This is a genomic window from Cytophagaceae bacterium (assembly GCA_016722655.1).
GTDB lineage: Bacteria > Bacteroidota > Bacteroidia > Cytophagales > Spirosomataceae > Leadbetterella.
Genome location: JADKIR010000005.1, coordinates 576,715 through 692,057, shown reverse-complemented (window position 1 = coordinate 692,057; position 115,343 = coordinate 576,715). Strand labels below are relative to the sequence as shown.

The following is a 115,343-nucleotide window of genomic DNA, read 5'->3' as shown; positions in this document are numbered from 1 at the left end:
ACAAAATGGACTTTTTACCGATTCAAAAGGAAGAATGTGGGTTACTTCCGGAACTGTTCTAAGTTTTCTGGATGCTAAAAAACTCAATTTGAGCAATGAACCCTTACGCCCGTATTTTCAAAAAATAGATAATAGGAGAATAGAATTTAATTCTTCGAAAAATATTTCAATTGAAAAAAACACCTTCACACTGAAAATAGGGTCAATTGGATTTAACAGACCCCAAAAAACACTGTACAGTCACAAAATTGATGGAAATGATTGGTCAGAGTGGATATCGTCAGACCTGATCTTTATTAAACCACTCTCTCATGGTCAACACGTAATAAAGATAAGAGCCAAAACAGAAGGTATAGCCGAGGACCGCTTAATCCCTGTAGTTTTAAATGTCAATGTCACTGCACCATTTTATCAATCACCTAATTTTGCAAAATATCTTGGTTTTATAAGTGCCATTTTATTTGGTTGGTTTTTGTATTCTTTTTTCAAGTCGAGATACGAAAAACGTAAACTTTTGGAAAAAGAGCGTACAATTAATTATCTACAGATTCAAACTTTGCAGGCACAACTTAATCCTCATTTTCTTTTTAACGCACTTAGTTCACTTCAAAATTTGATTTTAAAAAATGAAACCGCCTTAGCCAATAAAAGCCTGACCAAATTGGCAAGCCTTATGAGAAGGTATCTGGAGTCTAGTGTGGCGGCAAATAATCCCCGTGTTAGAAAAAATGAGATTAGTTTAAAAGACAAAATAGAACTGTTAAATTCTTATCTGGAATTGGAAAGTATCCAGCATGAGGATAAGTTTTCATACAAAATAGAATATCCATCTGACTTGCAGCTGGACAGTATAAAGCTTCCTCCATTAATAATACAGCCGTTTGTAGAAAACGCTGTTAAACATGGACTTATACATAAGAACGGAAAAGGAAACCTAACCATCAAGTTTGAAAACTTTGATGAAACGCTTATTTGCACCATTGATGACGATGGCATTGGACGAAGGGCGTCAGCCGATCTAAAAAAACAATCAGAACACTCTTATAAATCATTTGGCACCCGTTTAGTCCAGGAACGGGTCAAGCTCTTAAATGAGTCAGATTATGATATCAAGATTGAGACAATAGATAAAATACAAGGCACTACTGTGATAATAAAAATTCAACAAAAATATGAAGATTAAAACCATTATTATTGAAGACAATTACAAGATACGGGAATCATTGGGAATTCTGCTCAAAACCAACTTTAGTGAAATCGAGATTATAGGTGAAGCGGATAGTGTGATTTCAGGAGAAGAATTGATAAGTACTCAAAAGCCTGATTTTGTGATATTTGATATTGATATTTTCAAAGGAACCAGTTTCGATATTTTATCAAATCTGAAAGCAAAAGGAGAAGTAAATTTTAAATTTATTTTTCTTACTGCCCATAGCAACACCGAGAATACGATAAAAGCGATAAAATATTCGGCAAATGATTTTTTGGTAAAGCCACTGGATGAAGCTTTGCTGATTGAATCAGTGGATACCATAATAGAGAGTATCAGGCAAAAACAAGATCAGAATCAAAAGTTGGATTTACTTCTTGAGCTTCTCGATAACCCCGGCAATATTAACCAAAGGATAGGAATTCAAACTACTAAAGGACAGATACAGCAGGTGATTCTGAAAGACGTGATTTATCTCAAATCAGACGGGATAATAACAATTTTTAGACTGGAGGATGGGACTGAACTCAAAGGGTTTAAAAATATTGGTTATTACGCCGACAATCTTTGCCGCGACTATGATTTTATTCAAATCCATCAAGGAATAGTAATAAATCTAAATTTTCTAAAGGCTTTTACCCCATCTACCAGGGAAGTTCTTATGAAAAATGGGCTAATACTTGAGGCTTCCAGAAATGGTTCAAGAGTTTTAAAAGAATATCTTCTGAGTTATTCACCATCAAAGCTCAAGTTAGGATTTATCAAAGACATCTTATTGAAGTTAAAAATTTAACTTTCAGCATATTTAGCTTTTGCCAATATGCTTTCTGTTAATAGGCAGAAAGCCATTGTCCCATAACGGATTTTAAAGGGAACTCCTTTATTACCAAATTTTCTAAAAATCGACCGAATTTTATTTAATGATTGATTGGTCTGGGGAAATAATTGAACTTTGGAAAGTTAAGACATCCCAAAAAAATATGAAAATACAATTATCTGACTCTTTTACAATTACTCATCTGGAAGCCAGTACCAACTACACTATTTTTCATTTTATTGACGGCCGGAAAGAGATTCATGCCTACACCCTCAAAAAGTACGAAAACGAATTTTTGCCGACTAATGCCTTTTCCCGCATCCACCGGCGGTACCTGGTCAATCGACAGTTTATTGCTTCATACAATGAGAGTGAAGTTTTTCTTTCTTGTGGGAAGAAATTACCAGTAGCCAGACGAAGGACGATTTGAAATTATAATTTTAACATATATAACAATGAAAAAACAACTATTTTCAATTTTCGCATTTTCAATTTTATTTGTAAGTATAGTATCTTGTGAAGGTCCGGTGGGGCCTAAAGGAGATATCGGCCCTTCTGGACCGGCTGGAGCAGCAGGAGCAACCGGTGCGACTGGTGCAACTGGTCCTGCTGGGCAAAATGGCACTAATGGTACAAATGGAACCAATGGAGTCGATGGAAAAATTGAAGCTAAATCTACCGGCTGGTTGTCATTTGATTTTGAAGGAGGGAAATCAATCCTAAACTCCTCTACTTACAATGGAATCGACAAATACGTTACCTATGTCACATTATACTTGAAAGATAAAACCCAGCCATTTTTTACCAGAGAAGTATTAGATAAAGGTTTGATTTTGACTTATTTTAAATTTAATGCTTTGGTCTTTAATGAGAATGATTCTGATTATAGTTTGCAGGAACGTATTACGGGCGGTGCAGCAACTAACAGTATTAATAGTTATTTTAAAATTGAAGGGAGAACAAGCAGTAAGTCGGAAGATTTTACCTATTGTTATTTAGGAAACAGTGAAATAGCGGAGAATTATTGGAATCCTTACTTTAATATTCAAACTCCATATGTGCAGAGTTACGTAAATAATCAATACATATATACATCTAAAGCACCTGAACTATTGGATAAATCAGCTAGTTTTTACAGAGATCTTGCGAAAAAAGTTGCACCAAAAATGAGGTTGGTAGTGATACCTCTGTCTGCCGCAGGAAGGGTAAAAAGCCTGGATTGGTCAAATTATGAGTTAGTTAAAAAAGAATTAAATCTTAAGGATTAAATCAGGAGGTGCTTACAACACCTCCTGATTTTAATCTAAATGATAGTGCCATTTAAATCTTTTAACAGTATCAGCTAAACTAGTGTCTACAATCCGTTTAACCATAGTTTCTAGGTTTTTCTTTCTAGTTTGTTTAATCTGGTTCTGTCAAAAAATGGTGGATTGTATAATTTAAATTTTAATAACTATGGAGAAAATTTTAAAAATAAGTCTGCTTTTTATTTCATTTATCAGTTTTGGCCAAAAAGATTCGGTTTTTACTTGTGGGACTAATTATTCAAGTCTATCAAAAGAGCAAAAAAAAATAATTGACCAAATAGAGAAAGCCTACTTATCCAGAAAACTAATAAGTACAACAGGAGATTCCACTACAATTTACACTGTCCCTTTAGTTTTTCATGTATTTCATTTAGGTGAGCCTGTTGGAAGCGGATCCAATGTAAGTGAAGAATATATTCAAAATATGGTAAAGGCTCTTAATGATGGATTCAGAGCAAAGGATAAATATTTTGAGAAAACAAAAGATAGTAAAATTCAATTTGTTTTGGCTGGGATAGATCCCAATGGAAATCCTACCAATGGTATAGTAAGGATTGATGGTAGAGCCATTAATGGATATATTTCAAATGGCGTGCATCCAGATGAAACACACCAATTTCATAATTTATCTCAATGGAACTCAAATTATTACTTTAATATATATCATTTCTTTTTTATTGATAAAGTGGATGCCTTTGCATTATTGGGACAAGGATAGTTATACATGCAGCTAGGTAAAACAAGCCAAATGGATTTTGATACTTGGAATTCAACTTACATTCATGAAATGGGTCATGCGTTGAGCCTTTGGCACACCTTTGAGGGAGATAATGATGGCAGAAGTTGCCCTTCCAATTTAAATCCTCTTTTAGATGGAGATCGAATTTCTGATACCGAACCACACAAAATGTTTTTCGCAAAAGAATATAATGATATTAACAGTTGTACAGGGAAGGAAATTGGTAAAAATACTTATAACAATTTTATGAATTACCCTCTTAATAACCGTTCGACACAATATTTATTTTCAACTGAACAAATACTTAGAATGAGGTTAAATACTTTTAATTCTGGAAGTTTTAATATAAATGAACCATTTATTAACGATAAGCCTACTTGTTCTAATCAATCTACTGTATTTGAAATTCAAAGTCAAAGAATAAAATATAATGATTTTGCAATTTTAGAATCAAAAAATTGTGAAAATGGTACGGTATATTGGTTTAGAGATAGTTTAAGAATTGATTTTTTAGCCGATGGCAATAGGTTTATCACTCCAAAGCTTCAATCTAATAAAACCTATTTTGCCACTTGCCAAAAAGATAATTGTATAAGCAAAAATACTTCGGTTAAAGTAATTATTAGTGAGGATTTAAAACAATTGTCTATAACCTCTCAGTTTATTGAATTCAATAGTTCTGCAATTCTGAAAATGAAAGGCTGTAAAGGGACTGTAAATTGGTATGATAATGAGATCGGTGGTAATATTTTAGGAAGTGGTTCGATTTATATTACTCAAAATTTAACAAAAAGTACCGCTTACTTTGCTACTTGCGATATCGTTAACTTGCCAAAGCAAAAAAACCGTATTATTGGTCATGTTTTCATAAAAGAACAGCAAATAATCCTGAAAAATAATGAATTAGTGGGTTTCTGTTATTTACAGCCCGTAATGTTTAAGCCAATTTTAAGTCGAAGCACCTCAAATTATTCACCCTATTCAATATTTATATTTCATAGCGATTCATTAATTTATCAAAGCCGAATATATCCCTATCAACAATCTCCAGGAATAATTGATCATTTTGTGTATCTGACAGATGATGATTTTCCAGAAAGTGGGATATACCAAGTTTATGTTTCAAATGGCGTTACGGCTAGTCAAAAAGCGGAAATCAACGTAGTAAAAAAGATTTTTACATCTATCTTAATTAATAATGTTGAATTGGGATATCAAGAAATATGTACGGGCTCTTCTACAACATTAAAGTCAAAAATTCATTCTATAATGAGAGACCATAATCAATTTTTTTTCCCCTACACTATTCAATGGTATAAAGACAATCAACCAATCATTAATCAAACAAAAGATTCCTTAATTGTTAATAGTCCTGGAAATTATAAAGCGGAATTTAGTTATCCAGGCTGTAAAATTCAAAGTTCTGTATCGATATATCAAAGTTCCTTCATTTTTGTCCCTTACGTGGTGGATTATGATTATAGTAAGACAATGACTTTGTTTGGAGATTCAGTTATTAGAATCAATAGTTCTTATTATACCCCAACATCATCGTATAAATGGTATCGAAATGATACTGAGATAATAAACATGAATACTCCGTCTATTACGGTGAGGACTGACGGAAATTATAAGGTTAAAGTTACAGATTCTAATTGCAATATTGTTACCCTTTCACGTAATAAATTTGTGGATTTATCTTTCAAAAATAAATTTGAAATTGGTAGTAATAATACAATAATATGTAATGGGTTAAGCGGGATTATTTATATTAAAGATTTTAATTTTTTGACATCAAACCTAACCATTTACTGGTATAAAAATAATCAATTAATTAAATCTGGGAAATTAATTGAAGGAACCAGAATCAATATAGTATCGGCAGACACGGAAGGGAGCTACTATGCAATTTGTTCTGATGGTAAAAGGTCATTAAGAAGTAACATTTTAAATTTTACTGCTAATAAGAATTTAATAGTTCCAAATATTACATATGATTATCTGGGGTGTAATTCATTCAAGTTGAAATCAAATGTGTCTGGGAAATGGTTTAAAGATGGTATAAGTATCGGAAGTGGAATATCATTGGTTGTTAACAATCCGGCTCAATATGTAATTCAGAATACTAATGATCTTGGATGTTCAGAATATGATACTATTCAATATTCATCCTTAGTCAATAACGGAATAAAAATTACGATTCAAGATAATAAATCGAATATTTGCGGCCAGAATGATCAAGTATTCTTATCCATCCCAAATTCCAATAGTAATGTGACCTACCAGTGGCAAAAAGAGGGAGTTGATATTGACTACGCTAACTGGTCTACTTACACTGCCAATGCCCCCGGAACCTATAAATGTAAATTAAATTTTGGTGGTTGTATAGAAACAACAGATGAAATTACAATTGGTAGTTCACCTAATTTACAACTAATTGAGGATAATTCTGGTGTTTGGTGTTCTGACAACTTTATTAAAATCAGATTGGCTGGTCAAAATTCAAATATAAATAATACAATTAAATGGTATAAGGATGGCAAAATAATTTCCGGTTCGCATTCGGTAAATTTATTTGTTAAGGAAACCGGAAATTATAAAGCTGAAGTGAACGAATTTGGTTGCGTTGCAGAATCTAATCAGTTGTTTGTTAATTATAATATAACTCCAATTTTTAATTTAATTCCTTCTAACACTTTAAATTTAGGTGAAAGGGCTATTCTTGAAGTCCAAGGTTGCGAAGGAATTATTAGATGGTACGAAAGCAAAAATGATTTTTTGCCAATTTTTTCAGGGAATAATTTTCAAACACCAAACTTGTTTTCAAACACTTCATATTATGTTTCCTGTGAAGCCAATAATTGTAATAGCAACAAACTGGAAGCAAAAATAACAGTGTGTAATTCTCATTTAAATTTTACAAGCAATATTGATTCTGGTATATATAAATCGTCAGATTCTATTGAAGCGAGGGTAAATGTTCCATCAAATACAATTTTCCAGGCTGCAAAAAAAATCATTCTTTCCCCTGGCTTTCAAGCAGGCTCAAATGAAGTTTTTGAAGCTAAGATTGGAGGATGCAATTAAAAACATACAAATTTATGAAAACAATTTTAAAGATTTTATTAATATTATTTGTTGCCTTAAATATTAGTTTGGGACAACAAGAAAAAATTTGTGGATTTGATCAAGCTGTATTAAATAATAAAGAACTAAAAAAGTCATATTTAGAGAAATTAAATCAAATAAAAAATACCACAACTGTTGCTGACCCCAATACAGTCTATACAATTCCAGTAGTTTTTGTATTATTCCATTTGGGAAATTCTGTTGGTTCTGGTGCAAACATTACCGATCAACAAGTTGCTAGCAGTGTGGCAAAGATAAATAAAGGTTTAAGAGCAACAGGAGAATATCTCAATTTAGGTTTAGATACAAAAATTCAGCTTCAACTAGCACAATTTGACAATAATTGTAACCCATTTTCTGGAATTGTAAGAATAAATGCATCTTCAGTTGCTAACTATTCCAATGGTTTTTCTATTTATGACGAAACCATGATGGACGATCTCCAAGCTCTAGTGCCTAACTATCTTGATAATGAAGTGATTAAGATTTTTGTGGTTGATAATTTTATTGAATATAGTGGTTGGGGTAACTGGTGGGGTACAATGATTGTGAATCAATACGTTGCCCGAAATGCAAGTGAATTATTAATACATGAAATTGGTCATACATTTTCTTTAGCACATACTTTCCAAAGCGATAATGGTCAATGTGCACCTAATAGTGACCCCGATAATCAAGGTGATTATATCTCAGACACAGATCCGCATTTGGAAAATGATTATTGCATTTATAAATCCCCAACAGCAATAAACACATGCACAGAATTACCTTTTGGTAATGTTTTAAAAAATTTTATGTCATATAGCTGGAGTTGTATTGATAGGTTCACCCCAAAGCAGGTTGAAAGAATGCGAAATGGATTGGTTACCATTCGTCCTAAATGGATTAATTCAAAATTTCTTACAGGCACGGTTCTTCCACCAATCGCTAATTCTATTACACGGTGTTTACCAGGTTCGGTTTCACTAACAGCTTCAGGTTGTTCCGGGACTTACAACTGGTATTCATCAATTAGTGGTGGAAGTAGCTTAGGTAATGGTTCTACCTTCAATACACCGACAATTAGTAATACGAATACATACTATGTGAGTTGTACAGAAGGCAATTGTGTAAGTGCCAGAACTGCAGTCCAAGCAATTATTAAACTATCACTTGATGAAACTTGCTATTGTGTGCCAGAACTGTGGAACAACAATGATTATACTGATATTACAAGCGTAAGCATAGGAAATTTAACTAATTCTTCAACATGTTCAACCACAGGACCTTCAGGTTCAAAATTAAACAAATATTCCAACTATACAAATTTACCAATTGCTAATTTTACAAAAGGAAGTAATTTAGCATATAGTATTAATACTACTACCTGCAATGGTTCTTCTGATTGGCATACTGTGAAAGTTTATATAGATTTTAATAGAAATGGATCTTATGATGACGATGGTGAAAAAGTTGTAACACCAAGTGTAATTTCCAGTTCTTCCTCTACTTTTCAAGGTGATTTTGTAATTCCAAACACAGTAATAAACGGAACTACTTATATGAGGATAATATGTGCTGATTATTACAATTATAATGGTTCTTCTTGTAGTGGATATGCATGGGGAGAAACAGAAGATTATAAAATTAATATTGTTGACTGTACACCCCCTGGCCCCCCAATCACGAGCTCCCTGAGCCGATGCGGCACAGGTACAGTAATGCTTACATCATCAGGTTGCTCTGGAACTTATAATTGGTATTTATCAAGTTCAGGTGGAGCAAGTTTGGCAACTACAGCTAATTATACTACTCCTTCAATTAGCTCAACAACTAGTTATTATGTCAACTGTTCTGTTGGTGGTTGTACCAGTTCAAGAACTATGGCTACTGCCACTATAATTGCAATTCCTCCTGCTCCTACGCTTTTAGCCAACCCTGCAAATATTTCCCCAGGGCAGAGTAGTACACTTTCTGCTTCAAATTGTTCGGGTACTCTAACATGGAGCAATGGTTTAGGTACAGGGTCAAGCAAGATAGTTTCGCCCATAGTAACCACAACTTATACGGCTACTTGTACAGTAAATGATTGTACGAGTTCTAATGGGAGTGTAACAGTTACAGTGAGTACTTGTAATTTATCAGCCCCAACCACAACCTCTGCCAATCGTTGTGGAACTGGTACTGTAACCCTTTCTGCATCAAGTTGTTCGGGGACGTATAATTGGTATGCTGTAAGTTCGGATGGAACAAGTTTGGCAAGTACTGCCAATTATACTACGCAATCAATTAGCTTAACTACAAACTATTATGTGTCTTGTACGGTTGGAAGTTGCACCAGTTCCAGAACCGTAGCCACAGGAATCATTAAAGCTATTCCAGCTGCCCCTACGCTTTCCGCAAGTCCTGCAACAATTACATCGGGACAAAGTAGTACACTTTCTGCATCAAATTGTTCTGGTAACGTAACTTGGAGCAATAGTTTAGGAACAGGGACGAGTAAAAGCGTATCGCCTTCTGTTACTACAACATATACTGGTACATGTATCGTGAATGGCTGTACGAGTACAAATGGTAGTGTAATGGTTACTGTAAATAGCTTAAACCCATGCCCCAATACAATTACACACATTGGAAATGTTGTGACAGGAACCTATTCTTCTGCTCAAACAATTAATAGTTCTGCAAATGTAGCAACCAATACTAATTATTATGCAGGAAATTCAATAACGATGAATCCAGGGTTTTCAGCGGGAGGGAATGAGACATTTATTGCAAAGATTCAAAACTGCTTTCCAGCAATTCCAACCAGCGGGATGGTGGTATATTTACCCTTTAATAATAATTTGAATGATGAAAGCGGTAATGGCAATAATGGTGAATTTCATGGTGGGAAATACACCATTGATAGGTTTGGAAACGATAAAAAATCAATTTACTTTGGTGGGACTGAGATTTCACAAGGATATACCGGATATGCAATTATTCCAAATTCTAATAGCTTGTTATTTACTTCAGATTTTAGTATAAGTATTTGGGTATCTGTAAAGACTTATTTTGGAATGAGTCTAGATAATAATGGATATTTAATAAATAGTCAAGACGGAATTCAAACATTGTTTTCAAAAGGAGGGTTTAACACTGGTTTTATCGCAAATATTATACCTAAAAGTAGTGTGGATTCTGTATTTTATGGATTTAAGAATGATATTAGTTTTGGAGTTAATAATTTTGAACTTATAAAGCGTGAAAAAGGTGTTAGTAATACTATTAATAATTGGATTCATTTAACTTATGTTATCCAATCGTCGATATTAAAACTATATAAAAATGGGGCATTAATAAATTCAAAAGTTGTAAATTCACCAATAGATTATAATGTAATGAATTCAAATTCTATTCGATTAGGTGTTGTTCCACCAGGGGAAGGTTATTTTCCTTTAAATGGCTCATTAGACGACCTTAGAATCTACAACCGAGCTCTAAGTGATTCAGAAGTACAGTCATTGTATAATGCAGAAAAACCTTAGTTTCCTCTCCCTATTATTCCGTAATCCAATTAAAACCATAAAGTAGTGTCTAGCGAAAACATGATACTACTTTTTTTATGTATAGAATTTATACATTTATATACCTGATTTTTTGTCGTTCTTAAGGCTCAGGCTCAATCCTTTGAGTTAAATAGCTTGTCCAACTCCTCCGGGGTTTATGCTATAGGATTTAATCCGGCTTTTCTTGCTGATTTCAGGGTAGGAAGGATGTTGAATTTGGGGCAATATCATGCCGGATTGTCGTTCAATGCTGTCAGAATCCGTTTTTTACCATCCTCTGGTATAAATATTAAGCTTAAAGGTCAGGCCTTAACACTCTGTATATAAGCTTGCTATGGTCATGTTTATGAAATAAGTTTAAACGTAATGCCGCCTTTAAAATAAGCATCCATTACCACTCTTTTCAGTTGCATGAGGGAGATTTGTCGTTTCTTTTCTTCAATAATCTTGAATCCAATGCAATTCAAAGCTTTTGGGTAGTTATAAATCTGCCGGTCTAAAATAATTTACTTTCCCCGTGTTCTTTCTCTTGCTATTAAACAGCATTTTGTAAAAGTTTGGGGAACTGTGAAGCAATACTCCTATCAGTGCAAAGTTAAAGACTTAATTTTTTTGCTTTTAGCAGTCAGAAAGCACTTTCTAGTATAAGAAAATAACCAATAAAAAGACATCTTTTAAAAGCGATTATTACTTTCTTAATTCCTATCTATCATATAGTTTTGAATAATTACTCCACTCCTTGCAAATTAGAAAGAATGAGTCTTGCAGACTCAGACATACAGTCAAGACCTGAAAATAAAAGATAAAAAAAGAGAGAAGCTGAAACTCAGCCTCTCTCTCTTTAAATGGTAATTAAACGATATTACATCATTCCACCCATTCCGCCGCCGCCACCGTGCATTGGCATCTCTGGTTTGTCTTCAGGGATGTCAGAAACTACGGCTTCGGTAGTCAACAACAAGCCTGCAATAGAGGCTGCGTTTTCCAGTGCCAGACGAGTTACTTTGGTAGGGTCGATGATACCCGCCGCAATCATGTCTTCATATCTGTCGTCACGGGCATTGTATCCGTAAGCATCTTTTCCGTTTTTAACTTCCTGAACTACTACTGAGCCTTCGCCACCGGCATTAGAAACGATGGTTCTCAAAGGTGCTTCGATAGCATTTCTGATGATGGCGATACCTGTTTTTTCGTCCATATTTGCAGGAGTGATACCTTCAAGGGCCGCCTGAGCTCTGATGAAAGCTACACCACCACCGGCAACGATACCTTCTTCTACAGCAGCACGTGTTGCGTGCAAAGCATCATCCACACGGTCTTTTTTCTCTTTCATTTCTACTTCTGTAGCGGCTCCAATGTAGATAATGGCTACACCACCTGACAATTTGGCCAGACGCTCCTGAAGTTTCTCTCTGTCATAATCAGAGGTTGTGGTTTCGATCTGAGCTTTGATCTGACCTACACGACCTTTGATTTGCTCCTGATCACCCGCACCATTGATGATAGTTGAATTGTCTTTATCGATCAATACTTTCTCACACTGACCCAGCATGCTGATGTCTGTATTTTCAAGTTTGAAACCTCTTTCTTCAGAGATTACAGTACCACCGGTCAATATGGCAAGGTCTTCCAACATGGCTTTTCTTCTGTCGCCAAAGCCCGGAGCTTTAACAGCACATACTTTCAAAGCACCACGGATTTTGTTTACCACCAAAGTAGAAAGGGCTTCGCCATCTACATCTTCAGCAATAATCAAAAGCGGACGACCCGTCTGAGCCACACCTTCCAATACCGGAAGAAGCTCTTTCATTGAAGATACTTTTTTCTCAGAGATTAAAATGAACGGTCTGTCCATTTCAACTTCCATTTTCTCAACATTGGTTACGAAGTAAGCCGAAAGGTAACCTCTGTCAAACTGCATACCTTCTACAGTCTTAACTTCAGTTTCAGTACCACGGGCTTCTTCTACTGTGATTACCCCTTCTTTGCCCACTTTGTCCATGGCATCGGCTATCATTTGACCTATTTCATTGTCATTGTTAGCAGAAATAGAAGCCACCTGAGTGATTTCTTTAGAAGTAGTGATTGATTTTGATTGCTCGTGGAGGTTTTTAACAATGGCACTGACTGCTTTTTCGATTCCTCTTTTGAGGTCCATCGGATTGGCACCTGCGGCTACGTTTTTAGCACCGATGGTGTAAATAGCCTGAGCCAATACTGTGGCAGTGGTAGTACCGTCACCGGCCTGATCAGCAGTTTTTGAAGCTACCTCTTTCACCAATTGAGCACCCATGTTTTCGATAGCGTCAGCCAATTCGATTTCTTTGGCTACCGATACACCATCTTTGGTGATTGAAGGTGAACCAAATTTTTTATCAATGATTACGTTACGACCTTTTGGCCCTAAAGTTACTTTTACAGCGTTAGCAAGCGTATCAACGCCTCTTTTCAGTTTGTCTCTTGCTTCGGTATCAAAAAGAATTTGTTTTGCCATTATTTTAAAAAATGTTTTTTGAATTAATAATCTGAATAAAAAAAATTAAACGATAGCGTAAATATCTGATTCTCTCATGATCAAATACTCTTTACCATCAACAGTAATCTCGGTACCTGAGTACTTGCCATAAAGTACTGAATCTCCAACTTTTACTGTGATAGGCTCATCTTTTTTTCCGGGTCCCACAGCTACAACAGTACCTTTTTGAGGTTTTTCCTTAGCTGTGTCAGGAATGATAATACCAAAGGCGGTTTTTTCTTCGGCCGGAGCTGCCTCTACTACTACTCTGTCTGCTAAAGGTTTAACGTTTACTGACATAATACTATAAATATTTTAAAGATTGATTAAAATTAACTTCTGTCATTTTAACAATATCTAAGCCAAGAGAGAAAAACTGACATTTTACTGACATAATTTCAGGTTTTTGAAAAATGCTTGTCAGATAAATCAATTATTTGGCTGATTTTGTCATATAAACCCAAAAAACTCATTAGAAAATCGGCTGCAATAAAAGTCGAAGGCGACCCCCGTTACTTCATACCTATTTCCGAACATCTGTAAACCTATCTCGATAGGTCTTTCGATGCTCGTCATAGCTATTTTGCAAAACCGAACGACGGACCGATTATTTCGCCAGAATGTATATTGAGCTTTTTGGGTTAAAATTTTTGAACTTCCTGCTTATTTTTTCAGTGAGGCTTTAGAGAAAATGTAGTCAGGAATGTTGGTGTTAAAGCTTACTTTGAGCATTATAAAGTCGGTACCTTTGCCGTTTTTGAGCATGTCTTTGTAATTGATTTTCTTTGGATACCATCTGCCATTGATTTTATCGATGTCAGAAAATGTGCTTCTTTTAAGCAACTGGCCACTTTTTGCATAAAAATCTTGTTTTAGAGGAACAAATTTTTCTGTGTCAATCCATATTTGAGACTTCACATAGGCCACATCTTCTACTTTGGCATTCAATTCCAACAGCCAGGTATTTCTATCGTCTATTTTTTCCTGCTTCAAAATCTTAGCATCATAGATTTCGTAAAGTTTACGGGTTTCCATCATGTCTTCATACGAAAGGTCCGAGCCCATGACCGATTGCCTCAACAAATGCCCTGAAAGCTGAATGGTACGGTCGGTGGCCGGCGTATAAATCCAGAGCATGTTTTTCATTTTGAGCATTTTTGTGCCTTTTTCTCTTTCAGGTGAGAGGTATTCGGTAAAGGATTTTTCGATTCCTTCAGAATAAGATTTGGAGGAAATCTCACGGTCGTTTCTTTGGCCATGGATAATCATTTTGGCTTCCATAATCCTGTTTTTAGAAACCATGTTGGCATCCACTTTTTTCAGGATGTTTTCGGCTGAGAGGGTTTGACCGAAAGAAAGCTTTGCAAAAAGTAATATTGCTGATAGAATAATAATTTTTTTCATTATCGTATAAAAAATTAATAATCAAAAATTTAGACTTCGAGTTCTTTGAATAATTGAGAGGTTTGTCGTTTGAATATCCCGATACCCGAGAGCATCGTTCCGGCTACCATAGCCAGTACACCGGGTATGAAACCAATATAAAACAAGGAGGGGCCTACCTCTGCCCTGACCCTGGGGGGGAAAAACATGGTGGAATTTTTCATCATTTCACTGATATCAATGCCAACTGTTTGAAGATAATAAGCCACCAAAATACCCAGAGAAGTTCCGATTATTGATCCAATTATACCAATAATTGTAGCTTCGATGATCATATTTTTATAAAGAACAGGTTTTGACTCACCCATGGAAAGTCTGATGCCAATTTCCTTGTATCTTCTTATTCCACCCAAAAGACCCGTATTCCACAAAACTACTGACATGGCCAAAACAAAAATGAAAATAAAAATACCCGAAATATTGTCAGTATAGTCGATGAGCTCTGCCAGGTTTTTTTGTTGTTTTAAAGGCAACATAATTGGAGCGAATTCATCTTTTGATGTTTTATATGGCAGATTGAAATTATTGGAAACCAGTTCGGCGTTTTCATTGTCATATTTTCCCGATTTTGAAAAGCCCAAAATTTCACTACTTGCATTTTCCATATCCAACATTTTTCTGGCATCGGAAATATCAACGATAATAGCCCCCTGATCGAGTTGTTTCATTCCAAATTTAATGGTTCCGGAAATTTTCAATGGGAAAAGCATCAGGCTGCCATTCATGGTTGAGCCCATCAGTGTGATTTCATTACCCGGTTTCAGTTTTAATTTTTCTGCAAAATCATGTCCGATTAATACCTGACCCGACTTCTCAGGAATAACGCCGGTTTTAAGTGCATTTTTTAAATTAAAACGTTCAATTTCTCCCTGAGATTTGTCAAAGAGTGAAATTGCAAAACCTGCAGCCGGTCCCTGACCTTTAGAGTTGCCCAATTGGTCGGGAATATCAATAATACCTCCGAATTTTATGCGATTTACCCATTGATATTCAGGGTAACTTTTGGTCAGAGATTGTGTTAATTGATCTGAATTCAGAATTGAAAGGTCAAGGGGATTCTGGTCAATTTCTTTCAAATAAGCCTTTGTCATAACTTTTACATGGCCAGTGTCAAATTTTGCAGTTTGCTCCTTGAGGTCATTCATTACCCCATTGAGATAGGCAGTCAGGAAGACCGTGAGAAATACTCCAATACTGATGATTATAATGGGTAGCAAACTGCGGCTGCTGTCTCTGAGAATTCCTTTTAATATAAATTTTATCATTGTAGTTTTCCTTTTAAAGCGTCCACGGGATTCATTTTAGTGATTTTTCGGGTAGGCAGAAAACTGACAATGGTGGCCGAAATCAATACCAGAAGAATAGTACTCAGAATCAATTTAAGGCCGAATAATGGATAAATAACATCAGCCATCGCAAATCCAACATCCTGGGAACTGGTGGGTAATGAAATTCCAGTTTTTGCTACGAAAGTAAATAAAGGAATTCCTATTATGCCTGACAAAATGATGGCAAAAATGCTATACATGGAACCTTCTACCGTAAATATGCCAACCACCTGGCTTCGTGTCATTCCTAAGGCTATATAAGTGCCAATTTCTTTTTGTCGTCTGAAAACTGACAAAACCTGGGTATCAAAAATTGCCAGAAGTGCAATGCTGAGCAAAAGAAAATACATGATGGAGCTACTCATTTTTTTCATGGCTATCATATCTGTAATATCTTTTAAAAGAACTTCCTGATTTTTGAATTTCCACTCCTGCACATTTGGGTTATCAAATTTTTCATTGGCTACGAAATAAGTAGCGTGATTATTCAGACCGGTTATTTCCCAAAGTTTCTGAATACTCATCCAGATTTTTCCGTTATCTACTGAGGAAACATCAGTTTTGAAAATTCCTGATACGGTTACTTCTGTGGCATCAAAAGTCCCGTTTTTATCTCTCCATCGAAGCAAAATTTGGTCACCTACTTTCACATTTAAACTTTTCGCCATATTTCTACCTAAAACAACGGGAAACTCTCCATATTCTGATTTGAGTTTTTCGACAGGAATGGCTACAATTTTTTGAAGAGTATCAATACCCATCAGGCTTACCGTCACCATTCGGTTGTTGGGATAAAGGGTACCTTGTCTTATTAAAATTGGACTAATATTTTCTGTTTTTCCTAAATAAACACCATGACCGTCCTGCACTGTAAATGGGTCATAAGGATCATATTTTTCGTTGATTAATTGTCCGTGGGCATACTCCCATTTTACGCTTTCAAACTTCGCCTGGTGGTTCCAGCCATCAAGCATGGCGTTGTAAAATACAATTACTATAAACGAAAATGTTAAAACGCCAACATTGAGCCATGTTCTGAGGCCTGCACCTATCAGGTTTTTCCAGGCCAGTTGAAATGCAATTTTCATGGGTTTGGATTGTTTTCAGTAATGTCACTTTCAATTTTTCCATCTTTAAGACGTATCGTCCTTTTCAGGTATTGCATCACTTTTTCGTCATGGGTCGAAAAGAGGAAGGTAGTTTTTAATTCCTGATTTAGTTTTTCCATGATTTTCAGGATATGATGAGCATTTTCTGCGTCAAGATTTGCTGTGGGTTCATCTGCCAGAAGAATATCAGGTTTTTTCACCATTGCTCGGGCAATCGCCACCCGCTGACCTTCTCCGCCGGATAGTTTTGAGGGTTTGGTTTGTGCCAAATGTGCCAGGCCGACCCATTCCAATGCTTCCATTACCCTTGTTTTTCTTTCGTATTCCGGTATTTTTTGTAGTAATAGAGCAAACTCAACATTTTCAAACACTGTATAGACCGGGAGCAGATTATAAACCTGAAAAATAAAACCCAGGTGATGGTTTCTTAACTCTGCCGATTCTTTGTGAGACAGGTTTTTAACATCTTTTCCCAAAACAATGGCTTCACCTTCAGATTGTACATCCAGGGAGCCAATGATGTTAAGTAGCGTTGTTTTTCCAGAGCCACTGGGACCTACCAGCCCCGCAAACTCACCCTTATATAAGGCAAGATTGATGTTTTTTAAGGCCCAGAAATCCCCATCGCCAACTTTGAATTTCTTACTTACATTTTTTAAAGTGACTATATTTTCCATATTATTAATGATTGTATGTCAAAAGAATATTAAAACCATTTCCGTTAAAAAGTGGTCCCATTTGGTTCTGAAGCAATGAAAATGTTCCCGATTGATTATGAAAGACCATTAAATAAGCTGTGATTTTATTAAATTGATGTTCGAAATTTCCAACTAGAGAATTGATTTCACTTTTTTTGGAATAGATACCATATATACTTATTCTGTTATTAATATCGATAGGATAGGTGGTTACGAGTGCGTTCAGATGAATATTTTGTTCATACTTTCCAAAGTTTTCACCAAAACCCACCCACATTTTTTCAAAGATTACATTTAAACCTGAGCCCAATCCGAAAGTGTAATCGGTGCCCAAAGTGGCGGCAGTTTGATTTCGAAGGGATCCTAAATTTGATTTTCGGAAAATTGAAGTGGCTTCAAACCACAGGCCGACTTTCAGGTCCAATTTGGTATCAAAACCTACCCGGTTTTCTGCAAAGGAGCTACTGACAACCTGCGGGAAATTATCGGGCAAAATCCCTGTCCTTCGATGCCAGGTAAGTGCCATTTCGCCTTTTTTTAGAGGTAATTGAACTCTTCCGCCTATTTCGGGGTATTTTCTTTTGGTACTGAAAATGTCCATTCCACGCACTTCAGTGTTATTTAAAAGAGCCCAAACCCAAAGATTGGCATTATTTACAAAATAATATCTCCCAAGAACGGCTTTTACACCATTCGTAATTTTTAAAGGATCGCGTGGGTCGATTCTGTTGAACCATTGAATGGGTCGAAGTAAAGTAGCTGAGCCGAAATCAATTTTTTGTAAGCCTACTCTTAATTCTGTTTGTTTGGTTGAATATCTAATCCATAGCCTGTACGTTGAAGGATTGAAAGCTAATTTGCCGGAATCGGTGAAGTAGGAAGTGGTGAAATTAAACGAACTTTCGAAGTCAATTTTTCGGGTTGAGTCAAATTCGTATTTTGCCGAATATTCCGGAATATACCTTAAGTTTGAATTAAACTTTTGGGCGTTAGAATAGGCATTTAACCAGGAAAGCTGGCCCTTGAAATCAGATTGGATTTGGGCTTTACTTATATTTTTTTGAAAAAATAATAAGAAAATTAAGAATAATATTTTTCCAAAATTATTCATTATCAGGTATTTGCATTATTCCATAAAAGAAAAAATTATTCAATTCCCGAACGGCCTCTTCAGGTGATTTAAAAATTGACAGAAAGGCCGGGTCTTTCATTTTTTGAGCGAAAGAATTTATCATCAAAATGAGCAATTCTATATTTATTTCTTTTCTGATGAAGTTTTTTTCTTTAGCTTCATTAAAAAAGATCCTTACTTTTTGGATAGATAAATCAGTATGATTTTGAATTAATTTCTGAATATCGGCTTCTTCTGAGTTGAAAATATCACTCAGAAACTCCATACTTATACTCTGACTATTTTCATTTTTTTTCTGAATGATTTCATGAATTTTCTTCTTGAAATCCATGTCGCTATTCATGATTTCATCATAAGTATTTTGCCCAATAATCAGTTCATTTTCAATTACTTTATAGGCGATATCTGATTTGTTGGAGAAGTTGCGGTAAAAGGTCATTTTGCTAATTTCCGCAGAATTACAGATGTCTTCAATGCTTACTTTTTTTAACCCATATCTTTTGAAAAGGTCTCTGGCAGCGTTCCTGATTTTTAATTGTGTCGCAGAAACTTTCATTGTTATTGTTAAGTATAAAATGTTACTAAAACAGTATCATAGTTCAAAAATAGTAACATTTATTTTATTTCCAAAACATTTTTGATTTTTGTTTATTTTTAAAATCAAAATAGCCCCGCCTAAAACAACATATGAACATGTTTTTGATTGAGGTCTGTCATAGTATTTTTCCTAATAATAATTGAACTTTCGAGGGTAAAATATTTTAACTAATGAAAAAGATAATGATTATTTTGTCTAAGGCAACTTTAGACAATGTTTACGCAGCTTTTGTTTTGGCCAATGGTGCTACAATGGAAGGCATTGAAGCTGAATTATTCTTTACTTTTTTTGGCCTGGATGCCATCCACAAAGAAAAACTCAATGACCTCCATATTGCCACCGTGGGTAATCCAGGGATGCATGTGCCCACATTATTAGGTGGTCTTCCCGGCATGGAATCTTTTGCTTCTTCTATGATGAAAAAGGAAATTGACCGGCTGGATTTGCCACCAGTTTCTGAATTTCTTGAAATACTCTCGACTTCCGGTTGTAAACTTTGGTCTTGTAAACTAGCCATGGAGATTTTCCATTATAAAAAAGAAGACCTGATAGATCAGCTTGATGGTGTTTTGACAGTGGGGGACTTTTACAAGCGTGCCGAGGGTAGTGGGGTTCACATGTTATTTATTTGAAAAGAATCTGAAAAATAAAAAGAGACCGATATTTTTATAACCGGTCTCTTTTAGTGTTTGTCTTTTTTTTAACCCAAAAAAAAAGAAATGTTTTTAAGGATACAACAGATATTTCTTCCTCATTTCTTTGTATTTGGTCAATCCCGGTTCCCAGGTTTTTCTGATTTCTACCTCTGAGAGTCCATTTTTTATTTGTTCTTTAAACTCCGGCACACCCGCAAGGAAATCAATATTACCGATTTGGTTGCTTAGGCTACGATCAAAGAACTTATCTTTTTCGGGATATGCATTGTATAATTCAATCATCCAGCTCAGATTGATTTTTTTGGTTTGTCTCAATTTTTCAGTATCAAAATTTCTTAAATCAAGCCCATAACATACTTCGTCCATAAATAATGGCGTTTCGCTCATTCCTTTAATACTCTTTGGGGTATATGAAAAGTCATATTTACCTTTCAGGAGTGGGCTGCCAAAAATCGTGAACGGGTACATAGTTCCCCGACCGTGATTGAGTCGGGTTCCCTCAAACATACAAGTGGCGGGATACAAAAGTATGCTTTGCTGTGTATTTAGGTTTGGCGAGGGCTTAACAGGCAAAGTATAAGGCATATCGTGATTATAATTGGCCACAGGAATCACTTTCAGCTCACATTTTAAATTATTTGGAATCCATTTTTCACCATTTATCATCAACGCAAACTCTCCAATGGTCAATCCGTGAGCAATCGGAACCGGAAACTGCCCAATGCCCGATTTATATTTCATATCCAGAATCGGCCCGTCAATCAGATATCCGTTGGGATTGGGCCGGTCAAGAATCAGCAGTGGTTTGTTGTTTTCAGCACAGGCTTCCATCACATCTCTGAGCACATTGATATAGGTATAAAAACGGCAGCCTACATCCTGAATATCAAAAATCATGAGGTCAATATCCGCCAGGTCTTCTGCTGATGGTTTTCTTTTTTTGCCATATAAACTAATGATTTTCAAGCCGGTAGTTGGGTCTCTTTCATCATCCACTTTATCACCTGCCGATGCTTTGCCCCTGAAACCATGCTCAGGACCAAATGCTTTGGTGATGTTGATTTTTAAAGCTAACAGGCCGTCAACAAGATGTTTGTTTCCAATGATGGTGGTTGGGTTGGCCAGAATTCCGATTCTTTTTCCCTGAAGCAAAGGCAAGTATTTATCCAATTGTTCGGCACCGGTTTTTATTTCCGCCTGCTGAGTTTTGGAAGGAGATTGTGCGTTGTTTTTGCATGAAAACAAAAAAATAAATGATAGAAAGAATAGAATCTTTGTATTAGGTATTTGGGTCATTGATGATGATATTTTTAACAAAAATAGCTTTTTTACTTACATTAAAAAATCCTGCTGAATTTTTGATTAATCGGAGAGAGGTTATCCTTTATTTTTAATTAAACCTTTTGGAAAAACATTTTCTTAAAACCGATTAACCCAAAATTTTCTCACAATTCTTTCTTATTTTCAAATGACCTTTTTTTTTATGTCATCACTAATTGATGTAAAAAGTACTATTTTGGACCATTTTTCTGATTTAAAACAGGTTAAATTATAATTTGAGTTTAATTCTTTAAAGAAAAAATGGTGGTAAATTTGAACACTAATAAATATTCTCATTCAAAATGGAAATCGCTAAAAAGGCTTTTTTGAAACTTACATCTACCCGGGCTGCCGGAATCTATATTTTATTATTTGCTATTGCTATTGGCGTTGCGACTTTTGTCGAAAATGATTTTGGTACTTCATCGGCCCAAAAATTAATATTTAAAAGCAAATGGTTTGAATTATTACTTTTACTTTTCTCCATTTCGATTTTAGCGAATATTTCCCGATATAATCTTATCAAACAAAAAAAATGGGCTTCACTTCTATTTCACCTTTCAATTATTATAATTTTGATTGGCTCAGCAGTAACCCGATACACCGGTTTTGAAGGCATGATGCATATCAGAGAAGGGAACACAAGTAACCAATATCTCACGACCGAAAGTTATTTGAAATTCAGGATCGACCATGATGGAAGAAGCTATTCATTTGACGAACCGATTGAAATATCATCTTTGGGAAATAATAATTTCGAAAAAAAGCTATCAGATCGGAAACAAACTTTTGGAAGTTAATCTCGATGAGGTTTTGCCAAATCCGGTTGAAAAAGTGGTGGCTTCTACAGAAGGAAAACCAATGTTAAAAGTAGTAATAGGAGGTGCCGGAGGAAGAGAAGAATATTTCCTTTCTCAGGGACAACAACAAATCATAAATGGCTTGTATTTTAACTTTTCTGACGAGGCGATACCCAATGCTTTCAATATTCAATTACTAAATAACTCTTTGGTTTTTTCTTCTGATCAGGTTGTAAATCAAATGGTTATGACCACACAAGAGGTGAAAGCTATGGAGCCAAATCAGCCACATCCGCTTTTACTGAGATCATTATACACGGTGGGAGAATCTAGTTTTGTGGTGGGTGAATTCATCGAAAAAGGAGAAGTGAAAATTGAATCAGGCAATAAAAAACTAAATACAGAAAGTCTGGCGGGACTTACGCTTACTGTAAAAGAAAATGGAAAGGCACAGAATGCAATGGTCATCGGAAGACCCAATGAAGAAGGTCAACCCACATTTTTTGAGTTTGATGGATTAAAATTGGAGGTTTCGTATGGTTCCAGAATTGACACACTTCCTTTTTATCTTACCTGCCGTGATTTTATTCTTGAAAAGTATCCCGGAACCGAAAACCCATCTTCGTATGCCAGTGAGGTTACTTTAACCGACAAAAAAGAAAATATTAACCGTGACCAAAGGATATTTATGAACAATATTTTACAATACAAAGGTTACAGGTTTTTCCAGTCTTCCTTTGACCAGGATGAACTGGGCACTTATCTCAGCGTGAATCACGATTTTTGGGGTACCTGGATTTCTTACCTTGGATATGCTTTGCTCACCTTAGGGATGATTCTCAATTTTTTTGACAAGAAAAGTCGTTTTTCAGATCTGTTGAGAAAGCTCAATACTACTTCTGCTAAAGTAATTGTTACTATAAGTCTTTCATTATTAGCTCTTTCTTCATCGGCTCAGCAAGTTTCACCCGAACACGCAAAAGCATTTGGAAAATTAATGGTGCAGGATATGAATGGAAGAATAAAACCCATGAATAGCCTCAGCAATGAAATTCTAAGGAAATTATCAAGAAAAGAAAGCCTGGCTGGTCAATCGGCCGAGCAGGTAATACTCTCGATGATGCTGGACCCTGAGAATTTTGCCAATGTGGAAATTATTCAGATTCCGGATCATCCACAGGTAAAAGAACTGTTAAAAACAGATAAAAGACTTTTGAGCTATAATGCATTTTTTGGAGAAGACGGCAGCTATCTGATGAGTGATGCTGTAAAAGCTGCACAAAATATGATGCCTAAAGATCAGGGGACATTTGAAAAAGCCCTAATCAAAATTGATGAAAAGGTAAACATTGTGAATATGGTCTTTTCGGGTAGCCTTTTCAGATGGTTTCCACAGGTTGAAAATCCCACTTCCCCCTGGCTAACTCCGGCAGATTTGATGGAAGAATATGAAAGTAAAAAAGCAGTTTCAAAATCAAGTAACGTGTTCTGGACCTATGTCAACAGTGTAAATTCAGGAATCACAAGTGGGAATTACTCTGAAGCAGATAAGCAATTGGAGCAAATTATCAATTTCCAAAAAACTAGTGGAGGAGCCATTATTCCTTCCGAAACAAAAATCAATTCCGAGATATTTTTAAACAAAATAGATGCTTTCAATCGGCTCAAAGGCTTTTATGGCATATTGAGTCTGGTTCTTACAGGCTTGTTTTTGTATGGAACTATAAAAAAATCAAAGAACTCTGAAAAATGGACCCGCTGGGCCTATTGGGCAATGTTTATTGGTTTTTTGTTCCACACTTTGGGCTTAGGATTACGCTGGTATATTTCCGGTCGGGCTCCATGGAGCAACGGCTATGAGTCAATGATTTATATCGGTTGGACGACCGTTTTGGGCGGACTATTAATCTCCAGAAAATCATTGGGAGGGCTGGCTGCTACAGCCACGCTTGCTGCTACTATATTGTTTGTGGCCTCCATGAGTTGGCTTGACCCCGAAATCACCCCACTGGTGCCTGTTCTGAAGTCATATTGGCTCACTATTCATGTTTCGCTGGAAGCCGGTAGCTATGGATTTTTATTGTTGGGAGCAGTTATAGGAATGCTCAATCTGGTTTTGATGGTTTTTCTGAAAGAAGAAAACAAAGCCAATATAGAAAGAACGATAAAAGAGTTGACCATCATAAGTGAAATTACCCTGACCACTGGTTTGGTGATGGTTAGCGTAGGTACCTATTTGGGAGGTGTATGGGCCAATGAATCCTGGGGAAGATATTGGGGTTGGGATGCCAAAGAAACCTGGGCTTTGGTTACTATTCTGGTTTATGCGTTCATTTTGCACATGCGTTTGATTCCTAAAGTGCGTGGAGCATTTGCATTTAACTTTGCATCTTTATTTGGCTTTGGAACTGTTATCATGACCTATCTTGGCGTAAATTATTACCTTTCTGGTCTGCATTCCTATGCTGCAGGTGATCCGGTTCCGGTGCCACCTTCTGTTTATTACACTGTTTTGGTTTTAACGGTATTGAGTATTTTGGCATATTTAAAATATAAAAAGTACCTAAAGCCAGCTAAATAATTTTGAATATTTTATCTTTAGAAAAAAAAGAGATTACTGAAGCCAAAGTATTTTTTATAAACTTTAAACGGTGCCCTTACTTTTTCATTCTGGAGTGAGAGATATCTATTGTTTAAGTAATTTGATGTTCTTTTATTTCAAAAGATTTCTTCTGAACCAAATTCTTTTAATCTATCTCTATCCTTTTGAGTTTATCCTAATAAGATTATAACTATATGCTTTTAACCCAAATATCTGAATAGGAATGATGACGAAATAAACGGTCTATCGTATGGTTTGGTGAAATAGTCATAACAACCTAAGGAATAGGTATCGAGAAAACTTTGATTGAGAGTGGCGATGAATATAATGCCAAATATTATTGCAGTCCATGGCCTATTGAGATAATTGAGTTAAATTCATTTTGACTAATTAATACCCGGAAAATCCAGAGAATTTACGGATAAAAAAAAATCTCAACAGAAATAAAACTTCTGTTGAGATTTATGTTTTTAAGATATGTTCTTTCTTAAAATTTCAGATTAGTGTCCACCTCCCTGGAAGAAAGTATAAATAATTAACATAGCGAGTATGGTGCCGGTAACTACTGCCACCAGACCAAACAATCTCAATGCTATTTCGACCCAAAGCGATACCGGTTTATTTACTTCGTATTCTTTAGTAACACCTTGTTTTTTATAGCGTTCCCATTGCTCCTTACGCTCGTGAACCATTTCTTCTTCGGTAATCTGACCATTAAAGATGACAAAATCCATTGGGAATTTTTCAACTCTCAGGTGTGTATTGAAAAAGTGAATGGTAAATATGAATCCTATGGCAAGTAAGGCTTCATCGGAATGTATGATGGTGGCAATATTAAACATCCATCCCGGCATAAACGTACCAAAGAACTCAGGGAACCATAAAATCAAACCACTTGAACCGATGACCGCAACTCCCCAGAATACTGCAAGGAAGTCAAATTTTTCCCAATAAGTCCATCTGTCAAAAGTTGGTTTAGGCCCACGGAAGAAGAACCATTTAAACATTGCCTTCATATCTCTGGCATCCTTCATATTAGGGAACAAGGAATCAGGACCAAACAAACGTTGCCAAATTGTTTCTTCAGGATGATCTTTTGAAAACAGAAAACGAATACTCATCGCCAATGTGACCACAAAGTAACCAAAAGTAATGATAGCACTCACCCGGTGGATAATACCCGCAGTAACCACTCCACCAATGAGATCCATAAATGTTTTGCCCCATGAGGTATCGTTAAATTTCAGAGGAAGTCCGGTAATGGCCAATCCAAGAAAACTAGATATTACAAACAGGTGCAGAATAATATGTACCGGTCTGAATCTTCGATATACTTTATTTTTAATTTTCTCTTTTTTCTCACCCTTAGCTTTGGCAGGAGCGAAGAATTCTTCATTTTGATTTTGTTTCTTTTCAACATACCCCCTGAATGCCCAAAGTAAAGAATGTACCCAGAAAAATATAAAGGTTACACCCATCAGACCATTCATAAACAAAGTTACCCAAAATAAAGACGGATATTTTTCTTTATTGGTAGGCTCAGCATGAGGTATAAATTTGGCAAAACCTGCACTTGCATTTGTATGGCATGCTTTACACGTTTGGGTCAAATTGGCATGATTAACCATCGAATTCTTGTCTTTTTCAGGTAGAATCTTATGTGAGCCATGGCAGTCGGCACAACCTGCAACGCGTTCCGGATAACCCAATCTTATATTTTTACCATGATAGCTTTGGAAATAAGTTTCAGGTGCAATAGAGGTCACATGGCTTTTTGACATAATCTTGGCATCACCATGGCATTTTAAACAAGCCTGAGTGTGGAAAGTACGACCTTGAGCTACATTATCAATTTTTTTGATGGCATGGAGCCCGTGACAGTCTGTACAGGTAGCTGCATCTTTACTTCCGCGTTTCAGAGCTTTAAAGTGAGTAGAGCTGAAATAGTCATTTTCCTTCTCATGGCATTGATTACATAGTTTTGCGGCAGCTATTTTATCGTTTTTAATCGATTTGATTGTATGAATATCATCGTGACATTTTGCACAACCTACTTTTAACCTGGTTGAATTGTGAATGCTACTCTGATGTTCCTTGGCGATGTTGGCATGACAACTACTGCAATTCATCGGCTTATACGACACTACACAAGCCTTTTTGCCAGATTTAGCTTTGGGCATTTGGTGAGCTGCATCGGCTTTTACATGACAGGCTGTACACTTTAATGTTTGGTGTACCGAGCTATTGTATGCATGTGTTGAAATATTATCCTTATGGCATGAAATGCACTCCGTGTTTGACGGAGCTACAGTTTTTGCTGTTTGTGCAATTGCCACTGATGTAAATGATACAATGACCAGCACATTGATAAAATTCTTAATTGTTGAAGTTAATACTTTCATAAGGTTATTAATATTTTAGCCACAAAGCCCTCCGGAACGTTTTTTGGTGCCAATTTTCAGTTTTGGTACAAATGCGTCTTTTTTAAACAGTTTTAATACTTCCACCGGAGGTGAAGAAAGGTTTATGTGTTCTTCATGAACTTTTTTATCGGCAAAGAGACTGTTCCAGTTTTGTAAGCCATTTTCCATAATATACAGATTCTCAATGCCCTGAACTTTTAGGTATTTCCATGCCTGCACTGCTATCGAATCATTTTCGGCAATTAAAATAAGTACTCCGTTTACCGGTAATTGGGTATATGGGGTTACAAATTTTGTATCCAATACGTCATCCATTTTGGCATTTACTGAACCATAAAGGTGAAATGCATTGTATTGAGCTGCAGGTCTTAAATCTAAAGTAATAAGCTTAACTCCGGCGTCATTACTAGTTTTTACATATTCTAATGGATGGATAAATACTTTTTTAGAGGTAAGCATTCCCGAATATTTACTTTCGAGCATTTTCCATTTCCGGGCTGGATCCGGTTGACCAATCATCCAAACAATTACTGACATTACTACCAAAACTCCGGCACCAAACCAATAAGCTTTCCTCGATATTTTCCATGACCACGGCTTGTTGGTTCCTTCATTTCTGAAATATTCTTCTGTTTTTTCAGCTGCATAAAACATCGCTACAGCCATAAGAACTACAGCAAAAACAGTAGCACCCACTGACCAGCCCAGCCAATCAGAAAGCAGGTAACGACCATGAAAAGACGAATACCAGAAATCTTCATAAGTAGGTAAGGTTTCACCGAATACTCCCGCTCCAACTACTGCTCCTACCAGGAAAAACAAACCGTCTAATTTCAGACTCGCTGTTGATACCAATGAGGTCCCCGGACAATAGCCCCCAATTACAAAGCCGACTCCCATGATGAGTCCGCCAATAATTCCCGGCCAAAGGAATGTTTCATTTACTGAGATTTGTGCAAAATCCAAAAATCCCAATCCTGATGATAAAAATATAAGGATACAAGCAACCACAATAGCGGTAAACATGGTTTTGAGTACCGTCATATCTTTGAAATAAAACTGTGCTGCCAACCTGCGTGAGTCGCCAAAACCTGCCAGTTCGAGGGAAACTCCAAAACCTAAACCTATCAGGATAAAAATCAGATAACCACCGATTTTTCCAAATAATGCTATGACATCTATAGGTAACATAATATTTTTTGAATTTAAATTTTAATTAGACCACAGCTTTCTTCCAAAATAAGCAAAAGCATAACCTCCGGCAAAAATGCTTAGCATGAATGCCCAGCTTCCCACAGAAAGGAGGGCTCCTCCAGACAATGCCTGCCCTGAAGTACATCCCCGGGCAAATCTGGCACCATAACCCATGATAGCCCCACCAAGAAGTGCGAAAATCAATCTTTGAATGTTAGTGATTTTTGGTCCTTTGAAAATTTCGACTTTCATACGACCATTATACCATGCTGAAATCATTCCACCTAAAAATGTACCAAAAAGAAGCAAAACACTGGCATGATCGAGCGGGTTGGTATCGCCTGCTCCCATGGATGCAAACGTTCCTACTTTATCAACGTGCGATTGCCACACGAGCTTGGCAAAGGCCACCTGAATACGACTTATAGCACCTGAAGCCCCAAGGCCACTATGAGTTAACACAAAAGCGGCATATAGAACTACCCCTAAAATAGACCCTGCTAAATAAGGGTTGGTGACGGGATTGGGTCTTTTTTTCATATTATCTATTTTTTTATTGTTTTTCCGGCTCCCTGAGCTGGATCGTGTTTATAACCTAACTGTTGCCAGTTTATTCTTCCTTCAGGCGAATGACATTGAACACAAGTCAAGGCATTTTTTTTCGTAGAGACCATATGGTTAATTGGCCAATACATTTTTGTCTTTGTGAATCCATATTTTCCACTGTAGGGCAGATTGTTTAATTCTGCACCTTTGGCAATGGCATATTTCCAGTCAAATTTGGTCCAGTAACCGCCATCACCACTTGTAAGAGGTGGAATCAGGATGTTATTTACCGGATCATAAGGTTGATTGGCATGATGCACTTTGAAAGGCCAGATTTTAGCTTTCGGATCTTTGCGAGAACCAATAGGGTTATTGATATTATGCTCTTCAAGATTATCTAGTTTATCACCCGTAATATAACGCTCCATTTTACCGGTGTACCAGGCATAAGTAGGAATAACTTCTTCTTCATAATGGAACTCCCCTTTAATTTTCAGGTACTCGTGGGCATCATCTTTTCTGGTAGTACTACCGGCTTTTGACCAGTCCCAGGTCATTTTGGTTGGACGTTTTCTTGCAAACTCAGGAATATGACAAGTTTGACAGGCGATGCGTGCAGTATGCTCGTTGAGGCGGTGTTCTTTGTGTGGTTTCTCGGTGTGGCATTTTGCACAATCAAAACGTTCCACTTTAGTTTTTTCAGTGTAAGTAGTATTGAGTTTACCCGAAATCGCATGATGCTTGGTTTCGTGACAATCTATACACTGAAAATTGAGTTTACCGATATGAATGTCGAGTTCTGCATTGGCATTAAGCAAGGATTCGTCGAGGTCACCATGTTTTACACCCATGCCACCACCACCATTGAAGTGGCAAATACCGCAATTGTCGCGATTAGGACGACGCACGCTTGAAGCCACGGTTTTTAAATCTACTGATTTGTCAGGCATTCCGTAATTGGCTTTTGAATAGGTACCGGAGCCATCATGACATACCAGGCAATCCACATTTTCTTCTTTGGTGAAATCATAGTTCTGGTCTTTCCAACCATATCCTGCATGGCATGAAACACAGGATTTCCAGTTGCCAACCACACTGATACAAAAATTATTGACCTGATTTCTCTTTCCGGTTTTAATATTCTTCCCGTTTCTCATAACATCACCACTTTGCCAGGTCCAATGGGGCGTTTTCATTACCTCTTTGGCACTGTTTGGATGGCATTTCAAACAGGTTTTTGTAAGCTCCGTAGGAGAAGTAATCGAATCTTTAAAATAAGCACTGTGATCCAGATGCGGCAAAACACGCCCTTCCAATGGATTGATTGGCTCCGGCATCACCACTTTGTTGGTATTAAGACCAGTTTTAATGGTAAATCCAATCAAAACCAAACCTAGCACTGCAAGAGCGGCTATGCCAATGAGCCGAAGTTTACTATACGTTGTATTGTCAATTCTCATAATATGATAATGTATTTTATCCTTCTATTTCCGGGAAATTCTCAAAATATCTATGAAATGATTTCAAAAAAAAGTATCAAATAAGCTTTTCAGTTAACTGAAGAGTCTTTTTTAAATAATTTTCAGGCAAGTATCTGGTGATGAAAGAGATGTGCCAAAAAATTATTGATTTGATTCATTTTTTATAAGGTTTATTTTAAATTTTTAGAACGAGCTTTTAGGCTTCCTTTTGAAATCTAATCTTTAAAATGAACATATTTTCATATTTTGATATAAGAAAAATTTCGGAACAAATATAATTTGGTGTTTATGGATAAAAACTGACCTTCCTCATTGATTAGAATGAGTTTGGAGTTGTTTTAGTGCAGATTGAAAATTCAAAAACCTCTTTTGTCCTAAATTATTATGCACTTATTAAATTGGATTCGAAATCTATTATTAGAAGAATCAATATGGTTTTTTTAGGAAATTGTGTGAAAGGGAGATTAATGTTTTATTTTTTTTAAAATTATTAATGCTTTGGCGAAAAAAAACCCTTAAAACTTTTGAAAGATTTAAGGGTTTTTAAGGAATAGGAAATTTTAGTTATCACCCACCGGGAAGCTCAGACCTAAATTTACACTTAAATTAAGATTGTGATAATTATTGATTGAAGATTTGAAAATGTCGTTAAAACTCCTTCCAAATGCAGTATCTACATTGAGCCAGGTTCTGGATTTTACAAGGTAATTGATACCGAGCCCAACCTGACCACCAAAATCTATTGGCGTGTAGGCAGATTTCTTGTCAGTTCCCTGGATTTCATCGCCAACCTTGTTTTTTGCTTTTAATAATGCTCCTACATAAGGCCCCGCGAATATTTTTGGCCTTACTTTACTCCCATTATCCCCGAAATAATATACAGCAGAAAGTGGAACTTGTACATAGTGCAACCTAATTATATCTTCTACTTCAGTATAATTGGCTCCCAACTGAGAGTAAATCAGTTTTGCCGATAAGCCGAAATGCTCATTGATACTGTAATTGGCAAATCCGCCTGCATTATAGCCCAAAAGTGGCTCAGTGATAGGGGATGTTTTAATAGTAGCTATATTTAAACCCACTGTAGGGCCTACAGATAAGGTTTGTGCGAAAATCTGACTTCCAAAAATCGAAATCAGGGCCAGGGAAAAAAGTGATTTTTTTAACATTATTTTGGTATTTTTATACCCTGCAAAGGTGAAACAATTAATTCCGATACTGTTACACAATAAACTTTATCATTTATAATTTTCACACTTTGTGGAATAAAATAACCAATTATCTCAGCTTTAGGTTGGTTGCACCATCGCTGATATGAATGTCAAGATTTTCAATTCTTAAAAGGCTCCTGGTTAATTGTCTATCATTCTTTCTTTTTATTAGATTTTGGTGTATGATTTTGTGATGGTGAATTTTTTGGTATTCTAATTACCATATTTTCAGGATTTGTTTTTATTTTTTTTAATATTATAAATAATAGAATTTAAATCAGAGAAAATCATGAAATTAAGGAATAGTCCTTGATTCTTCATTATAAAGTTTTAAACAAATAACATGAGGACAAAAGCATTTTCTATACATTCAGAGTCCAGACTGAGACTAAGAACAGCCGAAAATGTTTCTTAATCCTATTTCCTCACAAAAACATTTTCGCTCAACAAAACATTTCTCGGGTCAAATTCCACTATTTCCGGAATTGCATTCAAATTGAAAGTTTGTATTTGCTGTTTTTTGGTCAGATTCATTTTCAAAATATTGGGCTTGGGATTACCCTTGGTGTAATAGGCTATTTCTATTGGTAAATTAAATGTAAAATCTTGAATTTGAAATAATTGTATAGTTAATTTTTTACTCTTTTCGTCAAAATCCCATGTGCCATTTAAAGAGGGATTAATGGGTTGATACAACCATTGTTTAAAAAACAATTTCAAATCTTTTCCAGAGGCTTTTTCCATCTCTATTCTGAAATCATCAGTTGTGGCACTTCCATTGAAAAACTTAGCATAATAAGATTGAATGCCTTTTTTGAAATTGTTTTCGCCGATCATATCTCTGAGCATGTGCAGTATCCAGGCACCTTTTTGATAGGTTAAACCAGAAGTTACGTCTTCTTTTTCTGCAGTACGCGGACTCACAATACTAAAATCCGGCATTTTTTTGGCCATTTTAAAAACTGATTCTTTTGATTTCATGACTTCCTTGTCAAATTCTTCCTTTCCATATTCCTTTTCTATAAATAGCATCGTAAAAAAAGTAGCGAAGCCTTCACTCAGCCAGGCGTCGTCCCATGTAGTTTCAGTAACACAATTGCCAAACCATTGATGGGCTAATTCGTGTATGACCACATTTCTTAATCTTACGTCTCTTTTGCCATTAATTAATTTATCCGAATAAAATATGGCAGATGAAGTTTCCATGCCACCGCCAGAGTTAACGGATTGAATATTAGCTAGTTTTTCATAGGCAAATGGCCCCACATAGCTGCTGAAAAGCTCTAATACTTTTTTGGTAGGTTCGTCAAAATCATAAAATCCGGCTTGTCTATCTTTGGAATACACCCAGGTTTCGATAGTTTTTCCTTCAAATCTGTCGACATATTTTACAGCAAAATCGGCAACTCCAAGTACGGTCAACCAGCATGAAACCGGTACTGATTGTTTCCAATGGGTCAATTTTGTATTATTTCCCAAGTCAGATTCTTCCATTAACAAGCCATTCGAAATTACTTTATAATGGGAAGGTGCTTTCACTATAAACTCAGAGGTAGCTTTGTCTGACGGGTGGTCATAGGTTGGCAACCAATGGCGTGCTTTATTGGGCCAGTTTTCACAAAAAAAGCTTCTATCCCCATTTCTTGTGGGGCCTATTTTTAGTCCATCAAATGGTATTCCGTGATATTTTATGCTAAATACCAATTCATTGTTGTCAACAGAAGGGCTTGGCAAATTGATGATAATTTCATCGTTTTGATGGGAAAAGAGAACCGGAATGTTCCCAGCTTTTATGGAGTCAATCTGCATTCCTTTACCTTGTCTTTCTGCTGTTTTATTTATAAAATCTAACCTAAATGACTGTATTCCAGCCTTTTTAAACAAAATGCTAACTTTAGCATTTCCCAGGATTTCATCTGTATCATCCGACAATGTAAGATGAAATTCATAATGTTTGATGTCAATGTTTTTATTGACAGGATAATCATCTGCTAAAACGATTTTAGGCAATATAAGCAGACTTATGGCTATTAAAATGTTCTTTAAGTTTGGCATCAATGTATCGTTATTTTTTTGAGATAATTGCCTTTGGGGTCCACTTGGGGGGCGAAATCGCTGGTCACTGTAATTCCTTCAGCAGGGATTATCACTTTCTCTGATTTGCCGTTTGATATAATGTCAAATGGCAAAGGCATAAAGAAATTATTAAGCTTGATCCGGTATTTTTGAAAGCCAATTTCTTTCACATCTATATCCAAAACATCAGTAGTTCTCAAATAAAAATCAAAAAACGGTTTCAGGTTTTTTCCGGCAGCAGAGCTAAAAAGCCTTTCAACATCATCGGAAGTTACGACATTGTCATAAGTGAATTTTGGGTCGGTGGCTAATTTCTTAATTGTAGGAAAGAAAATCTCATCGCCTATTAAATACCTTAAACTATGCATAAAAAAAGAGCCTTTTACATAAATATCTCCCCCGGAATACACTTCTTCTTCTGTTACTTCTTCCCCCAAAACCATCGCTTTTCTATTTCTGACGCCCCTTCTGTGACCGTCTATCATGGTATTATAGGCCTTTTCGCCACCAATTTCTAACATCGCCAATGCTTCCGCGTAGGTGGCAATTCCTTCCTGTATCCACATGTGTGCCCAATCTTTGTTGGTCACCTTATTGGCCCACCATTCATGTGCGTACTCATGAAAAAGGTTATCAGAATATTCCTGCCCGTTGATGGTTTTGTATTTAAATTTGTTGTCGAAAGTTATCATAGTTTGGTGCTCCATTCCTGGATTTGGCACTTCAGCAATTCCGATTTTTTCCTTGACCCAAGGATACTCACCAAAGTACTTTTCCATGATTTTGCTATCCCGCTTTTTCAATTCAATCACCTTTTTGGCTTGAGCGGTATCGGCCTCTAATACATAATACTCAATGGGCACTATATTTCCCGCTATGGTGGTATAGGTGTCCCTGGCCACTTTGTATTTACCGATATTAAACAAAATACAATAGTTACTTATGGTGTAGTTCGTCTTCCAATAATATGTTGATTTGTTTTTTTTGGTGTTTACGTTTATCAATAAACCTGGACCGGCTACAACTAAATTTGAAGGAACGGTGATTTTCATATCAACGCCCTCATTGGGTTCGTCAGAAGGGTGGTCTTTGCAGGGGAAATACATTTTTCCGCCTTCACCTTGAATATTTATTGCTACCCAATCGTTTCCTGCCACATCTTTTGTCCATGTAAAACCCCCATCCCAAGGTGGTCTGATGGCTACCGGGGGGATGCCATTGTATTGGATTTTAACTTTCTGATTTCCTTTTTCAAATCCAAAAGAAGAAGTAATAAATATTTTATCGTCTTTTTGTATGTAAGAGGCCATTTTGCCATTCACTTTAATGGCGGTAACTTTATATAAATGAATCAAATCAAGCATTAATGTGTCGGTTTTTTGTGAAAGATTTAAACTCACCTCAGTAAAACCGGCAATAGATTGCCTGGCAATATCCACTTCCAATTCAATGGTATAATGCCTGATATCCATGATGGCCTGAAGCGGGTTTAGCTTTCCGCCAGATGTAAGATACAAAATATCCCGATTATTTATGTCATCTCTGTTTTGGCTTTTTCCGACAAAACTTAAAAATAGAAATGTTGTAAAAAATGATGTTTTTAAAAGGAAATTTAAAGGAATATTCATTTTGAAAATAGTTTTAGGTTTTCAGGGGGAGGTACCTTGGTTTATCTAAAAATTAAATCTTTATTCGATTTATTAAAAGTATGAAAGTTATTTCTGAAATTTTATATTTTCCTTTACATTTTTAGATGCTTCCCGACAGTCCTAAATGTTTTTTCGGTTTGAAATGGTATTGGCTCTCTGAAAAAAGGTTATTAAAGCCATTTTCTCTGCAGTTTGTGCTATTCTTATTAAATTTAACTTGCCTATATTTGTCTATGAAGCAATACGTACCTATTGAGCAGAAAAGTTAAGCAATTTTGCCTGGTATCATGAGTAGGAAGAATCATCATAAAAGAGTCTCCACCAAATACTTCGAAGTTGCATCTGTTTATGATTTTTTTGGTAAAAATTGGAAGTGTTTCTAACTGAAATATTGGAATTTATTGAATCTAAGTTTGATAGATTTTTTGGAAACTGGAAATAAAGGTTTGATATTTTACTCTAAATCAATAAACCCTTGAAAGAACCATTTACCTTGCGTACAGAGTCCCTTACGGAGACTCAGAACGGATGAAAATTGTCTTTTTGAGATAACATATTTATTAAAAAAGGGAAATTATTTTAAAAATCGCTCAATTTCACTTCTGTTGATTACCCCCATTTTAATATATTTAAAATATCCATTTTCATCAATTAAAATATTGGTGGGATAACCCTTAATATTGAATTTTACCCGGATTGCTTCATCAGCTTGAATATGGGTCCAGAGCATTTTTTTTACTGCCACGAAGACCTTAAGTTTGTCAATTTCTTTATCGGTCGAAAAACTAATAATATCCAAATTGGGATATTCAGACTTTAGTGATACCAATTCCGGGATTTCATAAACACAAGGTGCACAACCCATAAACCAGAAATTAATTAAGGTAATTTTGCCTTTTTGTTGAGTAAAATCGAATTTATTATTGTAAATATCTACTTTTTGAAAATTGATTTTATTTAATGAGTCAAGCTTAGGTTGGTTTTTAAAGGTGACAATATTGTGTAAAAGATTTTTGCGGCACTCAAGTCCAATTTTACTCTTTTGAAATTCAGGAGATAAAGTCAAAAAAAAATCTAAAAAATCTTGAGTTTTATAATAGTTTGCCTGCCTACTATTATAAAATAAACACATTAGAGTTGAAATTTGGTTAGGTCTTTCTCTATAAAAATCCAGATGAGCTAATTTTATTTTCTCATGTTGATTTGCGAATTTGCTTCTTAAAATTTGTAAAGAGTCCTCTGTAGAATAAAAATTTTCAAACTGATTAAAAATTTTATTAGCAGATTCATATTGTGGGCTTAGAAAATTTTCAAGAGAGTCAGAATATTTCGAATAATTAATTAAATGTTTAGAAGAAAAACCTTCATTTTTTTTACAATTTATAAAAAATTTATTTTTCTCCGTTAATGGAACTAAAAACTCAGTAGAAGAAAAAAGTGTATCCTCCCTGATTCGAGAAATATTCAATACGCCAATGTCTTCATCTGTTTTAAATCTCAAAAAAATCAGATTATTTTGGTAAACAGGATTTACTTTAATAGTATCAAACGGCACCCATAAGGAAAAATTGAATTTTTCCTTATGAACTAGGCAATTTTGAATTACTATTTCAATATGATTTTGGCCCAATGTTTTTATTTGGGATATTGACAGAAGAATTGAAATAATTATTGTTACTTTTAATTTCATCCCCATAGAGTCTTCTCCATGGATTCTGTGGAAGCCACTGTGCAGGAGTTTATTTTTAAGTATTCTAAAAGCCATATTTCCCGGATTTGTTTAAGTTTTAAAAATATTGGAATTTGTTGAATCTAAGTTAGATAGAATTTTTGAAATATGTAAATATAGGTTTGATATTTTATTGGTCACAAATAAAGTTAAAACTATGCAATTTATTGCATCTCACTTTAGTTTCTAAAAATTTTGTAACTTTAAGTTATGGAATTTCAAAGAATAGGCGGACATACAGTATCCCGATTGACTGCACATATTGTATGGTCAACAAAGTATAGATATTCAGTTTTGGAAGGAGATATTAAGATACGTTGTCGAACAATTTTGATACAAATCTGTGAGGCAGAAGGAGTACAGATTTTGAAGGAGTTGTATCAAAGAATCATATTCATATGCATATAGAATATAGGCCATCGCAAGATTTGAGTACACTTGTAAAGTTATTAAAGGGCGTTCATCTAGGAAATTGCAAATGGAATTTCCGGAGTTAAAGAAAAGATATTGGGGGCGTCACTTTTGGGCCATAGGATTTGGTTGTTGGAGTACAGGTAATATTACAGATGAGATGGTAAATGAATATTTGGAACATCATAGAAATCCTGATTCTAATGACAATACAAATTTCATAGTTGAGTAGGCAGACTTTCAGTCTGTAAGAAAACTATGGACTTTTAGTCCATAGTGGTTTATTTTAAATCAATAAACCATTGAAAGAACCATTTACCTTGCGTTCAGAGACTCGGAACGAACGAAAAATTTATTGCTTTAATTCCCGCAAATTAATAAAGAACAGGTTCCAAAATTCCTTTTTTCTTGTAATAATCTTTGTTAAGGTTAAAATGTAATAATGTGGCTTTATTCAAATATACATATAATTCTTCTAAGCCATATTCTCTTCTTAGCTCTATTAGCTTAGAGGTATCTGTTGAGCAATTTTTCAATACTGCTTGACCATATTCATTGTAGATTAATTGGGTTCCAAATTTTTGTTTTTGATTAGAATTAATCTGAACTCTATCAAATAAATAAGCATAATTAGAGCGGTCGGTTCTTTTTTTTGTACAGATTTTTTCATTGAATTTAAAACTTTCTTTTGAAAATGAAGGTCAAAGTCTGAATGCTGTACGATTAGCCAAAAATTGAACGCTCCATTTTTTCCCAAACTAGAAGAATCTAGAAAACCGTATTTATAAAATAAATTTTTCAAAATTGAAGTATTCTGCCTAAAAACACTATCCTTAAAACTATTCCATCTGTCATTTGGGATTTCTATATAAGTTCCATTTGGGTTTGGCTTAACTAACTGCTGGTCAATTGTAACTAGTTTTTCTAAAATAATGTTAATATTTTCTTTCTCTTTTTTAATTATATGTGATTTTCTACACCCCATTAGGTTGTAGAAAATAAATACAATTAATATTTTTTTTAAAAGGGACATTCGTATCAACAGAGTCTCCGAAAGTGGCTCTGTGGTGTCGCTGAGCAGAAGTTTGTTTTTTAGTATTCTCAAAGCCATTCTATCGGATTTTTTAAGTTTTAAAAATATTGGAATTTATTGAATCTAAGTTAGAGATGATTGATGAATTTTGAAAGTAATGCTTTGGAGTTTTTTAGGAGTGAATATAAATTTGGATGAAGTTTCCGACTTGAATTTTTATGAAGCGAATTCATTTTGAAGCATTTAAACTTAGAAATCAAAATCCATTATGATTTTTGGGATATCCCAAAAAAAGCCCCCTTTCGGAGGCTTTTCAATATTTCAGGAAATGCAAAATTACAAATTCATCTTCTTCAACTCCTCTACCGCGAAATTGGCTGCACGGGCGGTGAGAGCCATGTAAGTGAGCGATGGGTTTACACATGAGGCAGAGGCCATTGCGGCTCCATCGGTCACAAATACGTTTGGAGCTCCCCAAACCTGGTTGTTTCCATTTAATACCGAAGTTTTAGCATCACGGCCCATTTTGGCAGTTCCCATTTCATGTATTCCGATACCGGGAGCTTTCTCTTTGTCATGATAGCTCATTACGTTTTTGGCTCCTGCTGCTTCAAGCATCGCTTTAGCTTCTGACTCCATGGCTTCACGCATTTTCCACTCATTTTCTCCCCAGGCAGCATCAAAATTGATAATAGGTAATCCCCATTTGTCTTTTTTGTCTGTCAATGTAAATCTGTTGGTAGGGTCGGGGAGGGTCTCGCCGAAGCCACCCAAATTAATAGTCCAGGGTCCCGGTTTGGTTTGTGATTCTTTTAAATCTGCTCCAAATGGAACATCCGCACCACCTCTTCCTCTTGAGGCACCTCCCTGGTAGCCAAATCCCCGAAGGAAATCCCTTTTGTCATTGCCCCAGTTGGTAAATCTCGGAACATATACCCCATTGGGTCTGCGACCATAATAATACATATCGTCAAATCCTTCAAACTGACCTTGGGCTCCTACACCCAAATGGTGGTCCATAATGTTTCGACCCAATTGGTCAGAGGCATTTCCCAGGCCGTTAGGGTGTGTTTTTGATTTTGACTGCATCATGATCCAGGCCGAATTGATGGCACTGGCATTGAGAAAGATGATTTTTGCAAAATACTCCACCTCTTGTTTGGTGTTTTGATCGATAGCTCTTACGCCTGTTGCTTTGCCTTTTTCATCATCAAAAATTACGGAATAAACGATTTTATCATTTATCAGCGTAAGATTTCCGGTTTTCATGGCTGCAGGTAATGTAGCCGACTGCGTACTGAAATACGCACCATAGGGGCATCCACGCATACACCTGTTGCGAAACTGGCATTGACCTCTGCCCAAAGCGTGCTGCTCAGGAGTAGACTTGGTAAGGTGAGCCACACGACCCACAATCAAATGCCTTCCGGGAAAATTCTTTTCAATTCCTTTTTTTACCTCCCTTTCCACACAGTTGAGCTCCATGGCAGGCTGAAAATAGGAATCAGGTAAAACATCCAGACCTTCTTTTGAGCCACTTATTCCGGCAAATTTCTCCACATATTCATACCATGGTGCCAGGTCTTTGTATCTAATCGGCCAGTCGGTACCTACACCTTCTTCAAGGTTGGCGGTGAAATCACGCTCGTTCCAACGGTAGGATTGACGACCCCAAAGCAGCGAACGGCCTCCGGTATGATATCCGCGAATCCAGTCAAAACGGCGGGTCTCTTCGAATGGATTATCTATATCTTTTTCAAAAAAATGACGGTGTTCCTCGTTAGCAGTATAACCTGTTCTTACACCCGCCCAATAATCTTTTCTAACCTGATTGTCAACCCGACCTCGATGCTCAAATTCCCAGGATTCTTTGTGGGCAGTAGTATAATCATGGATGTGTTTTACATCACGACCACGATCGATCATGAGAACTTTAAGACCTTTTTCAGTAAGTTCTTTTGCAGCCCAACCACCAGACACGCCGGAGCCGACCACTATGGCATCATAGGTAACTGAATCATTACCTTTTCCTTGTAAATTCATTGAAGTTTTTTTAATAAGTAAGGTTGATAATTAGATTGCGTAGGCTTTTTGTCCTGGTTTAAGAGGAATACAGCCTTCAAAGCGACCCGGAATCGGAATAAAATCCAAGGTTTTCGTAGCTCCGATTTCGGAAGTGAAGAAACCGAAAACGGTCAATTCTTTCATTAAAGTGAAGAATGGAACCGGAATTTCAACCTCATCTTTTTTCTTTTGTTGCTCTTTGGTAAGGCCACTTTCAGAATCAACTTCTTTGGCTTTTTTTGAAGCTTCATTGGTTTCTGATTCTTTTTTAGCCAAATCCACCATCGTATTCATTACTTTGGTTTTGTTTTCGGCTGAAAGTTTAACAAACCCTGAACCCAATTTTTTAGATTCTTCTTCAAGCTGATCCAGACCTTTAACGAAATGATTCTGCTGAACATCGGAATAGCAATCTTTCAACATTTTTTCAATAAAGGGGCCCACATTCGCATCTTTTGCACCGGGAGTGTCAGTTTTGGGGATAATTACCTCAGCTATTTCAGATACCAATGCCTGATAATCCTTGATGAGACTAAAATTAGTCCCTGCCGAGGAGGGAGACTTACAGCCCTCGAGCATAGCAACCAGAGTAGGTGCCGAAATGGCTCCTCCCATCATTATTGCCACACGTTGTAATGCAATTCTTCTATTCAATTGTTATAAAAATTAAGGTTGTCTAAAAAGTAATTCCAAAAAAATGCTTACTTACTGAAGCTTTTACAAATAAACTAAAAACTAATTTATTAAAAAAAATTAATATTCTAAAATTGACTTATAAAGGATAAAACGCAGGAATTTGCCTACGAAATATATGCCAATGCCTGTTTTATTGCTGCCTCCAATCCTGCGGCATCACTTCCACCGGCAGTGGCAAAATGAGGCTGACCGCCCCCGCCACCTTTCATGGCTTTGGCTGACTCTCTTACGATATTTCCGGCATGCAATTGTTTTTCTGCCAGGAGACTTTCGTCAATTAATACTGCAAGATTGGGTTTTTGATTGACAACCGCACCCAAAACTATATAACATTTACCCAAATCTTTCTTCAAATCATAAGCCAACTGACGCAAGGCATCGGCACTCGATACGGTTACTTTTTCGGCCATTACATTCACTCCATCAACATTTTTAGCTTTTGATAGAAGCTCCGTCTTCAGACCACTTAGTTTTTCATTTTCAAGGCTTTCTATTCTTTTTTGAAGCTGATTTTTTTCTTCAATCAATGCCTCAATGGCCTTTGGAAGGTCAGACGCTCCTTTGAGTAGCCCTCTGATGGCATCAAGGGTTTCGGTTTGAGATCGCATCAATTCCAGGGCTTTCTCTCCGGTTACGGCTTCTACTCTTCTTACACCTGCCGATACCGAACCTTCAGAAGTAAATTTGAAAAGTCCGATTTCACCTGTGGCAGGCACATGAGTACCCCCGCATAATTCCACCGAAAAGTCTGAACCATAAGTGATTACTCTCACAAAGTCACCGTATTTTTCACCGAAAGTCGCCGTTGCACCAAATTTCAAAGCCTCATTGATGGGCACATTGCGTTTCTCGTCCAGAGCAATATTTTCTCTGATTTTGGTATTTACAATATCTTCGATTTTTAACAATTCCTCGTCGGTTACTTTCGAAAAATGCGAAAAGTCAAAACGGGTCACTTCCTCATTTTGGAATGAGCCTCTCTGTGTAATATGTGTGCCCAAAACCTGACGCATAGCAGCCAGCATCAGGTGCGTAGCGGTATGGTTTTTCTTGATATTTTCTCTTCTGTTATTATTAATTTGGGCAAAAACCTCTATTGGATTTTGAGTTTGTTCCAGCACATCGGCCAATTTGGCATTTTTAGAAATATGCACAAAAAGGTCATTCTCTTTTTTGGTATCAATTACCTGTAATACATGTTTTTGACTACCTAATTCAAACGAAATTGTACCGGTGTCACCTACCTGTCCACCCAATTCAGCATAAAATGGCGTCTGATCCAAAACCACATGAAGTTCATCGCCGGTTTTAGTTTTTACCACCCGATATTTCATGAGCTGAGCATTGGATTCGGTGAAATCATAACCCAAAAACTCTACACCATCAACTTCTCCTAATTCTATCCAATCGGCAGCTTCTTTGCTTGCATCTTTGCGACTGCGGGCTTTTTGTTCGGCCAATGCACTCTTGAATCCTTCTTCATCAATCGAAAAACCTTTTTCTCTCGCAATCAAAGCAGTCAGGTCAACCGGAAAACCGAAAGTGTCGGAAAGTTCAAAAACAGTGTTTCCATCCAATATTTTTGAATCTTTGGTTTCTCCAAAAATATGATCCAGCCTTTTCAAACCCAATTCGAGGGTACGAAGAAAAGTCTTTTCTTCTTCCGAAATTACTCTGGTTACGAAATCTACCTGAGCTTTAAGTTCAGGAAACACAGCCGCAAACTGCTCAGCTAAAACCGGTACCAGTTTTGTCATAAACGGCTCTCTGAAGTCAAGATAAGAATAACCGTACCGAACGGCCCTTCTCAAAATTCTCCTAATTACGTAGCCGGCTTTGGCATTGGATGGCAGCTGGCCGTCGGCGATGGCAAAACTCACCGCCCGTAAGTGGTCGGCGATTACACGCATGGCTACATCCACATAGTTATCAGACCTAAGGGTTCCATTTACGCCGTATTTTTTGCCTGACATCTGCTCGATTACCTGAATGGTATTCTGGAAAATGTCCGTATCATAATTCGATTTTTTGCCCTGAATAGCCATGCAAAGTCTTTCAAAGCCCATGCCGGTGTCCACATGTTTGGCAGGCAATGGCAACAATGAGCCATCAGCTTTCCGCTCAAACTGCATAAATACGTTGTTCCAAATTTCTATAACTTGCGGATGATCCTTATTTACAAGTTCTTTTCCTGAAATCTCATCAATTTCCTCCTGATCACGTAGGTCAATATGAATCTCAGAACAAGGGCCACACGGTCCGATTTCACCCATTTCCCAGAAATTGTCTTTTTTATTTCCAAGAATAATGCGGTTTTCATCTCCGATTATTTCTTTCCAGATATCAAAAGCCTCCTGGTCAAAAGGTACGCCGTCTTTTTCATCTCCCTGAAATACCGAGACATAAATCCTTTCCTTTGGAAGTTTATAAACCTCAGTGAGCAATTCCCATGACCAATGAAGGGCTTCTTTTTTGAAATAATCGCCAAATGACCAGTTTCCCAGCATTTCAAACATAGTGTGGTGATAGGTATCAAAGCCAACTTCTTCGAGGTCATTGTGCTTGCCACTAACCCTCAGGCATTTTTGTGTATCGGCTATTCTGGTGCTTGGCGGGGTGCCATTGCCCAAAAAGAAATCCTTAAACTGAGCCATACCTGAGTTGTTAAACATCAGAGTAGGGTCGTTTTTGGCAACCAATGGAGCAGAAGGAACAATCAGGTGGCCTTTACTGATGAAAAAATCTAAAAATGCCTTACGAATCTGGTGCGAGGTCATACTATATTAATTGATTTCCTTAAAAATGAGCCGCAAAATTAGCTTTTTTCAATCTTTTTTAGAAGAAAAGATTCATCTTTCTTTGTATAACTAAAATAATAGTTATATTTTTAAGGAAAAACTATCAGAGGAATGAGGACAAAACTCACATTATTCTTTTTTCTAACTATTCTTCAATTTGCCTTTTCGCAGAAAATAATTTTCAAGGATACTTCAGCGGTAGAGAATAAACATTTATCCAAAGCCCAATTTGAAGAAGATAAAACCTTGAAAATCAAAATAGCTCTGAATTTTGGAAAGTTACTGAGGAGAGAGTTAGTCAAAACCGATACTTATGAGCAATTCTCAAGTTCTGATTATTTAAATTATGAGTTGTATTTCAATGATTTACAAAAAGTTGATTCGGTTGAATTTCATTTAAGCTCTATGCAAATTAACCCCTCCGGAAATAGCCGCTCGATTTCAAATAATAAGGCTGATTTTACTGATATCCAAAAAGTGATTTTGGAAAAAGCAGTAAAAAATTGTTTGAATGAATATAAAAATAAAACAGAGTTATTAAGGCCAATTGTGGTTTCCGGAAGTATTATGTTAAATTTTAATAATAAACCCGGAGCAAAGACAGTAGAAGAATATCTGGCAGGTTTGAATTCCGATGTAAAAGAAATTAATCTTTCAGGATATGGTTTGAAAAAACTTCCAGGCGGGGTTTATAATTTTAAAAAACTTGAGAATCTCAACTTAAGCAAAAATCAGATTTCGGAACTGAAAATAAATACCCGGAAAATCCCTCATTTAAAAACTTTGGATTTAAGTGATAATTATTTAAGTGACAAGTCGTTGAAGATCAGGAAGAATTCTTCTGTTAAAGTGCTGAATCTTACCGAAAATGGCATAGATAATTTGAATAAAAAATGGCTGAAAAATAAAAATATGACTGATTTGGTTTTGGCCAATAATTCAATTTCGACTTTTTCTTCAAAAAATATCAGGTATTTCAAAAAAATTCAGGTGCTGAATCTCTATAATAATTATGTAAATACCTTGCCTGAAAATTTTGGTGAACTAAATAAACTTCAGATTTTGGATCTTTATCACAACAATCTCAGAGATTTGCCGGTAAGTTTTTCCAAATTAGAATCACTTCAAACATTGGCGGTTTCCAATAACAAACTTTGGGATTTTCCGGCCGGTTTTTCAAATTTAATAAACCTTAAAACGCTTTATGCCCACCATAACAAACTGAGCAATCTTCCCGAAATCCCACCAAATCTTGAGCTTTTGGATTTAGGATTTAACATGGTAAAAACCCTGCCTGCGGGTCTCAAAAATTGCGTTTCTTTAACCGATTTGGATGTTTCCAATAATCAGCTTTCGGGTAATTTTGGGGTTTTGAAAGAGTTAAATTCCTTAAAACTTTTATATATTTTGACCAATAATTGGGAGGCAAATGAAGGAGAGATGTCGGAACTCAAACAAATTATTGTAGATTTGAGAAAAAAATCTGTCCAAGTTAAATGAAGCTTTTTTTTACCACAGAAGAAGTTGCCGGCCATCTTAATTTGCCATTACCTACTTTGGAATTTTACATTAAAACCTTTAATGTGAAAATACAAAAGGTGGGGAAAAATCGTCGTTATTCGCATACTGACCTTGATAAACTCCAAAAAATTGTAAATTTGATTCAGGTTGAAGGGTACACATTGGAAGGTGCAAGGGAGAAATTAAAAGAGAAAAAAATAGAAAAGGACAATAAAAAAGAAGTAATTGTAAGATTAAAAGAAATAAAAAAAAGCCTTGAATGGCTCAGTGAATCAATCGAATAAATTCTATGCAGCACGAAATTCTACACGAAATTGCCCTCAGTAAAATCGAAGGAGTAGGAGGGGTGGTTTTTAAACATTTATTAAATGCTTTTGGCTCAGCAGAAGAGGTTTTGAAAGCTGGTACACAAAAAGTCATGAAAGTCCCCAATGTGGGTAAAAGCATTGTAGAAGGATTAAAAAAAGCCGATGAAGCCCTCATAGAAGCCGAATCGGTAATAAAACAATGTGAGAAGCTTGGAGTTAAAATAGTTTCCTTCAAAAATCCTGATTACCCTCCCAGACTTAAAAATCTTTTTGACGCTCCCGCTATTTTATATTTTAAAGGAAAGGGGAATCTGGATTACGCACGTAGTCTGGCGATAGTAGGTACACGTGATTCAACTGAATACGGCAAAAAAAGTACAGAGGAAATTGTAAGTCAACTCAAAGAGTATAATGTTCAGATTGTTAGTGGGTTGGCTTATGGAATTGACGTAGCGGCTCACAAAGCCGCATTGAAAAATGGACTCTCCACTGTGGGTGTTTTGGCCAATAGTCTGGATGATGTTTATCCCAAAAGCCATCTGAAAGTAGCGAAAGAAATGGAAGAGTCAGGACTTTTGATCTCTGAACAACCCCTCAATACTCGTACCATGCCCCAGTTTTTTGTTGCCAGAAATCGGATCATTGCCGGGCTGGCTGATGCCGTAATTGTGGTAGAATCTGGCAGGAAAGGTGGCTCGATGGTCACTGCCGAATACGCCAATAATTACAACAGGGAAGTGTTTGCTATTCCCGGGGGCATTTTTCAAAAACATTCTGAAGGTCCAAACTATTTGGTTTCCAACAATAAAGCCCAGATTTTTACAAATGTGGAGGACTTTGTTAGTTGGATGAAATGGGATGAAGATTTGAGCTCATTTTCTGGTAAAAATCTAAAAACTGAAATTGACTTGTCTCATTTTTCTCAGGAAGAAAGTGCGGTTTTAAGTAAGCTCATGCACAATGGCGATATGCTGATTGATGAAATAAGCTGGCAAACCGGAATTTCTTTAAATAAACTTGCCTCAATATTATTAAATCTTGAGTTTCAGGATTTGGTAAAACAAAGTCCGGGGAAAAAATTTGGTTTAAAATAAATCTATCTTCTGAAAATCTTGATTCGACTAAAAGCCCAGGCGAAAAGGGCGATAAATAATAAAATGATGTTGTAAAGTGTAGCTCCCCACTTTGTTAAACTGCAATAAGAGCTAATTTTTACCAGTGCTTGATTAATGTCTGGAAAAGAAATTATCATCCAGGAAATCCCCAAATTTTCAAATAAATCAAAGAGTCCAACCACAAATGGGAAAAGATTGAATAATCTGAAATAGTGATTTTGTGAAAATGATAATTTCAGAAAATAGCTTAATATCAAACTAAATGAAATACTGTAGATAATAGCATAAATACTGTCTATCAGGAGGTTGATTATCAGATAAATATTTCTTCCTTTTGTGCCCAGAAAATTTAAATATTGGGTAACAAGTTCAGACTTAAATCCAAACCGAAACTCTAAAGCCGGCATTGTACCGGAAGCATCAAGCAAAGAATATGACTTTGGCAAAATAAACATGCCAATTATCAACTGAGCCGCAAACGCTAAAAAAAGGTTTCTTGGGCTGGTTTGGTTAAGCCAGAAATGCGAGAATCGTTTTAAATAAATCAATTTGGAGCAGAATTATTTCATACCCCAAATTAAATTAAAAATTTGCCTCGATTAAAGGTTTATTCCTAAAGAAAAACCAAAATTTGGTCTTACTCCTTCTCTGATTACAAAAGTTTCAATTGCATCGGTGGTCACGTAAGAATAACCGTAATTACCACCCTGAGGGCTATTGTCTGCGATGATATTTTTTGAAATAAACTTCACACCACCGCCGATGAAAGTGTCGATATACATATTTTGAAACAGTGTAAACTGCATGCCTATGTTTACATTTGGAAATGCCGAAAGATAGCTGGTTTTGCCATTGTTAATATACAAAACGGGATCAATGGCTTGGCCGGCCTGGTTGTAATTCATTGAATAATAACCGTTATCGTAGTTGTTGTAATTATAATCAAGTTTTAACCCAGGTGCCAGATACACTCCAAATTTTACTTTTTCATTATTAAAACCATATTTTTCACCGGACTGAAAAGCAGGAACATAAAACCTTCTGTCAACCCAAACCGAAGCCCCCTGCCACTTATTAAATTGCTCATAGGTAGTGCTGCTTCCGTAATAATTATTGTCTGATTCTTTATTTACATACCTGATCCCCAGACCAATAACTGTACTTTTGGTATTTTCCTTATTAAAAATCTCCTGACTCAGATTAAATGATCCGGTTATCAGACTGAAAGGATGATATTTGAAGATTTTGGTACGTTTTTGTTCCTGAGCCATCAGATTTATGCTCAAAAAAAGAATCAGAGAGAGAATTGTAGTGGTCTTTTTCATAATAATTTGTTGTTTTTTTGATAAAATACTAACGAAAAACAAAAGGAAAAATTTCAATTTAACCCTTTGAAAATTTCTTTTATTTAACAAATCAAAATTAAGCAAATAATTCTAAAAGGTTTATTATTTTATTTGTTATTCCAATTGAAAAACGGTCTCGAATATAAAATTATGAGCTATTTTTATCTTTTAAAAACTGCTTTTTAATGAAGAAAATATTATTCGGCTTATTATTAGTCTCTTACCTGGCTTTTCCTCAAAATAAAATCAACTATGTTGACCCATTTATTGGAACGGCTAAAATGGGGCACACTTTTCCGGGAGCAACTGTTCCTTTTGGAGCTGTACAATTGAGCCCCGATACTGATACCGTTTCTTATGAGTTAAATGGAAAATATAATCCCGAAGTCTATACTTTTTGTGCCGGTTACCGGTATCAGGACCCCACCATCGTCGGTTTTAGTCACTCGCACTTCAGTGGTACCGGACATTCAGATTTAGGAGATATTTTGGTGATGCCAATAACCGGGAAACTATTGATGAATCCCGGAACAGCCGATAAGCCTGAAAATGGCTTTCGGTCAAGATTTAGTCACAAAAATGAAGTGGCAGAGCCCAATTATTATAAAGTGCTGCTGGAAGATGACAATATTTTAGCCGAAATGACCACCAGCACAAGGGTTGGTTTTCATCACTATACTTTTCCCAAAAAGGAGGAAGCTCATATTATTCTGGATTTGACTTCCGGAATTTACAATTATGAAGATAAAAATGTATGGACGGTCGTAAGGGTGATCAATGACAGCACTTTGACAGGTTACCGCCAAACTACAGGCTGGGCAAGAACCCGCACAGTTTATTTTACTATGACTTTTTCGAAGCCTTTTAAGTCTTACGGAAGTAATAATTACGAAAGTCAGCAAGTTTACCGAGGTTTTTGGAGGAAATTTAATCAACAGGAAAACTTCCCTGATCTGGCAGGAAGGCAACTAAGAATGCATTTTGATTTTGATGTGGAAGCCGGTGAAAAAGTAATGGCAAAAGTGGCCTTATCGCCGGTGAATATGTCGGGTGCTTCGGCAAATTTAAATGCAGAAATCCCACATTGGAATTTTGAAAAAACTAAGACAGATGGTCAGAATTTATGGGAAAAAGAATTGAGTAAAATTGATGTTAAATTGCCTTCTGAAAAAGATTTGATCAATTTTTATACAGCCATGTATCACGCTGCATTGATGCCAACAGTTTATATGGATGTAGATGGAAAATATAAAGGATTGGACCACGAAATTCATCAGGCTTCAGGATATACCAATTATTCATCGTTTTCGCTCTGGGATACTTTTCGGGCTTTCCATCCCTATCTCAACATTGTAAATCCATCCCGAAATGCCGATATGGTTAAAAGTATGATGGAGCACTACTATCAAAGTGCTCTGAAAATGCTTCCGATTTGGTCACATTATGCCAATGATAACTGGTGCATGAGTGGCTACCATAGTGTTTCTGTGGTGGCTGATGCCATTTTGAAAGGAGTATATAAAGGAGATGCAAACGAGGCACTCGCTGCCTGTGTAAATACCGCCCGGCAAAGAAAATACGAAGGAATTGGTGATTACATGGATATGGGATATGTTCCTTCCGATATAAATAGCACTTCGGTTTCTAATACACTTGAATATGCATACGATGATTGGTGTATAGCTCAATTGGCGAAATATTTAGGAAATAATGTGATTTTTGAGGAATTTCAGAAACGTTCAGAAAACTGGAAAAATGTGTATGATTCCAGATTGGGTTTTATGAGACCAAAATTGGCTGACGGAAATTTCAGACAAAAATTTGATGTGTTGGAGACTCATGGTCAGGGTTTTATTGAAGGAAACGCATGGAATTACAGTTTGTATGTTCCTCATAACCCGGAAGGATTAATGAAAACAATGGGAGGAGAGGCCCGGTTTTCGAGATATTTGGATTCACTTTTTACGATGCATTTACCTGATGAGTTTTTTGCAAATACTGAAGATATTACCAGGGAAGGGATAATCGGGAACTATGTGCATGGAAATGAGCCTGCACATCATGTGGCTTATTTGTACAACATTACCTCAAAACCATGGAAAACTCAGGAAACCATCAGGATGATTCTAAGTAATCAATATGCCAATGGCCCAGACGGACTTCGCGGCAATGATGATTGTGGTCAAATGAGTGCCTGGTACTTGTTTAGCAGTTTGGGTTTTTATCCTGTTTCACCGGGTTCAGATGAGTATTGGATTGGAAGTCCGCTGGTACATGAGGCAAAAATCAACCTTGAAAATGGAAAAACTTTTTCGATAGAAAGTGTAAATCCAGGTGAGAAAAATGTTTATATTCAAAAAATACTTTTTAATGGCCAGCCGGTAAATAATTTGAGAATCAAACATTCTGATATAAGTGGCGGAGGCAAAATTCAGTTTTTTATGACTTCAAATAAACCGAAGAACAAAAACAAATAGCTTTAGCCAAACTATTTAGCAATCAGAACTCAAACCTCCAAAAACCTGTTTTTTCTTTATATTTGGGCAAAATTTGAATTATGGAATATAGGCTTACTTCTCTTTTTCAACCAACCGGGGACCAACCTCAAGCTATCGAGCAGTTGATTCATTCCATAAATTCAGGTGAAAAAGCTTCAGTACTTCTGGGGGTGACAGGTAGTGGAAAGACATTTACCATCGCTAATGTAATTGCTGAGGTCGATAAGCCAGTTCTTATTTTAAGTCATAATAAAACTTTGGCTGCACAGCTTTATGGCGAATTTAAGCAGTTTTTTCCTGATAATGCTGTTGAATATTTTATCTCTTATTACGATTATTATCAGCCCGAAGCCTTTATTGCGTCAACCAATACTTATATAGAAAAAGACCTGATGATCAATCAGGAAATTGAAAAACTCAGGTTAAGTACAGTGTCTTCTTTGATGTCTGGTCGTAGAGATATTATTGTAGTGGCTTCTGTATCATGTATTTATGGTGCGGGGAATCCCAATGAGTTCAGAGACAGTATCGTAAAAGTAAATGTAGGCGATAATATCACCCGAAATAAATTCCTTTATTCTCTGGTTCAGATTTTATATTCCCGTACCGAAATTGAGTTTTCGAGAGGGACTTTTCGTGTAAAAGGCGATACGGTCGATATTTTTCCCGGATATGCTGACTTTGCTTATAGGGTAATTTTTTGGGGAGATGATATTGAGGAAATTCAAATGATTGAGCCTCATAGTGGAAAGAAAGTTAAGAATGAGGATAAAATTGTGGTCTTTCCTGCCAATTTGTTTGTAACAGGAAAAGACGTAATGCAAGCTGCTATCAAAGACATTCAGGATGACATGGTGGCCCAAATCAAATATTTTGAGAGTGATGGTAGGGTTATGGAGGCTCAAAGGATTCAGGAACGCACCGAATTTGACCTCGAAATGATGCGGGAGCTGGGTTATTGTTCAGGAATTGAGAATTATTCCAGATATTTTGATAAAAGAAAACCCGGTGATCGTCCATTTTGCCTGTTAGATTATTTTCAGGATGATTTCCTGCTCATTGTAGATGAAAGTCACGTGAGTATGCCTCAGATACGTGCCATGTATGGAGGTGACCGTTCTCGTAAAACCTCACTTGTTGAATATGGTTTCCGACTGCCTTCTGCTTTAGACAACCGCCCATTGACGTTTCAGGAATTCGAAAATCTTGTTCCACAGACCATTTTCGTAAGTGCCACACCTGCCGATTATGAGCTCAATCTCAGTGGCGGTGTTGTAGTAGAGCAGATTATCCGGCCAACAGGATTACTTGACCCGGAAATTGATGTGAGGCCAAGTTTGAACCAAATTGATGATTTACTCGAAGAAATCAACGACCGAATAAAAAAAGATGAAAGGGTTTTGGTTACCACTTTAACCAAACGCATGGCTGAAGAACTCAGCAAATATTTGGATAGGGTAGGAATAAAAGGACGCTACATACACTCGGAGGTGAAAACCATGGAAAGGGTGGAAATATTGAGAGAATTGAGATTGGGAGTAATTGATGTTTTGGTTGGTGTGAACTTACTGCGGGAAGGCCTCGATTTGCCTGAAGTTTCTCTTGTAGCCATTATGGATGCCGACAAAGAGGGTTTTCTTAGAGATATTCGTTCATTGATACAGACCATTGGTCGTGCAGCACGTAACTCCAACGGTAAAGTAATCATGTATGCCGACCGCATCACAGGTTCTATGAGCAAGGCCATTGACGAAACCAACCGTCGCCGGATGATACAGATGGAATACAATGAAAAACATGGCATAACTCCAACTACGATTTTGAAAAGTAAGGAAGCGATCATGGAGCAGACATCTATTGCCGACTTCAAACCAAGTACTAAAGGTTATTATGTTGAACCTGACCGGGTAAGCATTGCTGCTGATCCAATCATTGGTTACATGACCAAACCGCAACTTCAGGCTCTGTTAGAAGAAACCAAAAAGAAAATGGAAAAAGCCGCCTCAGAGTTTGACTTCCTGCAAGCCGCCCGTTTCCGTGATGAGATGAAAGAGATTAAGGAAAAAATGGGAGTGGGGGTGTGAGTTGTGATTTTTTTTAGATTAAAAATCAAAAAAATGTGTCCTGGGATTAAATATTTTAACAGTTTTTTATAATTTCATTCCGAAATATTGTTAAAAATGACAGCTACAGAGTTAAAAGTTGACTTGTATCGAATAATCGAAAATCTTAAATTAGACCAGTTAAATGAAATTTCTGGACTGATAAAGAACTACGTTCATAGTAGTAGTGATGAAGAAGCAGAATGGAATAGTATGTCAGATATACAAAAAGAAGGCCTTTTGCAGGCAAAATATAGCATTCAAAAAAATAATGGGACTATTCATACCGAAGTAATGAAACAATTCAGGCAAAAGATTAAAAATGACTAAAGAAGTTTATTGGTCAGATGATTCAAAAAAGGATTTTAACGAAATTATTGAATTTATACAATACCAATGGAATCAACAGATTGTTAGTGATTTCCTAGACAAAATAGACCATTTAATATTTCAAATTAGTAAAAATCCTAAAACTTTTCCGCTTATAAATCGTGAGTTTGGGATTCGGAAATGTGTGATTTCAAAACATAATTCAATTTTTTACACAGAGGAAGACAAAAAAGTCTTCATCCTAAGGGTATTTGCCAATAGAAAGGATCCCGATAAAATAAAGTTCTAAAAAGATGCTTTTTTAAAAATTCCTCTGTCAAATATTTATTTAAATTTATAATTTCACTTATTTTATCCTCCCGATACAATAATCCCAAACTTATTCAATAATTTAGGGGCAGCGAAAGATTTATAGTTTTTCGGAATTCAACCTTAACATTTTCAATATGCTGGCTTTATTGGGCTTTGGCACCATTCTGGTCTTTTTGGTGCTGATTATGACCAAAAAAATGTCTGTCATGACGGCATTAGTTCTCACGCCCATTCTTTTTGGGTTTTTGGCTGGTTTTTCACCGAAAGAATTAGGCGATTTTGCCATAGCCGGAATCAAACAGGTAGCTCCCACGGGCATTTTGTTGATGTTTGCTGTTTTGTATTTTGCTACCATGTTAGATGCCGGGCTTTTTGATCCTGTCATTGCATTTATCATAAAGTCTGTAAAAGGTGATCCATTGAAAGTGGTTATTGGAACCGCCATATTAACCATGGTTGTCCATCTTGACGGTGACGGTACTGCCACCTTTATGATTGTCATTTCCGCATTTTTGCCTATATATAAAAGACTGAAAATCAATCGTCTTGTACTTTCAAGTATTGTCGCTTTAAGTGTAGGGCCTATGCACCTGGTGCCATGGTCAGGTACCTCAGCAAGAGCCATTTCCGTGATGAAATCAGATGCTATGCATATTTTCAATCCAAATATTCCTTCGATAATTGCAGGTGTTGCCTGGGTTTTGTTTGTGGCTTATTATTTGGGAAAAAAAGAAAGAAACAGACTTGGCGTGATTGATTTGGATTATAATCATTCCAAAAACCTTAGTCAGGAACAGCAAGGATTGAAAAGACCTAAATTGATTGTATTCAATGCCCTTTTAACCATTTTTTTGATAATTTCACTCACCATGGGGTGGGTTCCTGCACCTGTAATATTTGTGGTTTTCAGTATGTTGGCCTTGTTAATCAATTATCCGAAACTTTCTGACCAAACAAAAGTACTAAAAGGACATGGAACCAATATTTTCATGGTTTCGAGTATGATTTTCGCTGCCGGTATTTTTTCCGGAATCTTAACCGGTTCAAAAATGATTGAAGCCATGGCTGGTTCGTTGGTAAGTTTGATTCCTCAACAACATGCCAACTGGCTGCCAGTACTTACTGCCATTACGAGTTTACCTGCCAGCATACTTTTTACACCTGATGCCTATTATTTTGGGGTAGTTCCCATTTTGGGTCAAACAGCTAGTCAGTTTGGAATTGACCAGCTCGAAATAGGTAGGGCTGCACTTTTGGGCCAGATGACTGTAGGATTCCCAATCAGCCCGCTCACAGCATCTACGTTTTTATTGATTGGCTTGTCAGAAGTAGATTTGGGTGAGCATCAAAGGCATACGTTTTGGTGGGCTTGGGGAACCACAATAGTAATGACAATTATGGCAATTATTTCGGGTTCAATACATATTTGATAATGAAAGAAAAAATCAGAATAGGCTGTGGAGCAGGTTTTTCCGGTGATAGAATTGAGCCGGCAGTGATTTTGGCTGAGAAGGGCGAACTAGATTATTTAGTTTTGGAATGTTTGGCTGAAAGAACCATCGCATTGGCACAAAAGCGAAAAATGGCCAATCCGGACAAAGGTTATGATCCGTTTTTGGAAAGAAGAATTGAGGTTTTATTGCCGCATTTGGTGAAAAATAAAGTAAGATTAATCACCAATATGGGGGCTGCAAATCCAGTTATGGCTGCAAAGAAAGTAAAGGCCTTGGCCGAAAAAAATGGATTTGATATTAAAGTTGCTGCAGTTTTCGGAGATGATGTTTTGACTTATCAAAATCTTCCTATTGAAGCCTTTGAGATTTTTAATGGAGAAAATCAAGCCTTTGAATTAATAAAAGAAAAAAACAATGATACTTTGATTTCAGCCAATGCATATATCGGGGTAGAAGGAATTGTTGAGGCCTTGGAGTCTGATGCACAGATAATTATAACCGGAAGGGTGGCTGATCCTTCTTTGTTTTTGGCTCCGATGATTTACGAATTTGGATGGTCAAAAGAAGATTATGAATTACTTGGAAAAGGAACTGTAATTGGCCATTTGATGGAATGTGCCGGACATATTACCGGAGGATATTTTGCCGATCCTGTTAAAAAACCAGTTCAGGACATGGACAAATTGGGACATCCTTTTGCGGATGTTTTCTCAGATGGTTCGGGCATTATTTCGAAAGTTGAAGGCACAGGTGGAATTATAAATCTAATGACCGCAAAAGAGCAGTTGCTGTATGAAGTGGTTAATCCGTATGAGTATTATACTCCCGATGTAGTGGCTGATTTTACTACTGTTAAGCTGGAAGAAATAGCTGAAAATCAGGTAAAAGTTACCGGGGGAGGTGGAAAAACGAAGCCGGAAAATTATAAGGTAAGTGTGGGCTACAAAGCTTTCTTTCTTGGAGAAGGTGAAATTTCTTATGCCGGTCCTTCGGCATTTGAACGGGCAAAACTGGCTAGTGAAACAATTGAGAAACGTATAGCCACTCAATTTGATGATTTTAGAATAGACTATGTCGGTTTCAATTCTGTTTTCGGAGATAAAGATAATCCTGTTATTCCAAATGAAGTAAGATTAAGAATTGCCGGTAAAGCCAAAGATTTTGACACTGCTTCTTTGATTGGTGAGGAAGTGGAGGCACTTTATACCAATGGTCCGGCAGGTGGAGGTGGTGTGAGGAAATACACCAATGAAGTTATCGGTATCATGTCGGTTTTAGTAAAGAGAAATTTTATTTTTCCAATGGTGAAAATATTTTAGAATATGAAATTATACGAAATAGCCCATAGCCGTGCCGGAGATAAAGGCAATGTTTCGACTTTATCTTTGATTCCTTATGAAGAGTCTGATTATGAGTTGCTTAAAATTAAAGTAACAGTAAATGTGGTAAAAAAACATTTTGGAAAAATTATAAAAGGAGAAATAGTAAGGTATGAGATGCCCAATATCTCTTCCCTGCTTTTCGTATGTCAGGAGGCATTGGATACTGGTGTAACTACCTCATTACGAATGGATACACACGGCAAGGCACTGAGTTATAAGTTATTAGAAATGGAAATCTGATTTATGTCAAAAATTATCTGGGCACCCTCCGAAAAACATATTCAGGATAGCAATCTTTATCACTTTTTAAAATTTGCCGAAAAAGCGACAGGTAAGACTTTTTCTGATTACAATGCTCTTTATAATTGGTCTTTAGTTTGCCTTGATGATTTTTGGGTGGTTTTGGCTGATTTTTTTGAGATAAAATTCTCAGGAAAATATGAAAAAGTAGTTTCTGATGAATCTGAAATGTATCAAAAAAAATGGTTTTCAGGTGCTTATTTGAGTTATTCCAAACTTATTTTTCGAAATAACAACGCTAAGCAACCTGCCATTATTTATAAGTGTGAAAATCAGGAAGTAAAAAGCATAGCCTGGCACGAATTGGAAACTTCAGTGGCCAATCTTGCCTATTGGTTAAAATCTACCGGCTTTCAAAAAGGAGATACTGCGGTTGCTTATTCATCCAATAACGTGGAGACTATCATCGCATTTCTTGCAGTAAACAGCTTGGGAGGAATATGGTCCTCTTGTTCTCCTGATTTCGGCTCCGAGAGTGTAATTGAGCGTTTTGGACAAATAAAACCGAGAGTATTTTTTGCCAATTCTAGTTATCAATACAACGGGAAGTCCTTTGATATTTTGCAAAAAGTCGAAGAAATTCAAAACGGTATTGGCTCAGATCTCAACACAATTTTATTTGAAAGTAAACAATGGAGTAATATTATTTCTCAAGAAGCCAAGCACTTATTGGAGTTTACAGAGGTAGAATTCAATGATCCGATTTGGGTTTTGTACAGTTCGGGTACGACCGGAAAGCCAAAAGCCATTGTTCACCGAACAGGTGGGATGGTTTTGGAGCATCTAAAAGCACTGGCTCTGCATCAAAATGTGAAAAAAGGCGAGCGATATTGCTGGTATTCCACCACAGGTTGGATGATGTGGAATTACGCTCTTTCTTCTTTACTTACTGGAGCTACTTTGTGTTTATATGATGGCTCAGTGGCTTATCCAGACTTAAATGTCATTTGGGATTTTGTGGATGATCAAAAAATCAATCATTTAGGAGCTGGGGCAGCATTTTTTCAAACATGCTTAAAGTCCGATATTAATATTTCGGGGAAAGACAAACTTCTGAAAACAATAGGCTCGACTGGCTCACCCCTTTCTGAAGAGGCATTTAACTGGCTTTCTGATAAAATTACAGGAGTTCCGGTAATATCACTCAGTGGTGGGACAGACGTTTGTTCGGCATTTATTGGAGGGAATCCAATGCTACCAGTCATTTCTGGCGAAATACAATGCAGAATGCTCGGAGCAGCCATCGAAGCCTGGGATGAAAACGGCGAATCAGTCAATGGAGATTTGGGAGAGTTAGTGATTGCAAAACCAATGCCTTCTATGCCGGTATTTTTTTGGAATGATAATAATAATGAAAAATATAAGTCTAGTTATTTTGAAAAATATCCGGGAGTTTGGTGCCATGGTGATTGGATAAAAATTACGGAAAATCGCGGGATTATTGTTTTCGGAAGGTCTGACGCCACCTTGAATAGGGGAGGGGTAAGAATTGGAACAGCAGAAATTTACAGTGCAGTAGAGACTTTAGAATTTATTAAAGATAGTTTGATTGTCTGTATTGAGAAGGAAAACGGAGATTTCTATATGCCTTTATTTGTAAAAACAGACAAAGAAATTAGCGATGTAGATAAAAAAGCCATTAATACCAATCTCAGAGGATTATATAGCCCCAGACATGTCCCAGATGAGATAATTATAACTCCAGATATTCCTTACACCATCAGTGGAAAGAAAATGGAAATGGCTGTTAAGAAAATTTTGATGGGAGCCTCCCCCGAAAAGGCCGCTACCCGCGATGCCATGAAGAATCCTGAATCATTGGATTGGTATGTGGATTTATACATTAATTATGTAAAATAAAAAAGCCCGGCATTAGCCGAGCTTTGTGATCCCGATAGGATTCGAACCTATGACCCACAGATTAGAAATCTGTTGCTCTATCCAACTGAGCTACGGGACCTCCTTAAATTTAAAAAAGCAGCAGAAGCTGCTTTTTTGTCGGGGTGGCAAGATTCGAACTTGCGACCTTCTGCTCCCAAAGCAGACGCGATGACCGGGCTACGCTACACCCCGAATTAGTTTAAGTTTATGTGTGAGTTTTAAGTTTTAAGTAAAATATTAATTAACAGACTTTATTAATCCAGACATCATTTTAATACATTCCAATGTTAAATCTTTTAGATAATTAAAATCATTAAAATAAACATCTTCAATAACAATAAGTAAAGCTGAAACTTCTAAAAGGGAAGTCTTTGACATAACATAAAAATGTTTCTTGTCTGCTTTGCTCTCTCGTCCTGAGCCTTCTGCTAAATTTAACAAAGAACTTAAACTTGCTCTTTTGATTTGATCTCTTATTTCTAAGTCAATTGATTTATTAGAAAGAATTTTTGTGAAAATTTCTTTATTGATAAATCGTATCTTTTCAAATACACTCAGTTTTTCAAAATCAAACACTTAAAGAACTAATTAAACTTTTAACTTTCACTAAAACTTTAACTTTTACCTAGTTCGCGGAGAGAGCGGGATTCGAACCCGCGGTACCGTTTCCAGTACGACAGTTTAGCAAACTGTTGGTTTCAGCCTCTCACCCATCTCTCCTTCCTCTCGAAAAGGTTTGCAAATATAGACCTTTTATTTTTCTGAGCAAAATCTGGAGTCAAAAAAAAGCAATTATTTCAAAACTTTTTTTACCTAAAAATATAAAATATTGATTTGTAATGCTTTAAAAAATGCCCTTTTGAGCAATATTTTAAGGGTTTTCTGATAAAAGTAAAAAAACAGGTTTTTGAGATGGGTTATCCTCAACGCAGATTTGAAACTAAATCATTTCAACCTGTCAGGGTTTTCAGATAAAAAAGCCGACCATCCCGATTTCTTAGAAGTGTTATCATTTAATGCTTTGGTTTTTCCATGCATAAAATGACAAACAGCCACGGCCAGTCCATCAGTTGCATCCAGAAATTTCTTTTCCAATGTCTGGTTAAATAGCTTTTCGAGCATATAAGCTACCTGGTCTTTGGTCGCGTTTCCATTTCCTGTGACACTTTGTTTTACTTTTTTTGGCAAATATTCTACTATATTGAGGTCTCTCGCCAAGGCAGCGGCCATTGCTACTCCCTGGGCTCTACCCAATTTTAACATCGACTGCACGTTTTCACCATAAAAAGGGGCTTCTATGGCCATTTCTCCGGGTTGATAATCAATAATTAGCTGAGTGATTCGCTCAAAAATTTTCTTCAATTTCAATTCATGGGTATTGTATTTTTCCAATCGAATTACTCCATATTGAATAATTCTAATTTTCGAACCATCGACGCCAATTAGCCCATAACCCAACACTCGCGTACCCGGATCGACACCTAAAATGATTTTTTCGCTTATTTTTGCTTCCAAAAGAAAGATTTCTGATAAATTTCCCGAAAATTAACTCAAAAAAGCTGATTAATCTGCTAAAATTCTTCGTTTTGGCCGGATTGCTTTATTTATTATTCCAAAAAATCAAAGAAATCAGTTTAACAAAAGAAATCCTGTTTCGTTTATTCCTAACAATTTACCACAATTTCTACCTTTTATTTTTTGCGATTATCCTTTTGGTTGTTAACTATGGTTTGGAATTGAAAAAATGGCAGCTTTTGACAATTTCATTCGAAAAAAGAACTACTAAACAAGCCCTGGGTGATATTTTACATGGATTGATGGCCGGAATATTCACTCCTTTTATGATAGGTGATTTTTTGGGTAGAAGCCTTGGATTTAAGGTGAGAAACCGCTCTTTGGCCGTCGCTTCCAATTTTTTTAATTCCATGGCTCAGTCTTTAATAGCCATATTTTTAGGTACTTGTGCTCTATGCATTTGGTATTTTGGATATGAAGTCCCCTACAAAAAATGGCTACTTGTAATATTAATCGTGATGAGTCTTGCCACAATTTTGGGTTTGTTTTTTATTCTAAAACTTAATATCTCCTGGGATTTTGTAAAAAAGATAAGTTTTCTAAAAAAGTTTACTTTACGTACCGTAACCGAACTTGATATTGAAAATGTTTTGAGGATTAAAATTTTAGTTTTTTCAGTTTTAAGAAATCTTGTATTTTTTCTTCAATTCTACCTGGTTCTTTTAGCTTTTGGATTACAAATACCTTTCGATTTGGCTTTTATTGGCATCAATTTTATCTTTTTGTTAAAAACAGTTGGTGGCGGACTAAATATTTTGGGCGATTTGAGCATTAGAGAATTGGTGGGAATCAACTTTTTTGGATATTATAATTATGATCCTACCTCAATTTTGGTGGCCACTTTTTTAGTATGGTTTTTAAATATCTTTCTGCCTGTTTTATTCGTAATCATTAATCCCCGATTTTTCAAAAGATGAGCCCAATGATATCCCTAATATTTATAATTTATTTCATTTTCTTGTTCATAGGAATATTTATTTGGCTGTTTTTTGTTAAGCCAAATGATGTTGGAACTAGTCAGGAGGGAAGCAAGTTTTCAGTGATTATTCCGGTTAGAAATGAATCAGAGAACATTTCCAGGTTATTAAAAAGTCTGGAAAATCAAAGCTTAGGGTCTGAGAAATTTGAGGTGATTCTAGTGGACGACCAGTCAGATGATGATACCAAAAGCAAAGCATTGCAATTTTTTGAAAATTCAAAACTTAACTGGCGTATTTTAGATTTAAACCCAGATGAAAGGGGAAAGTCACCCAAAAAAAATGCAATAACCAAAGCCATTAACTACTCTCATAATGAGCTCGTTTTTTGCACCGATGGTGACTGTGAACTTCCCAATGAACTACTTTCAGAATATCAGAAAGTATTTGATAATAAAGAAGTTATGTTTATTTCGGGGCCGGTGAGTTTTTTTGATGTAAAATCGAGGTTATTTAGGAAATTATGGAATAAAATTCAAATAGTTGAGTTTGCATCTCTGGTTGGTGTTGGTGGAAGTTCAATATTTGTCGGAAGCCCAAATATGTGTAGTGGTGCAAATATTGCTTATCGAAAAGTGGTATTTTTTGAAGTAAAAGGTTACGATGGAAACGAGCATCTGGCCTCTGGTGATGACGAATTTTTGATGCATAAAATTGCCCAAAAATATCCGGGTAGTATTAGGTTTTCGGGAGGAATTAAATCTTTGGTGTTAACAAATGATTCCAAAAATTTAACCCAATTTTTTAACCAAAGAATCCGCTGGGCAAGTAAATGGAGTTTTTATAAATCACTGGTTCCCAAAATATTGGCGATTTATGTTTTTGTTCTTAACCTTGGTAGTATATATTTGTTAATGAGTGGTTTTTGGTTTTGGTTAATTGCAAGAGCCATTTTTGAATTCATATTTTTGGTAATAATTTTGACAAAATTCAAAAAGATTAGTTCAATAATTATTATTCCGCTGGTTCAATTCATTTATCCGTTTTACGTTGTGTTTTTTGGGATAAAATCATTTTTTTCTAATAAAAAATACTCCTGGAAAAGTCGCGAACTTTCATAAATTAAATATGGCAATTTCGAAATTACTAAATACAATATTCCCCAAATATCTTTGGAAAGTTGATAGAGATGAAAAAGTCATTTATCTGACGTTTGATGATGGCCCGGTGCCTTATTACACTGATTTTGTGTTGGATCAGCTTAAGAAGTACAATGCCTCGGCTACATTTTTTTGTGTGGGCGAAAACATTAAAAAGCACCCGGAAGTTTTTCAAAAGCTTATTAATGAAGGCCACTATGCAGGCAACCACACCTTCAATCATTTGAAAGGCTGGAATACGGAGAATAAGCAATACATTGATAATTTTTTAGAATGCCAGTTGGAGATTGAAAAATTTTCGAAAAGTGGTTTATTCCGGCCCCCATACGGCAGGATAAAGAAAAAGCAGGCCGAAGAAATTTTGAAAACACATAAAATAATAATGTGGTCGGTACTAACCAGAGATTATGATTCAGACTTTGATGCTGAAAAGTGTTTGAAAAATGCCATTAAGAAAACTGAAAATGGTTCAATCGTTCTTTTCCATGATTCAGAGAAGGCATGGAAAAATCTAAGTTATGTTTTGCCGCGATATCTGGAATATTTTTCGGAGAAAGGCTACAGTTTTGAGCCACTGGTATAGATTCTGAAAATCGCAAATAATGCTACAAATCCAGATATAAACTGCATACTTGCAAATATGGTTTCGCCCTTGTTAAAGGTAAAATAACCCATCAGTAAATGACCGCAAAGCATTAATATCCAACCACTAACAAGCCATCTGTGGGCCAGACCAAATATGGCCATAATAAATAATAATGAAATTGTAAACTCAAGCCAGGAGGATTCTTTGAAAATGAAAAAGAGAAGAATCATTACAAAAATCATGATTCCATATAAAATCTCCTGATGTTTTAATTCTTTTTGATGGGTAAACAATCCAAACAATAGAATTGAAAGAAAGCTTATTTCCAATCCTACAAGCAGCATACTTCCGAGGCTGTAAAAATAAAAAATCGCTAAAATTGAAGCTAAAAGGCCGATTTGCCAACCAGATTTTTTGCCTAAACTCAATAAAACTTTGTTTAAAAAATATAAAACCGCTACCGCAGATTGTAATAACATGTCCACCTTTTAATGATTGAAAATAGTTTTCAAATCTATGGATTTAATTTGGTAGGCAACCTTTGATTCCCATTGTTTTTGTTGAAAAGTATTCAAACTGTGGTCAGATTCTTCGTCATATTTTTCCTGCATTTTGTGGGTACTTCTGTAAAACTCCAGATATTCATATTTTATCATTGAAATGAGATCATCTCTGGTTTCAGCCTTAAAGGATTTTATTTTTTGCAAAAAAAGCAATGAATTGAGATAGCTGATGTCAAAATGCAATTGCTCATGTCTGAGTCCTTTGTCATTTTTAATTTCAGGTTTAGCCCATGACATATTTTTGTCGGTGAAAACACTGGGTCTAATCTCAACTATTATTTTGTGGTTTTCTACGAAAATTTTAGAATCATAACCAAAACTGGTAAAAATGGCTGCTCCGTAACCTGATTTATCTCTGATTGGCCCCAGGAAATCATTCCAACCCACTTTTCTTTGTTGATAATATACCGTATCGGCAGAACTTTTTGAAAAAAAAGGAAAAATCTTAACTTCAGAGTCCGTTGCAAATGCTTCTAATTGGCTTCCAAAATTTTTGATATAATTTACAACATAAGATAAGCCTCCGTCTATCGCAATTTTAACCTGATTCTGCACATTTTCAATATTTTTCCCACTCAAAGATCTGGAATATTGGCCTTTATTGTTTGCTCTGCACAGCCTTGTGGTATCGTTTTGTAACACACTGTAAGCCTCGATTTCATAATTAATCCTTCCTTCGATATTATTTCCTGATTTCTTTTCGGTCAATTCCAGATTTTTTATTTTGAATAAAATCTTCACCTTAGGTTGTGATCCCAGGTTGTATTTCGAATAATATTTAAAGATCGTTTCAGGAACAGACCTTTCAAATCCGACCTGGACTTTTCTCCCATCAGTATTAAATATTTCCCCAAAGCTTTTATTTTGTCCAGATTTTGTCATTTCGATAGATGAAATGGTAAAGTTCTCAAATTTAATTTCCGGATTTTTTGTGTCAACCCTGAATATAATTTGAGCCACCGAAAAGTGAGAAATAAAGAGAAAAAACCAAAACTTCATACTTTAATTGTCGTCAGCTTCTTTTCTGACATTTAACAAACGCTGCAACCACGCTTTCATTATTTCTTTTTCTTCTTGCGGGTCGGCTTGAAACTTCCCAAGCGAATTTATCTCAGGTTGTCCGGCATCAATCCAGGCGGTGTACCACACATCTGCAATCATTTTCACAGAAGCTTTTAGCCGTCTTTCTACCTGATTGTCAAGCATTTTATGGTATTCTGAAGAAAATTCTCTTGAATAGGTTTTAATTGTGAGGTTATTTCTTTCTTCGATAGTAAATTTTTTATCTTCCTGGAATTTGCTTGTAAGCATTTTTTCAAATTTTAACACCGAATCCAATCCGGCATGAGCTTCCAAGACGCCTTTCCAGGATCTTTTCATGATATTGGATTCATACTCAGCTTTACCTATAAACAAATCATATTCTTGACTAAAAAGTTCGGGCAGGCGTGACTCCCAAAAAGCATGGATACCATATTGATTGGTAAGTTGGCCATTGTAATTTGCTGTGGTATGAAGCGGAACATTAGAATCCGCAATATAATGACCCAAATCTGTGGAAATTCTTAAGATTTGTTTAATTTCTTTTTTTGCAAAAGCTTCAGTTAATTGAAATTTCATTCGCTGTATCTGCCAGGGAACTATACCGTGAGCCATCAGTGTATCTTCCGAATATCTTTCGACAGCAGCTTTCCATGTCATTTTTTGTAAATTGTATTGAACTGAATCCGGATAATCATCGAGGTCAATGAAATGCCTTTCTGCCTCACCCACAACCGCATATCTCCTTTGGTCAGGATTTACGGCATTTTCAGTAATGTAATCGATATTAGTTTTAAAGAAGCCAAACATTTCCGGCGGCAGACTATAAACAGCTAACCTGTTGATAATCGGGTGGGTATAAAATCCCCAGTTGTTAATTGAGAGGGTAAATGACGATAAAATTATTATCAAAAGAATTAGTGGAACTCGGGATTTCATTTTAAAAATTAGTTGGTTTACTGTAAATGTAAATTTCAGAAATCTTTTTGTCAAATTTTTTACAATAAAAATGTGGGCATCGAAAGCAAAAGTTTTAGATTTGTAAAAATGATATCATCAATAAACCAAATTCCTGAAATGGATTATTAATTCTCACTTTCGGGTAAAATTATTTAAATGAAAGAAACACTTTTCAATCTTGGAATAAAGGAATCTAATCCCGGAATTTCTACAGGCTCACAATATTGGCAGGGTTCCGGGCCAATTATCGAGTCTTTTTCACCTACAAATGGCTCTTTGATAGGGAGTATTGGTTCAGGTACTTTTGATGACTATAATGTGGTAGTTTCAAAAGCTCAGGAAGCTTTTCAAGCCTGGAGAATAATTCCAGCCCCCAAAAGAGGTGAAATGGTGAGACAAATGGGTGAAGCTTTCCGAAAACATAAACAAGATTTAGGAAGACTGGTGAGCTATGAAATGGGAAAAAGCCTGCAGGAAGGGTTGGGTGAAGTACAGGAAATCATTGACATCTGTGATTTTGCGGTAGGGCTTTCAAGGCAATTGTATGGCTTAACGATGCACTCAGAGCGTCCCTCACATCGCATGTATGAACAGTGGCATCCACTAGGTGTGGTTGGAATCATCAGTTCTTTTAATTTTCCTGTAGCGGTTTGGAGTTGGAATACAATGATTGCCTGGGTTTGCGGTAATACCTGTGTTTGGAAACCTTCTGAGAAAACGCCACTCTCGGCTTTGGCCTGTCAGAATATTATTTTATCAGTTTTGAAGGAGAATAATTTGCCGGAAGGTCTTTCCGGACTGGTGATTGGTGATGCTGCAATAGGAGAGGCAATGGCTAAAGATCACCGTATAGCATTAGTTTCTGCCACAGGAAGTACCCGAATGGGGAAATCGGTAGGACAAAATGTGGCTGCAAGAATGGGTAAATATCTGTTGGAACTGGGTGGAAATAATGCCATAATCATAACAGAATCAGCCGATTTGAAATTAGTTATTCCAGGCGTTGTGTTTGGAGCGGTAGGTACCGCAGGTCAAAGGTGCACCACTACTCGCAGGTTAATAGTTCACAAGAGTATCAAAGATAAAGTAGTTAGTACCTTGAAATCTGCCTATGCTCAGTTGAAAATAGGTGATCCTTTGGATTCAGCCAATCATGTGGGGCCGTTGATAGATAAAAATGCAGTCGAAATTTACAAAACTGCGATAGAAACTGCCAAAATGGATGGAGGAAATGTGGTTTACGGTGGAAATCTTTTACCTGACTTGAGTGAATGCTATGTAGAGCCAACCATTATAGAGGTGGAAAGACAGATTTTGGTGGTTTGCACTGAGACATTTGCACCCATTTTGTATGTTATTGGTTATGAAACACTTGAAGAGGCTATTAGGCTTCAAAATGAGGTTCCACAGGGTTTGTCTTCAGCTATATTTACCAATTCCATGAAAGAAGCGGAGAGATTTTTGAGTGTGGAAGGCTCAGATTGTGGTATCGCCAATGTTAACATCGGAACTTCAGGAGCAGAAATCGGAGGTGCATTTGGAGGAGAAAAAGAAACCGGTGGTGGTCGTGAAAGTGGCTCTGATGCCTGGAAGGCCTATATGCGTAGGCAAACCAACACCATCAATTATGGTGATAGTTTGCCATTAGCACAAGGTATAAAGTTTGATTTTTAATTTGTTCTTTTTCAGAAATTAGCCGTTGGATGTAAGTTCTTCGGCTAATTTTTTTGATAGGGTGGGAGCCAAAGCTACACCCATTCCATTCATACAAACGTTGGCCGAAAGATTAGGTTTCAGAATTTGAGAAATAGGCGTTTTAGACTCATTGAATGCCATTATTCCACTCCATGTGTCTTCAATCTCAAATTTTTGACCAGGTAAAATTTTCTCTTTCAGGATAGTTTTTAAATTATCAATTATGATTTCGGAAGTTGCAAAATCCAGAGTAGATTCACCTTCGAGGTCAATATTTCTTCCACCTCCCAGTAGCACTCTGTCTCCCACGTTTTTGAAATAATAAAACCCTTTGTCAAAATGGAAAGTGCGGTCAAATTTAAGACCTTCTATCGGTTTTGTGATAAGTACCTGACCCCTGCCTGGTTTGATTTTATATTCCGGCAATAAATCACCGGTGAATGCATTTGTATTGATACTTAAATGGTTAGTGGTAAATTCGCCTAAATTCTCGGTTTGAACTTTAACCTGAACATCGTCAGCATTATAACCAGTAACTTTAGTGCCAAAAAATATTTTTACATCCATTGAAATCAATGTTTTATACAGGCTGTAAAATAATTTTCCGGGATGAATAGAAGCCTCCTGATTGTTGCTAATTGCGTATTTGAATCCTTCAAATCCACTATTCTGAATAATATTTTTGTCCAGATAAAAATGATAATATGATTTTACATTTTCAGCAATATTTTGATTCAGTTCTTCCATTTTGGAATGTGCAGCCTCAAATTTTTCTTCATCCAAAAACAATTCACTTGCACCGCAAGGATTATAATCTATAGTATTACCGAAGAAAGTTTTGATTATCTGGATACCTTGAAAACGGTTTTCTGTCAACTCGAGCGTAGTTTGCCAACCTATATTATCCACATTTGCCAAAAGTTCAGATGGAGATCCAAAACACGAAAATCCTGCGTTTTTTGTGCTGGCTCCCTGCGGCAATGTTCCTCTTTCCAGAATGGCTATCTGAGCACCCGGTCTTTTCTTCTTTAAAAAATAAGCCAACCACAAGCCGGCAAACCCTGAACCTACTACTATATAATCGTAGTTTGGCTTAAATAAATCTTTCTCCCAATAACTAAACATATGCTGCGAATTAATTTTGATTCAAAAATAGCTTAAATATCCAATTGTATTTTATGAGTTAACTTAGGTTTCTAGAAAGAATTTCGTCAGGTTTTGAACTAAATTAGTATGATTCTATTTTTATATTGGAAAATTTCGTTGGGAACCAAAGTTTCATTTCACCTACCCCACGGTTTGAACGAGCATAATATGGTATGAGTTTTATATTTTTAGTTTCAGTTTTTATTTCTGTTTCACTTACATCCACTATTTTCCCTTCGGTAGTCAAGGTTCCAACACCTTGTAATATCTCGGGTTGATAGGTATAATTAAATTTCGAGAATTCAGGAATCATAATATTTGATGTTTTGCCATTATTGTCGGCAAATTCGGCACAATACAATACCGGACCTCTTTGAACTGACAGTAAATTTTTATTTGCAACTATTTTAGGATTTGAAAATATCTGATAAGTGTCCATCGGGAAATTTATCTCTACCAGGTCACCTTTTTTCCAAACCTTTTCCAAAATAATGTAACCATTTACTATTTTTAAATCTGGACTTGAAACTGTCACTCCATTGATTTTTAATATTTCTCCAATTTCTGCAACCACATTGGCACCATATAAATCAGTAGGGAAAACATTGCCATTTGCCCAACCCGGAATCCTGAATTTCAATGTGTAGGTTGTTCCTTTTTTATTGGTCGAATTGACTTCAAACTTAATTTTTCCATCCCAGGGCATATTGGAGGTTTGTTTTACCATTAGTTTTTCTTTTGGATTAATTTCGATTTCAGTTTCACTTCCAATGTACAGATTTACAATTAGTTGATTGTCTTTTTTTGCATAAATGTATCCGGGAATTGATGGCATAAACCGGCAAATATTGGTCGGACAACATGAACAGGTAAACCAGGGTGAGCGTTTGTTTTCGCCCCCGAGTTCGCCATGCGAAAATCTATATTCCATTGGATTGGCATAGTAAAAACTTTTTCCGTCCAAACCAATACCTCCCAAAATACCATTGAATAGCGTTCTTTCGACCATATCCATGTATTTAGCTTCTCCGGTAAGCATAAACATCCTGTGGTTCCAATAGACATTTCCTATGCCGGCACAAGTTTCACAATATGCATCTTCGTTGGGTAGATCATAATCCTGACCAAAACCTTCCCAACCTCCCGATGCACCGATTCCACCGGTAATATAGGTTTTCTTTCCCGCAGCATTTCCCCATATTTTATTTATGGCATCGATATATTTTTGATTTTGGGTTAACGCAGCAACATCTGCCATGCCGGCATATAGATAAGTGGCTCTTACTGAGTGGCCTATGGCTTCGGTTTGCTCAGTTGCCGGTTTGTGGTCCTGCCAGTATTCGCCTGTTTCCCAGACAGTCGCTCCGGCGGTACCTGGAGATTTTGGATAGATTCTTTTACCTCTGGCTTCAATAAAAAATTGTGACAAATCGAGATATTCTTTTTTCCCGGTAGCCAGATACATTTTTACCAAACCCATTTCAATCACCTGATGTCCCGGTGCTACTGATTTTTTGTCAGGCCCAAAGACAGTAAGCAGGTGATCTGCATTTTTTACAGCAAGATTAAGCATATTTTTTTTACCTGTGGCCCAATAATGTGCGGTTGCGGCTTCATAAAAATGCCCGGCATTATAAAGCTCATGACTATGTTCATGCTCTTTTTCATAACGTTCTTTTCCGATCCAATTATGCTTATCTCCCATAGTTCTTACAGTATAAAGGTATCCATCGGGCTCCTGAGCAGCAGCGATTAAATTGATGAGCGAGTCAACATAGGAATCTAATTTAAAATCGTATTTGACCTGCAGAGAGTAGGCTGCTCCTTCTATGGTTTTGTAAACGTCGGTGTCGTCAAAAACATAAACTCCGCAAAACTTACCGGTTCTGGCAGCAGCTTGTTCAAAATTTTTGATTCTGCCGGTGGTTTTGCATTGTTCAAATGACCAGGGTATAGTTACCGTTCGGTTGATTTCAATTTTTGGCAGCCAAAAATTGTCGTTTAGCTTTACTTTGTTAAAAGAAATGCCCTGATACGGGTAAAAAGATTGTGAAAAACCTACTGAACTGTATATTAAAAGGAGAAAAATAAAACCGATTTTTTTCATTTTAGTTTGAATAATTATATGGCTTAAATATAGTTTTTTTATTTTTTTTATAAGCCAATTTTGGACCTAAATATTTATCAAAATAAAAAAAAATATTAATTATTATCAATTCTGACCTTTTATAAAAAATCATAACAAACTCCAATGATTTACAGTAAATTAGCAGAAAAAATAAACAAAAAATGTTACTAATTATTATTGGTGTGCTTGCCTTGCTTGCAGCCTTCAATTTATCTAAACTTAATAACCCACTTTCAAGATTTTCAGGTGGCATTAAAATCGGTGGATTTGTTTTGGCTGCATTGGGATTATTGTCCACCATGGTTGTTCAGATTGACGCCGGGAAAGTTGGGGTTCAGTCACTTTTTGGTAAAGTAAAACAAGAAACTCTTCCGAGTGGATTGAACATTGTAAATCCATTGGTAGATGTGAAAGAAATGGACATTAAGACCCAAAATTATACCATGTCTGGTGTTCATGATGAGGGTTCGAAATCTGGTGACGATGCCATCAAAGTATTGTCTGCAGATGGGTTGGAAGTAACCATTGACCTTACGGTACTTTTCCGGATTTTGCCTGAAAAAGCTCCAAATATTGTAAGGGGAATTGGCCTTGATTATGTAGATGTGATTGTCAGACCACTTTCAAGAACCAGAATTCGGGATATTTCAGCCAATTATGAGGCGGTAAGTTTATATTCCTTGAAAAGGGATGAATTTCAGACAAGGATTTTTGGGGCCATTGAAAAAGATTTTAAAACCAGAGGTCTTGTTTTAGAGCAATTATTGGTAAGAAATATTACCCTGCCAGAATCGGTTAAAAAGACCATAGAATCAAAAATCAATGCCGAGCAGGATGCCCAAAAAATGCAGTTTGTATTGCAAAAAGAAAAACAGGAAGCAGAAAGGAAAAGAGTTGAAGCACAAGGTATTGCTGATTATCAGCGTATTATAACTTCCACACTTACTGACAAACAATTGCAATATGAGCAAATAAAAGCCCAGAAAGATTTGGCGGCATCGCCAAATGCAAAAATAATAATTATGGGAAAAAATGCCCCAGTGATGTTGAATGCCAATTAATTTCAATGGAAATAAGGCTTTTGTGAATTAGCTTTCAATCTAAAATTATTTTTGTCAAAATAACAGGAAGTATCTTAAGCAGGTATTTCCTGTTTTTTTTTATCATTTTGAAAATTTTATATGAATTTCTTGCAAATTTAGGGTTAATAGTTAAATTTGATATTAATTGATTGAATTTCAGGTATTTATTTTAATATTATAAGCTCATGAAAAGTATTATTTTATTTTTATCCTTAGCATATTTGATAAATTGTCAAGCTCAGGAACCACCCAAGGAATATTTTGTACAAAACCTCAAATTTTCTTCTTCTGATAGTAAAATAGATGTCAATTCTGAGGGGGACACCATTTTAATCAGTTATTTTAAAGAGAATAATCTAAGGCTAAATACGATAAATCTGAAAGAGTTGATTTATAAAGGCACGCCATTTTTTATGAATGGGTGGTTTAAGGGTTCGGTATTATTAGAACCCAACGGGAAATCTTCAGCCGGGTTACTAGGTTATAATCTGGCTCAGAATAAATTATATGTTTCTCTGGGTGCCAACCGCGATGTGATGGAAATTGCACCTTATGAGTTTGAAATAGAAAAGCATGTTTTTAGAAAATACAACAAACAGTACGCCGGTGCAGGTGATTTTTACTATGAAAAGTTGACTGAAGGCCATTTTGAGCTTTTCAGGCAAAATAAGTGTATGTTTTATCCGAAAGTTTCGGGTGACAGAACAGGTTATGAAGCCAGTGGAGATGGGTATGAAGGTGAGTTTTTGAAAAAGACTGAATACTATGTCAATTGGAGAGAAAAGATGCAGCTTGTTTCTAATAATTTTAAAATTTTCGAACCTTTTAGCAAAGAGGCCAAAAAGTATGCTTCGGAAAACCACTTGTCATTAAAAAAGCCTGCTGAATTGATAAAAGTTGTCAATTTTGTAAACGAAATCGCAAAAAAAACTCCCCCGGAGAATCTCTGAGGGAGTTTAGGAAATATTTTATTTTTTTTAAATCAATATATTGCCGGTCATTTCTGCCGGAATCCCGATACCCATAATCTTCAGGATTGTAGGGGCAACATCACCCAATTTTCCTGATTTTGGCTGCCCTTTGTAAGCGTCATCCACTACAATAAACGGAACCAGATTAAGCGAGTGAGCAGTATTTACAGTTTTATCATCATTAATCATGTAATCTGAGTTTCCATGATCAGCAATTACTATTGAAGTGTAACCATTGGCTTTTCCTGCTTCAACTACATCTTTCAAACAACCATCCACAGTTTCCACAGCCTTAACAACTGCCGAAAACACTCCGGTATGGCCCACCATGTCAGGATTGGCAAAATTAAGACATACAAAGTCAACTTCTCCTTTATTAAGCTCGGGAACCAGGTTTTTGGCTAAATCTCTCGCCGACATCTCAGGTTTTAGGTCGTAAGTAGCTACATCTTTAGGAGAAGGAGAAAGCAGGCGTGTTTCACCTACAAATGGCTCTTCTCTTCCACCTGAGAAAAAGAAGGTTACATGAGGATATTTTTCAGTTTCAGCCGATCTGATTTGTTTTTTACCGGCAGCTTCAAGCACTTCCCCAAGCGTATTGTTCAGATTGTCTTTCTCATAAATCACTTTTACGTTTTTGAAAGTCTCATCGTAATTGGTCATTGTAAGATAATACAAATCCAAGGCTTTCATGTTTTGCTCAGGAAAGTCTTTTTGAGTCAATACTTCGGTAATTTCTCTGCCACGATCAGTCCTGAAGTTAAAACACATCACGGCGTCGCCTTCCTGAATATTTCCTACTGGATGGCCATTTTCTGTTACAATAATTGGCTTTAAAAACTCATCGGTTACACCATTGTCATAACTTTTTTGAATAGTGTCAGCGATTTGATTTTTTTCTACCGAAATTTCCCCCACACCATTCACCATGGCATCATAGGCAAGTTTCACCCGATCCCATCTTTTATCACGATCCATAGCAAAATAACGACCCGTAAGAGAAGCAATCTTACCTCCGGTTTGTTCCAGTGTATTACTCAAGTCCTGCACAAAAGCTTTTCCTGATTTAGGATCACAATCCCGGCCATCCATAAAAGCATGTACAAATACTTTCTTAACGCCATTTTGAGCTGCAATTTGGCAAAGACCTTTTAAATGTTCAATATGGGAATGCACCCCACCATCAGAACATAGGCCAATCAAATGAAATGCTTTGTCATTGGTTTTGGCATATTCCAGTGCATCCAAAAGGACTTTTTCTTGTGCCATTTTTCCTTCCTCAATCGCAACATTGATTTTTTCCAGTTCCTGATAAACCACCCTTCCGGCACCAAGATTCATATGACCTACTTCTGAGTTACCCATCTGGCCATTAGGTAATCCAACCGCTCTGCCACAGGCTTCCAGTGTACTATTTGGATAAGTAGCCATTAATTGTCTGAAATAAGGAACATTTGCGGCATCAATCGCCGATCTCCATTCTTCGCCGGGTTTGGGGAGACCCCAACCATCAAGTATAATCAGAATAACTTTTGAGTTCAATTTCGTAGATATTTTAGTTAAAAAAACACTGCAAATTTAGCTAAAAAACTATGTTTTCACTATTTTTTGTTGTTTTCTGACAATTATCAGAAAATCTTTTTTTTGGGAATTTTTTTTTATAATATTTGAGGGAATTACTATTATTTTAAAAATATTACAGATTAAAAAAGTGATTTTTATCAGGAGTAAAAAACATTTTAATATTTCAAAACTGGGTTTACTTTATATACCCTTATTGTTTCTGGCGATTTCTTTTAAGCCCGAAATACCTCCTAATGTAGTTTTGATTTATTTTGATGATATGGGTTATGGTGATATATCGGTAACAGGAGCAATCGATTACCAAACGCCCAATTTTGACAAATTGGCTCATGAAGGAGTTTTCTTTAGTCAGTTTTATAGCCCACAGGCGGTTTGCTCGGCTTCAAGGGCTGGCTTGCTAACGGGTTGTTATCCCAATAGGATTGGTTTCAGTGGAGCACTGGATCATACTGCAAAAATCGGATTGAATCCTGAAGAAACCACCATAGCCGAGGCCCTTAAAACCAAAGGTTATGCTACTGCTGCCATCGGGAAATGGCATTTGGGACATTTGGACCAATTTCTTCCGACCCGACATGGTTTTGATCAGTTCTTTGGTATTCCGTATTCACATGATATGTGGCCCGGGCATCCAAGCTCTAAAAATTATTATCCTGAACTTCCCCTTTACGAAAATGAAAAAATCATTGAGAGGAATCCGGATTTCAGTCAGTTTACTAAAACATTTACCCAAAAGGCTTTAGATTTTATTAAAGCCAATAAACGAAAACCTTTTTTTCTTTATCTGGCTCATCCCATGCCACATGTGCCATTAGCTGCTTCTGAAGCATTTATTGGAAAATCAAAACATGGATTGTACGGAGATGTAATTATGGAATTGGACTGGAGTATTGGACAAATCAGAGATTTTCTTCAAAAAAATAACCTTTCTGAAAATACTTTAGTGATAGTGACTTCTGACAATGGCCCCTGGTTTAATTATGGAAATCATGCAGGTAGTGCAGGCGGATTGAGAGAAGGTAAAGGGACCACTTTTGATGGCGGACAAAAAGTGCCGGCAATGATGGCATGGAAAGGTTCATTGCCCGAAGGGAAAATATTGAATGGTTTAGCATCCGGAATAGACATTCTGCCAACAATTTGCGAAGCAACAGGTGTTCATTTGCCTGTAAGACAAATCGACGGAATCAGCCTTTTGAGCTATTTGAAAGGCAAAACGGAAAGTCCGAGAGAAATGTTTTTATATTATTATAGAAAAAATAGCCTTGAAGCGATTAGGTTTCAGAACTGGAAATTAGTTTTTGATCATCCGGGTCGTACTTATGAAGGTTTTGAGCCTGGAAAAGATGGCCAGCCAGGTAAAGTAAATGAAAATTTTAGTCATAAATCAGGATTATACGATTTGAGACGTGACCCTGGAGAGAGATACGATGTAAGTGCTTATTTTCCGGAGGTAATTGAAAAACTCAACAGCCTCGCCGATCAGGCAAGAGTGGAGCTTGGTGATGACTTGAAAAATACGATGGGTAAAAACAATAGAGAAATAGGAAAAACTAAAGAATCAAATAAATGACAAACCGAAGGAAATTTTTAGAAAAGAGTTTACTGACAATCCCATTTTTAAATACGATAAATGTATTTGGCCAAACGGCTATCAAAAAGCCAATTGTGATTTCGACCTGGGATAGTGGAATTCCTGTAAATGAGGCAGCTATGAGCATTTTAAAAGAACCAAAAGGTAGAGCCCTTGATGCCGTTGAGAAAGGTGCCAATCAGATTGAGAATACTATAAATTGCTGTGTGGGTTTGGGTGGAAATCCTGACAGAGAAGGAAAGGTTACGCTTGACGCATGTATCATGGACGAACACATGAACTGCGGTGGGGTGGCTTTTATGGAGAATATAAAACACCCCATTTCCGTTGCCAGAAAAGTGATGGAAGATACCCCACATGTATTGTTGGTAGGTGAAGGAGCCCGCCAATTTGCTATCGAAAAAGGTTTTAAAGTTGAAACGGATGAATTATCAGAAGATGCCAGAAAATCCTATGAAAACTGGCTAAAGAAGTCGGAATACAAGCCGATAAAAAATATTGAATTGGAGCAAAAGAAAGCATTTGACAAAGGAAAGGGGCCATCGGCTCCACAGTTTTTAGAAAACGGGGACTTTAATCATGACACCATGGCATTGCTGGCACTGGATCATTCCGGCAATATTTCAGGGGCTTGTACCACATCCGGAATGGGCTTCAAAATGCGGGGTAGAGTGGGCGATTCTCCAATAATCGGTGCCGGACTGTATGTTGACAATGAAGTAGGTGCCTGCACTGGCTCCGGACAAGGGGAAGAAGTTATTAGGATTGCCGGAGCTGCTATGGTGGTTGAATTTATGCGGCAGGGAAAAAGCCCGGAAATGGCTTGCAGGCTTGCCATAGAAAGGCTAGTGAAAATCAATCCTAAAAAAGCTAGAGATTTTCAGGTCGGGTTTATCGCTTTGAATAAAAAAGGACAATATGGATCTTATGCGGTGAATCCCGGTTTTGTTTTCTCTGTAACAACTGCACCAGGGAACGGCCGGGTGATAAAAGCAAAAAGTTATTTTTCATAAAATAAAATATTGCTATTTTTTCTTTTATAATCCATCTGGAATACTATATTTATTTCGTCAAATATTTTTTTGCAAGTATTTGAAATTAAACAATTTAAATATTCCGGAATATGAAAAATATACTATCATTAATTGCATTTCTTTCATTTTTTAATTTTGCGTCCGGTCAAAGTACCAATCAAAATACAATGAGTGTCAAAATCGATGGCACAGAGTACAACACCCAGCCACGGCAAATAAGGTTTGGGGCCTATGCTTATTTTACCGGAAATGCCACCAAACCTGACCGAATGCTGAGAATTTGGGTGGGTAATTTTTACGGGACTGATAACACCGAAGAGGGAGATTATTTGATTGTAAACGCCAATAATCCAGATACCAAAGAGAATATAAAAAGAGCTCAGGATTTTGGAAAATTTAAGGGAATTGCTGCCATTAGGTATGTAGAGGAAACAAGAACACCCCGGATGGAGTATCACGTGGGCGACTCTAAAAACAATGACGAAGTATTGACCTTGAAAATTGGGAAAGATGGTTTTCTGGAATTTAAATTTTACAGCCAGCTGGAAGGTACTTACTGGAAGGAAAAAGCTACAGCAACTGCTTTTGGTGGCCTGGGCCGAATCAAGGATAAGATTGAAAGCAAAGTAATTACTCAGGCCACAGGATTTGACAATAATATTGATCCCGAAGGAAATGGTTACAAACGGCAGGATAAAAAAGACGTTATTGAACTAACTGAGGGAATAATGAGGTTTAAAAAGTGAAATTATCCTGCCTTGTATAGAAGTGTACTGCAGTTTTCTGTTTTTAAAACTTTTTGTGCCATATTCAAAATATCTTCCTGACTCACATTGTCAATTTTTTCCATTTCTTGGTTACAATAATTGACATCGCCGGCATTAGCCGCAAACGCTATATTCATAACCCGGTTGAGGAGCTCAACTTCTCCAAAACCTATGGTGGATTTTGCTTGATTTTTTACTTTTTGCATCTCCAGAAGTGAGATTTCATTTGATTTTATTTCAGTCAAAATCGCTTCGATTTCACCTTCTGCTGTGGAAATATCAACACCCTTGTTTAAATGTCCGCTGATAACCAATAATCCAGGATCCAATGAGCCGGTTGAGTAGGCTGAGATACTATTGAAAAGTTTTTTTTCTTTGACCAAAATTTGGTTTAATCTTGATGATTTACCTCTGCCGAGAACATCACTCAACAGGTCAGTTTCAAAATATCCGTTTTCGTGTCTTCCAGGAATATGGTAGGTTTTGTAAATGGCATCTAAAGGAACTCTTTCGGTGGTTTCCAACCTCCTTTCTACTGTCTGAATAGGTTCTACAGGTAGATTCCGGTTCGGAATTTTCCGAGAAGGAATATCCCCAAACCATTTATTTGCCAATTTTTCGATTTCAGAAACAGAAACATTTCCACCCACCACTAATGTGGCGTTATTGGGCAAATAGTGAAAATAGAAAAATTCTTTCACATCTTCCATGGTCGCATTTTCGATATGACTGATTTCCTTCCCAATGGTAGCCCAACGATATGGATGAATCTGATATGCCAAGGGTCTGAGCTTGAGCCATATATCGCCATATGGTTGATTGAGATACCGCTGTTTAAATTCTTCAATTACCACATTTCGTTGTACTTCCAAAACTTTCGGGTCAAAAGATAAACTTAACATGCGGTCAGATTCCAGCCAAAAAGCGGTTTCTAAGTTATTGACAGGCAGTGTGATATAATAATTAGTGATATCTGGAGAAGTAAATGCATTGTTTTCGCCACCTACTCTTTGCAAAGCCTCATCGTAAGAATCGATATTTTTTGAACCCCCAAACATAAGATGCTCAAATAGATGGGCAAATCCGGTTTTTTCGGGGTTTTCGTCTCTGGATCCAACATTATAACAAATATTAAAAGCAGCTATAGGACTTGATTTGTCCTGATGTACATATACTTTTAGTCCGTTTTTTAGTTCGAAATGTTGGAATTCTATCATTAATTTTAAAATAATAAGCACAAAAATATGCTTAATTTTACGACCAGAAAAGTATTAATATGAATATACGTATCGGGCATGGTTATGATGTGCACCAATTAGCAGAAGGCTATGAGTTGAGTTTGGGCGGAATTAAAATTCCTCATTCTGTGGGTTCAATGGGGCATTCTGATGCCGATGTGTTGCTTCACGCCATCTGTGATGCACTTTTGGGTGCATTGTCATTAGGAGATATTGGTAAGCATTTCAAAAACACTGACCCGCAATGGAGAGGCATGGATAGCAAAGTTTTTCTAAAAAAGGTAACTGAAATGATAGGAGAGAAGGGCTACAAAGTAGGAAATATTGACAGCACATTGATTTTGGAAGAACCAAAAATTGGAAAATACATTCCCGAAATGAAAATTGCAATAGCCCAATGCTGCAATATTGATCCGGAAGATGTTTCGATTAAAGCCACCACCTCCGAAACCATGGGTTTTGTGGGCCATAAAGAAGGTTTAGAGGCTCATGCAGTTTGTTTGGTTTATAAAGACTGTTGATTTATTGGCATTTGGTTAAGAAAAATTTAACCCTAAAACCTCACCCTAAATCCCTCTCCAGAGGGAGAGGGACTTAAAACCGGTGTTTAAAAAATGACATTGATTAACTATAGTTTTTTAGTTACAACCTTCTGTAATTGTCATGAATTTTGCACCTGGTTCGGTTCTGAATCCTGGGTTAAGTGTAATCGCCTGGGCTTTATAAATTGTAATTCCAGCCAAAACCGGGATAGTATGAATGGATTGAATTGAACTGTTGGCTTCATATAATATATCAGATGCAATCCCTTGAAATGAGTCCGTGTTCGCACAGGGAACAAACGTTGGGTCTTCGTATTTGTACAGCTCATGGTCCAAATCAAAAGTGTAGGCAACAAAAAGCAGCTTATTATTTAAAACACAAAAACGACTTGGATATGAGCCATCAGTTGGGTTTATATCTCCTAAAAGTTCAGTTCCTACTGCCGTTCCGTCAGTTCTCCAAAGTTCCATTCCTGTAACTCCATCGCCTGCTGGAAAATAAAATTTGCCTTGAAATTCAATGCCTTTGTCAAAATAACTGGTGGCGTCACTGATGGTGTTTATGTCTTTAACAAGAGTTATTTCATATTGGCCAATACCTCCAATGATATTTATTGGATCGGCGGCCACTTTATACAAGGCTGGTCCATCTAGCCCATTATTTGCAGCCAAATACATAAAATTGCCTGCATGACCAAGTGGCGTTGCAAAGCTGGAGCCAGCACCTGGATTTAAGTTTTGTACCATTTGCGTACCAAGTGTGGTCCCATTAGACACCCAAAGTTCTGTTCCGTTTATTTCATCGTCCAAACTAAAAAACAGGTGATTATTAAAGGTGTAATAATTGCTTGAAACAGGAAAGCCGGCAGGATTAAAGTCCTTGATTACAACTGTCCCTGCATTTGTGCCATCTGAAACCCAAAGTTTATGGCTTCCATAATAATTGGGAGGGTCGTTTGGGCCGACAATAAAAAGATTAGAACCTGCTGAAAATAATTGCGTACAATAAGGCATGTCTTTTACTTTTGAAGTGCCCGCGGTGGTTCCATCGGTTTTCCAAAGAGCACAAGGGGCGTTGTTTGCCCAACCTAAAAAATACAGGAATCCATCAGAGTGAGCAACAAATTTTGAAGGTGAAATGGTGTTGTTAACTCCTACTCCTGGTATATTTTTAACCATTTCGGCTGTACCGGCTGTATTTATTTTCCAAAGTTCAAATCCTTCATCAAATGTAGAGCCCGAATAAAATATTTCCCCATTGAAAGGATAGAGTGTTTGAACAAATGTATTGGTGCCAGCCGTTCCAGAAGTGATACCATTACTTGACCAAGGATACTCTCCTGCATCAAAGGGATTTGGACCACTCCAACCAATTAATGTACCAGAACTTGTTGGTTCTTTTACAAAAATATTCTCATTGGGATCCGTTACTCGCATTGTTCCGACTGTCGTACCATCGGTTTTGAAAAGTCCGCTTTTGTTGTTTTCTAATGCACCAAAATAAACGTGGTTGCCCATTTTTACTAGACGATTGTATTGTCCATTGAGATTGGAAGAAAAGGCATTTGGGTTAATGTCCTTTACAAGGGTAATTTGTGCCGAAACACTTAAATATAAGCAATTTATAATGATTAATTTACGAATTATTTTCATAGTTTTTTCTTCAAATCAAATTATTATTTCTATTATTTCAATGCTTTTTTTTAATATTTTAATAAGCGGTATTCAATAGAATTTTAAAAAAAGTTTTTGATTTCATTCAACAATTAACAAATCTTATTACAAACTCTTTGGTAACAAAAAAGCATTTTCAAAAAAGGAAATACTTGATGTCGGGCATTTTGAACCCGGAGTTTTGTATTCCTGCATTTTTTCAAAAAGTTTCAATGAACCTGAGGTCGTAAGTCCCAAGAAACTGAAATTGTAGCCAGTTTCGGCTTTGAGGGTTATTCTGGTGCTGTTGCATGGGCCTGGCATAAAAGGCAAACCGCTTTCGAAGTAACTTACAACACTTGTATTGGTCAAGAAATATGGAACAACAACTGTGTCAAAAATGCCGATTTCGAATCTTGGAAATTCTAGGCCTACACCAACGCCAACAATCCCTGTTGAGGCTGAACCTGTTTCACCAACAATTGATGGATTAAAGTTGGCCATAGTGGCTCTTGGAGTCAGGCTGTTATTTTCATAGGAAAAACCATTCGTTCCCGAATACGCAAGTTTTAGGTTTGCCTGACAAGTACTGTTGGCCGAAATTTCGGGATAGACTTTGAGCACACATTTTATGCGGTAAGTCACTGGAATAACTCCGTGAACCACCATCACACGCATAAAATTTATGGGTATTTCGAAAGCAGCGTCCGCATTTGACATGGACAAAAAAGCATATTTCGCTTCAATTTCTCCGTTTATGTCATTGTGTGTTTCTCGGTAAGAAGACATGCGGCTATTTTCAACATTTATTTGGCTTTCGATGTTGAAGTTTGAAATAAAACCTTTGAATTCAATAGCACCCAGATTCCCTTTTTTTGCTTTCAGATTCAGGCCAAGTTTTCGGTTATCCCCCGAAGATTCCGGTGCTAGAGCTAATTCTACTTCCCAACCACTTATTTCGCCTTTATAAGTCCATTCTTGTGTGCCTTCAATGTGTTTTACTCTGGCACCTTTTTCATTGTTGATGTCTATTATAGAAGAGCTTAGCACCGAACTGTTCCATTGAAAGGCAGTTTTGTAATCTATCTTGGCCGATTTATAGTAATCTACAAATTTGGCTGAGGTAGTTTTTACAATTATTTTACCACCCGATTCTGTGACACTACTTATTTTTTAAGCGAATGACCTGTAAATAAAACCACGGAGCCTGTTTTTAGTGACTTCAGTTCGCTTGCTCCACTTTTAAAGGTCATTTGACACGTGGCTTTGTCAAAACTTTCGTAGCTTTTAGTCATGGTTTCCAAAGGCACTTCAGCGGTGTTGGCTTGTTTTACGACATTACTGACCGTTCCTTGATCGGGTTCAAAAAGGCGGTTTTGTCCAATGGTGATACTTTTTTCCTCTGGGACAACATCTCCACCAGATTTTTGCATCGGATGCCGAATACGGACAGACTTAAAATTAGCGTGAGTACTGTTAGTTTTTTCATGGTGTTATATTTATTCAATAAATTCGATTAATTATAGGACTTTTAATTCTTTATGAGGGTTAAGAAGATTGGGTATTTTATCAATTAATTCACTTTTTACTGGTTTAAATATTAGATTAAGGCAAATAAATATTCCAAATGGTGTCAGAATAGTTATTCGTTTCGTCGAGTTCGGCAATATTATTAACAGCATCAGCTCTGATAACAAGGTGGATTTTCCCACTGGCAGGACGCCATTTGGCAGGAAAATTCACTTGGGCATTCAAAAACCAAGAGGTCCCCATCGGTATGTGGGCCGTTCGTACATAAGTTTGCACCAATCTATAGGTGTAAAAACCGACGAGAGAAGAAGGTACTTTCTGATATACTTTCAAAGAATCAGCAAAAGCTCCTGTGTCATTGGCAGTGCCTATATTTAATTCTTTTAGCGAGATAGGAATTTTGTAAAGACCCGAAGCCAGCGTAACAGTTCCACTTACAAAAAAAGGAAATACTTTTAAATCAGGTTTCTCACCGCCAGCTGGACGAAGATTCCGCTCATTTGAGGTGGCTTTTTCAAGTGCTGTCTGAGGCTGAACGGAAGCCTCTTCTTTACTTGAGCAGGCAAAAATGGCAATACAAAGTGCCGAAAGGATAAATAAATTTGATGTTTTCATGGGTATAAATTTTGATTTTATTGCTTGATTACTAATACATTAAAAGTGATATTGTTTGGCATAGAGGAAAGATCTTCTAAATAGATTCTCCAAGTACCATCTACTGATGCCCAATACACTCCAAAAGATTTATTTAAATATGTATTGTTAGGGCTATAATTGTGTGTAACTATTATAATGTCATTTTCGTTATTTGCAAATGTAGTATTTGGAATTTTCAAATAATTGCCTGTAATATTAGTTCCCGTTAAAGAAGTGATTTTAAAAGCGGCTTTATTTGTGCCTGAAACCTTTATTCCTCCCGTAATATCAAGGGCATTACCCAAATTGGTATTATTAACTGCGGTGATTGTGGGATTTGTACTTGAATTATTTGTTGCATCTATTGCTTTACCTGTGCCTGCTGTAGAAACAGAAATACCATTTGAGGCATTTGAGACATTCGTAATATTAAAATTACTAGCATTTCCGCTTGTTCCAGTTGCTGAAGATGACATAGTGGTAGTTGTAGAAGTTAAATTTAGTGGAGCAGTAACAGGTGGAATAACTTGCCAAGTTGCATTCCCAACTGCATCAGAAGTTAAAACTTTCCCAGCAGCAATTGTACCCACGCCAGCTCCTCCAAATTTTATAGTTCCATTAGTTTCAAGGGCATTGGTACCTTGAAAGTAGGCTGCTTTACCTGTGCCAGTTGTAGTTGAAGAAAGGGCATTTGCAGCATTTGAGGTATTAGTGATTTGAAAATCGCCAGCAAATCCACTTGCACCAGTAGCAATTGATTGTAAAGTTGTAACGGTAGAAGTTAAATTTAAAGGTGCAGTAACTGCAGGAATTGCTTGCCATGTTGCGTTTCCAAGCCCATCAGTAGCTGTAAGTACCTTTCCTGCTGCTGGAGTTCCTACCCCAGAGCCACCAAATTTAATAGTACCATCTGTTTCTAGGGCATTGATACCGTGAAAATAGGCGGCTTTACCTGGTCCGTTGGTTGAACTTTCTAAAGCGGCATTTGTATTGGTGCCATTTTGGATTTGAAAAACACCAGCTTGTCCATTGTTACCTTCTGAAATTCCATAAATTGACTTATAATCATTAGAATTGCTGTGGCCAATTAAAGCTGAATTGCCTCCGATAACATTGTAATTAGAATTACTAAAAAGACCAGCAACACCATTATAAGAAATTCCGCGAACTCCATTACTTGGTCCAAAGGTTACCCCTTCTAAAGCAGGATTAGGGTTTGAGGAATGAGTATTTTGAAAACTACCTGCATATCCACTTGCACCAGTAGCGGTTGAAGAAAAAGTTGTTGTGGTAGAAGTTAAATTCAAAGGTGCAGCGACAGCTGGAATTGCCTGCCAAGTGGCATTTCCTAGTCCGTCAGTAGAAGTCAGCACTTTTCCTGCGGTAGGCGAACCTACACCAGAGCCTCCAAATTTAATTGTTCCGTCGGTTTCGAGTGCATTTGTGCCTTGAAAGTAGGCAGCTTTGCCTGTGCCGTTGGTTGTCGAAGAAAGTGCATTCGCAGAATTTGAAGCATTGTCAATTTGAAAAATACCTGCCCTGCCCAAACCACCAGTATAGCTATAAAAAGAATCTCCACCACCATTAGTAAAAGCATGAAGGGCAATACTATTATTTGAAGTATTGTTTATTTGAAAAACCCCAGCTTTACCGGTTCCACTCATAGTTGCATATATTGCTTGTCCTGTACCATTACTTGCACCCAATAAAGCATTATTACTATTTGAAGCATTGTCAATTTGAAAAATACCTGCCCTGCCCAGACCACCAGTATAGCTATAAAATGAATCACCACCGCCGTTAGTAAAAGCATGAAGGGCAATATTATTATTTGAAGTATTGTTTATTTCAAAAACTCCAGCCTTGCCAGTACCATTTGTAAGTGAATGAAGCCCTGGGTTATTATTTGAACCATTATAAATTTCAAAAAAACCTCCCTTTCCTAAACCAAATTGTGTTGTAAACAAAGCCTCTGAGTTATTTGTGGTATTACTGCTTACAAAATATCCTGCCCTACCCAAACCATTAGTTCGAGCTTCTAAGGCAAAATTAGCATTTGAAGTATTATTGATTTCAAAAACTCCAGCTTTTCCTGTGCCAAAATTAGTTCCATATACTCCTTGACCTAAGCCATAATTTTCACCTATCAAAGAAGCAGCATTATTTAATGAATTAGTTGACTGAAACCATCCACTTCTTCCTAAACCATTTTTGTTCACTATTAATGCATGATTACTATTTAAAGCATTATTTATTTCAAAAAGGCCGGCTTTGCCAGTTCCAGTAGTAATGGCATGAAGTGCATCACTTGAGTTCGTGAAATTATCTATTTCAAATTTACCTGATATTCCATTTGATGAATTGCCATATACACCAATTCCTGAAGTGCTTCCACCTTGTACTCCTCTATAATTTGACAAACCTAAAACACCAACATGAAATGGGCCATTCCCCTGACCTCGTACCCCTATTCCATAAATTCCTCCATCTGAAATCCCATGCACTCCAGTTCCACCCGGTACATCAGGCCCGCTATAAATTGGAGGGTATGTGACTATACTTTCCCCAGTTATTGAGGTATTTCCAGTGGTCCCTATGGTAGTTCCGGTAACTATTAAAGGATATGGTGTTGAATTATTATTTGTCCAAGCCGTACCATTATAATACCAATTAGAAGCCGTACCGATATTATACACCATCATGCCCTGCTGCCTTTGTGGTATAGGAATGGCTAACTCAATAGCCGCTTGATCTGCATACCTCGGCAGTTTCACACTCTTAGAATCAATCTCAGTAGCAGCTTGTTGGGCGTAGGTGTTAATAGCCAAAAGGCTGAAAATTAAAATTTTGACGAAATTTTTCATAAGTTTTTTGGGAGATAAAAAATTAAATACAAAGTTTTTATTTTATTGAATGGTTTGAAATCCTACAATTTGGGTATTTCTTATCCTTAAAATTGAGGATATTAATGGTTAGCGGTTTTCATTCAATCAATCTTCAAAGTTCGGATTTTGGTTTTTGTTGTGAAATGACAGATATCTGTCATTTTTTATTTATTTTTACTAATAATCATCAAAAAACTAAAAAGAATAATTAACCAATATCCATGAAATTAAACCCCATATCAATTCCCGAAATCAACCAAAAGTTTTTAAGAGACGAAAAATTAGATGTTAAAAAATTTGAAGAGGAACTAAAACCTACAATTGAAACCATCAGCAATTTTGCCATTGGTCCTTATTATTGGCTAATTCCTGACCAATCAAATATGACTATAGTGGCGGCAAGTCCAAACACTCAAGATTTGACTCCATACAGATGTGAAGAATGGATAAATAAAGATGTATTTTTTTGGTTTGAGACTATGCATCCAGAGGACAGAGAGTTTGTGGCTTCTTCTTTGGCACTTTCGATTGAGTTGCAAGAAAGTTTGCCTTTAGAAAAAGCTGAGTTGGTTCAAATGAATATTTACCTTAGAATGTTGGATAAAGACAAAAACTTCAGGTGGGTGCTGATGCAGTTTCCGAAGCGACTGTTTAATGAAAATGGTAAAGTAATTAGTACACTTATTTTAGTCACCGATTTATCTCATTTTCCGAAGAATTTCTCAAGGATGCTTACTTTGATTGATGCTTCAAATAAAAAAAGCATCTTTTTTGCTACCCAAGTTGACAATAAAAAGTTCATTTCACTTGACATTCCACAAATCTCTAAAAGAGAATTAGAAATACTCCAGCTTATGGTAAGAGGACTAAATTCTCCTCAAATTGCCGAAAACTTGTTTTTGTCATATCACACTATTGAAAACCATAAACGAAACTTAAGAAGAAAAACAAACACTAAAACAACAGCTGAATTAATAGATTTTGTTTGGCGTAATAATTTAATTTAATTTAATTTAGTATTTCCTAATTCATTTAAGAATTCATGAATAGACTAGACCCATTATCAGTTGACGAGTTTTATGCAATCGCCAAAAATGAAAATAAAATTGAAATTGGCGATTTTGAGGAATATTTCTGCAAACAAATAGAGGATGCTTCCAATTATGCCATAGGTCCATATTTTTGGTTTATAGGCGATAATTCCACTTTATTGATTACAGCGGCTAGCAAAAATATTGGAGAACTCACTCCTTTTAGTCATGAACAATGGACTCAAGGCAATACTCTCTTTTTTGTTGAAAATATTCATCCTGATGATAGATTTTATGTGTTATCCGCTTTCAAATTGGCAGTGGAAAAAATTGAACAATTACCCGTAGAAAGGTAAACTCAAGTAAGACTAAACATTTACGCCAGAATGTTGAATACTGTAAATGATTACCGCTGGGTTTTGATTCAAATGCCCAAGCTTTATGTAAATGCCCAGGACAGAACAACAGTTGGTTTTGTTTTAATCACTGATTTGTCACATTTGGTTTTTTCCAATAGACCAATTTTGATGACCCTTACCGATAAAATAAATAACCAAAATCAATATTTTCATATCGCCGAAGATTTGACTTCACTTGTTAGCGTCAATTTGCCAAATATCACCAAAAGAGAGCAAGAAATTCTTCAGTTAATGGCTAAAGGCTTAAATTCTCCTGAAATAGCCGAAAAACTTTTTTTATCTTATCACACTGTAGAAAATCACAAGAGAAATCTAAGGCAAAAAACTAATACCAAAACTTCAGCTGAACTCATAGATTACGTTTGGCGAAACAATTTGATTTGATAAATAAATCAAATTTGAAATACCCAAAATGTCAAAGAACTTTATTTTTTAATGTGCAAGCTTTTTTTAAATCCAGCTTTTTTTCCAAGCTTTTTCTCTTCTTCTCGAAAAGACAATTTTTCTTTCCCCAGGAAGAAATAGGGTCTGATTTTCTATTCTTCCTACCAAGTCTATATTTACAATACTCTGGCGATTGATTCTAACAAAATTTTTGAATGGCAAAAGCCTATTTTCAATGATTTTGAGCGTAGTAGAACTCAATATTTTCTTGCCATTGGCCAAAATAATTTGTGTATAATTCAAATCCGATTCCAAATGCAAAATCTCATTTGGAGCGAGATATTTGCGACTGCCCACATGTACTTGCGGGCAGTTTTCGATGTATTTTATTGTTTCCATGCTTTTATTCTTCGTAGGTAATAAGGATTTTAATGTCTTTACTTAAAATATTTGCACTATTTCCCGTTGTATTTACTATAAAAACATTTCCACCATCATATTGATATGAAAATTCATATCCAGTCGAACCAGTATATCCATTACCTATCCAAGCATCTGCATTGGCACCATTGTATCTTACCATTACATTAATAGAAAGAATTTTTGAGGGAGTAAGTCCATGCGGGATACTAACGTTTCCACCTTGTGATGATGCTGAGGTGCCTGTCAGTTTTTTCATTTTTACAGAAGGAACACTTGCTTCGTAGCCACCCAGTTTTGTATATCCCAGTATTATAGCATTGTTTTTTACGCTAGCTTTTCCATTTATTCTAAGGCTGTCAGCTGCAAAATCTCCATAAATTAGAGCGTTATTTTGGTTTGCTGTAGTATTTTCAATATATAATTTATTAGATCCGAGTTCGTTAGCTCCTGAATTATCTCCAATAAACACATTCCCTGCTCCATTTATGTTATATTGACCAGCATTTACCCCTAGTCCTACATTTTGATTTCCTTTATTATTGACAAGTGATTGGAAGCCAACAGCAACGTTATTAAAGCCTAATATGTTATTGTTTAAAGAGGCCTTTCCTAATGCAGTATTAAAATATCCTCCATTTAGTGAATTTAGAGATCCATGACCTAAAGCTGTATTTCCATTTCCTGTTTGGTCAGAGGTTAAAGCTTCCCAACCAACTGCTGTATTTTCATTTCCAGAAATATGATTTGCTAAAGCCTTAGATCCTACACTAGTATTCGCAATACCGATTGTATTAGACTTTAATGATTCAAAGCCAACAGCTGTATTTCCCCAACCTAATGTATTGGCATACAAAACTTTGCTGCCGACTGCCGTATTTGCAGTTCCTTGTTCAGGTGAAATTGCATTTTTCCCATTATTTGCTAAGGTAGAGTCTCCAATCGCAACTAAAAAACTGCGTCCATTTTGGTTCCTTGTCATTGATTTAGTACCAATTGCAACATTATTATTTCCACCTCCATTGTAGTAAAGTGCCCAAAGTCCGATTGCTGTATTGTCATTTCCACTAGTAAAATTTAAAGCATGTGCACCAATAGCAGTATTATTGTTTCCCTGACTGCCTCCCATTGCTTGATCTCCAAAAGCAGAATTATGTCCACCTGAAATATTATTAGAAAGGGCACCCATGCCAAAAGCCGCATTATCACTCCCATTTATATTTAATTTCATAGCTTCAAAACCAACAGCCGTGTTATCTAATCCAATTGTATTTGCGTACATAGATTTGCTACCTACGGCTGTATTTCCTCTTCCATGTTCGGGTAATGTTGCTCCAACTGTATTGTTTGCTAGAGAGGAATCACCAATTGCTACTAAAAAGCTGCGACCGTTATTTCTGTAAAGTGCTTTGCTTCCTACTGCTACATTATTGTTTCCTGATTGATTTAGATTCAAAGCAAATTGTCCAACCGCGGTATTATCATTTCCTTGGTTTTGTTGCATACTGTGGCTTCCAATTCCAGTATTTCCATGTCCATCAGCACTATATTCTAAAACATGTCCCCCAATTCCTACATTATTATATCCAGATTGATTGCCGAACATCGCTAAATCCCCCATTGCAGTATTGTGCCATCCAAACGTGTTGCTATATAATGATCTAAAACCTATTCCTACATTATCAGACCCATTAATATTTTGTTTTAAGGTTTGGTATCCTATTCCAACATTTGCTAAACCAATAGTCGTATTCTGCATTGAATTTTGCCCAACAGCAACGTTAAATTTTCCATGGTCAGGATTAAATATTCCTGCTCCTAATGACATTAAAGAGGAATCTCCAATTGCAATTGCACCACCATTAATATCAATTGCATTTTTCAATGCCCCTGAGCCAATTCCTATATGACTTCCTTTGGACTGCGTCAAAGTATTTCCAGCATTTTGTCCAATAAGAATATCTGAACCTTTATTTGCTCCAGTACTTGGAAATATTCCACCAAAGGGTAAATTATTTACTTTTATCTTCATTGGCTGTAAATCAGTAGTTCCTAAGAAATTACTAGTAGGATTTGTTCCCGCATTTCCTGTCAAATTCCATGCATTTGCCGAGCCATTGGTATTTACCCATGCGGTTCCATTATAAATCCAGTTGGATGATGTTCCTATGTTATATACCATCATACCTTGTGTTGGAGATGTAATTGTTGAGGTAATTAATGCCAAATTGGCGTACCTAGGTATTTTGACACTTTTGGAGTCTAATTCAACGGCCTGCTGGGCCTTAATTGAAAAAGCAAAAATGAAAAGTGTTAATGTGAGTAAGATCTTTTTCATGTTTAATAAAGTTTAATTTTTTAACAAAACTCAGATTTACTTTTCAATCCTGAAATGACAGATATCTGTCATTTTTGACTGAAAATCAGAGTTTTAGGAAGATTTTATCGATTTGAGTAAGTTACCGTTACAGGGAAAAACTCAATTTTCACAATTCGGGTGTCGTCGTTGCAGTTGTTGTCATCGCTGATATCATCACCGCCAGTGTCGCCTACTATATGGAAGAATTTCACAAGCGTACCTTCAGTAGCCGGAACTTTTATTACAGTATTTCCATTATTAATGGCGGTATTGATCAGGTTTTTTAGAGCAGCTCTGTCTTCTCTTTTGATGCCATGCATCTCAAATATCTTTTTTTCGATATCTACACCGTCCAGAAAAGTATGGAATGCATTGGCAACGTCTTGGCCTGGCAATAAAAACTGAAATCCAGCCGCTGGGCTAATGAATTGGGTTCTTGAGGCCATGTCAGAATTTATAGCCATGATTTTCTTGCCATAAGGTACATCAAACACTTTCTTTGACCATTTCCCTGAAGTAGTACTGAAATCTTGCACCGTCTCTATTGCCGAAAAAGTGATATCTGCCCATACTTCGGTGCCATTGTTGGCCAATCTTAGTTTCACTTCAGATTTTACTTTTGGCCCATGGCCTCCAAATTCTCTGTCGCCACGTTCCAATCTGCTTGGGCAAAGCCATTCGTCTATGTTTTCCAAATTGATTTTCTCTTGTTTTGATGAGGCAGTTCCAGTTGCTTTTAAAATGTTTTTATTAGACTGAAAAACAGCAGGATTTTGTGCAAATGTTGAAGCTGAAATGAGAAATATGATACTTAAAATTCTTAACGTTTTCATGATTTAAAAAGATTTTGTTTTGTTATCGAAATAATATTACAAAATTGCAGAAGCTTTAAATCGTAGAAAATCCTTCTTATTGAGGATTTGGTATCCTATGATTTGGGGATATTTTGAAATAGAGTTTTACCCTGACTATTAAATTGGAATAAATGAAAACATTAATTTTCTTGCTTTTATTAATTACCACTTTGAATGGCCAAATACAAGCACAGTCAAAAAAAACTATTGATAGTCTGAGGGCAAAGTTGCCAGAGATTGAAAAGAATGACACCACTTTTTTTACTACTAATGCTACTTTTTTTATTCCGTATTATTTCAAAAACAATATAGATTCAAGCATTTATTTTATTGAAAAATCTATTTTTATCAGCAAAAGAAATAAGTGGATAGAAAGCGAGATTGGTACTTTGAATAATTTGGCATTTGCTTATACTAAAAAAGGTTTATACTTTAAGTCAATTGATATTAATTATAAGGCACTTATGCTTGCTGAGCGAGAAAAGAAACAAGCATTTGCATATTTAATAAAGAGGCTTTTAGGTGAATCTTACATGAGTTTGGGTCAATACCCAATGGCGGAGTCTTTATTGAAATCTTCTTACCTCGATGCTATAAAAAATGGTGATGAATATGAACAATTGGCAAATTTGAATCAACTTGGAAATCTATATAAAGAGCAAAAAAGATACATTGAAGCGGAAGCTTATTACAAGAAAGCCCTGCCGATTGCCATTAAAATGAATGATAAACATACTTTGGGTGTTGCGTATCATAATTTAGCATTGTCATTAAGCTTACAGAAAAAAACAAAAGAGGCTTTACAGTTATTCGAGAAGAGTTTTGCCCTTCATAAATCAGAAAATTCTTACTATTCATTAGGAAATTTAAATGTTGACTTGGCTGAATTGTACCATTCAACCGGAGATTTTAACAAGTCTAATAAATTTGCCTCGGATGGAATAAAAAATGGCAAATTGAGTAATTCAGAAAGAGTAATATCAAATGGAAATTATTGGTTATACAAAAATTATAGTGCACTTGGTCAGAAAGAAAAGGCACTTGCCGCTTTCGAAAAATACATTTCTTTAAACGATAGTTTGAATAAATATGAATTTGATAAAAGAATCCAATCTCTTCAATATGAATATGATATCAGTAAAAAAGAAACCAAAATTTCAAGTCAAAATGTTGAGATTTTGAAAAAGACAAATGAAAATTTAATCCTCCAAAAAAACAGAAGTTTTATTATCGGTATTACAGTTATTATTCTTTTAATAGCGGCGTTTTTATTTTATAATCGTTGGCAACTTAAAAAACTAAATTCCGTACTAGATGATAAAGTGAAGGTTCGAACGCAGGAACTTATGCAAGCAAATGCGGATTTGATTCGAAAAAATGAAGAAATAAGTCAGGCACTTTTTAAAGGTCAAAATATAGAAAGGAAACGCGTTGCTAGCGAGCTGCATGATAATTTAAGTAGCTTACTGTCAGCATTGAAGATGAATTTAGGAGCCTTAGATACTCGGAATTATAGTGATGCTGAAAAGAAAATTTACGGAGGATTGAAGTCAATGCTAGCTGATGCTTATACCGAAGTTAGAAATATTTCACATAATATTTTGCCTGGTGAACTCGAGAAAATGGGACTGGCGGTAACGATTGAAAATTTGGTTAAGAAACTTAATCTAAATGGAATTATCAATTTCGAATTCTTAAATCAAACTTCTGAAAGAATTGACTCAAAAATAGAGTTTAATTTATATAGTATTTTTTTTGAATTGATCAATAATGTAATCAAACATTCGGAGGCAAAAAATGTTACAATTGAGCTGAAATACACACAGATAGCTGCAGTTTTAAACATCAAAGATGATGGGGTTGGATTTAGAAAAACTGAAAAAAATAGTCAAGGATTAACCAATATTCAGAATCGCGTTAAAGCATTGAATGGTAATGTTAATTTCAATAGCGAATATCAAAAAGGGACTGAAGTTTTTGTTTCAGTCCCAATATAAAATGCTAAAAAAAATAATTCTTTTTAGATTATCCTTAGTGATTTGAACGTACCTCAAATCCCTCGACAAAGTATTCAAGTTTTGGAGGTACCCCTATGACTTTTGGAGGAAGGCCTTCAGTTCCTTTCGAACCAACTCTGAAATTTTTAAATTTAGGCATTTTTAATGCTTTATAATCCTCATCTGATAAGGAAATGAGTATTTCATCTTCAGTTGATTTTTTGCCTGGTACATAAAACAAAACAGCACTTTTTGGAATTTTATACTCCTTTGGTTTTAAAAGCGGTTTGGGATTTGCCAAAAAAATGGTAATAAAATTATCATTTGGGCTATGGTAAATCTCTCCTTTGAATCTTAAAAAAACAGTTTCTTTACTCATGGTGATATTTTTTTTTTGATGTAAAATTCAATCGTTTTAATTCTTAAATCAATCCCCAAATTTGAGGATTTTTATATAATTCCAAACTTTATGGCAAATTTCACGAGCCCAACTGATGAATTTACGCCGATTTTTTGGAACAAATGTTTCCGGTGAGTTTCTACGGTACTCGGGCTAATGAAAAGTTTTTCTGCAATTTCAGTTCCTGACATTTCAGCCACAATAAGTTTCAAAACCTCTATTTCTCTTTGCGAAAGCTCTACTTTAGGCAGTTCTTCAGCCATTTCTTCGTTCTGAATTTCTGCCAATTTATCCATTGCCAGATCATTGTAGTAGCGTTTTCCTTTAGCCAAATTAAAAATCGCTGCTTCTAATTCTTCTTTTTCGGCACTTTTAAAAATATAGCCCATCGCTCCGGCCCGCAAGGCATCTTTGATGGTTTCGCCTTCTTCTGATACAGATAAAACCAAAATTTTTATGGATGGATATTGCGTCTTTACTTTGATAGTCAACTCAATTCCGTTCATGATTGGCATACCAATGTCAGTCATGATGATATCAGGAATCTGTTTTTCCAAAAATAGCAAAGCATCTCTTCCGTTGGCAGTTTTTCCTATTACCTCTACACCATTAATTGTGCCTACCAATAATGCCAGGCTTTCGCACAAAATTTTATGGTCTTCCACAATCAGGATTTTCAGAGGATCTGGCATTTTTAGGTTTTGGGTTTGGATGCAAAATAATTGCTTTCGGACAAATATATTTAAATGTTTCAATAAATAGGAATTTAATAAGTACCATATTGCTCAAACTTCCTATTGGTTTTAAAAAAATCGTTAATTTTGTAAAAAAAATATAACAATGGAACACCGCCTTAGGGGAGTTGGGGTAGCTCTGATTACTCCTTTTGATGAAAACAATAACATTGATTTTGCCGGCCTGTTAAAACTGATGGAATTCAATGCTGAAAATGGCACCGATTACTTTGTAGTGAATGGTACCACCGGCGAGTCAGCTACCACTACCAACGAAGAAAAACTTGCACTTTTAGACTTTGTCAAAAAGAACAATCGCTGGAATCTCCCGATCGTATATGGCGTGGGGTCCAACAATACCGCCGATGTTATTCATAAGCTAAAAACCACCGATTTGAGTGGTGTGGAGGCTGTTTTGTCGGTGTGTCCTTATTACAATAAACCTTCACAGGCGGGTATCACGGCTCATTTTCAGGCCATTGCTGATGCCTCTCCGCTTCCTGTGATTTTATACAATGTGCCGGGTCGTACAGTGGCAACTATTCAAGTTCCTACTGCTGTTGAGTTGGCCAAACATCCCAATATCATCGGTCTGAAAGATGCCTCATGCAGCATGGAGATGGCTCTGGAGCTTACCAAAAAAATGCCTGAGAATTTTATTCTGCTTTCCGGTGACGACAACCTCGTTTCTCCTCAGATTAGTCTTGGTTTTCAGGGAGTTATTTCGGTTATAGCCAATGGTTTTCCGAAAGAATTTGCTGAAATGACTCACGCGGCACTTAATGGTGACTTCAAAACAGCCACTAAGATTCAGAACCGTTTCCATGATTTCGATACGTTGCTTTATGTTGAATCTAATCCTGTGGGTATCAAAATGGTGTGTGAAATCCGAGGAATTTGTGACGGAAGGGTACGATTACCTTTGGTAAAAGCCACCGATGGATTACGCCAGCAATTGATTGATTCCATGAAAAAAGAAGGATTTTTATAATTTGGAAAAATTCCTGAAAATATTACTCCTGTCCGGTTTTGGACTTGTGAACCAGCTTTCAGCTCAGGATTTGGATATTGAATTGCTCAGGAAAATTAACCTCAATCGATACAAACAATTTGATAATGAGCTGCAATTTATAAACCAATCAGCTGATTATGTAGCGGTAGGAGTGCCGGTCGTGATGTTGTCTGCCGGTTTTATAAAAAATGATGCAGCTTTGAAAAAGAAGGCTTCAATGCTGCTCTTTCGGTATTGGGTGCATATGGGGTCGGTTATGTTTTAAAAAAGAGCATCAACCGTGCCCGACCCTATGAAGATTACAAGGACATTCAGAATTTTGCAGTCGAAAATGACGCCTCATTTCCGAGCGGTGCTACCTCGGTTTCATTTGCCACAGCAACCAGCCTGTCATTGAGCTATCCCAAATGGTACGTAATTGTTCCATCTTATCTTTATGCAGGTACTGTTGGGTATTCGAGGCTACATTTGGGAGTTCATTATCCCTCCGATGTGCTCGCCGGGGCAGTATTGGGTGCGGGGTCGGCAGTGGTCAGTCGGGTATTAAATAAATGGGTTACCAATAATATCAGGAAAAAGAAAGTAAAATCGAACTGAAACAGCCTGTTTTTTGGTTTTAGTTTTATAATGGAAAATAGAAAAGAGAAAATATTATCCTATATAAAAAAGCTCGGTTGGGCAGGTTTTTTCTTTTTCTTGATAAAAGGCCTCACATTGTATGTTTTCCTGCCACTTTTGCTGGCAAATGGGCTCATAAACTGTGAATAAGTTGGACCTTATTTTCCTGTTTTTTCTGAAATAAATGGAAACATACCAAATAGATTTTGAAGAGCCGCTTGCCGATTCAAAACTTTCTATACTCAAAAGCACCCAATACAATACCAAAGATCAAATCGAATGGCACAAGGCCGGCTTGACCGTAAAATCTGATGACCTTTCTGAAATCCTGCCGGAAATAGTTCAAAACTTATTGGCCCAAAAAGTAAAGCTCAATTTGGTTTCTCAGACTTTCAAAGTACTCAACTACAGCTGTGCTGCTTGTGCCAACAGTGCCGAGACTGTCCTGAAATATGTCGATGGCGTGGTGAATTCTTCGGCCAACTATGCCAATCATTCTGCTTCCGTGACCTATTTGCCCCAACTAACTTCTCCACAGATATTTAAGGAAAGATTACAGGAAATAGGTTTTGATTTGATTCTCGAGAAAAGTTTTGATTTCGAAAAGGCTCAAAATCAGAAGTTTGAAAACCAGAAAAAAGAACTTTATCTCTCAGCATTTTTTGCTGTTCCGCTGTTTGTATTGGGTATGTTTTTTATGGATTGGCAATACATGCCACTGGTTTCCTTGATTTTAGCTACGCCGTTAGTGTTTTATTTTGGCCGTCATTTTTTTATCAATGCCTGGAAAAACTTTTGGTAAAAGATACCAATATGGACACCCTGGTGGCTCTCAGCACCGGTGTGGCATATCTGTTTAGTGTTTTCACCATGTTATTTCCTCATTCTTTTGGGCACCATGGGCATTCACAGGTATATTTTGAATCTGCAGGAATCGTCGTGTTTTTTGTTCTTTTGGGAAAATATCTGGAAGATTCAGCCAAAAACCGAGCCTCAGACGCCATCAAAAAACTGATGGAACTCAACTCCAGGTCTGTGAGGATAATTCAGGATGGAAAAGAATCCACTGGAAATGTAGAGGATATAGCTAAGGGACAGATTTTGAGGGTATTGGCAGGTGAAAAGATTCCACTGGATGGGGTGGTAATTTCCGGGTATTCACATGTGTCAGAAAGCATGATCAACGGTGAGCCACTGCCCAATCTCAAGCAAAAGGGTGACAAGTTATTTGCAGGTACACTCAATCAGGAGGGAGTTTTGGAGTTTAGCGTGGAGAAAATATTCACTGAAACCTATTTATCACAAATAATCAAGAAAGTTGAAGAAGCACTTTCCTCAAAAGCACCCGTTCAGAAAAAGGTAGATCAGGTCTCCAGGATATTTGTGCCAGTGGTAATCAGCATTTCTATTCTTAGTTTTCTGGTCTGGAATTTTGTCTTTCATAATTTTGATCTGGCCCTGCTTTCGTTTATCACGGTGCTTGTGGTCGCTTGTCCTTGTGCCATGGGCCTCGCTACTCCTACGGCTTTGATGGTGGGAATTGGCAAAGGTGCTGCTAATGGAATTTTAATCAAAAACGCCGAGTCATTGGAAAAAGCCGGGAAAATCACCGATTTGGTGTTGGATAAAACCGGAACACTCACTAAGGGGAAACCCGATATTATTACTGAAAAATGGTATGATTCGGCAGATATATACCGAAAAATCCTGGTTAACATAGAAAGAAACTCTACCCATCCCATGGCCAAAGCCATAGCCGGGCATTTTCCTGAAGAAAAAGAAATCAATATTGAACAAGTAGAAAACATAAGTGGAAAAGGGATAAAAGCTACTTTTGAAGGAAATAGTTATTGGGCAGGAAATGAGCAGTTTATGCTGGAAAATGGTGTAGAAATCACTGAAAAATCTAATGCCTCAATAATATATTTTGCAAAAAATAATACGCTCATTGCGGAATTTGAAGTGGGCGACACGCTCAAAACCAATGTAAAAGCCGACATCACCGCCTTGCAAAGAATGGGAATCAAACTTCATCTGTTGTCGGGTGATAAACATTTGGTGGTAAAAGACTTAGCGAAAACTCTGGGCATAGATCAGGCTGAAGGCGAAGTTTTGCCCGACCAGAAAGGAGAATATGTACAAAAACTGAAAGAAAACGCCGATATGGTTGCGATGGTGGGTGATGGTATCAATGATGCAGTCGCACTTGCCGAAGCCGATGTTTCGATTGCGATAGGGGAGGGCTCTGACGCAGCCAAAGAAGTGGCAGACATCACGCTGCTCGGCACGGATATTTCAACCATAAAGAAAGCCATCAGGTTGTCGAAATTTACGACCAGCACCATTTATCAAAATCTTTTCTGGGCGTTTATTTACAATACCCTTGCGATACCTGTTGCAGCCGGAATTTTGTATTTTTACAACGGATTTCTGATGTCGCCCATGCTGGCGAGTGCAGCCATGGCCATGAGCTCGGTGTCGGTTGTGAGCAACAGCCTCAGATTAAAATTTAAAAAACTTTAAAATACTTTTTCAAACATGAAATTCAAAACCAATATCAATTGCAATAACTGTGTAGCCAAAGTACAAACCACGCTTGACGGACTCGTAGGTGCAGGAAACTGGCAGGTTGATATCAACAATCCTGAAAAAATCCTTGATATCAAAAACCTTGAAGTTGCCGCTCAGGACGTCACCAACAAACTCAAAAGAATCGGTTTTTCAGCGGAGGAAGTGGGGTGAGAGATTTATCAAATTCAGTTTTTTATTAGATAGATAAATTTAAATATTATTTTTTTTGTAATTTTAATTATTATTTATTCCTTAAAGAAGAATGAAATCTGAATTTGCTTAATCTTAAATTTAGGGCCCTCTTTTAAGGGTTAAACAATGTTTTTTTATATAAAATTCTACAAATTTTTATGAGCCATCAATTTTTTAAAATTAGATATTTTCACACATTGATAATTCTATTTTTTGCTTTAGTGTTATCCCCTTCCCGTTTGGCTGCTCAGGTTCCTGAAATCGTAAAATCAAAAAAAATCCCCATGAACTTGGTATTTGAAAAATTCTTTTATCAAAATCAATGGGGAAGAAATTTACAGGGGGCTTACTATGATGAAGTTGTTGATTTTATTGAACTGGATAATGGATATATATTAGGTTTAAAAAGTTCTACTATTGATAATATTTTAAAAATAAATCCAATTTTTGGCGATTACGATTATTGGGTAATTAGGATTGATTTTAGTGGTAATATTATTTGGGAGAAAACATTTGGTGGAAATTATTCCGATGTATTGGTGAAACTTAAAAAATTGTTAGATGGAAATATTTTGTTAATTGGCGATAGTTATTCAAATTCATCAGGGTCTAAATCAGAAAACCAGAGATGGTCCTCTGACTTTTGGGTTGTTAAAATTGATCAAAATGGAAATCAATTATGGGATAAAACAATTGGCTCCCTCGGTGTGGACAATGTCTCAGATTGCCTAGAATTGCCTGACCAAAATTTAATCTTTTTTGGAACTACTAATCTAACCCAAAATGGTTATGAGAGGAATTCGATTGGCTACGGAGGTAGTGATTTTTGGCTGGTTAAAACTAATAATTTTGGTCAATATCTAACTGATTTTCGTTTCGGAGGGGATAATGATGATTATTTGAATAATGCAATTTTTGGAAATGAAAATAATATTTTAATGGTAGGTATAAGTTATTCTGGACAAAGCGGAATTAAGACAACTGATACCTACGGTGCAGGAGATATTTGGATGCTAAGTATTGATTACAACTTTAATATTATTTGGCAAAAGAATTTTGGGGGAAATTCTTTTGAAACGGGACGTAGGATATTAAAAGCTAATAATTGTTATTATATCGGGGGTGTTTCTAGTACAAATATTAACGGAAGTAAAACTTCACCCAGATATGGAGATGTTGATTTTTGGTTAATAAAAATTGATAATCAAGGTAATCAAATTTGGGATAGGACATGTGGAGGTACATCTGAGGAGTTTATATCAGACATGACAATAAACCCTTTAGAAGAAGTTTATATTACTGGATTTACAAGATCTGGAAGATCTGGAAATTTATCATCGGGTAGAATAACATCCACAAATGATGTTTTGGTCGCAAAATTTGATTCAAAAGGTAATATTTTATTTGATAAAAGACTAGATGGCTATTTTAGATCAAATTGTTGGAATAACACCAAAAGGATTCTTTTTAATCATGAAAATAAAATTTTTGCATTCGGAGATTACTGTGAAATGGGATTAATGCAGATATGGACGGAATATGATCCTATAGATTCGGATTTCTTCTGTAAAAATGATAGTATTTATTTAAGTATAAAAAATTGTAATCAGCAAGTTAGTTGGGAAAATTTGGGAAATAGCTCAATTGTTTTATTTAAACCAGCAATACCTGCAATTATTAATGCCAACTGTGGTCCAATTCAATTAAATGCTCAAATTAATCTGTTTGAAAATGAAATTTTTCTTACCAATTCGATAATTGACACAGCAGTTAATGCAAAATATAGAATTGTTTCTCCATCAAATCTGACTACTCCAACTACATTTATATCCAACCATATAATTGAATTGTTGCCTGGATTTAATTCTAATTCAAATCTTTTTGAAGCCAGGATTAAAGACATCTGCATAAATTCTAATTAAATTGTTTATTCTAAAATTCCAATAGAATGTTCTTAAGGTTTGATTTTTTGTATCAGTGATTTTATGTTAGCGGTAATTTGGCTCAAAGAAGATTGATTCAGTTGAAATATAGTAATGAAGAAAAAGAGATTGATTGACCCCAAAAATATCACCTATGCTAAAATTAAAATACTTACCAATACTTCCAATTATTATTAGTGCTTTGGCGTGTAATAGTATTGAGAAAAAAGAGGAAAAGGTTGGTGAAATTTCAATAAATGGACTTTACACATTTGCCCAAACTTCTGATCCTAAATTATGCAATCCTGATTCTATTATTGGTTCTGACTGTGCCGGAGGTTATTTGTATTTTTCAGAAAACAAGAAAGTCATTTATACTTTTGATTGTTTTGGGTCTGATGTTACTTCTTATGAATTAGGGACTTATGAAATAATAAATTCCGAAATTAAATGCGAGTTTACCAGGATGTTTGAGTATCCTGAGGATATTGAAAAGGGTTTAAAAAATCAAAAAGGAAACAGAAGGATTATTGAATTAGTAAAATCGGACATTAAAATTATTAAACCCACAAAATGCCAAAATTTTCCATTTTCCTTTAGTTTTACTTTTCAGGGTGAAAAGCTGCTTAATTATGTTTTGAAGAAAGAAGATTCAAGTTTGAATAATGATTTTATAAATGATTTAAAGCAAGTTGATGTATTGAAAGAATATTTGTAATTCAAAATATCAACCTTCTATTGCCATTTTCTCAAATCATATTCATCCAAAATCCGCCATGGACCACCATTTTCTTGTTCGATAAGACTAATTTTATTAAAAGTAAACTTTGAAGGCAAATCCATTTTAACCACTTCATCAAATATGGCATCGGTGCAGGTTGAGTTTCTGGGATGCATTAAGGTAATATGAGGTTCTTGTGCTCTTGGCTCGGCGATGATTTCGTTCAAGATTTGTTTTCGTAAATTATCAAATAACGGATGCTCAGCTTTTGCAGGCAGAAAAAGCCCTTTGCCATTTTCAAACCGTTTGATTTTTTCAAATTCTATCTCAAACGCCTGATAATCAATGGCAATTAAGTTTGATTTTACTTTTTCCAGATTTTCAATTTCATCTTCGCGGCAAAGAGTTACATGGGCTTTGATTAGCCGAAATTGTGCCGGGTTATAGGTTTTCCTTATCTTTTCAATTTTTTCAGCGTCATTGGGCTCTAAAAATAAGGTGAGCTGTCTTCGTATTTTGTCATTCATTTTTGGATGTTCCTAAACTGCTCAAAGATAGGGTTTTTGAGGAAATTCCAGTTAAAGACAGGGATATGAACAGTGAAAACTGGCTCAACTTATACAAAATACTTTTGTTATAATTCTCTGACTATTTCTCGGCAGGCATTGGGTAATAATGAAACGCTAAATAAGCAATCTTCCATTCTCCGTTTTCTTTTTCGAGAATTCTGGTTTCCAATGATTTTCCGAGAAACTTACGGGTATCTTTTTCATAGGAGTTTTGCTCAAAAGTGTACCAGGCCATGTAGTTTGTAATGCGAAAGTTCTCATTGATCCGTTCCTCAGTTTAAATATTTCCGCTTCGTGCAAAAACGCATTAATAATTCTTATTTATTTCAAAACAAACTTAACACTTACAAAGGCAGAAATCTTTATTTTTTCAAATTCAATTTTAGGTTGTTCATATTTCTTTTTGTTTTTATTAGAATAACCTGAAACTACAACACCATGCAAAGCTCCTTCAAAACCATTATCAAATTTTGCTTCATTATCAAAAATATGAATCGCATTTCCAATGCTTTGGGAAATTGGCCTTGTCATCGCAGTAGCTTTATCATATGCGTTTTTGATGGCTTTAGTTCTACAATAATTCATAAATTTTTCAAAGTCAGAGTGTTCGGTTTTTTCAATAGAGATATTTGAAATGCCAATATTTTCTAATTCAAGTAAAACACCACTTGCTGTGGCAGCTTCTTTCACGATCAAAATGTATTCCTTAGATTTAAGTATGTCTTTATTTTTTAGAAAATAAGATTTGTAATTACTCAACTCATCGCGAGTGGTTAAATCCTCTTCAATATTGATATTTAAAGTTTTGAGTGAAGTTAACATCTTTTCTTCTAGCTCTTCTATTGAAATTTTGTCACGACTATCCTTTTCAGATATTATTATTTTTAGATAAATACGGTTGGGGGTTACTAGTGTGTCAGCTTCCCCAGCAACTTCAATATATGGTTGGTCTATGAAGTTTTTAACTTGACCAAATGCATCAGAAAGAAATATGGTTGAAAGAATTAATGTAAATATTGATTTATTCATTTTGATTAACAGTTGTTTAGGTTAGATTATTTTAATTACAAAAAATTTAATTTGTGATCAGTAATCTTCGGTTATTTTTAGTTGCATTTTAGAAATACAATTATAAAAAAAAAATCCATGACATTTCAACTCATTTAATAATAAAATTTGTGCGATTCAGAATTCTAAAGAAAACTGGCTCAACTTATACAAAATACTTTTGTTATAATTCTCTGACTATTTCTCGGCAGGCATTGGGTAATAATGAAACGCTAAATAAGCAATCTTCCATTCTCCGTTCTCTTTTTCGAGAATTCTGGTTTCCAATGATTTTCCGAGTAACTTACGGGTATCTTTTTCATAGGAATTTTGCTCAAAAGTGTACCAGGCCATGTCGTTTGAAATGCGAAAGTTCTCATTGATACGTTCCTCAGTTGAACCCTTCCAAAGGGTTTCATTGGCATCAAATTGTTTTTTCTTTTCTGCTGCTAAAGGTTCAAAGCCGATGTAAGAAACGACTTTTTCATCGTATCCTTCCCAATAGCCAAATTTCCTGAAAGCCGACGATTGCAGATAGGTACTTTTCCAGGCTTCGAAATCTTGTTTATAATATGATTCCGTTTCTTTAGCGATTACTGCCTGAATCGCAGCTTTCTCCTTTTCAAAATCAAGTGCCACCGTCGCAGAATTGTACCGGGTACAACTTGTAATTAAAATCCAAATGCCAAGTAAATGAATAATTGTTTTCATGTCAATTAAGGTTTAATGTTAAAAATTAATAACTGTGATATTGATTTGAGCAGGCATAGCCTCCGAATTTTGCCCTTTGATTATATTACGAATGACAATATTCAAAAAAATACCCAACATTTTCACTTTTTTACTTCAGAAATATTTGAGAATCAGAGTCTTTGGGGAGATTTTGATTAGTAAATGACTTCATTTAAAAAGCTGCAGTATCACATTACGTTGGGTCAGACAGCTTGCCCTCTATTTCGAGGAAACCTGGGTCGTTGTCTTCTGACGTTCTTTATTAAAACTCGAAATTTTATCACCTTACATTTTTGATTGTCCAACCCAGACGTCTCCAACAGGAAATAAATACATGATTCCGTTTGCCTTTTCTATTTTTTTAATTGAATTTTCAATATTTTTTTTAAATCGTTTTTGGTCAGTGTTATATTCCTTTAAACTATCATAATTCTCTTTTGGAAAATTAATTTCCCAATCACTTATATTATCTAAATCAATTTTTAGGTCCCACTTTAAATCCATTAATTTTTTAGAAATTTTACCAAATTGAGAAGGATTGAATATAGTTTTTGAGTCTCCCGGTAAAAAAGCCTCGTTTTCGAAATAATCAATTTCTTCTTTTATCCCACAAACAACTTCACTTCGGCCTATTCTGGGTGAACAGAGCCAGATCGCTAAATAAAAGTCAATATTTAAATTGACTAATTCACTTTGCCAATCTTGAAAAACTTTAAAAAGAACCTCGGTTGTCTTTTGTTTGAGCTCACCAGAGGCAAGTTTGTCCTGACTGAATCCATAATAATCTTCCATTTGGAAGTATAAGCACTTATTTAACAAAAGTCTGTCTATATCAAAATGTGAATCTTTATCGCTTTTGTATTTATTTAAGCTTCTTAAATTTTTTTTGGCTCTAATTGTCCGTTTTTTCAAGGTATTTCGGGTTTTTAATTATTTAATTTATTTATAAGATTTTTCTAAAGGAACAGGACTTTAAATCCTTTTTCTAGTCTCGGAATGATTAGAAAGCAAAAACTGAAGAAGAGGATTTAAATTTGTAATTTCTTATTTCTTTAAAATTATTATTAATAAAATAAAACCGGCAGGCATTAAAATTACTCCTAAAATAAAAAACAAAGTATTTAAACCAAAAGGAAGTCTTACTGTGTAAGCAATTCCTCCCATCAACCATCCTAAAATTGTAAGTGCGACTGAGCCGGTAATTTTTAATCTTTTATTCATTTTATGTGTTTTTTCTCTTAATCATCTAATAAAATAAATTATCTAGTCATTTTTCGGTCAAAGTCCTTTTTGCACAAGTTTAATGACAAAAGATTTCTACACTTTAAATTTCATTATTTCTTTTTACCTAATGGTTTCAATGCTTTGAGTTTCTTGTTGGCTTGCTCAATGCTCGCAATAAACTGTTTCTCCACTTCCGATAGTTCATCTTCTGCCTTGCTTTGATAGACTTCGTATTCAGTCAATGCTCTATGTTGAGCTATTTCTGCCGAGATATTTCCTGCGTGGGTTAGTACATCTTGCCGGCTCATACTTATGAATCCATCAAGCACTTCAATCCAATCTTTCATATACATGGGTTTGCGTTGCATGGCGTTTACTTCAGCAATGTCTAAATAAGCAGAAACCAGGCGGTTTAACACTGCCAATTCTTCCTCAGAAAGGTAGTTTTTAGCCACCCCAATTTCCTGTTTGGTAGGTTTTTTTCCTTTAAATGAGGTCAATCCCATGAAAGGTAACTCGGCATTGGCTCTTTCAAAAATGATTTCGGCTGCTGTATGGCCGTGTGCAGCCCAATGTAACTTGTTTTGAACTGTTTGAAAAAACTGCTGGGTCATGTTCACCCGGGGATCATAGTCTAAACTTGTGGCGTATATCTCAAGTACTTTTCGATAGAATACCTTTTCTGACGAACGAATATCCCGAATACGGTCAAGCAATTCTTCAAAATAACCTCCTGTTTGCTTAAGCAAATCATCGTTCATTGTGAAGCCCTTAATCAGATATTCTTTAAGTCGCCCTGTTGCCCAAAAACGGAACTGGGTACCACGCAGCGATTTTACTCTGTAACCTACCGAAATGATTACATCCAGGTTATAGTGAATTACTTGATAATTTTTCCCATCAGCGGCAGTTGTTCGGAATTTCCGGACAACTGAATTTTCTTCCAACTCTTTTTCTTCAAAAATATGCTTTATATGTTCACTGATATTAGATTTTGATGACTGAAACAGTTCTACCATATCCGCTTGGGAAAGCCAAACGGTATCATTTTCTAAACGAACCTGAATTTTTAATTGCCCGTCGTCGGATTGATACAGCAATATTTCACCATTTGATTTTTCGGAAAGCATTCTTTTCAGAGTCTAAATTTTAAACGTGTTTTTTGGATACCCAAAGATTATGATTTATGTGCTTAAATTTATGGTTTTTTGTGCCAAAATTGATAAAAACTTATTGGTAAATAATTTTCTTCAATCAAAAAAATCCTGATTTATATATTTTTTCAAATTTTTTATTGCTTAATATTCTAACATAATTTGTTTTCTCTAAAAAATACTTCACATATCTTTTCTACACCTGAATAGAATATGGATTATCTTTTATTGGTTTTAGATATGTTTGAGAATCAGGTTTTTTTTTGGTGATTTTGAAAGGGTAAAAAAAGGTTTTCCTGTTTTAATTATCATAATGCGGAAAGTTTTATTAGAATATTTTGAAGTGCCATTTATATACTTTTTTTACCCGTCAAAGACCGAAATTTGGCTGTTCTATAACTTTCGAATAGCTGGAGTGCTATGCTTTTTACCCTTTTAGTTTTATGTAATAATCGTTCATTGTGTAAAGTTTAATGTTATAATCTTTCATGTCCTTATCAAGTTCTATTTTAGCTTGCTTATAGACACTTTCGCTTGAAATATTGGTTACCAAACTATGTTGAATAGTCTTAAATCCTAAATCTATTTCAACTAATTTATCAACGGATTTTTTGATTTGAACTACTGCATCTCTAATATTTCCAATCTGTGTATCGGCAGGTCTATCTGTTTTGAACATTTTTACCTCCACAATTTCAATAATATTTCCATTGTCGGATTGTAAACAAAAGTCAAGTTCTATGTCTTTTAAATAAGTTTGATTTGCACTATAACTATAATTATTGTCATCAAGAACATACTGAATTGCAAAGAAAAGTAAGCCGTCTTTATGAACTATTTTATCATAAATTTCTTTGTCAAGTTCGTAAGGCACTATATAAAGTAGTTCACTGTTGCAATTTGGGCATTTTAGCTTCAGTTTACTTGGCTTAATGTTAGTTGTCAAGACGCCATTTAAAGTATTGGGGGGGCAGTTTACACATTCATAATAGCTTTTCAACTTGCCTCCATTTATTACTCCAATTTAATACAATTCGTCAAAAAATAACAGTCTATCTTGGAAATTTTCAATATCAAAAAGTATATCTGTGAAATGTTTAGTTGCAGAAATAAGATTATTTTTTATTTCATGGTTATAATATGTGCTTACTAAATCGATAGAAATTGCTAAATCAGATAAATTTTGCTGCTTTAAAAACGCTTTTGTCTGGGTTTTTAATTCTGTTTCAACATACAAGCCAAATTGTTCTTTTGTTTCAATTTCTTTGGGAATTAAGTAATAATCTGAAAGAAACTTAAAAAAACCTTTCTCATCATCAATTGAACTTAAAAGTTTTGTTATTATTTTTAACCAACCGCCTGTTTTTGATAAGTCAGCTTCAATTTTTTTGATTGTTCGCCCAAATCGCCCCTTGATGTACTTTTCAATTTTATCTCCGTCTAAATATTTTTTTGCTGCACTTTGTAAATTGTGAATTAATTCAATACTCTCATTTTCAGTTCTTTTTGCTACTTGAACTCCTGTTTTTCTTTTTTGGGAATTTGTCAATACAATTCTTTGTGCATAAAACTTTTCCTTTGAAAGGATTAGTTCTACTTCATCTTCTAAAAGTTCTGCTTTATGTACAGAAAAAATTGTCTGACAAGTTGGGTTTGTCCAAAATAGATTATAGAATTTTTTCTCTGTTGCAATCATATTACTTGCTAGTCAATTTGATAGAATGGGTTGTTTTTTGCAATTCTCTCACAATCGACATATACGCAATTGCGTAAATATCTCATTTAGATGCAATTGGTATTTTAGGTTTAAGTGATTTATTTTCAAATATATATCCGAGTATAAACATTTGTTGTCGGTTAAAAGATTTAATACTGGCAGACCGTGTGGTCTAAATTCTTTACGAATATAAAGTATTGATTTTGAATGACAAATGAATGGCCGGGTAAATTATTTCAAAATCTGTTAAACAATAAATCAAATGAATTGTTCAAAACAATTAAAGGTGATAACTAACAATATATCACATTATAAAACTTTCTTATCAGGCTTTGGAAGTCCGATTTTTTTTAACATTTCATTCGCCTTTTCCAATTTTTTTGGAAATAAAATTTTATCATTGAAAAAATCTAATGATTTGTCAATCAGTACAATAGGTTTCTTTTTTGTATTAATGTCTGTAATTTTCATGCTTAATCTTTTTTTAATTTAACAAGAAATCCTTCGTAATCTTTACCAATTTGAAATTCCTCCCAACCATATTCTAGCTGACCATATATTTCAAAATCTGCATTTATCTCATTTAGGTACTTTGAAATCCCCATTCTATATAATCGCGTTCTTGATTTTGTGCTACCTGTTGCGTAAACCATTGCATCTTTATGTATATCCATAAAAGCATACAATGTAGCAACCACTGTCGCTAATACTTTTTCACTATCCCCATTGTTGGAAATTACAAGATCATCTATTTCTCCAGTTTCAATGTTTTTATCTCCAAAACCCAGATTAAATAAGTCTTTGTAATTGGTAGGAGTATATTGAACAATCTTAGGAATCTTTCCATTAGGACCAATACTGACAAACTCAAATACCTCAAGCTTTTCTCCGGATTTTAAATCATACTTATCTAGCTTCATCGTATATTTTTTAAAACAGAAATCATGATAGAAATATTATATTTTCAAAATTTTAGTTTACTCAAATATCAAGTATGAAGAAGAATTTATTGAAATTTTTTGTAATTTATTCAATTCCAGATTGTTATTTTTTATTATTCCTTATGTAAAACATACTTTTATTCTTAAAAAATATCCAAATTCTCTACGAATATAAAATATTGATTTTGAATGAACAATGAATGGCAATGATTTTTCTTTTTCGGTAAAAAAGGAAAGAAGATTAAACTTTGCTTTCTCTCAAATATACTTCTTCCATTTAAAATATATCCAAAAACTCGCCGCTACCAGGGCCATGGCTGCCAAGGTATAAAAATAGCCGTTTTGTTGCCGTAGCTCGGGCATATTGTCGAAATTCATACCGTAAATGCCCACAATGAAGGTCAGCGGCATAAATATGGCCGTCAATACAGTGAGGGTTTTCATCACGGAGTTCATCTTGTTGCTCAGCTGTGAATGGTAATTGGAGGTCAGGCTCTCAATATCGTCTCTGAAAGTGTCAATCGAATCGAGGTTTTCGGTCACGTGGTCGAGCACATCTTTCAGATAATTCTTCGACTCGTCGGTAAAAAAATGGTGGTCGTCTCTGATCAGCTGCCCAATGATCTCCTTGAGTGGAGACAGACTCTTTTTGAGATATATGATTTCTCTTTTCAGATAAAATAACCGCTGCTGGTGCAAAGGTCTGGCTTCGGCCAAAATTTCCTCTTCCAGGTTTTCGAGGGCTTCTTCTATCTCGCTGAGGCTGAGATAATAATAGTCGGTAATGGTATCAAAAAACGAGTAAAATAAATAGTCAATTCTGGAGCGTTTGGTTTTACTGTTTTCGCGGTTCATCCTCTCCAATATGGGCGAAAACACGTCAGTATTGTCGAGTTCCTGAAAACTTATGGCCATATCACGCATCAAAATCAGCGAAACTTGCTCTGTTTCAATCGTTTGGCTCTGTGGGTTTCTACGCGGAACTTTGAGACAGGCAAATAATAAATCGTTTTTTTCGAAATATTCGAGTTTGGCTTTTTGGGTAGTATTGAGGATGTCTTCCACCAACAAAGGATGCAGGTCAAAAGCCGCCGCAGTTCGCTCAACCAGTTTGGTAAAATGGATACCCTCCAGATCAATCCAATGGTTAAATCCGGGCTCACGTTTTCTGGCAATCTGCTCGATATTAGGGTTTTCGGTAATCAAAACCCCGGCATTGTTATATTGGATCAACCTGAGCTCCGCCTCACCTTCTATGGGTTTACCGATGTACTTTGGGGTACCGGCCGAGCTAAAAACCGAGTGTTTCGAGATTTTGGATCTGTGTTTTGATTTTGCCATTTTAGTCTTCGGTTTTTATACCAAAAAATTTCGGGTTGAAATTTACCAAAAAAACTTCACTTATTCCTCTCGTGATAGCAGTATATAGCCAGCGGAGGGTTTCGTGATCTATTTCGTTGTTTTGCAAATATAACTGATCAATAAATACCGCTTCCCACTGTCCACCCTGCGATTTGTGGCAGGTGAGGGCATAGGCAAACTTCACCTGAAGGGCATTGAGATATTTGTCTTCTCTGATTCTCTTTTTTCTTTCTTTTTTGGTTTTTACCCAAAAATAATCCTGAATCACACTTTCATAGAGCCGCTTGTTTTCCTCTATGGTAAGGCTGGGGCTGTTGGAATACAAGGTATCAAGAATAATCATGGTGTCAAATTCCGGTTCCTCGGGATAGTCAACCAGTGTGAGGGTGACATTCTGAAACCTGAAGCCGTGCATTTCTTCTTCCCGCCCGAGTCTGCGTACTTGTGCGAACTCCCCGTTGGCGATAAACCCTGCCTCAGAGTCTTCACCCAGCACCGAATAGTTGTTTTTGACAATCATCAGAATATCACCTTTGTCGAGCTCGGCCTCGGAGCCATTGATTCGGTTTCTGATGAGCCGGTTGTACTGTACAGCATTGCGGTTGGAGCGGGTGATCAATATGGTGTTTTCCTGTCCATATTTTTGGTAGGCATATTGCAGGCCGTCCTCAATTCTGTCACCCGGCATATTGAAAAAGTCTTTGAAACCTTTGGTATTCAGCAATATATCGGGTGTTTTTTCTGTCAGTTGTTCTCTCAGTGCGGTGGCGTTGAGCAATATGCCCGAGGCTTGTTGTTGCCGCATCACTTCGGTGAGGGTTTGGGTAAAAACCTTTGAATGATAAAAATCCTGCAAGTGATTGATATCCAGTGCAGGGCTCAGAGCCATTCCAACGGGTGGCAACTGTGCCTCATCGCCAATGAGCAGGAGCTTATTTTCCTGACCTTCAAATACGAAATTGATGAGGTCGTGTAGCAGTCCGTTCTGGCCAAATTCCCGGGTATCAGATATCATCGAAGCCTCATCAACAATAAAAAGTGTCCCTTCAGAGGTGTTGGGTTGAAGCTTGAATACCAGGTTGCCCGAATGAGCATCTTCTACCTGCTTGTATATTTTGCGGTGAATGGTCTGCGATTTTTTGCCCGAATAATTGCTCATGATTTTTGCAGCCCGGCCGGTAGGAGCGAGCAAAACGCTTTTCCAGCCAAACTTGGGCAGCACTTTCATGAGCGTGCTCAACACGGTGGTCTTTCCGGTACCGGCAAAGCCTTTTAGTACAAATATGGAGCGGTCATCTTCATCTTCCAAAAATTCTTCCAGTAAGGTGAAAAGCCTATTTTGTCCACTTGTGGGTGTAAATTTGAAGTTTTTGGTAAGTGCCTGAGCAATATTTTCTATTTGGGCAGTCATTGGCATAAACAAAAATAGCCTAAATAATAGGCCATTTTTGTAAAAAAGTATAAAATGTTTTTAATGTAAATGTTTCAGATTGAGGCCATAAAGTACACCAAAAATAGCAGCTATAATGGCGGAACCTGTCACATAAATGCCGCTCCATATTCCTACAAAGACCATTGCACCTCCTATCACGTCTGCACCAAGGCCAATCAGATATATCCAATATCCCTTTTTTTGAAGTCCCCACATCAAAATGGCACCTACCAGGGTCAAAATACTGGAAATTCCGGACACCATACCGATATTTTTTACTTTTTCTTCGGTGAAATTAGCCTCTACACCACTCAATATTTTATCAATCATTTCTGATTCCTTTTCGGTTTTTGCCTGAGCATCAATCTGATCTTTCATTTCGTCGATGACAGTAGGAACCGTTTCTGCAACAACTGCAGCTGAGGTGTAGTTTGAAAATGCCTTAAAGATGCTGTAAGCACTACCAATGAAGGTCAGAATACATAATACGGTCAAAAATGTTGGTCTTACGCTTTGCATAAAATGTAGGTTTAATATATTTTGCTAAATTAGGTTTTTTTTTGATTAGTGAAAAAGACTTGGAAAGAATTATGGTTTTTAAACCAATTGAATTTGATTTAAATTAAATCAAGGATTGTTCTTTAGTCTTAGATTATAAAATATTAGGAATCTCTTAATTAGTTTTTTTTAGAAAATAATTGAAAAAATACCCGGATTTAATTCTGAATGAATCTTTAGCAAAATCTTATCCTTCAATGAAATAAGATTTGTTATTCAGAAATTCGGTTACGCCGTAAACACCCAATTCCCGTCCATAACCCGACTGATTGGTGCCACCAAAAGGCAATGAAGGGTCTGATTTGACCATAGAATTGATAAAAACTGAGCCTGAAACTATGTTTTTCGATAATTTCAATACTTTTTCCAGATCCGAAGACCAAAGGCTGGCTCCCAGACCAAAACTGGTTTCGTTTGCGATTTCTATGGCCTCATTTTCATCGTTGGCCACAATCACACAAGCGACCGGACCGAAAAGTTCTTCAGTAAACTTTGCAGATATTTCCCTGCTGATTTTCAAAAATGACGGGTTTATCAGATTACCTTCTCTTTTGATTGGGATAATTACTTCGGCACCCATTTCTATCAAAGTACCTGTCTGATTTATAATCTTCTCAGCAAGGTCGGTTCTTGCCATTGGCCCCATGTTGGTTTCGGGTAAAAGTGGGTCGCCTATTTTTATTTGCTGGATAAGATTTTTTGTTTGGTAAATAAATTCATCGGCAATTTCCTTTACCACAATCCATCTTTTGGCTGCAATGCAGGTTTGTCCGGCATTCTGAAATCTCGACTTGACTGCCCAATGAGCTGCTTTTTCAAGGTTTGCATCTTTTAACACAATAAATGGATCAGAGCCACCCAATTCCAATACTGACTTTTTCAAATATTTGCCAGCCAATGCCGCCACCGACGAGCCCGCAAGATTACTGCCGGTAAGTGTAACACCTTTCACAAAAGGGTGTGCCACAACAGTTTCCACAAGGTCAATGTCGATATATAAACTTTGAAAAACGCCATCAGGAAAACCGGCATCCAAAAACAGACTGTCTAGTAATTGTGCTGAATTCCAGGTGTTTGGAGCGTGTTTGAGTAATACAACATTGCCACCCAAAAGCATAGGAATTGCAAATCTTAAAACTTGCCAAAAAGGGAAATTCCAGGGCATAATGGCGAAAATAGCACCAGTTGGCTCAAAACTGTAGAAACTCCTGGTTTTTCCCTCTGAGACAGCCTTTGGTTTCAGAATTTCTTCAATGTGATTGCAATAATATTCAGTTGTGGTGGCACATTTTTCTATTTCGGCTTTGCTTTCTGCGAGGATTTTACCCATTTGGGTGGTTATTTCAAGGGAAAGTTCCGGAGAATTTTTTCTTAAAAGTTCAGCAAAATTTCTAAAAAAATCAATTCTGGAGTTCAGTGGCATATTTTTCCATTTCCCAAATGCCTTTTCACTTTTTCTGATTTTAATTTCTAAATCAGTTTTGGTTTCAAATGCAAATTCTGAGGTAATCTCCCCAGAAAACGGATTGTAATTACAAATCATCATTGATCATGTCTTGAATCGAAGTATTCTCATATACGGCCAGGTTAGCATCTCTGATTTTTTCCATGATTGGCCTGATCTTACACTTTTCTTCCGAGCTGCAGTCGTCACATTTACCATAAAAATTCAGTGAAACACATAATACAGGGGCTATGGGGCCATCAATTACCCTTATCACTTTTGCAAGGTTGATTTCAGAAGGCGGGGTTCTCAACAAATATCCGCCACCTTTTCCTTTTACACTGCTCAGGATTCCGTTGTTCCGTAATTCCAATAATATGGCCTCCAAAAATTTTTTCGGGATATTTTCTTTTTCTGATATTTCACTGATTAGTAGCGGTTTTTTGGGATCTTCCTGGATCGCCAGCCGGGTCAGAGCCTTCAGAGCGTATTTTGCTTTTTTGGAAATCATTTTTGGATCGTTAATGAGGTTAATGTATTCAAAATTACCTTCAATTTTTCAATTTTCTAAATCAATTTTTTGACAATTGTCAAATGATGCGTTTTATTATCTCTAAATTTGCACAAAAATATTCTGAATGTCAAAACTGTAAAAATCTTTCCTCCACTCATCAATGCTGTTAAACAAGCTCTAAATGAGATATTTATCGAAAACCGTAAAGCTGATAAAGCCATCAATGGTATTCTGAAATCAAATCCGAAATGGGGTTCCCGCGACAGGGCATTTATTGCAGAAAATACTTATGAAATCGTAAGGAATTGGCGGTTGATAAATTTTATTGCCGACGAAGACTACGAAAAAGTCAATTATAATGCTATTGAAAATTTAACACTTATCGGTTTGATTCTCAATGGTTATCAGGAGTCTAATCCGGGATATTTTGAAAAGATAGACCTCGGGTTGGTGTCGCTTAAACTAAAAGAGGCCGAGAAAGATTTCAGAATAAAATATTCGATTCCTGATTGGCTGGATAAAAGTTTGGAAAATGAAATTGGAGAAAGACGTTTTGCAGAGCTTGAAACCATGAGTCATCAGGCAGAAGTGTTTTTGAGAGTAAATACCCTAAAGATTTCAAAAAATGAACTTTTGGAAATTTTTAAATCAAAAAATATCTAAGTAGAGGAAGTTAAAGAGGTAGAAAATGCTTTGAGATTGCTCAAAAGACAGAATGTGTTTGGTTGGGAAGAATACAAAAAAGGATTTTTTGAAGTTCAGGATGCAGGGAGCCAGATGATAGCTGAGTTTTTGGATGTAAAACCCGGAGAAAGGGTGATAGATGCCTGTGCCGGTGCCGGCGGTAAATCGCTTTCTTTGGCGGCTAATATGAAGAATTCAGGCAGGCTCATCGCCCTGGATGTTGAAGAACACAAGCTGCTTGAGCTAAAGAA

General features: G+C 36.2%; 98 protein-coding genes, 3 tRNA genes and 4 pseudogenes (2 of these 105 only partly in view). 44 read left to right on the top strand and 61 right to left on the bottom strand.

The window, feature by feature from the left end; genetic code table 11:
* From IPP61_18915 to IPP61_18880, 8 genes are all read left to right on the top strand, one after another.
* On the top strand, positions 1 to 1,183 hold the end of the coding sequence (locus IPP61_18915; GenBank protein MBL0327200.1) for a histidine kinase. It extends 1,862 nt beyond the left edge of the window; 1,183 of the gene's 3,045 nt are visible here — the last part of the coding sequence; its start codon lies beyond the left edge, outside the window; the stop codon is at positions 1,181 to 1,183.
* The gene (locus IPP61_18910; protein ID MBL0327199.1) at positions 1,173 to 2,003 is read left to right on the top strand and encodes a response regulator transcription factor; all 831 of its coding nucleotides are present in this window, start codon (positions 1,173 to 1,175) and stop codon (positions 2,001 to 2,003) included. The genes IPP61_18915 and IPP61_18910 overlap by 11 nt, the downstream gene beginning before the upstream one ends.
* Positions 2,004 to 2,190: 187 nt before the next feature.
* Positions 2,191 to 2,457, top strand: a complete 267-nt coding sequence (locus IPP61_18905; GenBank protein MBL0327198.1) for a LytTR family transcriptional regulator — start codon at positions 2,191 to 2,193, stop codon at positions 2,455 to 2,457.
* Positions 2,458 to 2,482: 25 nt separating this feature from the next.
* The gene (locus IPP61_18900) at positions 2,483 to 3,295 is read left to right on the top strand and encodes a hypothetical protein (GenBank protein ID MBL0327197.1); all 813 of its coding nucleotides are present in this window, start codon (positions 2,483 to 2,485) and stop codon (positions 3,293 to 3,295) included.
* Between the two features lie 187 nt (positions 3,296 to 3,482).
* Positions 3,483 to 4,052, top strand: a complete 570-nt coding sequence (locus IPP61_18895; protein MBL0327196.1) for a hypothetical protein — start codon at positions 3,483 to 3,485, stop codon at positions 4,050 to 4,052.
* Positions 4,053 to 4,058: 6 nt separating this feature from the next.
* Positions 4,059 to 7,160 carry a hypothetical protein gene (locus IPP61_18890; GenBank protein MBL0327195.1) on the top strand — a complete coding sequence of 1,034 codons (3,102 nt, stop codon included), beginning with the start codon at positions 4,059 to 4,061 and terminating at the stop codon, positions 7,158 to 7,160.
* A 287-nt stretch (positions 7,161 to 7,447) separates the two neighbouring features.
* Positions 7,448 to 10,711 carry a hypothetical protein gene (locus IPP61_18885; protein MBL0327194.1) on the top strand — a complete coding sequence of 1,088 codons (3,264 nt, stop codon included), beginning with the start codon at positions 7,448 to 7,450 and terminating at the stop codon, positions 10,709 to 10,711.
* 156 nt (positions 10,712 to 10,867) lie between these two features.
* The gene (locus IPP61_18880) at positions 10,868 to 11,059 is read left to right on the top strand and encodes a hypothetical protein (protein MBL0327193.1); all 192 of its coding nucleotides are present in this window, start codon (positions 10,868 to 10,870) and stop codon (positions 11,057 to 11,059) included.
* A gap of 535 nt (positions 11,060 to 11,594) precedes the next feature.
* On the opposite strand, the gene groL is transcribed toward IPP61_18880, so the two are convergent.
* The 8 genes from groL to IPP61_18840 all read right to left on the bottom strand — a co-directional run bounded on the left by groL (position 11,595) and on the right by IPP61_18840 (position 19,513).
* Complete coding sequence (gene groL / locus IPP61_18875) at positions 11,595 to 13,226, bottom strand: chaperonin GroEL (GenBank protein ID MBL0327192.1); 1,632 nt, start codon at positions 13,224 to 13,226, stop codon at positions 11,595 to 11,597.
* A gap of 45 nt (positions 13,227 to 13,271) precedes the next feature.
* Complete coding sequence (locus IPP61_18870; protein MBL0327191.1) at positions 13,272 to 13,547, bottom strand: co-chaperone GroES; 276 nt, start codon at positions 13,545 to 13,547, stop codon at positions 13,272 to 13,274.
* Positions 13,548 to 13,910: 363 nt separating this feature from the next.
* Entirely contained in the window at positions 13,911 to 14,651 is a 741-nt protein-coding gene (locus IPP61_18865; GenBank protein ID MBL0327190.1) for an outer membrane lipoprotein-sorting protein, read from the bottom strand.
* A 29-nt stretch (positions 14,652 to 14,680) separates the two neighbouring features.
* On the bottom strand, positions 14,681 to 15,955 hold the full coding sequence (locus IPP61_18860; GenBank protein ID MBL0327189.1) for an FtsX-like permease family protein: 1,275 nt from the start codon (positions 15,953 to 15,955) through the stop codon (positions 14,681 to 14,683).
* Positions 15,952 to 17,106, bottom strand: coding sequence for an ABC transporter permease (locus IPP61_18855; protein ID MBL0327188.1), 1,155 nt, complete (start codon positions 17,104 to 17,106; stop codon positions 15,952 to 15,954). Before IPP61_18855 ends, IPP61_18860 begins: the two co-directional genes overlap by 4 nt.
* The gene (locus tag IPP61_18850; GenBank protein ID MBL0327187.1) at positions 17,103 to 17,804 is read right to left on the bottom strand and encodes an ABC transporter ATP-binding protein; all 702 of its coding nucleotides are present in this window, start codon (positions 17,802 to 17,804) and stop codon (positions 17,103 to 17,105) included. Before IPP61_18850 ends, IPP61_18855 begins: the two co-directional genes overlap by 4 nt.
* Positions 17,805 to 17,808: 4 nt before the next feature.
* Positions 17,809 to 18,936 carry a hypothetical protein gene (locus tag IPP61_18845; protein ID MBL0327186.1) on the bottom strand — a complete coding sequence of 376 codons (1,128 nt, stop codon included), beginning with the start codon at positions 18,934 to 18,936 and terminating at the stop codon, positions 17,809 to 17,811.
* On the bottom strand, positions 18,929 to 19,513 hold the full coding sequence (locus IPP61_18840) for a TetR/AcrR family transcriptional regulator (protein MBL0327185.1): 585 nt from the start codon (positions 19,511 to 19,513) through the stop codon (positions 18,929 to 18,931). Before IPP61_18840 ends, IPP61_18845 begins: the two co-directional genes overlap by 8 nt.
* A gap of 212 nt (positions 19,514 to 19,725) precedes the next feature.
* Here IPP61_18840 and IPP61_18835 point away from each other — a divergent pair, with 212 nt between their 5' ends.
* A complete protein-coding gene (locus tag IPP61_18835) occupies positions 19,726 to 20,187 on the top strand; it encodes a DsrE/DsrF/DrsH-like family protein (protein MBL0327184.1) in 462 nt (153 codons plus the stop codon).
* Between the two features lie 93 nt (positions 20,188 to 20,280).
* On the opposite strand, the gene IPP61_18830 is transcribed toward IPP61_18835, so the two are convergent.
* Positions 20,281 to 21,507: a DUF1343 domain-containing protein gene (locus tag IPP61_18830; GenBank protein ID MBL0327183.1), complete on the bottom strand. Its 1,227-nt coding sequence runs from the start codon at positions 21,505 to 21,507 to the stop codon at positions 20,281 to 20,283.
* A gap of 326 nt (positions 21,508 to 21,833) precedes the next feature.
* Here IPP61_18830 and ccsA point away from each other — a divergent pair.
* A pseudogene (gene ccsA / locus IPP61_18825) lies at positions 21,834 to 24,912 on the top strand (cytochrome c biogenesis protein CcsA).
* A 521-nt stretch (positions 24,913 to 25,433) separates the two neighbouring features.
* Here ccsA and IPP61_18820 read toward each other — a convergent pair.
* The 8 genes from IPP61_18820 to IPP61_18785 all read right to left on the bottom strand — a co-directional run bounded on the left by IPP61_18820 (position 25,434) and on the right by IPP61_18785 (position 37,203).
* Positions 25,434 to 27,335 carry a cytochrome C gene (locus tag IPP61_18820; GenBank protein MBL0327182.1) on the bottom strand — a complete coding sequence of 634 codons (1,902 nt, stop codon included), beginning with the start codon at positions 27,333 to 27,335 and terminating at the stop codon, positions 25,434 to 25,436.
* A 15-nt stretch (positions 27,336 to 27,350) separates the two neighbouring features.
* On the bottom strand, positions 27,351 to 28,547 hold the full coding sequence (locus IPP61_18815; GenBank protein MBL0327181.1) for a YeeE/YedE family protein: 1,197 nt from the start codon (positions 28,545 to 28,547) through the stop codon (positions 27,351 to 27,353).
* Positions 28,548 to 28,568: 21 nt separating this feature from the next.
* The gene (locus IPP61_18810) at positions 28,569 to 29,090 is read right to left on the bottom strand and encodes a YeeE/YedE family protein (protein ID MBL0327180.1); all 522 of its coding nucleotides are present in this window, start codon (positions 29,088 to 29,090) and stop codon (positions 28,569 to 28,571) included.
* Positions 29,091 to 29,095: 5 nt separating this feature from the next.
* Complete coding sequence (locus IPP61_18805) at positions 29,096 to 30,556, bottom strand: tetrathionate reductase family octaheme c-type cytochrome (GenBank protein MBL0327179.1); 1,461 nt, start codon at positions 30,554 to 30,556, stop codon at positions 29,096 to 29,098.
* Positions 30,557 to 31,137: 581 nt separating this feature from the next.
* Entirely contained in the window at positions 31,138 to 31,746 is a 609-nt protein-coding gene (locus tag IPP61_18800; protein MBL0327178.1) for a PorT family protein, read from the bottom strand.
* A gap of 459 nt (positions 31,747 to 32,205) precedes the next feature.
* On the bottom strand, positions 32,206 to 33,843 hold the full coding sequence (locus IPP61_18795; GenBank protein ID MBL0327177.1) for a M1 family peptidase: 1,638 nt from the start codon (positions 33,841 to 33,843) through the stop codon (positions 32,206 to 32,208).
* A complete protein-coding gene (locus IPP61_18790) occupies positions 33,843 to 35,492 on the bottom strand; it encodes a M1 family metallopeptidase (protein ID MBL0327176.1) in 1,650 nt (549 codons plus the stop codon). The genes IPP61_18795 and IPP61_18790 overlap by 1 nt, the downstream gene beginning before the upstream one ends.
* 595 nt (positions 35,493 to 36,087) lie before the next feature.
* The gene (locus tag IPP61_18785; protein MBL0327175.1) at positions 36,088 to 37,203 is read right to left on the bottom strand and encodes a TlpA family protein disulfide reductase; all 1,116 of its coding nucleotides are present in this window, start codon (positions 37,201 to 37,203) and stop codon (positions 36,088 to 36,090) included.
* 249 nt (positions 37,204 to 37,452) lie between these two features.
* Here IPP61_18785 and tnpA point away from each other — a divergent pair.
* A pseudogene (tnpA, locus tag IPP61_18780) lies at positions 37,453 to 37,885 on the top strand (IS200/IS605 family transposase).
* Positions 37,886 to 38,215: 330 nt separating this feature from the next.
* On the opposite strand, the gene IPP61_18775 reads toward tnpA, so the two are convergent.
* From IPP61_18775 to alaS, 4 genes are all read right to left on the bottom strand, one after another.
* Complete coding sequence (locus IPP61_18775; GenBank protein ID MBL0327174.1) at positions 38,216 to 38,764, bottom strand: hypothetical protein; 549 nt, start codon at positions 38,762 to 38,764, stop codon at positions 38,216 to 38,218.
* Positions 38,765 to 39,022: 258 nt separating this feature from the next.
* Positions 39,023 to 40,729, bottom strand: a complete 1,707-nt coding sequence (locus IPP61_18770; protein MBL0327173.1) for a GMC family oxidoreductase — start codon at positions 40,727 to 40,729, stop codon at positions 39,023 to 39,025.
* 30 nt (positions 40,730 to 40,759) lie between these two features.
* The gene (locus IPP61_18765; protein ID MBL0327172.1) at positions 40,760 to 41,404 is read right to left on the bottom strand and encodes a gluconate 2-dehydrogenase subunit 3 family protein; all 645 of its coding nucleotides are present in this window, start codon (positions 41,402 to 41,404) and stop codon (positions 40,760 to 40,762) included.
* A 146-nt stretch (positions 41,405 to 41,550) separates the two neighbouring features.
* A complete protein-coding gene (gene alaS, locus IPP61_18760) occupies positions 41,551 to 44,223 on the bottom strand; it encodes an alanine--tRNA ligase (GenBank protein ID MBL0327171.1) in 2,673 nt (890 codons plus the stop codon).
* Positions 44,224 to 44,355: 132 nt separating this feature from the next.
* Between alaS and IPP61_18755 the strand changes: the two genes are divergently transcribed.
* Genes IPP61_18755 through dprA form a run of 3 tightly spaced genes read left to right on the top strand, consistent with a single transcriptional unit; the run spans position 44,356 to position 47,167 of the window.
* On the top strand, positions 44,356 to 45,744 hold the full coding sequence (locus IPP61_18755; protein ID MBL0327170.1) for a leucine-rich repeat domain-containing protein: 1,389 nt from the start codon (positions 44,356 to 44,358) through the stop codon (positions 45,742 to 45,744).
* Positions 45,741 to 46,049 carry a MerR family transcriptional regulator gene (locus IPP61_18750; protein MBL0327169.1) on the top strand — a complete coding sequence of 103 codons (309 nt, stop codon included), beginning with the start codon at positions 45,741 to 45,743 and terminating at the stop codon, positions 46,047 to 46,049. Before IPP61_18755 ends, IPP61_18750 begins: the two co-directional genes overlap by 4 nt.
* Before the next feature lie 5 nt (positions 46,050 to 46,054).
* Complete coding sequence (gene dprA / locus IPP61_18745) at positions 46,055 to 47,167, top strand: DNA-protecting protein DprA (GenBank protein ID MBL0327168.1); 1,113 nt, start codon at positions 46,055 to 46,057, stop codon at positions 47,165 to 47,167.
* 2 nt (positions 47,168 to 47,169) lie between these two features.
* On the opposite strand, the gene IPP61_18740 is transcribed toward dprA, so the two are convergent.
* Together IPP61_18740 and IPP61_18735 are read right to left on the bottom strand one after the other, a co-directional pair.
* Positions 47,170 to 47,736 carry a hypothetical protein gene (locus tag IPP61_18740; protein MBL0327167.1) on the bottom strand — a complete coding sequence of 189 codons (567 nt, stop codon included), beginning with the start codon at positions 47,734 to 47,736 and terminating at the stop codon, positions 47,170 to 47,172.
* Between the two features lie 51 nt (positions 47,737 to 47,787).
* A complete protein-coding gene (locus IPP61_18735; protein MBL0327166.1) occupies positions 47,788 to 48,513 on the bottom strand; it encodes a hypothetical protein in 726 nt (241 codons plus the stop codon).
* Positions 48,514 to 48,719: 206 nt separating this feature from the next.
* On the opposite strand from IPP61_18735, the gene IPP61_18730 reads away from it, so the two are divergent.
* The 8 genes from IPP61_18730 to IPP61_18695 all read left to right on the top strand — a co-directional run bounded on the left by IPP61_18730 (position 48,720) and on the right by IPP61_18695 (position 58,772).
* The gene (locus tag IPP61_18730) at positions 48,720 to 51,011 is read left to right on the top strand and encodes a GH92 family glycosyl hydrolase (GenBank protein ID MBL0327165.1); all 2,292 of its coding nucleotides are present in this window, start codon (positions 48,720 to 48,722) and stop codon (positions 51,009 to 51,011) included.
* 80 nt (positions 51,012 to 51,091) lie between these two features.
* Positions 51,092 to 53,116, top strand: a complete 2,025-nt coding sequence (gene uvrB / locus IPP61_18725) for an excinuclease ABC subunit UvrB (GenBank protein MBL0327164.1) — start codon at positions 51,092 to 51,094, stop codon at positions 53,114 to 53,116.
* A gap of 96 nt (positions 53,117 to 53,212) precedes the next feature.
* Positions 53,213 to 53,464: a hypothetical protein gene (locus tag IPP61_18720; protein ID MBL0327163.1), complete on the top strand. Its 252-nt coding sequence runs from the start codon at positions 53,213 to 53,215 to the stop codon at positions 53,462 to 53,464.
* A complete protein-coding gene (locus IPP61_18715) occupies positions 53,457 to 53,753 on the top strand; it encodes a type II toxin-antitoxin system RelE/ParE family toxin (GenBank protein ID MBL0327162.1) in 297 nt (98 codons plus the stop codon). Before IPP61_18720 ends, IPP61_18715 begins: the two co-directional genes overlap by 8 nt.
* A gap of 157 nt (positions 53,754 to 53,910) precedes the next feature.
* Positions 53,911 to 55,206, top strand: a complete 1,296-nt coding sequence (locus tag IPP61_18710; GenBank protein MBL0327161.1) for a citrate transporter — start codon at positions 53,911 to 53,913, stop codon at positions 55,204 to 55,206.
* A 2-nt stretch (positions 55,207 to 55,208) separates the two neighbouring features.
* Positions 55,209 to 56,549, top strand: a complete 1,341-nt coding sequence (locus tag IPP61_18705; GenBank protein MBL0327160.1) for a DUF1446 domain-containing protein — start codon at positions 55,209 to 55,211, stop codon at positions 56,547 to 56,549.
* Positions 56,550 to 56,552: 3 nt separating this feature from the next.
* Positions 56,553 to 56,852, top strand: a complete 300-nt coding sequence (locus IPP61_18700; GenBank protein MBL0327159.1) for a hypothetical protein — start codon at positions 56,553 to 56,555, stop codon at positions 56,850 to 56,852.
* A gap of 3 nt (positions 56,853 to 56,855) precedes the next feature.
* Complete coding sequence (locus IPP61_18695; GenBank protein MBL0327158.1) at positions 56,856 to 58,772, top strand: acetoacetate--CoA ligase; 1,917 nt, start codon at positions 56,856 to 56,858, stop codon at positions 58,770 to 58,772.
* Between the two features lie 26 nt (positions 58,773 to 58,798).
* On the opposite strand, the gene IPP61_18690 is transcribed toward IPP61_18695, so the two are convergent.
* The 5 genes from IPP61_18690 to ruvC all read right to left on the bottom strand — a co-directional run bounded on the left by IPP61_18690 (position 58,799) and on the right by ruvC (position 60,308).
* A tRNA-Arg gene (locus IPP61_18690) sits at positions 58,799 to 58,872 on the bottom strand.
* A gap of 38 nt (positions 58,873 to 58,910) precedes the next feature.
* Positions 58,911 to 58,985: transfer RNA gene (locus IPP61_18685), tRNA-Pro, on the bottom strand.
* A gap of 45 nt (positions 58,986 to 59,030) precedes the next feature.
* Entirely contained in the window at positions 59,031 to 59,369 is a 339-nt protein-coding gene (locus IPP61_18680) for a four helix bundle protein (protein MBL0327157.1), read from the bottom strand.
* 57 nt (positions 59,370 to 59,426) lie between these two features.
* Positions 59,427 to 59,513 (bottom strand) — tRNA-Ser (locus IPP61_18675).
* Between the two features lie 225 nt (positions 59,514 to 59,738).
* Positions 59,739 to 60,308: a crossover junction endodeoxyribonuclease RuvC gene (ruvC, locus tag IPP61_18670; GenBank protein MBL0327156.1), complete on the bottom strand. Its 570-nt coding sequence runs from the start codon at positions 60,306 to 60,308 to the stop codon at positions 59,739 to 59,741.
* 239 nt (positions 60,309 to 60,547) lie between these two features.
* Between ruvC and IPP61_18665 the strand changes: the two genes are divergently transcribed.
* The 3 genes from IPP61_18665 to IPP61_18655 are packed head-to-tail and all read left to right on the top strand — an operon-like array spanning position 60,548 to position 63,028.
* The gene (locus IPP61_18665) at positions 60,548 to 61,285 is read left to right on the top strand and encodes a flippase-like domain-containing protein (protein ID MBL0327155.1); all 738 of its coding nucleotides are present in this window, start codon (positions 60,548 to 60,550) and stop codon (positions 61,283 to 61,285) included.
* A 5-nt stretch (positions 61,286 to 61,290) separates the two neighbouring features.
* A complete protein-coding gene (locus tag IPP61_18660) occupies positions 61,291 to 62,406 on the top strand; it encodes a glycosyltransferase (GenBank protein MBL0327154.1) in 1,116 nt (371 codons plus the stop codon).
* 7 nt (positions 62,407 to 62,413) lie between these two features.
* Entirely contained in the window at positions 62,414 to 63,028 is a 615-nt protein-coding gene (locus IPP61_18655) for a polysaccharide deacetylase family protein (GenBank protein MBL0327153.1), read from the top strand.
* Here IPP61_18655 and IPP61_18650 read toward each other — a convergent pair.
* The 3 genes from IPP61_18650 to IPP61_18640 form a co-directional block, all read right to left on the bottom strand.
* Positions 63,004 to 63,510, bottom strand: a complete 507-nt coding sequence (locus tag IPP61_18650) for a hypothetical protein (protein ID MBL0327152.1) — start codon at positions 63,508 to 63,510, stop codon at positions 63,004 to 63,006. The two genes, IPP61_18655 and IPP61_18650, sit on opposite strands and share 25 nt — an antisense overlap.
* 9 nt (positions 63,511 to 63,519) lie before the next feature.
* Positions 63,520 to 64,476, bottom strand: a complete 957-nt coding sequence (locus tag IPP61_18645; protein ID MBL0327151.1) for a hypothetical protein — start codon at positions 64,474 to 64,476, stop codon at positions 63,520 to 63,522.
* A gap of 120 nt (positions 64,477 to 64,596) precedes the next feature.
* On the bottom strand, positions 64,597 to 65,574 hold the full coding sequence (locus tag IPP61_18640; protein ID MBL0327150.1) for a hypothetical protein: 978 nt from the start codon (positions 65,572 to 65,574) through the stop codon (positions 64,597 to 64,599).
* A 177-nt stretch (positions 65,575 to 65,751) separates the two neighbouring features.
* Between IPP61_18640 and IPP61_18635 the strand changes: the two genes are divergently transcribed.
* Positions 65,752 to 67,269 carry an aldehyde dehydrogenase family protein gene (locus IPP61_18635; GenBank protein ID MBL0327149.1) on the top strand — a complete coding sequence of 506 codons (1,518 nt, stop codon included), beginning with the start codon at positions 65,752 to 65,754 and terminating at the stop codon, positions 67,267 to 67,269.
* A gap of 18 nt (positions 67,270 to 67,287) precedes the next feature.
* Here the strand turns inward: IPP61_18635 and IPP61_18630 are convergent, their stop codons facing one another.
* Positions 67,288 to 68,415 carry an FAD-binding oxidoreductase gene (locus IPP61_18630; protein ID MBL0327148.1) on the bottom strand — a complete coding sequence of 376 codons (1,128 nt, stop codon included), beginning with the start codon at positions 68,413 to 68,415 and terminating at the stop codon, positions 67,288 to 67,290.
* A 103-nt stretch (positions 68,416 to 68,518) separates the two neighbouring features.
* On the bottom strand, positions 68,519 to 70,543 hold the full coding sequence (locus IPP61_18625; GenBank protein ID MBL0327147.1) for a glycoside hydrolase family 127 protein: 2,025 nt from the start codon (positions 70,541 to 70,543) through the stop codon (positions 68,519 to 68,521).
* Between the two features lie 182 nt (positions 70,544 to 70,725).
* Between IPP61_18625 and IPP61_18620 the strand changes: the two genes are divergently transcribed.
* Positions 70,726 to 71,625 carry a prohibitin family protein gene (locus IPP61_18620; GenBank protein MBL0327146.1) on the top strand — a complete coding sequence of 300 codons (900 nt, stop codon included), beginning with the start codon at positions 70,726 to 70,728 and terminating at the stop codon, positions 71,623 to 71,625.
* A 206-nt stretch (positions 71,626 to 71,831) separates the two neighbouring features.
* Positions 71,832 to 72,596, top strand: a complete 765-nt coding sequence (locus IPP61_18615; GenBank protein ID MBL0327145.1) for a hypothetical protein — start codon at positions 71,832 to 71,834, stop codon at positions 72,594 to 72,596.
* 27 nt (positions 72,597 to 72,623) lie between these two features.
* On the opposite strand, the gene IPP61_18610 is transcribed toward IPP61_18615, so the two are convergent.
* Positions 72,624 to 74,159 (bottom strand): 2,3-bisphosphoglycerate-independent phosphoglycerate mutase, encoded by a 1,536-nt coding sequence (locus IPP61_18610; protein ID MBL0327144.1) that lies wholly within the window; start codon positions 74,157 to 74,159, stop codon positions 72,624 to 72,626.
* Between the two features lie 247 nt (positions 74,160 to 74,406).
* Between IPP61_18610 and IPP61_18605 the strand changes: the two genes are divergently transcribed.
* The 3 genes from IPP61_18605 (at position 74,407) to IPP61_18595 (ending at position 77,575) form a co-directional block, all read left to right on the top strand.
* Complete coding sequence (locus IPP61_18605; GenBank protein ID MBL0327143.1) at positions 74,407 to 75,774, top strand: sulfatase; 1,368 nt, start codon at positions 74,407 to 74,409, stop codon at positions 75,772 to 75,774.
* The gene (locus IPP61_18600) at positions 75,771 to 76,808 is read left to right on the top strand and encodes a N(4)-(beta-N-acetylglucosaminyl)-L-asparaginase (protein ID MBL0327142.1); all 1,038 of its coding nucleotides are present in this window, start codon (positions 75,771 to 75,773) and stop codon (positions 76,806 to 76,808) included. The genes IPP61_18605 and IPP61_18600 overlap by 4 nt, the downstream gene beginning before the upstream one ends.
* A gap of 110 nt (positions 76,809 to 76,918) precedes the next feature.
* Positions 76,919 to 77,575 (top strand): hypothetical protein, encoded by a 657-nt coding sequence (locus IPP61_18595; GenBank protein MBL0327141.1) that lies wholly within the window; start codon positions 76,919 to 76,921, stop codon positions 77,573 to 77,575.
* A gap of 2 nt (positions 77,576 to 77,577) precedes the next feature.
* On the opposite strand, the gene IPP61_18590 is transcribed toward IPP61_18595, so the two are convergent.
* A complete protein-coding gene (locus tag IPP61_18590) occupies positions 77,578 to 78,813 on the bottom strand; it encodes an insulinase family protein (GenBank protein ID MBL0327140.1) in 1,236 nt (411 codons plus the stop codon).
* A 59-nt stretch (positions 78,814 to 78,872) separates the two neighbouring features.
* On the opposite strand from IPP61_18590, the gene IPP61_18585 reads away from it, so the two are divergent.
* Positions 78,873 to 79,355, top strand: coding sequence for a 2-C-methyl-D-erythritol 2,4-cyclodiphosphate synthase (locus tag IPP61_18585; protein ID MBL0327139.1), 483 nt, complete (start codon positions 78,873 to 78,875; stop codon positions 79,353 to 79,355).
* A gap of 117 nt (positions 79,356 to 79,472) precedes the next feature.
* Here IPP61_18585 and IPP61_18580 read toward each other — a convergent pair whose 3' ends face one another.
* The 5 genes from IPP61_18580 to IPP61_18560 form a co-directional block, all read right to left on the bottom strand.
* Complete coding sequence (locus IPP61_18580) at positions 79,473 to 81,029, bottom strand: hypothetical protein (protein ID MBL0327138.1); 1,557 nt, start codon at positions 81,027 to 81,029, stop codon at positions 79,473 to 79,475.
* Positions 81,030 to 81,155: 126 nt separating this feature from the next.
* Positions 81,156 to 82,079 (bottom strand): hypothetical protein, encoded by a 924-nt coding sequence (locus IPP61_18575; protein MBL0327137.1) that lies wholly within the window; start codon positions 82,077 to 82,079, stop codon positions 81,156 to 81,158.
* Positions 82,080 to 82,195: 116 nt separating this feature from the next.
* A complete protein-coding gene (locus tag IPP61_18570; GenBank protein ID MBL0327136.1) occupies positions 82,196 to 82,462 on the bottom strand; it encodes a hypothetical protein in 267 nt (88 codons plus the stop codon).
* 172 nt (positions 82,463 to 82,634) lie between these two features.
* Positions 82,635 to 83,174 carry a hypothetical protein gene (locus IPP61_18565; GenBank protein ID MBL0327135.1) on the bottom strand — a complete coding sequence of 180 codons (540 nt, stop codon included), beginning with the start codon at positions 83,172 to 83,174 and terminating at the stop codon, positions 82,635 to 82,637.
* A 17-nt stretch (positions 83,175 to 83,191) separates the two neighbouring features.
* Complete coding sequence (locus IPP61_18560) at positions 83,192 to 86,059, bottom strand: hypothetical protein (protein MBL0327134.1); 2,868 nt, start codon at positions 86,057 to 86,059, stop codon at positions 83,192 to 83,194.
* Between the two features lie 242 nt (positions 86,060 to 86,301).
* On the opposite strand from IPP61_18560, the gene IPP61_18555 reads away from it, so the two are divergent.
* The 3 genes from IPP61_18555 to IPP61_18545 are packed head-to-tail and all read left to right on the top strand — an operon-like array spanning position 86,302 to position 87,914.
* Complete coding sequence (locus IPP61_18555; protein MBL0327133.1) at positions 86,302 to 87,087, top strand: PAS domain-containing protein; 786 nt, start codon at positions 86,302 to 86,304, stop codon at positions 87,085 to 87,087.
* Between the two features lie 35 nt (positions 87,088 to 87,122).
* Complete coding sequence (locus tag IPP61_18550; protein MBL0327132.1) at positions 87,123 to 87,467, top strand: hypothetical protein; 345 nt, start codon at positions 87,123 to 87,125, stop codon at positions 87,465 to 87,467.
* 30 nt (positions 87,468 to 87,497) lie between these two features.
* A complete protein-coding gene (locus IPP61_18545) occupies positions 87,498 to 87,914 on the top strand; it encodes a helix-turn-helix transcriptional regulator (protein ID MBL0327131.1) in 417 nt (138 codons plus the stop codon).
* Between the two features lie 66 nt (positions 87,915 to 87,980).
* On the opposite strand, the gene IPP61_18540 is transcribed toward IPP61_18545, so the two are convergent.
* The 3 genes from IPP61_18540 to IPP61_18530 form a co-directional block, all read right to left on the bottom strand.
* The gene (locus IPP61_18540) at positions 87,981 to 88,313 is read right to left on the bottom strand and encodes a LytTR family transcriptional regulator (GenBank protein ID MBL0327130.1); all 333 of its coding nucleotides are present in this window, start codon (positions 88,311 to 88,313) and stop codon (positions 87,981 to 87,983) included.
* A gap of 4 nt (positions 88,314 to 88,317) precedes the next feature.
* Complete coding sequence (locus IPP61_18535) at positions 88,318 to 90,672, bottom strand: hypothetical protein (GenBank protein MBL0327129.1); 2,355 nt, start codon at positions 90,670 to 90,672, stop codon at positions 88,318 to 88,320.
* A gap of 104 nt (positions 90,673 to 90,776) precedes the next feature.
* A complete protein-coding gene (locus tag IPP61_18530) occupies positions 90,777 to 91,526 on the bottom strand; it encodes a hypothetical protein (protein MBL0327128.1) in 750 nt (249 codons plus the stop codon).
* Between the two features lie 152 nt (positions 91,527 to 91,678).
* Between IPP61_18530 and IPP61_18525 the strand changes: the two genes are divergently transcribed.
* Positions 91,679 to 93,544: a sensor histidine kinase gene (locus IPP61_18525; GenBank protein ID MBL0327127.1), complete on the top strand. Its 1,866-nt coding sequence runs from the start codon at positions 91,679 to 91,681 to the stop codon at positions 93,542 to 93,544.
* Positions 93,545 to 93,578: 34 nt separating this feature from the next.
* On the opposite strand, the gene IPP61_18520 is transcribed toward IPP61_18525, so the two are convergent.
* A complete protein-coding gene (locus IPP61_18520; GenBank protein MBL0327126.1) occupies positions 93,579 to 93,923 on the bottom strand; it encodes a hypothetical protein in 345 nt (114 codons plus the stop codon).
* Positions 93,924 to 93,994: 71 nt separating this feature from the next.
* Positions 93,995 to 94,624 (bottom strand): response regulator transcription factor, encoded by a 630-nt coding sequence (locus IPP61_18515; GenBank protein MBL0327125.1) that lies wholly within the window; start codon positions 94,622 to 94,624, stop codon positions 93,995 to 93,997.
* Positions 94,625 to 94,784: 160 nt separating this feature from the next.
* Here IPP61_18515 and IPP61_18510 point away from each other — a divergent pair, with 160 nt between their 5' ends.
* From IPP61_18510 to IPP61_18480, 7 genes and pseudogenes are all read left to right on the top strand, one after another.
* Entirely contained in the window at positions 94,785 to 95,669 is an 885-nt protein-coding gene (locus tag IPP61_18510) for a 4-hydroxy-tetrahydrodipicolinate synthase (GenBank protein ID MBL0327124.1), read from the top strand.
* A 13-nt stretch (positions 95,670 to 95,682) separates the two neighbouring features.
* Positions 95,683 to 96,287: pseudogene (locus tag IPP61_18505) on the top strand (phosphatase PAP2 family protein).
* Between the two features lie 205 nt (positions 96,288 to 96,492).
* Positions 96,493 to 97,110, top strand: a complete 618-nt coding sequence (locus tag IPP61_18500) for a cation-translocating P-type ATPase (GenBank protein MBL0327123.1) — start codon at positions 96,493 to 96,495, stop codon at positions 97,108 to 97,110.
* Positions 97,104 to 98,831, top strand: a complete 1,728-nt coding sequence (cadA, locus tag IPP61_18495) for a cadmium-translocating P-type ATPase (protein ID MBL0327122.1) — start codon at positions 97,104 to 97,106, stop codon at positions 98,829 to 98,831. The genes IPP61_18500 and cadA overlap by 7 nt, the downstream gene beginning before the upstream one ends.
* A 15-nt stretch (positions 98,832 to 98,846) precedes the next feature.
* The gene (locus IPP61_18490) at positions 98,847 to 99,050 is read left to right on the top strand and encodes a heavy-metal-associated domain-containing protein (GenBank protein ID MBL0327121.1); all 204 of its coding nucleotides are present in this window, start codon (positions 98,847 to 98,849) and stop codon (positions 99,048 to 99,050) included.
* Positions 99,051 to 99,229: 179 nt separating this feature from the next.
* Complete coding sequence (locus IPP61_18485) at positions 99,230 to 100,993, top strand: hypothetical protein (protein MBL0327120.1); 1,764 nt, start codon at positions 99,230 to 99,232, stop codon at positions 100,991 to 100,993.
* Between the two features lie 154 nt (positions 100,994 to 101,147).
* Complete coding sequence (locus tag IPP61_18480; GenBank protein MBL0327119.1) at positions 101,148 to 101,711, top strand: hypothetical protein; 564 nt, start codon at positions 101,148 to 101,150, stop codon at positions 101,709 to 101,711.
* A gap of 17 nt (positions 101,712 to 101,728) precedes the next feature.
* Here IPP61_18480 and IPP61_18475 read toward each other — a convergent pair whose 3' ends face one another.
* The 16 genes from IPP61_18475 to IPP61_18400 form a co-directional block, all read right to left on the bottom strand.
* Entirely contained in the window at positions 101,729 to 102,241 is a 513-nt protein-coding gene (locus IPP61_18475; GenBank protein ID MBL0327118.1) for a 2'-5' RNA ligase family protein, read from the bottom strand.
* 121 nt (positions 102,242 to 102,362) lie between these two features.
* Positions 102,363 to 102,518, bottom strand: coding sequence for a hypothetical protein (locus IPP61_18470; protein MBL0327117.1), 156 nt, complete (start codon positions 102,516 to 102,518; stop codon positions 102,363 to 102,365).
* 86 nt (positions 102,519 to 102,604) lie between these two features.
* Entirely contained in the window at positions 102,605 to 103,312 is a 708-nt protein-coding gene (locus tag IPP61_18465) for an SIMPL domain-containing protein (protein MBL0327116.1), read from the bottom strand.
* A 216-nt stretch (positions 103,313 to 103,528) separates the two neighbouring features.
* Positions 103,529 to 104,041 (bottom strand): hypothetical protein, encoded by a 513-nt coding sequence (locus IPP61_18460; GenBank protein MBL0327115.1) that lies wholly within the window; start codon positions 104,039 to 104,041, stop codon positions 103,529 to 103,531.
* A 306-nt stretch (positions 104,042 to 104,347) separates the two neighbouring features.
* A complete protein-coding gene (locus IPP61_18455; protein ID MBL0327114.1) occupies positions 104,348 to 104,974 on the bottom strand; it encodes a hypothetical protein in 627 nt (208 codons plus the stop codon).
* Positions 104,975 to 105,106: 132 nt separating this feature from the next.
* Complete coding sequence (locus IPP61_18450; protein MBL0327113.1) at positions 105,107 to 105,283, bottom strand: hypothetical protein; 177 nt, start codon at positions 105,281 to 105,283, stop codon at positions 105,107 to 105,109.
* A gap of 113 nt (positions 105,284 to 105,396) precedes the next feature.
* Positions 105,397 to 106,416 (bottom strand): virulence RhuM family protein, encoded by a 1,020-nt coding sequence (locus tag IPP61_18445; protein ID MBL0327112.1) that lies wholly within the window; start codon positions 106,414 to 106,416, stop codon positions 105,397 to 105,399.
* A gap of 451 nt (positions 106,417 to 106,867) precedes the next feature.
* The gene (locus tag IPP61_18440) at positions 106,868 to 107,314 is read right to left on the bottom strand and encodes a hypothetical protein (GenBank protein ID MBL0327111.1); all 447 of its coding nucleotides are present in this window, start codon (positions 107,312 to 107,314) and stop codon (positions 106,868 to 106,870) included.
* A 150-nt stretch (positions 107,315 to 107,464) separates the two neighbouring features.
* Complete coding sequence (locus IPP61_18435) at positions 107,465 to 108,136, bottom strand: hypothetical protein (protein MBL0327110.1); 672 nt, start codon at positions 108,134 to 108,136, stop codon at positions 107,465 to 107,467.
* 330 nt (positions 108,137 to 108,466) lie between these two features.
* Positions 108,467 to 108,628 carry a hypothetical protein gene (locus tag IPP61_18430; GenBank protein MBL0327109.1) on the bottom strand — a complete coding sequence of 54 codons (162 nt, stop codon included), beginning with the start codon at positions 108,626 to 108,628 and terminating at the stop codon, positions 108,467 to 108,469.
* A 2-nt stretch (positions 108,629 to 108,630) separates the two neighbouring features.
* Positions 108,631 to 109,077 carry a hypothetical protein gene (locus IPP61_18425; GenBank protein MBL0327108.1) on the bottom strand — a complete coding sequence of 149 codons (447 nt, stop codon included), beginning with the start codon at positions 109,075 to 109,077 and terminating at the stop codon, positions 108,631 to 108,633.
* Positions 109,078 to 109,356: 279 nt separating this feature from the next.
* The gene (corA, locus tag IPP61_18420) at positions 109,357 to 110,439 is read right to left on the bottom strand and encodes a magnesium/cobalt transporter CorA (GenBank protein ID MBL0327107.1); all 1,083 of its coding nucleotides are present in this window, start codon (positions 110,437 to 110,439) and stop codon (positions 109,357 to 109,359) included.
* A gap of 1 nt (position 110,440) precedes the next feature.
* A complete protein-coding gene (locus IPP61_18415; protein ID MBL0327106.1) occupies positions 110,441 to 111,871 on the bottom strand; it encodes an AAA family ATPase in 1,431 nt (476 codons plus the stop codon).
* Between the two features lie 60 nt (positions 111,872 to 111,931).
* A complete protein-coding gene (locus IPP61_18410) occupies positions 111,932 to 112,411 on the bottom strand; it encodes a hypothetical protein (GenBank protein MBL0327105.1) in 480 nt (159 codons plus the stop codon).
* Positions 112,412 to 112,637: 226 nt separating this feature from the next.
* Positions 112,638 to 113,993: an NAD-dependent succinate-semialdehyde dehydrogenase gene (locus IPP61_18405; protein ID MBL0327104.1), complete on the bottom strand. Its 1,356-nt coding sequence runs from the start codon at positions 113,991 to 113,993 to the stop codon at positions 112,638 to 112,640.
* Positions 113,983 to 114,405 (bottom strand): Rrf2 family transcriptional regulator, encoded by a 423-nt coding sequence (locus tag IPP61_18400; protein ID MBL0327103.1) that lies wholly within the window; start codon positions 114,403 to 114,405, stop codon positions 113,983 to 113,985. Before IPP61_18400 ends, IPP61_18405 begins: the two co-directional genes overlap by 11 nt.
* A 123-nt stretch (positions 114,406 to 114,528) precedes the next feature.
* Here IPP61_18400 and IPP61_18395 point away from each other — a divergent pair.
* Positions 114,529 to 115,343: pseudogene (locus IPP61_18395) on the top strand (RsmB/NOP family class I SAM-dependent RNA methyltransferase) (it continues 409 nt past the right edge of the window).

Bases quoted from the DNA above. Each gene is read 5' to 3' on its own strand.
- IPP61_18910 (MBL0327199.1), top strand. From the start codon at position 1,173: ATGAAGATTAAAACCATTATTATTGAAGACAATTACAAGATACGGGAA.
- IPP61_18905 (MBL0327198.1), top strand. From the start codon at position 2,191: ATGAAAATACAATTATCTGACTCTTTTACAATTACTCATCTGGAAGCC.
- IPP61_18900 (MBL0327197.1), top strand. From the start codon at position 2,483: ATGAAAAAACAACTATTTTCAATTTTCGCATTTTCAATTTTATTTGTA.
- IPP61_18895 (MBL0327196.1), top strand. From the start codon at position 3,483: ATGGAGAAAATTTTAAAAATAAGTCTGCTTTTTATTTCATTTATCAGT.
- IPP61_18890 (MBL0327195.1), top strand. From the start codon at position 4,059: ATGCAGCTAGGTAAAACAAGCCAAATGGATTTTGATACTTGGAATTCA.
- groL (MBL0327192.1), bottom strand. From the start codon at position 13,226: ATGGCAAAACAAATTCTTTTTGATACCGAAGCAAGAGACAAACTGAAA.
- IPP61_18870 (MBL0327191.1), bottom strand. From the start codon at position 13,547: ATGTCAGTAAACGTTAAACCTTTAGCAGACAGAGTAGTAGTAGAGGCA.
- IPP61_18865 (MBL0327190.1), bottom strand. From the start codon at position 14,651: ATGAAAAAAATTATTATTCTATCAGCAATATTACTTTTTGCAAAGCTT.
- IPP61_18860 (MBL0327189.1), bottom strand. From the start codon at position 15,955: ATGATAAAATTTATATTAAAAGGAATTCTCAGAGACAGCAGCCGCAGT.
- IPP61_18855 (MBL0327188.1), bottom strand. From the start codon at position 17,106: ATGAAAATTGCATTTCAACTGGCCTGGAAAAACCTGATAGGTGCAGGC.
- IPP61_18850 (MBL0327187.1), bottom strand. From the start codon at position 17,804: ATGGAAAATATAGTCACTTTAAAAAATGTAAGTAAGAAATTCAAAGTT.
- IPP61_18845 (MBL0327186.1), bottom strand. From the start codon at position 18,936: ATGAATAATTTTGGAAAAATATTATTCTTAATTTTCTTATTATTTTTT.
- IPP61_18840 (MBL0327185.1), bottom strand. From the start codon at position 19,513: ATGAAAGTTTCTGCGACACAATTAAAAATCAGGAACGCTGCCAGAGAC.
- IPP61_18835 (MBL0327184.1), top strand. From the start codon at position 19,726: ATGAAAAAGATAATGATTATTTTGTCTAAGGCAACTTTAGACAATGTT.
- IPP61_18830 (MBL0327183.1), bottom strand. From the start codon at position 21,507: ATGACCCAAATACCTAATACAAAGATTCTATTCTTTCTATCATTTATT.
- IPP61_18820 (MBL0327182.1), bottom strand. From the start codon at position 27,335: ATGAAAGTATTAACTTCAACAATTAAGAATTTTATCAATGTGCTGGTC.
- IPP61_18815 (MBL0327181.1), bottom strand. From the start codon at position 28,547: ATGTTACCTATAGATGTCATAGCATTATTTGGAAAAATCGGTGGTTAT.
- IPP61_18810 (MBL0327180.1), bottom strand. From the start codon at position 29,090: ATGAAAAAAAGACCCAATCCCGTCACCAACCCTTATTTAGCAGGGTCT.
- IPP61_18805 (MBL0327179.1), bottom strand. From the start codon at position 30,556: ATGAGAATTGACAATACAACGTATAGTAAACTTCGGCTCATTGGCATA.
- IPP61_18800 (MBL0327178.1), bottom strand. From the start codon at position 31,746: ATGTTAAAAAAATCACTTTTTTCCCTGGCCCTGATTTCGATTTTTGGA.
- IPP61_18795 (MBL0327177.1), bottom strand. From the start codon at position 33,843: ATGCCAAACTTAAAGAACATTTTAATAGCCATAAGTCTGCTTATATTG.
- IPP61_18790 (MBL0327176.1), bottom strand. From the start codon at position 35,492: ATGAATATTCCTTTAAATTTCCTTTTAAAAACATCATTTTTTACAACA.
- IPP61_18785 (MBL0327175.1), bottom strand. From the start codon at position 37,203: ATGAAATTAAAAGTAACAATAATTATTTCAATTCTTCTGTCAATATCC.
- IPP61_18775 (MBL0327174.1), bottom strand. From the start codon at position 38,764: ATGGCTTTGAGAATACTAAAAAACAAACTTCTGCTCAGCGACACCACA.
- IPP61_18770 (MBL0327173.1), bottom strand. From the start codon at position 40,729: ATGAATTTACAAGGAAAAGGTAATGATTCAGTTACCTATGATGCCATA.
- alaS (MBL0327171.1), bottom strand. From the start codon at position 44,223: ATGACCTCGCACCAGATTCGTAAGGCATTTTTAGATTTTTTCATCAGT.
- IPP61_18755 (MBL0327170.1), top strand. From the start codon at position 44,356: ATGAGGACAAAACTCACATTATTCTTTTTTCTAACTATTCTTCAATTT.
- IPP61_18750 (MBL0327169.1), top strand. From the start codon at position 45,741: ATGAAGCTTTTTTTTACCACAGAAGAAGTTGCCGGCCATCTTAATTTG.
- dprA (MBL0327168.1), top strand. From the start codon at position 46,055: ATGCAGCACGAAATTCTACACGAAATTGCCCTCAGTAAAATCGAAGGA.
- IPP61_18735 (MBL0327166.1), bottom strand. From the start codon at position 48,513: ATGAAAAAGACCACTACAATTCTCTCTCTGATTCTTTTTTTGAGCATA.
- IPP61_18730 (MBL0327165.1), top strand. From the start codon at position 48,720: ATGAAGAAAATATTATTCGGCTTATTATTAGTCTCTTACCTGGCTTTT.
- uvrB (MBL0327164.1), top strand. From the start codon at position 51,092: ATGGAATATAGGCTTACTTCTCTTTTTCAACCAACCGGGGACCAACCT.
- IPP61_18720 (MBL0327163.1), top strand. From the start codon at position 53,213: ATGACAGCTACAGAGTTAAAAGTTGACTTGTATCGAATAATCGAAAAT.
- IPP61_18715 (MBL0327162.1), top strand. From the start codon at position 53,457: ATGACTAAAGAAGTTTATTGGTCAGATGATTCAAAAAAGGATTTTAAC.
- IPP61_18710 (MBL0327161.1), top strand. From the start codon at position 53,911: ATGCTGGCTTTATTGGGCTTTGGCACCATTCTGGTCTTTTTGGTGCTG.
- IPP61_18705 (MBL0327160.1), top strand. From the start codon at position 55,209: ATGAAAGAAAAAATCAGAATAGGCTGTGGAGCAGGTTTTTCCGGTGAT.
- IPP61_18700 (MBL0327159.1), top strand. From the start codon at position 56,553: ATGAAATTATACGAAATAGCCCATAGCCGTGCCGGAGATAAAGGCAAT.
- IPP61_18695 (MBL0327158.1), top strand. From the start codon at position 56,856: ATGTCAAAAATTATCTGGGCACCCTCCGAAAAACATATTCAGGATAGC.
- IPP61_18660 (MBL0327154.1), top strand. From the start codon at position 61,291: ATGATATCCCTAATATTTATAATTTATTTCATTTTCTTGTTCATAGGA.
- IPP61_18655 (MBL0327153.1), top strand. From the start codon at position 62,414: ATGGCAATTTCGAAATTACTAAATACAATATTCCCCAAATATCTTTGG.
- IPP61_18650 (MBL0327152.1), bottom strand. From the start codon at position 63,510: ATGTTATTACAATCTGCGGTAGCGGTTTTATATTTTTTAAACAAAGTT.
- IPP61_18645 (MBL0327151.1), bottom strand. From the start codon at position 64,476: ATGACAAAATCTGGACAAAATAAAAGCTTTGGGGAAATATTTAATACT.
- IPP61_18640 (MBL0327150.1), bottom strand. From the start codon at position 65,574: ATGAAATCCCGAGTTCCACTAATTCTTTTGATAATAATTTTATCGTCA.
- IPP61_18635 (MBL0327149.1), top strand. From the start codon at position 65,752: ATGAAAGAAACACTTTTCAATCTTGGAATAAAGGAATCTAATCCCGGA.
- IPP61_18630 (MBL0327148.1), bottom strand. From the start codon at position 68,415: ATGTTTAGTTATTGGGAGAAAGATTTATTTAAGCCAAACTACGATTAT.
- IPP61_18625 (MBL0327147.1), bottom strand. From the start codon at position 70,543: ATGAAAAAAATCGGTTTTATTTTTCTCCTTTTAATATACAGTTCAGTA.
- IPP61_18620 (MBL0327146.1), top strand. From the start codon at position 70,726: ATGTTACTAATTATTATTGGTGTGCTTGCCTTGCTTGCAGCCTTCAAT.
- IPP61_18615 (MBL0327145.1), top strand. From the start codon at position 71,832: ATGAAAAGTATTATTTTATTTTTATCCTTAGCATATTTGATAAATTGT.
- IPP61_18600 (MBL0327142.1), top strand. From the start codon at position 75,771: ATGACAAACCGAAGGAAATTTTTAGAAAAGAGTTTACTGACAATCCCA.
- IPP61_18595 (MBL0327141.1), top strand. From the start codon at position 76,919: ATGAAAAATATACTATCATTAATTGCATTTCTTTCATTTTTTAATTTT.
- IPP61_18590 (MBL0327140.1), bottom strand. From the start codon at position 78,813: ATGATAGAATTCCAACATTTCGAACTAAAAAACGGACTAAAAGTATAT.
- IPP61_18585 (MBL0327139.1), top strand. From the start codon at position 78,873: ATGAATATACGTATCGGGCATGGTTATGATGTGCACCAATTAGCAGAA.
- IPP61_18580 (MBL0327138.1), bottom strand. From the start codon at position 81,029: ATGAAAATAATTCGTAAATTAATCATTATAAATTGCTTATATTTAAGT.
- IPP61_18570 (MBL0327136.1), bottom strand. From the start codon at position 82,462: ATGCAAAAATCTGGTGGAGATGTTGTCCCAGAGGAAAAAAGTATCACC.
- IPP61_18565 (MBL0327135.1), bottom strand. From the start codon at position 83,174: ATGAAAACATCAAATTTATTTATCCTTTCGGCACTTTGTATTGCCATT.
- IPP61_18560 (MBL0327134.1), bottom strand. From the start codon at position 86,059: ATGAAAAATTTCGTCAAAATTTTAATTTTCAGCCTTTTGGCTATTAAC.
- IPP61_18555 (MBL0327133.1), top strand. From the start codon at position 86,302: ATGAAATTAAACCCCATATCAATTCCCGAAATCAACCAAAAGTTTTTA.
- IPP61_18550 (MBL0327132.1), top strand. From the start codon at position 87,123: ATGAATAGACTAGACCCATTATCAGTTGACGAGTTTTATGCAATCGCC.
- IPP61_18545 (MBL0327131.1), top strand. From the start codon at position 87,498: ATGTTGAATACTGTAAATGATTACCGCTGGGTTTTGATTCAAATGCCC.
- IPP61_18540 (MBL0327130.1), bottom strand. From the start codon at position 88,313: ATGGAAACAATAAAATACATCGAAAACTGCCCGCAAGTACATGTGGGC.
- IPP61_18535 (MBL0327129.1), bottom strand. From the start codon at position 90,672: ATGAAAAAGATCTTACTCACATTAACACTTTTCATTTTTGCTTTTTCA.
- IPP61_18530 (MBL0327128.1), bottom strand. From the start codon at position 91,526: ATGAAAACGTTAAGAATTTTAAGTATCATATTTCTCATTTCAGCTTCA.
- IPP61_18525 (MBL0327127.1), top strand. From the start codon at position 91,679: ATGAAAACATTAATTTTCTTGCTTTTATTAATTACCACTTTGAATGGC.
- IPP61_18520 (MBL0327126.1), bottom strand. From the start codon at position 93,923: ATGAGTAAAGAAACTGTTTTTTTAAGATTCAAAGGAGAGATTTACCAT.
- IPP61_18510 (MBL0327124.1), top strand. From the start codon at position 94,785: ATGGAACACCGCCTTAGGGGAGTTGGGGTAGCTCTGATTACTCCTTTT.
- IPP61_18500 (MBL0327123.1), top strand. From the start codon at position 96,493: ATGGAAACATACCAAATAGATTTTGAAGAGCCGCTTGCCGATTCAAAA.
- IPP61_18490 (MBL0327121.1), top strand. From the start codon at position 98,847: ATGAAATTCAAAACCAATATCAATTGCAATAACTGTGTAGCCAAAGTA.
- IPP61_18485 (MBL0327120.1), top strand. From the start codon at position 99,230: ATGAGCCATCAATTTTTTAAAATTAGATATTTTCACACATTGATAATT.
- IPP61_18480 (MBL0327119.1), top strand. From the start codon at position 101,148: ATGCTAAAATTAAAATACTTACCAATACTTCCAATTATTATTAGTGCT.
- IPP61_18475 (MBL0327118.1), bottom strand. From the start codon at position 102,241: ATGAATGACAAAATACGAAGACAGCTCACCTTATTTTTAGAGCCCAAT.
- IPP61_18470 (MBL0327117.1), bottom strand. From the start codon at position 102,518: ATGGCCTGGTACACTTTTGAGCAAAACTCCTATGAAAAAGATACCCGT.
- IPP61_18465 (MBL0327116.1), bottom strand. From the start codon at position 103,312: ATGAATAAATCAATATTTACATTAATTCTTTCAACCATATTTCTTTCT.
- IPP61_18460 (MBL0327115.1), bottom strand. From the start codon at position 104,041: ATGAAAACAATTATTCATTTACTTGGCATTTGGATTTTAATTACAAGT.
- IPP61_18450 (MBL0327113.1), bottom strand. From the start codon at position 105,283: ATGAATAAAAGATTAAAAATTACCGGCTCAGTCGCACTTACAATTTTA.
- IPP61_18445 (MBL0327112.1), bottom strand. From the start codon at position 106,416: ATGCTTTCCGAAAAATCAAATGGTGAAATATTGCTGTATCAATCCGAC.
- IPP61_18435 (MBL0327110.1), bottom strand. From the start codon at position 108,136: ATGATTGCAACAGAGAAAAAATTCTATAATCTATTTTGGACAAACCCA.
- IPP61_18430 (MBL0327109.1), bottom strand. From the start codon at position 108,628: ATGAAAATTACAGACATTAATACAAAAAAGAAACCTATTGTACTGATT.
- IPP61_18425 (MBL0327108.1), bottom strand. From the start codon at position 109,077: ATGAAGCTAGATAAGTATGATTTAAAATCCGGAGAAAAGCTTGAGGTA.
- corA (MBL0327107.1), bottom strand. From the start codon at position 110,439: ATGGCAAAATCAAAACACAGATCCAAAATCTCGAAACACTCGGTTTTT.
- IPP61_18415 (MBL0327106.1), bottom strand. From the start codon at position 111,871: ATGACTGCCCAAATAGAAAATATTGCTCAGGCACTTACCAAAAACTTC.
- IPP61_18410 (MBL0327105.1), bottom strand. From the start codon at position 112,411: ATGCAAAGCGTAAGACCAACATTTTTGACCGTATTATGTATTCTGACC.
- IPP61_18405 (MBL0327104.1), bottom strand. From the start codon at position 113,993: ATGATTTGTAATTACAATCCGTTTTCTGGGGAGATTACCTCAGAATTT.
- IPP61_18400 (MBL0327103.1), bottom strand. From the start codon at position 114,405: ATGATTTCCAAAAAAGCAAAATACGCTCTGAAGGCTCTGACCCGGCTG.